The sequence below is a fragment of the Brevundimonas sp. genome, from assembly GCF_035626975.1.
Lineage (GTDB): Bacteria > Pseudomonadota > Alphaproteobacteria > Caulobacterales > Caulobacteraceae > Brevundimonas.
In genome coordinates this window covers 1-83342 of sequence record NZ_DASPMQ010000020.1, presented here as the reverse complement: position 1 = coordinate 83342, position 83342 = coordinate 1, and the positions used below count along the sequence as shown (strand labels likewise).

General features: G+C 70.1%; 84 protein-coding genes and 1 tRNA gene. 38 read left to right on the top strand and 47 right to left on the bottom strand.

Going from position 1 to position 83342, the window contains the following annotated elements; genetic code table 11:
* Positions 1–61: 61 nt before the first annotated feature.
* The 5 genes from rpsT to recF all read left to right on the top strand — a co-directional run bounded on the left by rpsT (position 62) and on the right by recF (position 5436).
* Positions 62–331: a 30S ribosomal protein S20 gene (gene rpsT / locus VEB62_RS06310; protein WP_324774211.1), complete on the top strand. Its 270-nt coding sequence runs from the start codon at positions 62–64 to the stop codon at positions 329–331.
* A 416-nt stretch (positions 332–747) separates the two neighbouring features.
* Positions 748–2217 carry a chromosomal replication initiator protein DnaA gene (gene dnaA / locus VEB62_RS06305; RefSeq protein ID WP_414641987.1) on the top strand — a complete coding sequence of 490 codons (1470 nt, stop codon included), beginning with the start codon at positions 748–750 and terminating at the stop codon, positions 2215–2217.
* A 436-nt stretch (positions 2218–2653) separates the two neighbouring features.
* Positions 2654–3772 (top strand): DNA polymerase III subunit beta, encoded by a 1119-nt coding sequence (gene dnaN, locus VEB62_RS06300; RefSeq protein WP_324796897.1) that lies wholly within the window; start codon positions 2654–2656, stop codon positions 3770–3772.
* Between the two features lie 41 nt (positions 3773–3813).
* Entirely contained in the window at positions 3814–4137 is a 324-nt protein-coding gene (locus VEB62_RS06295) for a GIY-YIG nuclease family protein (protein ID WP_324796894.1), read from the top strand.
* Between the two features lie 165 nt (positions 4138–4302).
* The gene (gene recF, locus VEB62_RS06290; RefSeq protein ID WP_324796891.1) at positions 4303–5436 is read left to right on the top strand and encodes a DNA replication/repair protein RecF; all 1134 of its coding nucleotides are present in this window, start codon (positions 4303–4305) and stop codon (positions 5434–5436) included.
* Here recF and VEB62_RS06285 read toward each other — a convergent pair.
* Both VEB62_RS06285 and prfA read right to left on the bottom strand, forming a co-directional pair.
* Positions 5433–6836, bottom strand: a complete 1404-nt coding sequence (locus VEB62_RS06285) for a serine hydrolase domain-containing protein (protein WP_324796889.1) — start codon at positions 6834–6836, stop codon at positions 5433–5435. The genes recF and VEB62_RS06285 overlap by 4 nt on opposite strands.
* 95 nt (positions 6837–6931) lie before the next feature.
* On the bottom strand, positions 6932–7999 hold the full coding sequence (gene prfA, locus VEB62_RS06280) for a peptide chain release factor 1 (RefSeq protein WP_324796887.1): 1068 nt from the start codon (positions 7997–7999) through the stop codon (positions 6932–6934).
* Positions 8000–8246: 247 nt separating this feature from the next.
* Between prfA and VEB62_RS06275 the strand changes: the two genes are divergently transcribed.
* Positions 8247–9026 (top strand): sulfite exporter TauE/SafE family protein, encoded by a 780-nt coding sequence (locus VEB62_RS06275; protein ID WP_324796884.1) that lies wholly within the window; start codon positions 8247–8249, stop codon positions 9024–9026.
* A 59-nt stretch (positions 9027–9085) separates the two neighbouring features.
* On the opposite strand, the gene VEB62_RS06270 is transcribed toward VEB62_RS06275, so the two are convergent.
* From VEB62_RS06270 to VEB62_RS06240, 7 genes are all read right to left on the bottom strand, one after another.
* Positions 9086–9631 (bottom strand): hypothetical protein, encoded by a 546-nt coding sequence (locus tag VEB62_RS06270; RefSeq protein WP_324796882.1) that lies wholly within the window; start codon positions 9629–9631, stop codon positions 9086–9088.
* Entirely contained in the window at positions 9628–10113 is a 486-nt protein-coding gene (locus VEB62_RS06265) for a translation initiation factor 2 (protein ID WP_324796879.1), read from the bottom strand. Before VEB62_RS06265 ends, VEB62_RS06270 begins: the two co-directional genes overlap by 4 nt.
* Positions 10114–10211: 98 nt before the next feature.
* A complete protein-coding gene (locus tag VEB62_RS06260; protein WP_324796876.1) occupies positions 10212–10808 on the bottom strand; it encodes a glutathione S-transferase N-terminal domain-containing protein in 597 nt (198 codons plus the stop codon).
* Between the two features lies 1 nt (position 10809).
* Entirely contained in the window at positions 10810–11979 is a 1170-nt protein-coding gene (ispG, locus tag VEB62_RS06255) for a flavodoxin-dependent (E)-4-hydroxy-3-methylbut-2-enyl-diphosphate synthase (RefSeq protein WP_324796874.1), read from the bottom strand.
* Between the two features lie 57 nt (positions 11980–12036).
* A complete protein-coding gene (locus VEB62_RS06250) occupies positions 12037–13080 on the bottom strand; it encodes a helix-turn-helix domain-containing protein (RefSeq protein WP_324796870.1) in 1044 nt (347 codons plus the stop codon).
* Positions 13081–13332: 252 nt separating this feature from the next.
* Positions 13333–15537: a phosphoenolpyruvate--protein phosphotransferase gene (ptsP, locus tag VEB62_RS06245; protein ID WP_414641986.1), complete on the bottom strand. Its 2205-nt coding sequence runs from the start codon at positions 15535–15537 to the stop codon at positions 13333–13335.
* A 113-nt stretch (positions 15538–15650) separates the two neighbouring features.
* On the bottom strand, positions 15651–16940 hold the full coding sequence (locus tag VEB62_RS06240; protein ID WP_324796864.1) for an aspartate kinase: 1290 nt from the start codon (positions 16938–16940) through the stop codon (positions 15651–15653).
* A gap of 55 nt (positions 16941–16995) precedes the next feature.
* Between VEB62_RS06240 and ubiG the strand changes: the two genes are divergently transcribed.
* Together ubiG and VEB62_RS06230 are read left to right on the top strand one after the other, a co-directional pair.
* A complete protein-coding gene (gene ubiG / locus VEB62_RS06235) occupies positions 16996–17799 on the top strand; it encodes a bifunctional 2-polyprenyl-6-hydroxyphenol methylase/3-demethylubiquinol 3-O-methyltransferase UbiG (protein ID WP_324796861.1) in 804 nt (267 codons plus the stop codon).
* Positions 17800–17999: 200 nt separating this feature from the next.
* Entirely contained in the window at positions 18000–18215 is a 216-nt protein-coding gene (locus tag VEB62_RS06230) for a hypothetical protein (protein ID WP_324796858.1), read from the top strand.
* Positions 18216–18219: 4 nt separating this feature from the next.
* On the opposite strand, the gene VEB62_RS06225 is transcribed toward VEB62_RS06230, so the two are convergent.
* The 7 genes from VEB62_RS06225 to VEB62_RS06195 are packed head-to-tail and all read right to left on the bottom strand — an operon-like array spanning position 18220 to position 22378.
* Entirely contained in the window at positions 18220–18753 is a 534-nt protein-coding gene (locus VEB62_RS06225; protein WP_324796856.1) for a GNAT family N-acetyltransferase, read from the bottom strand.
* Positions 18708–19166 carry a DUF6265 family protein gene (locus VEB62_RS06220; protein ID WP_324796853.1) on the bottom strand — a complete coding sequence of 153 codons (459 nt, stop codon included), beginning with the start codon at positions 19164–19166 and terminating at the stop codon, positions 18708–18710. The genes VEB62_RS06225 and VEB62_RS06220 overlap by 46 nt, the downstream gene beginning before the upstream one ends.
* A 30-nt stretch (positions 19167–19196) precedes the next feature.
* Positions 19197–20018, bottom strand: a complete 822-nt coding sequence (locus VEB62_RS06215) for an AraC family transcriptional regulator (protein ID WP_324796850.1) — start codon at positions 20016–20018, stop codon at positions 19197–19199.
* 6 nt (positions 20019–20024) lie between these two features.
* Positions 20025–20456 carry a DUF1178 family protein gene (locus VEB62_RS06210; protein WP_324796847.1) on the bottom strand — a complete coding sequence of 144 codons (432 nt, stop codon included), beginning with the start codon at positions 20454–20456 and terminating at the stop codon, positions 20025–20027.
* Positions 20453–21289: a carbon-nitrogen hydrolase family protein gene (locus tag VEB62_RS06205; protein WP_324796845.1), complete on the bottom strand. Its 837-nt coding sequence runs from the start codon at positions 21287–21289 to the stop codon at positions 20453–20455. Before VEB62_RS06205 ends, VEB62_RS06210 begins: the two co-directional genes overlap by 4 nt.
* Positions 21289–21546 carry a glutaredoxin 3 gene (gene grxC, locus VEB62_RS06200; protein ID WP_324796843.1) on the bottom strand — a complete coding sequence of 86 codons (258 nt, stop codon included), beginning with the start codon at positions 21544–21546 and terminating at the stop codon, positions 21289–21291. The genes VEB62_RS06205 and grxC overlap by 1 nt, the downstream gene beginning before the upstream one ends.
* 25 nt (positions 21547–21571) lie before the next feature.
* The gene (locus VEB62_RS06195; RefSeq protein ID WP_324796841.1) at positions 21572–22378 is read right to left on the bottom strand and encodes a ComF family protein; all 807 of its coding nucleotides are present in this window, start codon (positions 22376–22378) and stop codon (positions 21572–21574) included.
* Here VEB62_RS06195 and VEB62_RS06190 point away from each other — a divergent pair.
* On the top strand, positions 22377–23264 hold the full coding sequence (locus VEB62_RS06190) for a class I SAM-dependent methyltransferase (protein WP_324796839.1): 888 nt from the start codon (positions 22377–22379) through the stop codon (positions 23262–23264). The genes VEB62_RS06195 and VEB62_RS06190 overlap by 2 nt on opposite strands.
* A gap of 17 nt (positions 23265–23281) precedes the next feature.
* Here VEB62_RS06190 and VEB62_RS06185 read toward each other — a convergent pair whose 3' ends face one another.
* The 4 genes from VEB62_RS06185 to VEB62_RS06170 form a co-directional block, all read right to left on the bottom strand.
* Positions 23282–23464 carry a Flp family type IVb pilin gene (locus tag VEB62_RS06185; RefSeq protein ID WP_324796836.1) on the bottom strand — a complete coding sequence of 61 codons (183 nt, stop codon included), beginning with the start codon at positions 23462–23464 and terminating at the stop codon, positions 23282–23284.
* 18 nt (positions 23465–23482) lie between these two features.
* Complete coding sequence (locus VEB62_RS06180; RefSeq protein ID WP_324796906.1) at positions 23483–23872, bottom strand: (deoxy)nucleoside triphosphate pyrophosphohydrolase; 390 nt, start codon at positions 23870–23872, stop codon at positions 23483–23485.
* A gap of 239 nt (positions 23873–24111) precedes the next feature.
* On the bottom strand, positions 24112–25491 hold the full coding sequence (gene argJ / locus VEB62_RS06175) for a bifunctional glutamate N-acetyltransferase/amino-acid acetyltransferase ArgJ (RefSeq protein WP_324796833.1): 1380 nt from the start codon (positions 25489–25491) through the stop codon (positions 24112–24114).
* Positions 25488–26477 carry a peptidylprolyl isomerase gene (locus tag VEB62_RS06170; RefSeq protein ID WP_324796830.1) on the bottom strand — a complete coding sequence of 330 codons (990 nt, stop codon included), beginning with the start codon at positions 26475–26477 and terminating at the stop codon, positions 25488–25490. The genes argJ and VEB62_RS06170 overlap by 4 nt, the downstream gene beginning before the upstream one ends.
* Before the next feature lie 243 nt (positions 26478–26720).
* On the opposite strand from VEB62_RS06170, the gene secA reads away from it, so the two are divergent.
* Positions 26721–29615, top strand: a complete 2895-nt coding sequence (gene secA / locus VEB62_RS06165; RefSeq protein ID WP_324796828.1) for a preprotein translocase subunit SecA — start codon at positions 26721–26723, stop codon at positions 29613–29615.
* A gap of 91 nt (positions 29616–29706) precedes the next feature.
* Positions 29707–30873 (top strand): aminotransferase class V-fold PLP-dependent enzyme, encoded by a 1167-nt coding sequence (locus tag VEB62_RS06160; RefSeq protein ID WP_324796826.1) that lies wholly within the window; start codon positions 29707–29709, stop codon positions 30871–30873.
* A 6-nt stretch (positions 30874–30879) separates the two neighbouring features.
* Here VEB62_RS06160 and VEB62_RS06155 read toward each other — a convergent pair whose 3' ends face one another.
* From VEB62_RS06155 to VEB62_RS06140, 4 genes are all read right to left on the bottom strand, one after another.
* Positions 30880–31749: a hypothetical protein gene (locus VEB62_RS06155; protein WP_324796823.1), complete on the bottom strand. Its 870-nt coding sequence runs from the start codon at positions 31747–31749 to the stop codon at positions 30880–30882.
* Positions 31750–31834: 85 nt separating this feature from the next.
* Positions 31835–33337, bottom strand: coding sequence for a CoA-acylating methylmalonate-semialdehyde dehydrogenase (locus VEB62_RS06150; protein WP_324796820.1), 1503 nt, complete (start codon positions 33335–33337; stop codon positions 31835–31837).
* Positions 33338–33426: 89 nt separating this feature from the next.
* On the bottom strand, positions 33427–34317 hold the full coding sequence (locus VEB62_RS06145) for an alpha/beta fold hydrolase (RefSeq protein ID WP_324796818.1): 891 nt from the start codon (positions 34315–34317) through the stop codon (positions 33427–33429).
* A 61-nt stretch (positions 34318–34378) separates the two neighbouring features.
* Positions 34379–34855: a Fur family transcriptional regulator gene (locus VEB62_RS06140; protein ID WP_324796816.1), complete on the bottom strand. Its 477-nt coding sequence runs from the start codon at positions 34853–34855 to the stop codon at positions 34379–34381.
* Positions 34856–34955: 100 nt separating this feature from the next.
* On the opposite strand from VEB62_RS06140, the gene VEB62_RS06135 reads away from it, so the two are divergent.
* Both VEB62_RS06135 and VEB62_RS06130 read left to right on the top strand, forming a co-directional pair.
* Positions 34956–36983 (top strand): TonB-dependent receptor domain-containing protein, encoded by a 2028-nt coding sequence (locus tag VEB62_RS06135; protein WP_324796814.1) that lies wholly within the window; start codon positions 34956–34958, stop codon positions 36981–36983.
* A 96-nt stretch (positions 36984–37079) separates the two neighbouring features.
* Positions 37080–37874: a SapC family protein gene (locus VEB62_RS06130; RefSeq protein ID WP_324796811.1), complete on the top strand. Its 795-nt coding sequence runs from the start codon at positions 37080–37082 to the stop codon at positions 37872–37874.
* An 81-nt stretch (positions 37875–37955) separates the two neighbouring features.
* Here the strand turns inward: VEB62_RS06130 and VEB62_RS06125 are convergent, their stop codons facing one another.
* The gene (locus VEB62_RS06125) at positions 37956–38363 is read right to left on the bottom strand and encodes an acyl dehydratase (RefSeq protein ID WP_324796808.1); all 408 of its coding nucleotides are present in this window, start codon (positions 38361–38363) and stop codon (positions 37956–37958) included.
* Between the two features lie 11 nt (positions 38364–38374).
* Positions 38375–39397: an NADP-dependent oxidoreductase gene (locus VEB62_RS06120; RefSeq protein WP_324796806.1), complete on the bottom strand. Its 1023-nt coding sequence runs from the start codon at positions 39395–39397 to the stop codon at positions 38375–38377.
* 354 nt (positions 39398–39751) lie between these two features.
* On the opposite strand from VEB62_RS06120, the gene VEB62_RS06115 reads away from it, so the two are divergent.
* Positions 39752–40120 (top strand): hypothetical protein, encoded by a 369-nt coding sequence (locus tag VEB62_RS06115; RefSeq protein WP_324796804.1) that lies wholly within the window; start codon positions 39752–39754, stop codon positions 40118–40120.
* A gap of 59 nt (positions 40121–40179) precedes the next feature.
* On the opposite strand, the gene phyR is transcribed toward VEB62_RS06115, so the two are convergent.
* Positions 40180–40974, bottom strand: coding sequence for an anti-anti sigma factor/receiver protein PhyR (gene phyR / locus VEB62_RS06110; protein WP_324796802.1), 795 nt, complete (start codon positions 40972–40974; stop codon positions 40180–40182).
* Positions 40975–41170: 196 nt separating this feature from the next.
* Between phyR and nepR the strand changes: the two genes are divergently transcribed.
* The 6 genes from nepR (at position 41171) to VEB62_RS06080 (ending at position 47264) form a co-directional block, all read left to right on the top strand.
* Positions 41171–41371: an anti-sigma T factor NepR gene (gene nepR, locus VEB62_RS06105; protein ID WP_324796798.1), complete on the top strand. Its 201-nt coding sequence runs from the start codon at positions 41171–41173 to the stop codon at positions 41369–41371.
* Positions 41368–41976: a sigma-70 family RNA polymerase sigma factor gene (locus VEB62_RS06100; protein WP_324796795.1), complete on the top strand. Its 609-nt coding sequence runs from the start codon at positions 41368–41370 to the stop codon at positions 41974–41976. Before nepR ends, VEB62_RS06100 begins: the two co-directional genes overlap by 4 nt.
* A 1-nt stretch (position 41977) precedes the next feature.
* The gene (gene phyK / locus VEB62_RS06095; protein WP_324796792.1) at positions 41978–43753 is read left to right on the top strand and encodes a sensor histidine kinase PhyK; all 1776 of its coding nucleotides are present in this window, start codon (positions 41978–41980) and stop codon (positions 43751–43753) included.
* A 37-nt stretch (positions 43754–43790) separates the two neighbouring features.
* Positions 43791–43928, top strand: coding sequence for an entericidin EcnA/B family protein (locus VEB62_RS06090; RefSeq protein WP_324796789.1), 138 nt, complete (start codon positions 43791–43793; stop codon positions 43926–43928).
* A 179-nt stretch (positions 43929–44107) separates the two neighbouring features.
* The gene (locus VEB62_RS06085; protein WP_324796787.1) at positions 44108–45769 is read left to right on the top strand and encodes an MFS transporter; all 1662 of its coding nucleotides are present in this window, start codon (positions 44108–44110) and stop codon (positions 45767–45769) included.
* A 40-nt stretch (positions 45770–45809) separates the two neighbouring features.
* The gene (locus VEB62_RS06080; RefSeq protein ID WP_324796784.1) at positions 45810–47264 is read left to right on the top strand and encodes an NAD-dependent succinate-semialdehyde dehydrogenase; all 1455 of its coding nucleotides are present in this window, start codon (positions 45810–45812) and stop codon (positions 47262–47264) included.
* Between the two features lies 1 nt (position 47265).
* Here VEB62_RS06080 and VEB62_RS06075 read toward each other — a convergent pair whose 3' ends face one another.
* Both VEB62_RS06075 and VEB62_RS06070 read right to left on the bottom strand, forming a co-directional pair.
* Positions 47266–48732, bottom strand: a complete 1467-nt coding sequence (locus VEB62_RS06075) for a serine hydrolase domain-containing protein (RefSeq protein WP_324796781.1) — start codon at positions 48730–48732, stop codon at positions 47266–47268.
* Between the two features lie 97 nt (positions 48733–48829).
* The gene (locus tag VEB62_RS06070; protein WP_324796778.1) at positions 48830–49306 is read right to left on the bottom strand and encodes an Lrp/AsnC family transcriptional regulator; all 477 of its coding nucleotides are present in this window, start codon (positions 49304–49306) and stop codon (positions 48830–48832) included.
* A gap of 146 nt (positions 49307–49452) precedes the next feature.
* Between VEB62_RS06070 and ald the strand changes: the two genes are divergently transcribed.
* The 10 genes from ald (at position 49453) to VEB62_RS06020 (ending at position 58196) form a co-directional block, all read left to right on the top strand.
* Complete coding sequence (gene ald, locus VEB62_RS06065) at positions 49453–50571, top strand: alanine dehydrogenase (RefSeq protein WP_324796775.1); 1119 nt, start codon at positions 49453–49455, stop codon at positions 50569–50571.
* A 76-nt stretch (positions 50572–50647) separates the two neighbouring features.
* Positions 50648–50863 carry a hypothetical protein gene (locus VEB62_RS06060; protein WP_324796773.1) on the top strand — a complete coding sequence of 72 codons (216 nt, stop codon included), beginning with the start codon at positions 50648–50650 and terminating at the stop codon, positions 50861–50863.
* Positions 50864–50960: 97 nt separating this feature from the next.
* On the top strand, positions 50961–52019 hold the full coding sequence (gene obgE / locus VEB62_RS06055; protein WP_324796770.1) for a GTPase ObgE: 1059 nt from the start codon (positions 50961–50963) through the stop codon (positions 52017–52019).
* A gap of 30 nt (positions 52020–52049) precedes the next feature.
* The gene (locus tag VEB62_RS06050) at positions 52050–52748 is read left to right on the top strand and encodes a nicotinate-nucleotide adenylyltransferase (RefSeq protein ID WP_349255678.1); all 699 of its coding nucleotides are present in this window, start codon (positions 52050–52052) and stop codon (positions 52746–52748) included.
* Positions 52749–52885: 137 nt separating this feature from the next.
* Complete coding sequence (gene rsfS / locus VEB62_RS06045) at positions 52886–53290, top strand: ribosome silencing factor (protein WP_324796767.1); 405 nt, start codon at positions 52886–52888, stop codon at positions 53288–53290.
* A gap of 9 nt (positions 53291–53299) precedes the next feature.
* Positions 53300–53764, top strand: coding sequence for a 23S rRNA (pseudouridine(1915)-N(3))-methyltransferase RlmH (gene rlmH / locus VEB62_RS06040; RefSeq protein ID WP_324796765.1), 465 nt, complete (start codon positions 53300–53302; stop codon positions 53762–53764).
* Positions 53764–54855: a murein hydrolase activator EnvC family protein gene (locus VEB62_RS06035; protein WP_324796763.1), complete on the top strand. Its 1092-nt coding sequence runs from the start codon at positions 53764–53766 to the stop codon at positions 54853–54855. Before rlmH ends, VEB62_RS06035 begins: the two co-directional genes overlap by 1 nt.
* A 132-nt stretch (positions 54856–54987) precedes the next feature.
* A complete protein-coding gene (locus VEB62_RS06030) occupies positions 54988–56358 on the top strand; it encodes a S41 family peptidase (RefSeq protein WP_324796762.1) in 1371 nt (456 codons plus the stop codon).
* Between the two features lie 132 nt (positions 56359–56490).
* Complete coding sequence (locus VEB62_RS06025) at positions 56491–57684, top strand: divergent polysaccharide deacetylase family protein (protein ID WP_324796759.1); 1194 nt, start codon at positions 56491–56493, stop codon at positions 57682–57684.
* Positions 57685–57716: 32 nt separating this feature from the next.
* A complete protein-coding gene (locus VEB62_RS06020) occupies positions 57717–58196 on the top strand; it encodes an RNA pyrophosphohydrolase (RefSeq protein ID WP_324796756.1) in 480 nt (159 codons plus the stop codon).
* A gap of 192 nt (positions 58197–58388) precedes the next feature.
* On the opposite strand, the gene VEB62_RS06015 is transcribed toward VEB62_RS06020, so the two are convergent.
* The 8 genes from VEB62_RS06015 to VEB62_RS05980 form a co-directional block, all read right to left on the bottom strand.
* Positions 58389–58640 (bottom strand): DUF1272 domain-containing protein, encoded by a 252-nt coding sequence (locus VEB62_RS06015; protein ID WP_324796753.1) that lies wholly within the window; start codon positions 58638–58640, stop codon positions 58389–58391.
* A gap of 75 nt (positions 58641–58715) precedes the next feature.
* A complete protein-coding gene (locus VEB62_RS06010) occupies positions 58716–58967 on the bottom strand; it encodes a CBU_0592 family membrane protein (protein WP_324796751.1) in 252 nt (83 codons plus the stop codon).
* 9 nt (positions 58968–58976) lie between these two features.
* Positions 58977–59951, bottom strand: coding sequence for a metallophosphoesterase (locus tag VEB62_RS06005; protein WP_324796748.1), 975 nt, complete (start codon positions 59949–59951; stop codon positions 58977–58979).
* A 10-nt stretch (positions 59952–59961) separates the two neighbouring features.
* On the bottom strand, positions 59962–60231 hold the full coding sequence (locus VEB62_RS06000; protein WP_324796746.1) for an ATP synthase F1 subunit epsilon: 270 nt from the start codon (positions 60229–60231) through the stop codon (positions 59962–59964).
* Between the two features lie 3 nt (positions 60232–60234).
* Positions 60235–61791: a F0F1 ATP synthase subunit beta gene (gene atpD / locus VEB62_RS05995; protein WP_324796743.1), complete on the bottom strand. Its 1557-nt coding sequence runs from the start codon at positions 61789–61791 to the stop codon at positions 60235–60237.
* Between the two features lie 42 nt (positions 61792–61833).
* Entirely contained in the window at positions 61834–62712 is an 879-nt protein-coding gene (locus VEB62_RS05990) for a F0F1 ATP synthase subunit gamma (protein WP_324796740.1), read from the bottom strand.
* A gap of 33 nt (positions 62713–62745) precedes the next feature.
* Positions 62746–64281, bottom strand: coding sequence for a F0F1 ATP synthase subunit alpha (gene atpA, locus VEB62_RS05985; protein ID WP_324796739.1), 1536 nt, complete (start codon positions 64279–64281; stop codon positions 62746–62748).
* A 59-nt stretch (positions 64282–64340) separates the two neighbouring features.
* A complete protein-coding gene (locus tag VEB62_RS05980) occupies positions 64341–64895 on the bottom strand; it encodes a F0F1 ATP synthase subunit delta (RefSeq protein WP_324796736.1) in 555 nt (184 codons plus the stop codon).
* Between the two features lie 269 nt (positions 64896–65164).
* Here VEB62_RS05980 and VEB62_RS05975 point away from each other — a divergent pair, with 269 nt between their 5' ends.
* Positions 65165–66040 carry an endonuclease/exonuclease/phosphatase family protein gene (locus VEB62_RS05975; RefSeq protein WP_324796733.1) on the top strand — a complete coding sequence of 292 codons (876 nt, stop codon included), beginning with the start codon at positions 65165–65167 and terminating at the stop codon, positions 66038–66040.
* Between the two features lie 178 nt (positions 66041–66218).
* Here the strand turns inward: VEB62_RS05975 and VEB62_RS05970 are convergent, their stop codons facing one another.
* Positions 66219–66944 (bottom strand): TerC family protein, encoded by a 726-nt coding sequence (locus tag VEB62_RS05970; RefSeq protein ID WP_324796730.1) that lies wholly within the window; start codon positions 66942–66944, stop codon positions 66219–66221.
* A gap of 121 nt (positions 66945–67065) precedes the next feature.
* Here VEB62_RS05970 and VEB62_RS05965 point away from each other — a divergent pair, with 121 nt between their 5' ends.
* Positions 67066–67893, top strand: coding sequence for a TerC family protein (locus VEB62_RS05965; protein WP_324796727.1), 828 nt, complete (start codon positions 67066–67068; stop codon positions 67891–67893).
* A 447-nt stretch (positions 67894–68340) separates the two neighbouring features.
* Here the strand turns inward: VEB62_RS05965 and VEB62_RS05960 are convergent, their stop codons facing one another.
* Entirely contained in the window at positions 68341–70503 is a 2163-nt protein-coding gene (locus VEB62_RS05960; RefSeq protein ID WP_324796724.1) for a primosomal protein N', read from the bottom strand.
* Between the two features lie 30 nt (positions 70504–70533).
* Here VEB62_RS05960 and fsa point away from each other — a divergent pair, with 30 nt between their 5' ends.
* Genes fsa through VEB62_RS05945 form a run of 3 tightly spaced genes read left to right on the top strand, consistent with a single transcriptional unit; the run spans position 70534 to position 72836 of the window.
* Complete coding sequence (fsa, locus tag VEB62_RS05955) at positions 70534–71187, top strand: fructose-6-phosphate aldolase (RefSeq protein WP_324796721.1); 654 nt, start codon at positions 70534–70536, stop codon at positions 71185–71187.
* A 21-nt stretch (positions 71188–71208) separates the two neighbouring features.
* A complete protein-coding gene (locus VEB62_RS05950) occupies positions 71209–71913 on the top strand; it encodes a DUF484 family protein (RefSeq protein ID WP_324796719.1) in 705 nt (234 codons plus the stop codon).
* Positions 71895–72836, top strand: coding sequence for a tyrosine recombinase XerC (locus tag VEB62_RS05945; protein WP_324796716.1), 942 nt, complete (start codon positions 71895–71897; stop codon positions 72834–72836). Before VEB62_RS05950 ends, VEB62_RS05945 begins: the two co-directional genes overlap by 19 nt.
* 3 nt (positions 72837–72839) lie before the next feature.
* Here VEB62_RS05945 and lpdA read toward each other — a convergent pair whose 3' ends face one another.
* The 6 genes from lpdA to VEB62_RS05915 all read right to left on the bottom strand — a co-directional run bounded on the left by lpdA (position 72840) and on the right by VEB62_RS05915 (position 78713).
* Positions 72840–74258: a dihydrolipoyl dehydrogenase gene (gene lpdA, locus VEB62_RS05940; protein ID WP_324796713.1), complete on the bottom strand. Its 1419-nt coding sequence runs from the start codon at positions 74256–74258 to the stop codon at positions 72840–72842.
* A gap of 123 nt (positions 74259–74381) precedes the next feature.
* A complete protein-coding gene (locus tag VEB62_RS05935; RefSeq protein WP_324796710.1) occupies positions 74382–74864 on the bottom strand; it encodes a hypothetical protein in 483 nt (160 codons plus the stop codon).
* 30 nt (positions 74865–74894) lie between these two features.
* Positions 74895–76715 carry a PAS domain-containing sensor histidine kinase gene (locus VEB62_RS05930; protein ID WP_324796707.1) on the bottom strand — a complete coding sequence of 607 codons (1821 nt, stop codon included), beginning with the start codon at positions 76713–76715 and terminating at the stop codon, positions 74895–74897.
* 135 nt (positions 76716–76850) lie between these two features.
* On the bottom strand, positions 76851–77573 hold the full coding sequence (locus VEB62_RS05925; RefSeq protein WP_324796704.1) for a TMEM175 family protein: 723 nt from the start codon (positions 77571–77573) through the stop codon (positions 76851–76853).
* Between the two features lie 149 nt (positions 77574–77722).
* Positions 77723–77797: transfer RNA gene (locus VEB62_RS05920), tRNA-Gly, on the bottom strand.
* 133 nt (positions 77798–77930) lie between these two features.
* Positions 77931–78713 carry an SDR family NAD(P)-dependent oxidoreductase gene (locus tag VEB62_RS05915; RefSeq protein ID WP_324796701.1) on the bottom strand — a complete coding sequence of 261 codons (783 nt, stop codon included), beginning with the start codon at positions 78711–78713 and terminating at the stop codon, positions 77931–77933.
* A gap of 54 nt (positions 78714–78767) precedes the next feature.
* Between VEB62_RS05915 and VEB62_RS05910 the strand changes: the two genes are divergently transcribed.
* Positions 78768–79166 carry a YkvA family protein gene (locus VEB62_RS05910; RefSeq protein WP_324796698.1) on the top strand — a complete coding sequence of 133 codons (399 nt, stop codon included), beginning with the start codon at positions 78768–78770 and terminating at the stop codon, positions 79164–79166.
* Here VEB62_RS05910 and VEB62_RS05905 read toward each other — a convergent pair.
* Entirely contained in the window at positions 79163–80164 is a 1002-nt protein-coding gene (locus VEB62_RS05905) for an NADPH:quinone oxidoreductase family protein (protein WP_324796695.1), read from the bottom strand. The genes VEB62_RS05910 and VEB62_RS05905 overlap by 4 nt on opposite strands.
* Before the next feature lie 105 nt (positions 80165–80269).
* On the opposite strand from VEB62_RS05905, the gene VEB62_RS05900 reads away from it, so the two are divergent.
* Together VEB62_RS05900 and VEB62_RS05895 are read left to right on the top strand one after the other, a co-directional pair.
* Positions 80270–81139: an isoaspartyl peptidase/L-asparaginase family protein gene (locus VEB62_RS05900; RefSeq protein ID WP_324796692.1), complete on the top strand. Its 870-nt coding sequence runs from the start codon at positions 80270–80272 to the stop codon at positions 81137–81139.
* A 91-nt stretch (positions 81140–81230) separates the two neighbouring features.
* Entirely contained in the window at positions 81231–81761 is a 531-nt protein-coding gene (locus VEB62_RS05895; RefSeq protein ID WP_324796689.1) for a hypothetical protein, read from the top strand.
* Positions 81762–81838: 77 nt separating this feature from the next.
* Here the strand turns inward: VEB62_RS05895 and VEB62_RS05890 are convergent.
* The coding region (locus tag VEB62_RS05890) for an aconitate hydratase AcnA (protein WP_324796686.1) at positions 81839–83342 on the bottom strand (1504 nt) is incomplete at its 5' end.

Sequence of the window (83342 nt, the reverse complement as noted above, 5' to 3'; positions counted from 1 at the left end):
CTTGAGATTTTCGCGCCGTGGACGTGTGCTCCGCGGCGTTTTCCGTTCGAAGGTTTGACTGATGGCCAACAACCCCGGCGCCAAGAAAGCGATCCGCAAGATCGCCGCCCGCACCGAAGTGAACAAGGCGCGCCGCACGCGCGTCCGCACCTTCCTGCGCAAGTTTCAGGAAGCCGTGACGGGCGGCGACGCCGGCGCCGCGAAGACCGCTTTCGTCGAGGCGCAGTCCGAGCTGATGCGCGCCGTGACCAAGGGCGTGGTTCACAAGAACACGGGCTCGCGCAAGGTGTCGCGGCTGGCCGCCCAGCTGAAGAAAATGTCGGCCGCCTGATCTGACGGCGGCGGACGGCCTTTCACGCGGCTGTCACGGTAAATTCGAGTGATTTCAACGGCGAGGGCGCAACCGCTCCCTCGCCGTTTGCACGTGCGCCGCTAACCTTTCCGGCCTGAAATCGTGCTCGCCCCGGTGGCGAAAACGGGTATTTCGTTGACGGCGTTTGGCTTTAGCGGAGTCAAACAATTTAACTGCATTCAACGAATCGAATCAGCGTTGACGGCCCCCGCTCCCGGCGTAAGTTTGGGCCTCTAACGCACTTCCATCCCCACACGGATGAACACGGCGCGGGACCAGTTTCGCGTCGGCGTGAGATGTCTGATCGAGAGCATGACCCCACCCCGGGCGGCGCCCAGCCGCACCGGACAGGAGAAGTCGTCCCCGCATCAGGCCTCTCTGAAGGGCGTCAGGTGATGGACTCTTTTGGCGGGTGGCTGAACATGGCGGGGGGCGCACAGATGGCGGGCATGACCGATCCGGACCGGATCTGGACCGAGGCGGCGGGTCGCCTGCGCAGCGAAATCGGCGAGGGCGCCTTCAGCTCCTACATCGCCCCCTCGGCGGTCCGCGCCGACGGCGCCGGCCAGCTGATCCTCGTCACCCCGACAGCCTACGCCCGGGACTGGGTGCGCAAGAACGCTCTGCGCCGCATGAACGAGCTGTGGCTCGGTCTGGACGGCCTGTCGCGCCGCCTCGAAGTCCGCTGCCGGGCCGAGATGGGCTCGACCCCGCCAGCGTCGCAGGTCGCGGCCGGCCGCGCCGAGGCGCCCGCCTCCGCCACCGTTCTGCCGATGCCGATGGCCACGGTCGGCCCGGTGGCCGACGGCGCCCGCGCCGTGCGCGCCGCCGGCCTGCAGGAGCGCCTCAACTTCGACAGCTTCGTGGAAGGCCAGGGCAACGCCTTCGCCCTCGCCATCGCCCGTCAGGCCGCCGCCTGGGCCGACGGCCACTTCAACCCGATCTTCTTCTGCGGCCCCTACGGCTACGGCAAGACCCACCTGCTCAACGCCATCGCCTGGGAAGCCCAGCGCCTGCGCCCCGACGCCCGGGTGGTCTATCTGACCGCCGAGCGTTTCCTGTCGACCTTCGTGCGCGCCATGCAGGACCGCTCGACCGCGGCCTTCAAGGAGAGCCTGCGCGGGGCCGACATGCTGCTGATCGACGACGTCCAGTTCGTCGGCGGCAAGGCCTCGACCCAGGAAGAGCTGCTTTCGACGCTGACCGCCCTGATCGAGGACGGCAAACGCATCGTCCTGTCCGCCGACCGCCCGCCGATGGCCCTGACCGAAGTCGAGCCGCGCCTGCGCAGCCACCTCGCCTCCGGCCTGACCTGCCCGGTCGAGCCCGCCGACCGCGCCCTCAAGCTGGCCGTGGCCCGCAACCGCATCGCCGCCCTGGCCAGCCTCGGCGTCGTCTCGGGCGAGGCCCGCCCCGACGTGCTCGAGCATCTGGTCGACCGGACCCCCGGCTCGATGCGCGAACTGGAAGGCGCCGTGAACACCCTGGCCGCCGTCGCCGGGGCGCGTCTGGCGGCCCTGACCGTCGACGAGACCCAGACGCTGCTCGGCTCGGCCCTGCGCGGCGGACCCGAACGCCGCATCACCGTCGACGAGATCCAGAAGACCGTCGCCGAGCATTTCACCCTCAAGCAGGCGGACCTGCTGTCGGAGCGCCGCACCCGTTCGGTGGCCCGGCCGCGCCAGATCGCCATGTGGCTGTGCAAGCAGCATACGACCCGGTCCTATCCGGACATCGGCCGCCGCTTCGGCGGGCGCGACCACACCACGGTGCTGCACGGCGTGCGCAAGATCGAGGAACTGATCGCGCTCGACGACCAGATCGCCCGGGACGTCGAGGCCCTGACGCGCAAGCTCAGGGGCTAGGGCGCCGTCGGACTGAAAACAGGGTCTGAATGGTCTGAATGGTCTGAACAGTCTGAACGGTCCGACCGCGCGGTCCGCGTGGGCGGCCTTCAGCGGCGCGGCCCATGTTGCAATTGTCAAAGACCGGGACGACGACACGGGCACAGTCTACGCCCCGCCCGCCCTGTGGCGGGTTCGCGGCGTCGGGAAAACGCCAGATCGCTGATCCAGCGACGAATTTTCGGCTGAACCCGACTATAGATTCCCGGATTGTCAGCACAGCGTCACGGCGCCGGGGACGCCGCCGGACGGTTGTCCACAGACAGTGACCGCCTCGTCCCGGATCACGCGTCACGGAGCCGACGCCCCTTCCTTGCCCCCGCGCGCCAATCCGCTAGTGTCCAAGGCCCTCTATTCGCGGTGACGCTTTGAGTCGCCGCACCCCGGGCGAGACGACATGCAGCTGACCATCGAACGATCCGCGCTCCTCAAGGCCCTCGGGCACGTGCAGAGCGTGGTGGAACGGCGCAACACCATTCCGATCCTGTCGAACGTCCTGCTCAGCGCCGGCCGCGACAAGCTCAGCTTCGCCGCCACCGATCTCGACATGGAGATGGTCGACGAGGCCGAGGCCCAGGTGAACGTCGAGGGCCAGATCACCGCCCCGGCCCACACCCTGTATGAAATCGTCCGCAAGCTGCCCGACGGCGCCGAGGTCTCGCTGAGCTACAACGGCGACGATCCGCGACTGGTGGTCCAGGCCGGCCGCTCGAAATTCAACCTCCCGGTCCTGCCGGCCGGCGACTTCCCGGTCATGTCGACCGACACCTCGGGCACGCGCTTCGCCCTGCCCAAGGAGGACCTCGCCCGGCTGATCGACAAGACCCGGTTCGCGGTCTCGACCGAGGAGACCCGCTACTATCTGAACGGCCTGTATCTCCACACCGTCGCCGAGAACGGCATTCCCCTGCTGCGCGCCGTGGCCACCGACGGCCACCGTCTGGCCCTGGCCGAGACCCCGGCCCCCGAGGGCGCCGCCGGCGGCCCGGGCGTGATCGTGCCGCGCAAGACCATCGACCAGGTCCGCCGCCTGCTCGACGACGGCTCCGGCCCGGTCGAGGTCATGGTCAGCCCGCAGAAGATCCGCTTCGAGTTCGGCCAGGCCTCCCTGACCTCCAAGGTCATCGACGGCGCCTTCCCCGACTACATGCGCGTCATCCCCAAGGGCAACGACAAGCAGGCCGACATCGACAACGCCGTCTTCGCCTCGGCCGTCGACCGGGTGGCCACCATCTCGGCCGAGAAGAGCCGCAGCGTGAAACTGGCCTTCGAGCTGGACCGCGTCACCCTGACGGTGCGCAACATGGAGGCCGGCCAGGGCGTCGAGGAGGTCGAGATCGGCTACTCCGAAGAGCCGTTCGAGATCGGCTTCAACGCCCGCTACCTGCTCGACGTCGCCGGCCAGATCACCGGCGAGACCGCCCACTTCAAATTCGCCGACCCGGCCAGCCCGACCCTGGTCCTCGATCCGGGCGATCCGGGCGTGCAGTACGTGCTGATGCCGCTGCGGGTGTAGGGAACAAATAGTCCGCTCATCCCGGCGAAAGCCGGGACCCAGTGCTTTCGTTGCGTACGGAGGTTCCGGTTGGCGTTCTTCACCTACATCGTCGCCAGCCAGCGCAACGGGATGCTCTATATACCGGCTCGACCGACAACCTGATCAAGCGAATCAATGAACATCGGGACGGGCGTTTCGGAGGCTTCACCGACAAGTACGGCGTGGCGCTTCTCGTCTGGTATGAGATTCACGAGACCCGGCATGCCGCCTTCGTCCGCGAGCGTCAGATCAAGGAATGGAAGCGGGTCTGGAAGCTTGAGCTGATCGAAAAATCGAACCCCGGCTGGATCGATCTGATGGACACCTTCGGACTACCTGAGTGATCGGCCCTCCATCCGCTCATCCCGGCGAAAGCCGGGACCCGGTTCTGTCCAGCGTGACGTCAGTGCTTCAGGACGAGGGGTGGTGCGAGGCTTCTCCGACGCATCACCCAAAGTACTGGGTCCCGGCTTTCGCCGGGATGAGCGGATTGGTGTAGTCACCCACTCGTGATCACCGCCCTCACCCTCACCGACTTCCGCTCCTATGCGAGTGCGACCCTGTCCATCGCGGCGGGGACGGTGGTGCTGCATGGGCCGAACGGGGCGGGGAAGACCAATCTGCTGGAGGCGCTGAGCCTGTTCACCCCGGGCAAGGGGCTGCGCGGGGCCAGCGCGCCGGAGATGGGGCGGCGGGAGCCGGGGGAGACGACCGGCCGGGCCTGGGCCGTGGCGGCGGTGCTGACCGACGGCGACGGCGAGACGAAGCTCGGCACCGGGGTGCAGTCGCCCGGCGCGGCGCGGCGGATCGTGCGCATCGATGGCGAGACGGCGCAGCCGGGGCGGCTGCTGGACCATCTGCGGCCGGTGTGGGCGACGCCGGAGCAGGACCGGCTGTTCTCCGACGCCCGGGCCGAGCGGCTGAAATTCTTCGATCGGCTGGTGTTCGCGGCCGACCCGGATCACGCCGCCTCGGTCTCCGGCTATGAGAAGGCGCTGCGCGAGCGGCTGCGGCTGCTCACCGACGGGGCGGAGGGTCAGCCCGCCGATCCGCTGTGGCTGGATGCGCTGGAGCTGCGGCTCGGCGAGGCGGGGGCCGCCGCCGCCCTGGCTCGCGCCGCCGCGCTCACCACCCTGCAAGCCGCCATCGACGGGCGGGGCGACCGGCCGTTCCCGCAGGCCGACCTGGGCCTGACCGGCGAGGCCGAGGCCATGGCCGCCGCCGGGGCCGGTCCGGAAGCGATCGCCGAGTCGATCCGCGAGGGCATGAGCCGCAGCCGCGCCCGCGACGCCGCGGCCGGGCGCTCGCTGTACGGGCCGCACCGCTCCGACCTGACCGCCCTGCACCGCGAGAAGAACCGCCCCGCAGCGGAAGGCTCGTCGGGCGAGCAGAAGGCGCTGGTGCTGAACCTGATCCTCGCCCAGATCGCCCGTCTGGCGGATCAGCCGGCCGCGCCGATCCTGCTGCTGGACGAGGCCCCGGCCCACCTCGACACGCGCCGCCGCGCCGCCCTGTTCGACGAGATCGAGGCGCTGGGGTTGCAGGCGTTTCTCACCGGCACGGAGGCGGAGCTGTTCGAGCCCCTGCGCGGCCGGGCGCAGTTCGTGCGGGTCGAGGGCGGGGGGCTGACCGTCGAGGCCTAGATGTCGTCGCCCGACAGCGGCCGGATTTCGGAGAACAGCCCGGCCGCGTCGGTGCGCACGACGAAGTCCAGCGTCCGTCGCTCGAACCGCACGCGATACCGGCGGCGAAGTTCGCCCGCCTCACCGGGACGCTCGTCCATCAGCTCCACCGCCTGCAGCGGGCCCACCGCGGCGAGCATGGCCTGGCCGAAGTCCTGATAGAAGGGCACCAGCCCCTCCTGACCCTCGGCCGTGAAGACAGCCGGCTCGACCCGGCCCGCCACCGCCTCTTCCAGCATCCGGCGCAGGGCGGCCGTCATCTCCGGCCGGGAGTCGGCGATGGCCGCCGCCTCCGGCGCCGGAGGCAGGCTCAGGTCGGCGATGGCGTGCGACAGCAGCGGGTAGAAGCGGCGTTGATTGGTCAGGACGATCACCGTCAGCCTTTCCGACGGCACGTGCATGACGTCGGCGAGCGCCGGGCCTCCGGTGTGGCCTACGGTCGTCCGCCCATGGTAGCGGTCGAACGTCCAGCCGACCCCGAAGCCGCCGTCGCGCCCGTCATTGAGCCGGGCCGGCGAGGTCAGCAGGGCGAAGCTCTCCGGCTTGAGCAGGCGGCCGCCGTCCAGCGCCGCCATCAGCGTGGCGATGTCGCGGGCCGAACTGTACAGGCCCCCCGCGGCGTAGGCGTGGACCGGATAGATGAACGCCTCGTCCCGCTGGACGCCGTCGCGCCATCCGTAGACCCGGGCGCTGCCCGGCATGATCTCCGCCGCGCGCACCGAGCCGGTCTCCCGCATCATGCTGAAGCCGGTATGGGTCAGCCCCAGCGGCTCGACGATCTCGCGCCGCACAAGCTCCGGGTAGGACAGGCCCGAGGCCTTCTCCATGATCGCCGTCATAACCACGAAGTCGGTCAGCCCGTAGCGGGACTCCGTTCCCGTGGGATACGCCAGCGGCAGCGTCATCGCCTCGATCGCCACCTCCCGCGTCGTCGCTGTATTGGGCAGCCCCCTTACCTCTCCCAGCCCCGAGGTATGGCCCGCCAGATGGCGCACCGTGATCCCGTTCCAGCTCTCGGGCGCGCCCTCGAAAAAGGTCGGAATCGGATCGTCCAGAGACAGCGTCCCCTGTTCGACCAGCCGCATCAAAACGACGCCGGCGACGACCTTCGACGCCGAGGCGGTCTGGAAGGGCGTGTCCGGGGTGACCGGGGACTCCCACTCGAGGTTGGCCTGGCCGTACCCTTCCAGCTTGACGATCCGGCCGTCCTCGACCAGCGCCACGGCCGCCCCGGGAATGTGGGCGGCCTCCATATAGCCGCGCACGAGGTCGTCGACCGGATCGGCCAGCGCCGGCCCGCCACCGGTGAGGAACAGGGCACCCGCAAAGGCGGGAACGAGCATCAGGCGGCGTACAGACATCGGAGGCTCCAGAGGGGACGCTCAAGCTTGAGCGCGGGCCAACGGAGCCGCCAGTTAAACCTCGGCAAGGTTTCGGGCGGAGTTCCGCCGCAGGCTCACCCGAACTCCGCCTCGAGATCTGACAGGCGCGCGGCCTGGTCCTCGGCGATCAGGGCGTTGAGCATCGGGTCGAGGTCGCCCTCGAGGATCTGCGGCAGGCTGTGCAGGGTCAGGCCGATGCGGTGATCGGTGACCCGGCCCTGCGGGAAGTTGTAGGTGCGGATGCGCTCGGACCGGTCGCCCGAGCCGACCTGGGACTTGCGCGCGTCGGAGCGGGCGTTGTCCTTCATCTGGCGCTGCATGTCGTAGAGGCGGACGCGCAGGTTCTTCATCGCCTTGTCGCGGTTGACGTGCTGGCTCTTCTCCGACGAGGTCACCACGATGCCCGAGGGGAAGTGGGTGATGCGCACGGCCGAATCGGTCTTGTTGACGTGCTGGCCGCCCGAGCCGGAGGCGCGGAAGGTGTCGATGCGGATGTCCTTGTCGTGGATCTCGATCTCGACGTCCTCGACCTCGGGCAGGACCGCGACGGTCGCCGCCGAAGTGTGGATGCGGCCGCCCGCCTCGGTGGTCGGCACGCGCTGGACGCGGTGCACGCCGCTCTCGAACTTCAGCCGGCCGAACACGCCCTCGCCGGTGACGGTGGCGATGATCTCCTTGTAGCCGCCGGCCTCGCCCTCGGTGGCGGAGTCGACCTCGACCTTCCAGCCGCGGTTGGCGGCGTAGCGCGAATACATGCGGAACAGGTCGCCCGCGAACAGGGCGGCCTCGTCGCCGCCGGTGCCGGCGCGGACCTCCAGCACCGCCGAGGCGTTCTCGTCGGCGTCGCGCGGGGCCAGCAGCAGGGCCACCTCCCGCTCCATGTCGGGCAGGGTCTCCCTGAGCGCCTGAAGTTCGTCCGCCGCCATCTCTGCCATTTCGGGATCGGCGGCCATGGCCTCCAGATCGGCCATGTCGGCGCGGGTCTTCGCCAGGGCCATGACCGCGTCGGCCACCGGCTTCATCTCGGCGTGCTCTTTCGACAGGCGCACGATCTCCTGGCCGTCGCTGGCCGCGCCCATGCGCGCTTCCACCTGATGGAAGCGGTCGAGCACCTGATCGAGCCGGGCCTGGGGCAGTCGCAAGGGAGAGGTCCTGTCTGACGGGAGGGGAGCCTTAGCCCATTTTTGCTTCAGGTCGAATCGACCTGAATCCAAAAAATGGGCCGGATTCAAAGCGGAGCGAAATCTGAGCCTTGATCGACGTCGATCAAGACCGATTTCGCTCTGGCGCGACGGCCGCCAGCCTGTCGATGGACCGGTGCGCAACCAAATGCATCGCCTCGCCTTTCATCGAAGACGGCGACGCTTCGTCGAGGCCATAAGGGGGCGCATGGACACGTTTTTGCTCTTCCTGCTGGTGGGCTTCCTGGCCCAGGCCGTGGATGGCGCCCTCGGCATGGCCTATGGCGTCATCTCCTCATCAGTGCTGCTGGCCTTCGGCGTGCCGCCGGCGACGGCCTCAGCGAGCGTGCACGGCGCCGAGGTCTTCACCACCGCGGCCTCGGCCGGGAGCCACATCCTGCACCGGAACGTCGACTGGCGACTGCTGGCGCCGCTGGCGGTCGCCGGGGTGATCGGCGGCTGCCTGGGGGCCTATGTGCTGACCGGCGTCGAGGGCGACGTCATCAAGCCGTTCGTGATCGCCTATCTGGCGCTGATGGGCCTCTACATCCTGTGGCGCGCCGGCCATGACATCCGGATCCGCCGCATCGCGGCGTGGATCACGGCCCCGTTGGGGCTGGTCGGCGGCTTTCTGGACGCCGTCGGCGGAGGCGGCTGGGGACCGACCGTGTCCTCGACCCTGGTCGGCGCCGGGCAGGAGCCGCGCCGGGCCATCGGCACGGTCAACACCGCCGAATTCTTCCTCGCCGTGGCCATCAGCGCCGCCTTCGTCTGGGCGCTGCTGTCGGGCCACTGGCGCGACGCGGACGCGCTGCAGAACCACGCCGCCGCGGTGGGCGGGCTGGTGGTCGGCGGCCTGGCGGCCGCGCCCTTCGCCGGCCTGATCGCCAAGCGCGTGCCGCGGCGGGTGTTGACCTATGCCGTCGGCGGCCTGCTGCTGGCGCTGGCGGGGTTTCAGGGGCTCCAGCTGGCGGGGGTGGTGGCCTGAAACGACAAGGGCGGGACCGGCTGAGCCGATCCCGCCCCTTCGTCGTGACGTCGATCCGATCAGCGCGCGGTGGCGCGGAAGCGGGTCAGGAACTGCTTGATGTTTTCCTTGATCGACTTCTCGTTCGCCAGACGCAGGCGTTCGGTGGCCACGAACGCCTCGCCCATGCCGGCGGTGCCGGTGGCGGAGACGGTGTCATTGAAGATGACCCGGCCATCGCTGGTGACCGAGTACTGGATGCGGCTGGTGACCGACAGATCCAGACCCGCCATCGGCTGCTGCAGTTGGACCATGTTCGCCGTGACCACCATGTTCGGCCCGTCCGAGCCCATGTAGCCAGCGGCGGCGAGGGACGTCTCAAGGGCGGTCTTGAGGTCCTGGTTGGAGACCTGGGCGGTCCACAGCGGGTTGGTCTCCGAACCGCCGCTGACGATCACCGAGGTGACCGCGTGGTAGCCCGGATCACCCGGGGCGGCGGTCAGTCCCGACGTCGCGGCCAGGCTCATGGCCTCCGGACGCGACGGCGTGGCGCAGGCGGCCAGGCCCATGAGGGAGACGACGGCGGCGGCGGCGGCGAGGCGCCGGAACATCGCGGCGCGGCTCATTCGCCGGCCCCGGCTGCGGTCGCGGCCGCGGCGGCCTGACGATCGGCCTCGCCGGCGCGCCAGGCGGCCTCTTCGGCCGGCGTGCGCAGGGTGACGACCAGCGGATTCGGCGTCAGGTCCTTCATGGCGCCCGAGTTGGCGTCGACCGTCATGCCGATCAGGCCGCCGACCAGGACATTGCCCGCGAAGCCGGCGCCGCCGGCGCCCGACATGCCACTGGCGATCTCGTGCTCCTGGGTGACATACCCGTCCATCGAGACGGTGGCCCGGAAGGCGTCCTTGCGCGGCATGCGGAAGGTGCAGGGCGTGGCGTCGCACTGGAAGCCGTTCGAGGTCGAGACGCTGGCTCCGGGCGGCGTGCTCTCTACGGTGAAGGCCTGGGTGGTGCCGCGCGTGATGGTGGCGCAGGCAGGCAGCGACAGCGCCACGCCGACGAGCGTGAGCGCACGCGCCGCGAAGCGCGCGTTACGGTTGAAAATCATGAAAAGCCCCTAGGATTACAAGCCCACCCCCCCGGCGAGCCTTTCGTCTAGTGGCATCGGGCGGGCCCGCGGTCAATCACCAAAGAGTGATCGACAGGTCAACCAGGCCGGGTATCCGCAAAGCTCGGCCGGATCTCCAGCGCCGCCTGCAGCGCCACCAGGCCGGGGCGGCCGGTCTTCCAGTCGAAGTCCGGATGGCGGAAGCCGATCCAGGTCGCCGCCACACCGGCCGTGATCACGCCCATGTCGAGGCGGGCCGCGTCGGGTTCCGCCGCCTCGAGCGCATCCAGCGCCCGGCCCATGTTGGTCGTCCAGCGCGCGATCCACGACGGCGATCGTTCGTGTTCGGGCCGGCGCTTCTCCAGCAACAGTTTGACGCCCATCTCGAGCGCCCCGTTGGCCAGGGTCTCGAGCCGCCGCACCCGCAGCCGCTCCGGACCGCCCTCGGGCAGCAGGCGCGGCCCGGCGCCGAGCGCGTCCAGATATTCGCAGATCACCGGACTGTCGTTGAGCGGCAGGCCGTCCTCCGCGATCAGGGTCGGGACCTGGACCAGCGGGTTGGACGCCAGCAGTTCGGGCGCATTGGCGTAGGGATCGACCGCGATCTCCTCGATGCGGTCGATCAGCCCCTTCTCGCGGGCCACGATCCGGCATTTGCGGGCGTAGGGGGAGGGTCCGGAGATGTAGAGTTTCATGTCACTCCGCGGCGTGAAGGGCGGGTCCGGCGGCCGGTTCGGCGGCCTGGGCGGCCTCCAGTTCGGCGGCCCTGGCTTCGACCAGTTCGACGATGTGGTCGATCATGCCGTCATTGGCCAGCTTGTGGGCCATCTTGCCGTTCAGATAGACCATGCCCGCCCCCTTGCCGCCGCCGGTGAAGCCGACGTCGGTGTAGAGCGCCTCGCCGGGGCCGTTGACGACGCAGCCGATGATCGACAGCGACATCGGCGTGGTCACATGGGCCAGCTTCTCCTCGAGAATGCCGACCGTCTCGATGACGTTGAAACCCTGACGCGCGCACGACGGGCAGGCGATGATGTTGACGCCCCGGTGGCGCAGGCCCAGCGACTTGAGGATGTCGAAGCCGACCTTGATCTCCTCGACCGGATCCGCGGCCAGGGAGACCCGGATGGTGTCGCCGATGCCCGCCCACAGCATCGAACCCAGGCCGATGGCCGACTTGATGGTGCCCGACCGCAGCGGCCCGGCCTCGGTCACGCCCAGATGCAGCGGGCAGTCGATGGCGTCGGCCAGCTGCTGGTAGGCGGCCACCGTCAGGAAGGGGTCGGACGCCTTCACCGAAATCTTGAACTCGTGGAAGTCGTGGTCCTGCAGGATACGGGCGTGGCTCAGCGCGCTCTCGACCATCGCCTCGGGACAGGGCTCGCCATACTTCTCCAGCAGGTCGCGCTCCAGCGAGCCGGCGTTGACGCCGATGCGCATCGAACAGCCGTGGTCCCGGGCGGCCTGGATGACCTCGCGGACGCGGTCGGCGCTTCCGATGTTGCCCGGATTGATGCGCAGGCAGGCGGCGCCGGCCTGGGCGGCCTCGATGCCGCGCTTGTAGTGAAAATGAATGTCGGCGACGAGCGGGACCCGCGACTCGCGGGCGATGGTGCGGAAGGCCGCGGTCGAGTCCTCGTCCGGGCAGGAGACGCGCACGATGTCGGCGCCGGCTTCCTCAAGCTGACGGATCTGGTCGAGCGTCGCCGCCGCGTCCGAGGTCGGCGTATTGGTCATCGACTGGACGGTGATCGGCGCGCCGCCGCCCACGGGCACGCGCCCGACCATGATCTGGCGGCTCTTGCGGCGCTCGATATGGCGCCACGGGCGGATGTGCCCGAGTTCGGATGCGTGGTCGTGGCTCATGTCGGGGACAACATAGGCGCAGGAATGCGGCATGGCCACGACGCGCGACGTCGCGGATCAGCCTCCGGCGGTGGGGGCGACGGGGTTCTGCATCGCCGTGGCCTGAAGCTGGGCCTGGGCCTGCGCCTGGACGGCGGCGGTTCGCGCGGCCTCGGTGCGGGCCGCGACGGCGGCGGCGGCCTGGCGAGCCAGGGTCTGGGCGCGGAGGTTCAGCTGGTTCAGCGGGGTCTGGACGGCCGCAAGCGCCCCGCCGTGCTCGCCGTTCAGATAGACATCGAACGCCGACACGTTCTGCACCTCGACCGTGGCCGCGACACCGACCGGCGCGCGCCAGGCGTCGCCGGCGGCGAGTTGCCGGGCGAACAGCACGCGTCCGTCGGCCATGCGCACGATCAGATAGGCGGACTCGCGGGCCTGAAGCACGACCTGCGAGGCGCTGGCCGAGGCGCCGTAGATGGCCCCGCGCGGGTTGAAGGCCTTCTGCACCGGCGGGGCGCCGGCGGCGGCCGCGGCGATGCCTTCGGGCGACGCGGGATCGATCCCGGTCAACTCGGCTTCAAGGCCGGGCGTGATGTAGAGGGCCGGGACCGTCTGGTCCGGCGGAGCCGGGCGCGGCGCGGACAGACGCATGAACTGTCCCTGTCCCGGCACGGCGCCGAGCGTCCAGCTTTCCGGAACGGTGGCGATGTCGGACGGCTCCGGCGCGCGCATCAGGCTGACGCGCTGGAAGACATTCCAGCCGACCACGGCCAGGACCAGCGCCAGGCCGGCGGCGATCAGACGGGGCGAATAGCGTCTCACATCCTCGAAGGCGACGCCGACCGGCGGCTGCAACGGCACCGAGGGGTCGGGGCTCTCGCGCTTGAACCGCTCGACGGCCAGCTGTTCGTCCAGCCCCAGGGCGGCGGCGTAGGCGCGGACGTAGCCGATCGAGAAGACCCGGTTGGGCAGCACCGAAAAGTCGTTCTGCTCCAGCGCGGTCAGATAGCGGGCCGGCACCCGGGTGATGCTGGAAAGCTCGGCCAGCGAACGGCCGGAATGGGTCCTGGCGATGCGCAGGCCGTCGCCGAGAGTCGGCGCGTCCGTGACGGAAGGAACCACGTCCTTCCAGTCGGCGGGACTCCGAAACTCTTCGGGGGTGTTCCCCGTATCCAGCGCCATCCGGCCTGACCCCATACTCGGCGCGCGCAGGAAGTCCTGGCGCGCCGTACTCGAACCCGGGGCCTGTACCATATCGGGATGACAGTTCGGGTCCGCCCCCGCAAACCACCCGGTTCCGGCTTGTGGATAACTCATTTGAGTTGACCAATCAACGATTTGTTAGGCGTACCGGCGGTTTCAGGCCGGGACGTTTCAGATCGTGATGTTCAATTTCCGGGCCAGCGATTCCAGTTCGCCGCGGATGGAGCCGGACGACGAACCGAGCAGGTTGGCCATGCCGCGCCGGGCGGCGGGCAGATCGGCCGACAGGATCATCCGCTTGACCGGTCCCACCCCGCCCGCGGGGGCCGACAGGCGGGTGTAGCCCAGCGTCAGCAGGGCGAACGCCTCCAGCGGCCGGCCCGCCAGTTCGCCGCAAACCGAAACCGGGGTGCCGGTGTCGGCGCATTTCTTCTGGATCTCGGCCAGGGCCCTCAACGCCGGCGGCGACAGCGGATCGTAGCGGTCCGAGACCAGCGGATTGGTCCGGTCGGCGGCGAACATGTACTGGAACAGGTCATTGGTGCCGATCGAGACGAAGTCCGTCAGCGGCAGCAGGGCGTCGAGGTGCCACAGCAGGGACGGGCATTCGATCATCGCCCCGACCCGCAGCAGGGCCGGCAGCGCCCGTCCCCGCCGCCTGGCCCAGGCGCATTCGACATCGACCAGATCGCGGGCGGCGCGGAACTCGTCGACCGTGGCGATCATCGGGAACATGACCCGCAGCTCGCGCCCGGCCGCGGCGGTCAGCAGCGCCCGCAGCTGGAGCCGCAGCAGGCCCGGCCGGTCAAGGCCGAGACGTATGGCCCGGCGGCCCAGGGCGGGGTTCTCCTCCCGCTCGGTCACCAGATAGGGCAGGACCTTGTCGCCGCCGATGTCGAGGGTGCGGAAGGTGACCGGGCGGTCGCCCGCCGTGTCCAGCACCAGCTTGTAGAGCGCCGCCTGGCTGTCGAGGCGCGGCAGCTCCTCCGAGACCATGAACTGGAATTCGGTGCGGAACAGGCCGATGCCCTCGGCGCCGGTGGCGTCGAGGTTCTCCAGGTCGACGGCGAGGCCGGCGTTGGTCAGCAGGGTGATGCGCGTTCCGTCGAGCGTGACGGCGGCCACGTCGCGCAGGCGGGTGAACTCGGCCTGCCGCTCGCTGCGCACCTCCATCCGCGACTGGACCGCGGCCAGCATGTCGGGGCGCGGCCGCAGATAGGTCTCGCCGGTCTCGCCGTCGACGATGACCAGATCGCCTTCGGAGAGGCGGTCGCGCAGGCCCATCAGACGGCCGACGCAGGGGATTTGCAGGGCCCGGGCCACGATGGCGGCGTGGCTGGCCGCCGACCCTTCCTCGAGCAGCAGCCCCCTCAGCTTGTGCCGCGGGTATTCCAGCAGATCGGCGGGCCCCAGGTTGCGCGCGACCAGGATGGCGTCGTCGGGCAGGTCCCGCTCGCCGGGCCGGTCGCCCGCCAGTAGCCGGAGCAGCCGGTTGGCCAGATCCTCGAAGTCGTGCAGCCGCTCGCGGATGTAGGGGTCGCGCGCGGTGGCGAAGCGGGCGCGGTGTTCGTTGCGGACCCGGTCGACGGCGGCCTCGGCGGTCAGGCCGGTGCGCACCGCCTCCTCCAGCGACCGGTTCCAGCCCCGGTCGTCGGCGAACATGCGGTAGGTTTCCAGGACCTCGAACGAGGTTCCCGCCAGCTTGCCCTGCCCGCCTTCCAGCAGGGAATCGATATTCGCCTTGAGAGCGGTCAGCGCCTCGCGCAGGCGGATCTCCTCGGCCTGCTGGTCCTCGGCCAGCAGATTCTCCGGCGGCACCGGAGCCTCGTGCAGGACGACGTGGCCGTAGGCCAGACCCTCGGCGAAGCGCTGGCCCTTGAGCCGCTCGGGCCGGTGCGGCGCGACCTCGATGTCGCGCAGCTCATCCTGGGCCAGCAGTTCGCCAGAGGCCACGGTCTCGGCCAGGACCATGGCGATGGTCTGGATGTCCTCGACCTCTTCCTCGTCGTAGCGGCGCTCGGACCGGTTCTGGACGACGAGCACGCCGATGGCCCGGCCGCCGCGCAGCAGGGGTGCGCCGAGGAAGGCGTGATAGGGGTCTTCGCCGGTCTCGGGCCGGTAGGCGAAGCTGGGGTGCGACGGGGCGTCGGACAGGCTGATCGGCTCGGCCGTCCGCGCCACCTCGCCGACCAGGCCCTCGCCGGGCCGCAGGCGGGTGTTGTGCACGGCTTCCGGCTTCAGGCCCTGGGTGGCGAACAGCTCCAGTTCGCCGGACGCGCGCCGCAGATAGATCGAGCAGACCTCGGCCACCATCGACTGGGCGATGATGCGGACGACGGTGTCGAGCCGTTGCTGCGCCGGCGCCGCCCCCGCCATCGCCTCGCGGATCTGGCGAAGGAGGTTCCGCGGCCCCCTCGTCGTCAATCCGCCAACCGGCATGGCCCCTCCAACAGATCAGCGCCGCAGATGGGCGCCGCCAGGCTTCGTTTCTAGACTGCTTCCAGACCGTAGGCCGAATGAAGCGCACGAACGGCCAGTTCGGCATAGGCCGCGTCGATCAATACGCTGATCTTGATCTCCGAGGTCGAGATGGCCTGGAACTTCACGCCCTTGTCGGCCAGGGCCCGGAACATGGTCTGGGCCACCCCGGCGTGGCTGCGCATGCCGACCCCGACCACCGACACCTTGGCCACGTCCTCGTCGACGCGCAGTTCCTCGAACCCGATCTCGTGCTGGGCCGCGCGCATCAGCTCGGCCGCCCGCTGGGCGTCGCGCCGGCCCGTGGTGAAGGTCAGGTTGACCGCCCCCTCGGTGCGGGCCTGGCTCTGCACGATCATGTCGACATTGACGTTGGCTTCGGCCAGCCGGGTGAAGACGTCGGCCGGCGCCTCGACCCGGTCCGACAGCCCCAGCAGGGTGATGCGGGCCTCGTCGCGGCTCATGGTCACGCCGGATACGATGCGTTTCTCCACGATTTCCTCCTCGTCGCAGATCAGGGTGCCGGACTTGGCGGGCAGGACGCCGTTCTCGTCGGGTTCGATAAAGCTGGACAGGACCCGCACCGGGACCTGTTTCGCCATGGCCAGCTCCACCGAGCGGGTCTGCAGCACCTTGGCCCCGAGCGAGGCCATCTCCAGCATCTCCTCATAGGAGACCTTTTCGAGGCGGCGGGCCCGGGACTCGATGCGCGGGTCGGTGGTGTAGACGCCGTCCACGTCGGTGTAGATGTCGCAGGCGCAGCCCAGCGCCGCGGCCACGGCCACCGCCGAGGTGTCCGAGCCGCCGCGGCCCAGTGTCGTGATCCGGCCGTCGCGCGTGACGCCCTGGAAGCCGGGCACCACGGCGATCTCGCCCCGGTCCAGCGCCGCGCCGAGCACCTCGCCCGGCACGTCCTCGATGCGGGCGCGTCCGTGGGCGTCGTCGGTCAGGATCGGAATCTGCCAGCCCATCCAGCTGCGCGCGTTCAGCCCCATGTTTCGCAAGGTCAGCGCCAGCAGGCCCGAGGTCACCTGCTCGCCCGAGGCGACCACGACGTCGTACTCGTCGTCCGAAAGTTCGATGCCCTGGTCCGCCAGGGACGGAGCGGGGCGACCCGCGCCATCGGTCCACGCGACCAGCTCATTGGTCTTGCCGGCCATGGCCGACACCACCACGGCGACCTTCATGCCCGCGGCGGCCTCGGCGGCGATGATGCGCGCGGCGCGGCGGATGCGCTCAAGGTCGCCCATCGAGGTGCCGCCGAACTTCATCACCAGTCGCGTCGTAGCGGGCCGCGTCATCGTGGCGTATCGCCCCATCTTGCGTGGACGGCCGCGCGGGTTCATCCCTCGGCCCATGGTCGCTTCTAACGACACGGTATCGGCGCGCAAACCCCAAAGCGGCGGGGAATTCGACGAGCGCGCGGCGGGACCGTCGATCGATCCGGCCGACGTGGCCCGTTTCTCCGCCCGGGCGGCGGAATGGTGGGACGCGCGCGGCCCGTTCGCGCCGTTGCACAGGTTCAATCCGGCCCGCCTCGCCTTCGTCCGCGACCGTGTCGCCGAACGCTTCGGCCGGAACATCCGGAGCCGCGAACCCTTCGCCGGCCTGACCCTGCTCGACGTCGGCTGCGGCGGCGGCCTGATCGCAGAACCGATGCGGCGTCTCGGCTTTGAGGTGACCGCCATCGACGCCTCGTCTGAAAACATCGGCACGGCCCGGGTCCATGCGGACCAGCAGGGCCTCGACATCGGCTACCGCGCGGCCACGGTCGAACAGCTGGAGACGGAGGGGGCCGGCCCGTTCGATGTCGTCCTGACCCTGGAGGTGATCGAGCACGTCGCCGATCCCGAGGCCTTCATCCGCACCTGCGCCCGGCTGGTGAAGCCCGGCGGCCTGATGATCGTCGCCACCCTCAACCGGACCCTGAAGTCCCTCGCCCTCGGCAAGGTCGCGGCGGAGTATGTGCTGCGCTGGGTCCCCGCCGGCACCCACGACTGGCGCCAGTTCCTCAAGCCGGACGAGATCCGGTTGATGCTGTCGGAGGAGCCGGTGGCGGTCAGCGGCCCGTATGGTCTGGTCTACAATCCCCTGACCGACCGCTGGAGCGAGAGCGACGACGCCGGGATCAACTATATGATGGTCGCCACCCGCGACTGAACATCAGTCATGTTCACCGACCGCATGAATCTTCATGGTCGACCTGATCGAAATCGCCGCGCTTTTCATGGTCGAAATCGTCGGGAACTGGCTGAACGCGGTTCATGGGGCGTTCATGGACCTGACCTCGAAGTAACGGGACAGCCAAGCTTGGCAGTGGGATGAGGATGAAGTCCTCAACCTCCCCACCGGAGCTGTTCATGAACCGCCTTCTTATCCTCACCGCCCTGTCCGCCAGCCTGATGGCCTCGGCCTGCGTCACCGTCATCGACGCTTCCGACAGCGACGACGCCTGGCACGGCAACAACGCCCAGCCGTTCGACGAAGCCCGCTCATCCTGCCGCGCCTCGGCCGGCAACGGCCACGGCGACGCCTTCCGCGACTGCATGGCCGGCAAGGGCTGGACCCGCAGCTAGGCGATCAGAGGCGGCGGAGCATATAGCGGGCGTCCGGCCCGTAGGTTTGTAGCTTCGCCGCCATCTCCGCCGTCTCGACGACCGCGAAACCCTGCCCCTCCCAGAAGGGCGCGGCGTCGTTGACGGCGACAAGAGCCAGGGCCGGCCAGCCGGCGGCCCGGGCCTCCCCGGCCAGCCGCTCCACGATCGGTCGCGCGCAGCCCCGCCCCCGGACATCGGGATGCAGGGCGAGGTCGTGCAGGTACATCACCTGCGCATCGCCGGGGATCGCCTCGATCAGGGTGTTCAACGCCGGCGCGTCATTGGCCCGCCATGGGTAGGCGACCAGGTACCCCTTCGCCGCGCCGTCCGCGCCGGCCAGCACGAAACAGCCGGACGGGGTCAGCGCAAGACGGTTGGCGAAACACTCCAGACCCTCGAAATGATCCGGAAAGCCGATGACCGCGATCTGCGCCACCGCGTCGAGATCGGCGACCGTCATCGGCCGCCATGTCAGGCCGGACAGCGGGTGTTCAGCGGGGCCGTCCTGAAGTTCCATTCCATGCTCCGCGCCTGCCCCTCGATCTCGCCCTCGATCCGGGCCTTCAGGGCGTTCCCGTCGCGTTCATAGATGACGCGGGTGGGAAAGTCGTTTTGCGGATTGGCGAACACGGCCCGGCCCGGCCCGCTCTCGACCAGCACGAAGGCTGTGGGGGGCGCTCCGCCCGGCTGGGCGACATAGGCGAAGCCCTGCGGCGTCGGGCCGATATGCGAGACCTCGAACGCGGCCTCGCCGTCTGACACGGTCACGGCGTGGCCGACGCTGAGTCCGGCGCGCGGATCGCTCCAGGTTTCCGAGGCCTCGCGGCCGCCGGAACAGTCGAGCCAGTAGCCGGCCATCCACGACAGGTCGGGCGGTGACGCGGGCGGCGTCTGGATCAGCAGCGCGGCGAAAAGGGCGGCGGTCGGCATCGGCGAGGTCTCCCGTGGTTCAGCGCCACCCTAGTGCGGCGACAGCGGGCCCGGCTTGTAGGATTGCGACGCGAGGCTGCGCGCCAGCCCGACCTGCTCGCGGGCCCACTCCGTCGCCGTACAGCCGAGGAAGCGGCGGAAATCCCGGGCCATCTGCGGCTGATCGAAGTACCCCGCCCCCAGCCCCGCCTCCAGCCAGCCGGCGGCCCCGGGTGCGGCGGCCAGGTCGAACACCCGGCGGAAGCGCAGGATCGATCGCAGCAGACGCGGCGGCACGCCCACCCGGTCGCGGAAGCGGCGCTGCAGGGCGCGGTGCTCTGCGGGCGAGCGCGCATCCCCCGGCCGTTCGTCCCCGGCCGCCGCCTCGATCCCGGCGCGCACCACCGGGTCGAGGGACCAGTGCCCGGCGCGGCGTTGCTCCTCGAGCCAGCGGACCATGACCTCCACCTGCGCCGCCGGATCGCCGGCTGCAGGACGCACCTCCGCCGTTCGCGCCACCATGTCCAGACGCCGGTCGGTGGCCTGGGCCAGCGGGACGCCCAGCCAGTCGCGGGCGCCGTCGGGCTCGAAGCGGACGGCCACCAGTTCGACCGGGCCGACGGGGCGCAGGGCCAGCGGCCGTGTCATCTGGCCCGCGAACAGGGCCCGGGGCTGAAGGCGAAAGACGCCGTCCGCGCCCTGCTCCTCGTAGGGGGCGCCGATGTCGACGATCAGTTCGGGGCAGCCGTCGGGCGCGATGCGCTGCACCGTCGGCTCCGGCGCCGGGGCGGCATAGGTCCAGAGGGTGCGCACGAACGGGCGCAGCGAGGCGGGCGGCTCGAACTCCTGATAGCGCTCCCCCTCCCCCGGCACGGCGCTTCAGTTCAGCCTGGTCGGATCAGGCGGCAGCGGCGGCAGGGGCGCGCAGGGCACGCCGTCGTCCTTGAGCTTTTTCACCTCGGCGGGCGTGGCCTCGCCGTAGATTTCGCGCTTCTCCGAGCGGCCCTCGTGGATATCCCGCGCCTCGCGGGCGAAGGCGTCGCCGACATAGTCGAAATTCTGCTCGACGTGGCTGCGGACCTCGCGGGCGACCTGCATCATCATGCTCTGCATCTTCGCCGGGTCCGGGGCCGCGGCGGACTTGCGGGTCCCGGCGACGGCGGGAGCCATGATCTGTTTGCTGACCGCATGCGAGCCGCAGACGGGGCATTCGACCAGCCCCCGCTCCGCCTGGTCGTCATAGTCGGCCGAGGCTCCGAACCAGGCTTCGAAGCCGTGGCCGTGGTCACACTGGAGGGCGTAGCGGATCATGCGGGCGGCGCGAATTCGCGGTCGTGGGTCAGCTGGGGCACGGCCGCGCGGGCCCGCGTCACCGCGTCCAGATCCAGCGTGGCGAACAGCACGCCGGGCTCGTCGTGATCCAGCCTGGCCACCACCTCGCCCCACGGCGCCACGACCATCGAATGGCCCCAGGTGCGGCGGCCGTCCTCGTGCTCGCCCGCCTGGGCCGGGGCCAGGACGTAAGCCCCGGTCTCGATGGCCCGGGCGCGCAGCAGGGTCTCCCAGTGCGCCTCGCCGGTCGGCACGGTGAAGGCGGCCGGCACGGCGATCATCGCCGCCCCCGCCTTGGCCAGGGCCCGGTGCAGCTGCGGGAAGCGGATGTCGTAGCAGATGGTCAGGCCCAGCCTGCCCCAAGGCGTCCCGGCGACCACGGCGCCGTCGCCGGGCCGAACCGAGGCGCTCTCGCGCCAGCGCTCGCCGGTGGGCAGGTCGACATCATAGACGTGCAGCTTGTCATAGGTGGCGGCCACCTCGCCGGTATCGTCGATCAGCAGCGACCGGTTGGCGGCGCGGTCATCGCCGGCGTGGCCGGACTTCACGATCGCCGAGCCGATCAGCAGCCAGACACCCAGTTCGCGAGCCAGGGCGCGCAGCTTGCCGACGACCACGTCGCGGTCCTGGGTCTCCAGCACCGCCTCGCGGCGAGCCCGGTCCTGGATCAGGAAATTGGTCGCTTCGGGCGTCAGGATCAGCTTCGCCCCGCCGACCGCAGCCTCGCGGATCATCGGCTCCACATGGGCATAGGCCGCCTCCGGGCTGGCCGGGGTGCGGGTCTGGATCAGGGCGACGGGGAGCATGGTCATCAGGCCGCCAGCAATGGGTCCAGCTCGCCGCGCCGGTCAAGGGCGCGCAGGTCGTCGGACCCGCCAATATGCTTTCCGTCGATGAAGATCTGCGGAAAGGTCATGCGGCCGCCGGATCGCTGGATCATTTCCTGCTTCCTCGCCGGATCGTTGGAGGCGACGATCTCGGTATAGTTCACGCCCTTTTCGTCGAGCAGGGCCATGGCCGCGTAGCAGTAGCCGCAACCGGGTTTTGTGTAGATGACGACGTCGACCAAGGGGGGCTCCAGGTTTCTGTAACCGCTATGTAGGCAATTCCCGCGCCGTGCGCACCCGGGCGATGACCGCCAGATCGACGGCGCGGGCGCCGGCCTCGAGCAGCGCGTGGGCGCAGGCCTCGGCGGTGGCGCCCGTGGTCAACACGTCGTCGACCAGAAGGATGCGGCGGCCCTTGATTCTCCGGCGCCCCTCCTCGGTGACGGCGAAGGCCTTCCTGACGTTCAGCCGCCGTCCGCGGGCCGATTTGCCGCCCTGGGTCGTCGTGTGGGTCTGCCGGACCAGGGCGTCGGGCAGATAGTCGAGACCGGCTCCGCGGGCCAGCGGCCGGGCGATCTCCGCGGCCTGGTTGAAGCGGCGCGACAGCAGCCGGAACCGGTGCAGCGGCACGGGAGCCACCGCGTCGGCCTCCTCCAGCAAGGGCGCGGCCGAACGGCTCAGCCAGCGGGCGAACAGCGGCGCGAACGGCTGGTGGTCGCCGTGCTTGAATTTCAGGATCAGGCCCCGCGACGCCTCGTCGTAGACGCAGGCCGCCCGCGCCCGGGCGAAGGCGTAGGGCCGGGCCAGGCAGGCGGCGCAGCGCGGCGAGGCGAAGACCCCGCCGTCCATCTCGAACCCGGCGCCGCAGCCGTCGCAGACCGGGTCCTCGAGGAAGGTCACCCGCGTCCAGGCGTCCGGCGTCAGTCCGGCCGAGGCGGCGGCCTCCGGGCTGTCATGGGCCAGGGGCGGCATCAACAGGTCGGCCGCGCCCCGACCCAGCGCGCGCAGCCCGAGCGCGACCCGCGACCGGCCCGCTTCCAATCGCTCGCGCCAACCCCCATCCTGATGAGCCATGAGCGCCTCCCCCGGTCCCCCCGAGATTTTCGACAGCCGACGCCGCGCGGCGAAGCTTGCGCGCGGGGAGAAGGCCTTCGCCGCCGCCGACTTCCTGCACGTCCGGGCCGCCGAGAACGCGGTGAACAGCCTGGAGGTCATCCTGCGCGACTTTCCGGAAGCCGTCGACCTGTCGGCCCGGCCCGGCCCGTTCGCGCGGTTGCTGGCCGACACCATCGCCGCCGGACGGGTCGGCGCGGTGCGGGTCCCGGGCGACGAGGCGGCGCGGGCGGCGCCCGGCGCGGCGCCGCTGGGTCTGCCGGACCAGTCGCAGGACCTGATCGTCTCGCTGATGAGCCTGCACTGGGCCAACGACCTGCCGGGCGCCCTGGCGCAGATCCGCCGCGCCCTGCGGCCCGACGGACTGTTTCTCGGGACCCTGCTCGGGGCCGGAACGCTGAAGGAGCTGCGCACGGTGCTGACCGAGGCGGAGCTGGAGGTGCGCGGCGGGGCCCAGGCCCGGGTGTCGCCCTTCGCCGACGGGTTCGACGGCGCCGCCCTGCTTCAGAGGGCCGGTTTCGCCCTGCCCGTCTCGGACGTCGACCGGCTGACCGTGCGCTATCCCGACCTGTACGCCCTCGTGCGGGATCTGCGGGCCATGGGCGAGACCAATGCGCTGGCCGGCGCGATCCGGCCCATGACCCGCGGCCTGCTGGCGCGGACGGCGGAGCTCTACGCCGAGCGCTTCGCAGACGCCGACGGGCGCATCCGGGCCACGTTCGAGATCGTCCATCTGGCCGGCTGGGCGCCCCACGAGAGCCAGCAGAAGCCCCTGCCGCGGGGATCGGCCAAGGTCCGGCTGGCGGACGCCCTGGGCGTCAGGGAATGGACGGGCGAGGAAGACTGACGGAGGCCGGCCCGGACTCAGGTCGCGCCGATCGCCGCCGCCAGCTTGGTCATGGCGGCGTTGAACGTCCCCGAGCCGGCGCTGGCGAAGGCGGTGATGCCGGACAGGGCCACCAGGAAGACCAGGGCAATGATCAGACCGTACTCGAGCGCGGTCGCGCCGCGTTCATCGGCCAGGAACCGGGAGAGCAGAGCTCGCATGGCCCCCTCCTTCGGCGGCTAGAGGAGATCGCGCAACCAGGCGACCAGGGGTTCGTCGGCCGGAGGCATCGGGTAGTCGGCCAACCGGTCGGGCCGCACCCATTTCAGAGCCGCGTGCTCGCGGTTCCGAACCACCCCCGACCAGCGTCGGCATAGGTACAAAGGCATAAGAAGGTGAAATGAATCGTAAGCGTGGCTGGTGAAGACGAAGGGCGCCAGGCAGGCCTCGTTCACGTCGATGTCCAGCTCTTCCTTCAACTCCCGGATCAGCGCCGCCTCGGGACGCTCGCCGGGTTCGATCTTTCCGCCCGGGAATTCCCACAGCCCGGCCAGCTGCTTGCCTTCGGGCCGCTGGGCGATCAGCACCCGCCCTTCGGCGTCGATCAGGGCCACGGCGACGACGAGGATGGTCGGGAGGGCCGCTTTATGCGCAGCAGGTCCAACAGCGACGAGGCACTCTCCGCCGGAAAGCGTGCGCGGCTCGACATGGACGAGGTCGCCGGGTTGAAACGCCCACTGCTCGTCGTCGGAAATGAGTTGATCGGCGATCCTGTAAGTCGTGTCGTCGAGGCGGTGAGCGTTCACCGGCCGCCAGACGTTAGTCCCCTCATCCTCCAGCGGCACGTATATCGTGGCGGCGACCTCGCTCACGAGCGATAGTCGCCGTTGATCTCGACGTAGCGCTTGGTCAGATCGCAGGTCCACACCGTCGCCGAGGCGCGGCCAGAACCCACGTCGACGGTGATGTCGATCTCGGCGTTCTTCATATAGGCGCTCATTTTCGTCTCGTCGTAGGTCGGCGAGGGGGCGCCGTCGATCGCCGCCACATGGGGTCCGAAGCGGATCGCCAGCCGGTCGCGGTCGACCGGCTCCTCGGTCTTGCCGACGGCCATCACCACCCGGCCCCAGTTGGCGTCCTCGCCGGCGAGGGCGGTCTTGACCAGCGGGCTGTCGGCGATCGACTTGGCCAGCTTGCGGGCCGAGCCGGGGCTGGCCGCGCCGTCGACGGTGATCTTGACGAATTTGGTCGCCCCCTCGCCGTCGCGAACCAGCTGGTGGGCGAGATCCAGCATGACCTGGTCCAGCGCGCGCGAGAAATCCTTCAGCCGCCGGTCGCCGACCCGGCCGATGCGCGGCGCGCCGGAGGCCCCCGTGGCGAACAACAGGCAGGTGTCGTTGGTCGAGGTGTCCCCGTCGACCGTCACGCTGTTGAAGGTGGTGCGGACGTGCAGGCCCAGCATGGCGCGCAACACATTCTGATGAATGTCGGCGTCGGTGACGATGAAGGCCAGCATGGTCGCCATGTCCGGCGCGATCATGCCGGACCCCTTGGCGATCCCGGCGATCCTGACCTTGTGGCCCTCGATCTCGCACTCGGCGAACGCGCCCTTGGGGAAGGTGTCGGTGGTCATGATGCCCTGTCCGGCCTTCGCCCAGCCGTCGGCGTCCAGCCCGGCTTCGATGTCGTGCAGGCGGGCGGCGATCTTGCGGTCGTCGAGCAGCACGCCGATGACCCCGGTCGAGGCCAGCATCACGTCGCGCTGGCGGCAGCCGAAGCGTTTGGCGACCTCGGAGGCCGTCCGGCGGGCGGCGTCCGCCCCCGCCTTGCCGGTGAAGGCGTTGGCGCAGCCGGCGTTGACCACCAGCGCCCGCACGTCGGAGCCGCCGCCTTCGGCGTCCAGATGCCGCCGGCACCAGTCCACCGGCGCCGAGCCCACCTTGTGCCGCGTGAACACCCCGGCGCAGGTGGTGCCGCGGGCGAAGCTGAACACCACCAGGTCGTCGCGCTCATGCTTGTAGAATCCGGCCCGGGCGGTGGCGATCTCCACGCCCGCGATCGGCGGGATATCCGGAAACGGCACGGCCAGGGGCGACACCTGCAGGCCCGGCTTGCCCGGGACGGCCGCCGGACGGGCCGGCGTGGTGGCGCGCTTCAGCGCCGTGGTCAGCGGGTCCAGCGCCTTCTCCAGCGCCTGTTCGATCTTCTGGCCGGTCGAGCCCCGGCCGCCTTCGGGCGAGCGGCTCATGATTTTTTCGCGGGCGCGGGGGCGGCGGGGGCGGGCGTCGCCGGCGCCGGCGCGGCCGGGGCGGTCGTCGCCGGGGCGGCGGCCGGCGCCTTCACCGGGGCCGACGCCGGTTCCCGCGAGGCGGAGTCGCCGTTCAGCAGCACGTCGACCTCGGCCTTGCCGCGAAGCTGCTCCAGCAGCTGGCGGACTCCCTCGTAGGTCAGGTAGCGCACGATCTGCGGACGCGCCTGCTCCAGCGTCGGGGGCGTTTCCCGGCGGCGGTCCTCGATCCGCAGCACGGCCCAGCCGCCCTCGGTCTGGAACGGCCCGACGGTCGAGCCGGCCGGCCGGTCGCGCAGGGCGTCGGCATAGGCCTGCGGCAGAACGTCCAGCGTCGCATAGCCGAGGTCGCCGCCGGAGAACCGGGTCGCCTCGTCGATCGAGCGCTGCTGCGCCACCGCCTCGAAGGCCGCGCCCTGGGCCAGCAGGCCGATGACGGCGTCGGCTTCCTCGCGGGTCCGCGACAGGATCAGCCGGCTGCGAATTTCCTCAGAGGTCTCGGCCAGCCGGACCTGCTCGCGGTATATGGTCTCGACCGCCTTGTCGTCGATCGTGCCGTTGACGACGGTTTCGACCAGCATGTCCCCGAGGATGCGCTCGCGCGTGGCGGCCAGCCGCCGCTGCGCCAGGGCGGAATTGTCCAGCCCGCGGCGCTCGGCCTCGCGCGCCAGAAGCTTCTGGTCGATGACCTCGTGCAGCACCTGGCGGAACAGGTCCGAGGTGACGTCCAGCGGCTCGCCCTCTCCGACGAGACCCTGCGCCACCGCCTCGCGCTTGACGTCGGAGGCCCAGATGGTCTCGTCCTGAACCTTGGCCACGGCCCGGTCGCCCGCCTCGGGAGGCCGGTCGGCGCCGCCGCCGCGCCCGCAGGCGGAGACGGCGAGGACGACCGCCAGCAGCACCGGGAACAGGGCGCGGGCCGAAATCCGGGACTGGATGAGGCTCATTTCGGGGCAAGCTCCGTCACGGGCGGCAAAGGCCCTCGCGTTGACAGGGATAAGGCCGGTGCTTAAGTCCCGCCTGCGCCCAAGTCGAGGGGTTTTCGAACGTTCGCGCGACCCTTGCGCGCGCCTGAGACAGGCGCACCGGGTCGCCGCCGCCGAGGCCTCGCCCGGCGCATCATAGCCGCCGCTCCTTCGGGACCGTTCCAGTACCAGAGCCCCAGCCGCTCGCCCGCCTTCGGATCATTCATGCTCGGCATCGCCAAGAAGATTTTCGGCTCCTCCAACGACCGCAAGGTCAAGGACTTCATGGGCCGGGTGCAGAAGATCAATGCGCTCGAGAACAAGTTCGCCGCCCTGTCGGACGACGAACTGCGCATGATGACGGACGCGTTCCGCGACCGGATCGCGGCCGGCGAGACGCTCGACAAACTGCTCAACGAGGCCTTCGCCGTCGTCCGCGAAGCCTCCAAGCGCGTCCTCGGCCAGCGCCAGTACGACGTCCAGCTCACCGGCGGCATGATCCTGCACGACGGCGGCATCGCCGAGATGCGGACCGGCGAGGGCAAGACCCTGGTCGCCGTGGCCCCGGTGTACCTGAACGCCCTGCTCGGCAAGGGCGTGCACGTCATCACCGTCAACGACTACCTGGCCCGGCGCGACGCCGAGTGGATGGGGCGCGTCTACCGCTTCCTCGGCATGGACGTCGGCGTCATCGTCAACGGCCTGTCGTCGGGCCAGCGCCAGGCCGCCTATGCGGCGGACATCACCTACGGCACCAACAACGAGTTCGGCTTCGACTATCTGCGCGACAACCTGGTCTACGACCGGCGCGAGATGGTCCAGCGCCCCCACCATTTCGCCATCGTCGACGAGGTCGACTCCATCCTGATCGACGAGGCGCGCACGCCGTTGATCATCTCGGGCCCGACCGAGGACCGGTCGGACCTCTATCTGATCGTCGACGGCATCATCAAGGACCTGATCCAGGACAAGACCACCTTCGACCTCGACGAGAAGCAGAAGCAGGCCCTGCTGACCGAGGAAGGCTCCGAGAAGATCGAGGAGATCATGGAGGCGCGCGGCCTGTTCGCCGCCGACACCACCAGCCTGTACAACCCCGCCAACATCAGCCTGGTCCACCACATCAACCAGGCCCTGCGCGCCAACACTTTGTATCAAAAGGACAAAGACTACATCATCAAGGCCGGCGAGGTGATGCTCATCGACGAGTTCACCGGTCGGATGATGCAGGGCCGGCGGCTGTCCGAGGGGCTGCACCAGGCCATCGAGGCCAAGGAAGGCGTCAAGATCCAGCCCGAGAACCAGACCCTGGCCTCGGTGACCATCCAGAACTATTTCCGCCTCTACGAGAAGCTGTCCGGAATGACCGGCACGGCGGCGACCGAGGCCCAGGAATTCCTCGACATCTACAAGATGGATGTCCTCGAGGTGCCGACCAACCGGCCCGTCAGGCGCATCGACCACGACGACGAGATCTTCCGCACCGCCGCCGAGAAGAACCAGGCCATCGCCGGCCTGATCGCGGACTGCCACGTCAAGGGCCAGCCCATCCTGGTCGGCACCGTCTCGATCGAGAAGTCCGAGACCCTGTCCGAACTGCTCAAGACCTACGAGTACGAGGTCCCGGTCAAGACGCTGAAGCCGCAGCATCAGCACCTGCTCGAGAAGGTCGCCAGCGACGACGAGAAGGTCCGGCGCGAGGCGAAGAAGGCGTACCAGGCGCTGAAGGACGAAGACTTCGACATCGACATCAAGCGCGGCAAGGGCATTCCGCACAGCGTCCTGAACGCCCGTCAGCACGAGCAGGAGGCCTTCATCGTCGCCGACGCCGGCCTGCCCGGCGTGGTGACGATCGCCACCAACATGGCCGGCCGCGGCACCGACATCCAGCTCGGCGGCAACCTGGAAATGAAGCTGCAGAAGTGGCGGCAGGAGCAGCGCAACCTCGCCGTCGAGGTCACGCCGGAGATGGAAGCCGCCATCGAGGTCGAGTTCAAGGCCGAGATCGCCGTCCAGAGAGCGAAGTCGCTGGCCGCCGGCGGCCTGTTCGTGCTCGGCACCGAGCGCCACGAGAGCCGCCGCATCGACAACCAGCTGCGCGGACGCACCGGCCGCCAGGGCGACCCCGGCACGTCGAAATTCTTCCTGTCCTGCGAGGACGACCTGCTGCGCATCTTCGCCGGCGACCGCCTGGACGCCATCATGCGCAGCTTCGGCGTGGCCGAGGGCGAGGCCATCAGCCACCCGTGGCTGAACCGCGCGGTCGAGACCGCCCAGAAGCGCGTCGAGACCCGCAACTACGACATCCGCAAGAATCTGCTCAAATACGACGACGTCGTGAACGACCAGCGCAAGGCCGTGTTCGAGCAGCGCCAGGAATTCATGGACGCCACGGATCTGTCCGAACTGGTCGCCGAATTCCGCAACGACGTGATCACCGACCTGATCGACAAGCATATGCCGCCCAAGGCCTATGCCGAGCAGTGGGACATCGACGGTCTGAACGAGAAGGTGAAGGCGACCCTCGGCCTCGACCTGCCGCTCCATGACTGGGCCGCCGAGGAAGGCGTCTCGAACGAGGAGATCGAGGAGCGGCTGATGGCCGCCGCCGACGCCCGCGCCGTCGAACGGCTGGAGCTGATCGGCGCCGAGCAGACCCGCGGTCTGGAGCGGCAGATCATGCTCCAGATGATCGACCAGAGCTGGCGCGAGCACCTGGTGCACCTCGACCATCTGCGCGGCGTCATCGGCCTGCGCGGCTACGGCCAGCGCGATCCGCTGAACGAGTACAAGACCGAGGCCTTCAACCTGTTCGAGACGCTGCTCTACGAGCTGCGCCACAACGTCACCCGCTGGCTGATGACGGTTGAATTCCGCTTCGAAACCGCGCCGCCGATGGAGCTGCCGGAGTTCCAGGAGATCCACCTGAACCCGGGCACCGGCGAGAACGAGATGGCCGATCCCATGGCCCAGCTGCCCGAGGGCATGCTGCAGGGCGAGGATCGCGCCCGCCTGCCGGTCGAGATGCTGCCCGTCGGCTGGGAACGGACGCCGCGCAACGCCGACTGCCCCTGCGGCTCGGGCCGCAAGTTCAAGCACTGCCACGGAAGCCTCATTTAGGGGCGCGCTCACGACGCGGTCGCTCGCTGCTTGAGCGCGGGACCGCGCCTCGCTATCGACCGTCCGTGACCTGGTTCGACGGGAGAGATTGATGGCCGCTCGCAAGGACCTGTTCTCCCGCGCCCTGTCGCTCGACCCCGAGCGGCTGCATTTCGCGGCCCACAGCCACCACCTGTGGCCGGACGCCTCGTTCGACGGGCAGGTGCGGGCCTGGGTCGAGGCGAACAGGTTCGCCGACCGGAAATGGGACCTGATCTTCGGCGAGGTCGTGCCCGAGGCCCAGGGTCACGTCGCCCGCGAACTGAACCTGCCGTCGCCCGACACGGTGGTGTTCGCGCCCAACACCCACGACTTCCTGCTGCGTATCTTTTCCGGCTTCGAGAAGAAGCCGGTCCGCATCCTGTCCACCGACGGCGAATTCCATTCCTTTCGCCGCCAGGCCCAACGCTGGGAGGAAGCCGGCGAGGCCGTGGTGACCCCCGTGCCCCTGCATCCGTTCGACAGCTTCGACGACCGCTTCGTCGAGGCTGCCCGGAGTGGCGGCTTCGACTGGATCCTGGTCAGCCAGATCTTCTTCAAGACCGGCCAGGCGTTCAGCCGGCTGGCCGATCTGGCGGCGCTGGCCGATCCGGCCGGGCCGTGGGTGATCGTCGACGGCTACCACGGCTTCATGGCCGCGCCGACGGACCTGTCGGCCGTCGCGGACCGGCTTTTCTACGTCACCGGGGGCTACAAATACGCCATGTCCGGCGAGGGCGCGGGCATATTGCACGCGCCGGACGGCTTCTGCCCCCGCCCGGTGGCGACCGGCTGGTTCGCGGAGTTCGGCGATCTGATGGGCCGCCCCGAGGATGTTCAGTACCGCGGCGACGCCGGCCGTTTCTGGGGCGCCACCTTCGACGCCACGCCGCTCTACCGCTTCAACGGCGTGCGCCGGATGCTGGACGAGGCCGGCCTGACCACGGCGGCGATCGCCGATCATGCGCGCGGCCTGATGCGCCGGTTCCAGGACGCGGTCGCGGCCGGAGAGGCCGGGGGGCTGGGCGAGGCCGAGCTGATCAACCCCATCGCCAACGAGCCCGCCCGGGCCCGCTTCCTGGCCTTCCGCCACAAGGACGCCCAGGCATGGCGGGCGCGGCTGCTGGCGGCGAACGTGGTCACCGACGTGCGCGACGACACCATCCGCTTCGGCTTCGGCCTCTATCAGGACGAGGCGGACGTCGAGCGTCTGGCCGCGGTCTGCAAACGGGTGCTCTGACCAGCGTCAGAAGAAGGTGGTGTCTTCGGTCCGCTTTGGCTCGGGGGCCTTGCGCGGCGCCGGCGGCGCAGCCGTACCAGGCGCCGGCGTGACTCCGGGCGCGGGAAGCGGCTGCCCGTCGGCCGGCGGGATCGGCGGCAGCGCCGGATAGGGCAGGCTCTCGGGGCTGCCGTCGCCCGGCCAGGCCACCGGCGGCTGGGTTCCGTCCGCCACCGAAGGCGGCTCGACCCGGTCCGGCGCGTCGAGGTCGTCGCGCACGAAGGCCCACGACCGGCTGTCGGAACAGGCGCAGGCCTTCATATAGCCCCCGCGGTCGCGCCAGATGATCAGCGGGTACCGGGTCTGCAGTCCAGCGCCGCGCAGTTCCTCGCTGAGGCCGGACGCGAAATCGCGGCCCGCCTCGACTACGGCGGTCCTTGCCAGGCTGCCGTCTGCGGCGGGGACGCCCGCGGCGGTCCAGTTGTTCGACGGGGTGGCGGTCCAGCGCTGATAAAGGGTCCAGTCGCGGGTCAGCCACAGCTCGGCCACCGTGGCCCGTTCTGCGGCCGTGGAGCGGCTCAGACCCTCCCGGTCGGAACGGGCGAAGATGATGATCCGCACCTCGACCCCGGCGGCGCGCAGCTTGGGCGCCTCCTCGCGCTCGTAGCGCTGCATGGCCGCCGAGTCGCGATAGCCGATGATGTACAGCGGCTCGCCCCCGCCCCCGGACGACAGCCACGACGCCTCGTCCAGCAGCCGCTGGATCGCGGCCTGGTTCCGGGTCACCGTCACCGGCTGGAAGCGGGCGTAGAAGTGCTGATAGGCCCAGAAGGCGCCGATCGCGAGGACCAGGCCGATCAGGGCCGCGAGAGCCGACCAGACGAAAAAGCGACGCATACGGGAGAGCGCTCCAGCTTCACTGTTCAGACAGTCTAACGCCTAGCACCGAATTGCGATGCCACGAACGCCGCAGAGGCGAACGCTACCCCATCGTCGGGATGACGAAGCTGGAGTCCGCGTGCTCCAGTTCGCTGTCCGGCCAGCGGGCGGTGACGGTCTTGACCTTGGTCCAGAACTTCACCCCCTCCATGCCGTGCTGGTTGGTGTCGCCAAAGGCCGAGCGCTTCCAGCCGCCGAAGGTGTGGTAGGCGACCGGCACCGGGATGGGGACGTTGATGCCGACCATGCCGACATTGACCCGGGCGGCGAAGTCGCGGGCCGCGCGGCCGTTCTGGGTGAAGATGGCGACGCCGTTGCCGTACTGGTGCTTCGACGGCAGCGACAGGGCCTCCTCGAAGCTGGCGGCGCGGACGATTTGCAGCACCGGGCCGAAGATCTCCTCCTTGTAGGACTCCATCTCCGGGGTGACGTGGTCGAACAGCGACGGACCGATGAAATAGCCCTTCTCATGGCCCTGAAGGCTGAAGTTGCGGCCGTCGACGACCAGTTCGGCCCCGTCCTTGACGCCCTGTTCGATCCAGCCTTCGACGCGGGCCTTGTGCTGGGCGGTGACCACCGGGCCGTAGTGGGCCCCGGCGTCGGTCGAGACGCCGACCCGCATCGACGGGATCTCGGCGACCATGCGCTCGCGCAGTTCGTCGGCGGTTTTCTTGCCGACGGGAACGACGACGGGGAGAGCCATGCAGCGCTCGCCGGCCGAGCCGTAGGCCGCGCCCGACAGGTCCTTGATCACCTGGTCCATGTCGGCGTCGGGCAGGACGATGCCGTGGTTCTTGGCCCCGCCCATGGCCTGGACCCGCTTATGGTTGGCCGCGCCGGTCTGATAGACGTAGTGGGCGATGTCGGACGAGCCGACGAAGCTGACGGCGTGGATCAGCGGATGGGTCAGGATGGCGTCGACCGCCGCCTTGTCGCCGTGCACCACGTTCAGCACGCCCGCCGGCGCGCCGGCCTCCATCATCATCTCGGCGAGGCGCACCGGCACCGACGGATCGCGCTCGCTGGGCTTGAGGATGAAGGTGTTGCCGACGGCGATGGCCACGCCGAACATCCACATCGGGATCATGGCCGGGAAGTTGAACGGGGTGATGCCCGCCACCACGCCCAGCGGCTGGCGCATCGAATAGACATCGATGCCCGGGCCGGCGCCCCAGGTGTATTCGCCCTTCAGCGCGTGCGGGATGCCGCAGGCGAATTCGATGACCTCCAGCCCGCGCTGGATGTCGCCTTTCGAGTCGGCGATGACCTTGCCGTGCTCCGAGCTGAGCAGTTCGGCCAGTTCATTGACGTTGGCCTCGACCAGCCGCTTGAACTCGAACATCACACGCGCGCGGCGCTGGGGATTGGTCGAGGACCAGCCGTCGAAGGCGTTCTGGGCCGCCTGCACGGCCCGGTCCATCTCGGCGACCGAGGCCAGCTGCACCCGCGCCTGCACCTCGCCGGTGTTGGGATTGAACACGTCGGAGAAGCGGCCCGAGGCGCCCGTGAACGAGGCGCCGTCGATGAAATGGTTGATCTCGCGCATGCTGAAGCGTTTCCCTGAAGTGCCGGCTTGTTCTGGTTGGCGCGCGGTTTAGCCCGCCCGAAGGGCTCGCGCCAGTGCCCGGCCCCGGGTCACACCGACGCGTCGAACAGGGCGTCGCGGGCCACATCGGCCTTCAGCATGGGGAAGAAGTGGGTGCCGCCGTGCACCGTCTCGACGGTCACATGCGGCAGTCCCCGTGGCCTGGCGGGGACATGGCAGGTCGAGCCGGCCTCGGCCTTGAGAATGCGCACCGGCCCCCGGAAGGCGCGCATCGCCCGCCACGGATCGTGGGCGTGGACGGCGTAGCTCGACGCCTCCCAGCGCGGCTCGCAGGCCAGCGCCAGTCCGTCTTCCGTCTCGCGCAGGCCGTCGGCGAGATAGTCGGCGATCATCATCTCGGGCCAGCCCCGGAAGGCGCCGCGGCCGCGGTAGCTGTCCAGGGCCTGCTCGCGGCTGTCGAACCGGTTGCGGCGGGCCAGGGCGTTGCGCACCAGCGGATGTCGGCCCGGCAGCCGGTCCAGCAGCGGCAGATGGAACGCCATCACGGACAGCCTCCCCCAGATCACCGGATCCATCAGCAGCAGGCGGGACACCCGGCCGGGCCGTTCGGCGGCGGCCAGAAGCGACGCCGTCCCGCCCATCGAATGGCCGGCCAGGACCACCGGCGGCCCATCCAGCGCATCCAGCAGCGAAACCAGGTCGTCCCTGTGGTCGCCCCAGCCGCGCCGTCCCTCCGGCTCGGCGGGCAGACGGGTGGCCCCGTGCCCGCGCAGATCCGGCGCCCATATCCGCAGACTGCCCGACAGGGGCGCCAGCAGGCTCCGGTAGGTCATGGCGTTGAAGCCATTGGCGTGGACGAAGACCAGATCGACCGGCCGTTTGACGTCGCCGAAATCCAGCACGCTCATCTGGCCCGCGCCCCACCGGTTGTTCACCGGCAGGCTCAGGCGACGGGGCGGGGAGAGCCGGATCGCGTCCATAGGGGCGAGATAGGGGGCGGCGCCGAAGATTGCCAGCGGCCCGCCGAGATGGGCGGAGAGGTTATTGGCAGGCCGGACAGCGCCCATGAGCCTCGATCGTGGTGCGCTCGATGGCGTAGCCGGCGGCGTCGGCGGCCCGGCCCAGGTCGCCTGCGACCGGCGAGGACACCTCTTCCGTCGCCCCGCAACAGTCGCAAATCAGGAAGGCCGCGGCGTGGTCGCGCCCCCCCGAGGTGCAGGCGACATAGGCGCTGATGGAGGCGATGCGGTGCGCCAGTCCCTTGCGCTCGAGGAACTCCAGGGCGCGGTAGACGGTTGGCGGCTTGGCGGGTTGGCCGTCCTCGCCGAAGCGGGCGATCAGGTCGTAGGCCTTGACCGGCTCTCCGGCCTCCAGCAGCAGCGCCAGCACCCGCAGGCGGGCGGCCGTCATCCGCTCGCCCTCGGCGGTCAGGCGGGCGTCCACGGCGGCGAGGGCGCGTTCGACCTCGGCCTCGCCCGGCGGGCCGTCGGCATGATGATGGTGGCAGGCGTCGCCCATGGGCCACAGCTAATCGCTCGGCCGCCGCGCCGCAACGGCAGGGTTGACGACTTGTGATGTTATCTCATAACACTGCCGCTCCCGATATCGAGGCCGCTGCATGATTTCCCACCGCTCCCTTCTCCTCGCCGCCGCCGGCTGGGCAGCCTTCGGCGGGGTCGCCGCCGCGCAGAGCCAGCCGGGGGAGCCGGCCTCCCGCGTCCAGGACGTCATCGTCACCGGGACGCCCTTCGGGGTCACCGACCGCGCCAGCCTTCTGGCGGTCGACGTGCTGGATGAAGAGGACCTGGCCGTGGCCCCCGCCGCCACGCTCGGCGATCTGGTCAACGGCCTGCCCGGCGTGCGCAGCACCAATTTCGCCCCGGGCGCCAGCCGCCCGGTGATCCGCGGCCTGTCAGGCCCCCGGGTGCAGGTCCTGACCAACGGCCTCGGCCTTATCGACGCCAGCTCGGTCTCGCCGGACCACCAGGTGGCGGTCGATCCGGCCGAGGCCCGCCGCATCGAGATCGTGCGCGGCCCCTCGACCCTGGTGTTCGGCGGTTCGGCCATCGGCGGCGTGGTCAACATCATCGACGACCGCATCCCGACGGAGCGGCCCGAGGGCCTCGAGGGCCACGTCTCGGCCCAGGCCTCGACGGTTGACGACGGTTCAAGCTTCGGCGCCCGGCTGAAGGCCAACGCCGGGCCGCTGGTCCTGACCCTCGACGGCTTCACCCGCGACGCCTCGGATTACGACGTCCCGGTGTTTCCGGAATCGCAACGCCTGCTCGACGAGGAGGGCGAGACGGCCGGCGATGAGCGCACCGTCGGGAACACCTTCGTCCAGCTCGACCAGTACGGCGCCGGCGCCAGCTGGATCGGGTCGCGCGGCTACATCGGGGTCTCGGCCAAGCACGTCGACACGACCTACGGCGTGCCCGGTCACGCGCACGAGCCCGACCCGCTCGATCCCGACGCGGAGGAAGAACACGTCTCGATCGGACTGGAACAGACCCGGTATGACCTGCGCGGCGAACTGACCTTCGCGACCGGCCCGTTCAGCGCCGCCCGCCTGTCCGCCGGCTGGGCCGACTACGCCCACACCGAGTTCGAGGGCGAGGAGGTCGGCACGCAATTCTTCTCGGACGGCGCCGAGGGCCGCTTCGAACTGATCCAGCGCGAACGCAACGGCTGGCAGGGCGTCGTCGGCGCCCAGCTTCTGGACCGCACCTTCGACGCCGTCGGGGACGAGGCCTATGTGCCGCGCACCGACATCAGCGAGCAGGGCCTCTACACCGTCCAGCGGTTCGACCGCGGCGGCCTCGGCTTCGAGGGCGGCCTGCGTCTCGACAAGCGCTCGCTGGAAAGCGTGGCGGCCGAACGCGACTTCACCAATGTCTCGGCCTCGGCCGGCGTGTTCTTCCGCCCCACCGGTCCGCTGTTCCTCGGCCTGAGCGTGGCCCGCAACGAGCGCGCGCCCAGCGAGGTCGAGCTGTTCGCCCAGGGCGCCCACGTCGCCACCGGCGCCTTCGAGGTCGGGGACATCGATCTCGACTCCGAGGTCGCGACATCGGTCGAGGCGACCCTGCATTTCGCCGAGGGACGGTTCGAAGCCGATCTGCACGCCTATGCGGCCGACTACGACGGCTTCATCGACCTTCGGCCGACCGGGGCGGACGACGTCGATTCCGGCCTGCCGATCTTCGAATACGTACAGACCAACGCCGAATTCCGGGGCTTCGAGGCGGAGGCCGAATACCGGCTCTGGGAGAGCGGGGATCGCGGCCTGACCCTCACCGGCGCCGCCGACTGGGTCCGGGCGACCACCGACCTCGGCCCCGCCGCGCGGATTCCGCCGTGGTCGGTGACCGCAGGCCTCGACTGGACCTCGCGCCGCTTCGACGCCGGGCTGGAGGTTCGCCACGTCGGCGAGCAGGACCGCACGGCCGCCTTCGAACGCCCGACCGACAGCTACACGCTCGTCAGCCTGAAAGGCGCGATCCGGCCGTTCGCGGACCGCAACGTCACCGTTTTCGCCGAGGCGTCCAACCTGACCGACGCCGAGGCGCGCGAACACGCCAGCTTCCAGAAGGACATCGCGCCGATGCCGGGACGCAACCTGCGAGCCGGGATCACCTGGCGTTTCTGACCGCCTTGCAACGGGGAGGGGAACCGCGTTTGCCGCCCGGGGCCGTCTGGGCTAGAAGCGCGCTTCCCTTTTTCATCCTGAGCTCGTTTCGCGTCCATGACCGACACCACCGCCAACGCCAGCCCGCTTTCGGGCAACGTCCTGTTCTATAGCCAGCCGGAGCCGCTCTCGGTCGAGGCCCATGGCGCGCTCGGCGTCGACCCGGTCGAGCAGCCGTACGCCTTCGTGGCCAACACCAATATCGTGCCCCTGACGGTCACCGAGTTCGCGCCGGCGGCGCTGACCTATCCGGTGATCTTCGTCGGCGACGCACGCCAGCCCGTCGCGGTCATGGGTCTGCGTCAGGGCGAGAACCTGTTCGTCAGCGAGACCGGCGCCTTCCGCCCTGAGGCCTATATCCCGGCCTATGTGCGCCGTTACCCGTTCGTCTTCGCCAATGACGAGGTCCAGAAGCGTCTGATCCTGTGCGTCGACCGCGCCGCGGCCTTCGTCAAGGAAGGCGGCGCCACCCCGCTGTTCGTCGACGGGCAGCCCTCGCCCTACACCCAGCAGGCGATGGAGTTCTGCAACAATTTCGAGCAGGAGCGCCTGCGCACCGAGGCCTTCGTCAAACTGGTGACCGACCTCGACCTGCTGGAAACCCGTGAAGCCGTCTTCACGCCGCGCAATCCCGACGGAACGCCGGGCGCGCCGCAGAAGCTCGCCGAGTATTTCGCGGTCTCGGAAGACAAGCTGAAGGCCCTGCCGGCCGACAAGTTCGCCGAACTGCGGGACAACGGCGCCCTGGGCCAGATCTACGCCCACCTGGTCTCGCTGCTGGGCTGGGATCGCCTGATCGCCATCGCCTTCCAGAAGGCCGCCGAGGCCCAGCCGGCCGCCGGAAACGCCTGATCCGGCCGGAGGGCCGCCTGCCTTCCGCGTCTGTCGGAACTCAAGCCCGTCCGGTTCGCCGGGCGGGCTTTTCCGTGGGCGTCACCGGCGCGCCAGCAGGGCCCGGGTCAGGCAGGAGAAGACCAGCCGCCCGGCCTCGTCGAGCAGGTCGTGCTGGGCGATGACGATGCCCTTCTCGTCGCCGACGGGATCCTTGCCCATCACGGTCATCCGGCCGCGCATCAGCTCCCCGGCGGGCGGATTGCGCATGTAGCGCAGTCCGTCGACGGCCAGCACCTTGGACTGGGCCCAGCCCGAGACCTTGTCGGCGAACAGCCGGCTCCACAGGGCATAGACCATGGCGTCCGGCGCGCCGTACGAGACGTCCCATCCCGGCGAGAACCGCTCGACGAACAGGTCCATGGCGGCCTCGTCGACCATGCAGGCGCCGAGAGCGATGACCTCCCCGACGGCCAGATCCTCGAAATGGACGTGAAGCGGCTCGCTCATCCCGGGCTCCCTCAGCCGGCGGGTTCTTCGGAGACCCGCACCAGAAGCTTGCCGTCGTGATCGCCGGTGAACAAGCGGTTCAGCGAATCCAGCGCGCCCTCGAGGCCGTCATCGACGTGGACCTTCCACTTGACCTCGCCGCTGTGCAGCCACGGCCCCATCTCGGCCGCCATCTCGCGGCCCCGGTGGACATAGTCCAGCACCAGGAAGCCCTGGACCGTCAGCCGATGGGTGATGAGCCGCCCGAAATTGGGCGAGGGCGGCGCCTTGGTCGCGTTGTAGGCCGAAATCAGGCCGCAGACGGCCATCCGGCCATGGGTCTTCAGCCGGTTGAACACGGCGATCATGATGTCGCCGCCGACATTCTCGAAATTCAGGTCGACGCCATCGGGCGCGAGACGGTCCAGCGCCTCGCCGACGTCCTCGTTCTTGTAGTCGATGGCCGCGTCGAAGCCGAGATCCCCGGTCAGCCAGCGGCATTTGTCGGGCCCGCCGGCGATGCCGATGACCCGGGCGCCGCGCGCCTTGGCGACCTGGCCGGCGATCGAACCGACCGCGCCGGCGGCGGCCGAGATCACCAGCGTCTCGCCCGCCTGGACCTTGAGCACGTCGGTGACGCCGAAATAGGCCGTCATCCCGGTCATGCCGAGCACCGACAGGTTGGCGGTCAGCGGCAGGCCGCTGGCGCGGTGCACGGGGCGAAGCTCCATCTCCGGCACGACCGCATAGTCGGCCCAGCCGCCGTTCAGGGGCGTGACGATGTCGCCGGCGCGGAACCGGCTCGACCGGCTTTCCTCGACCACGCCCAGGGTCAGGCCGCGCATCACGCCGCCCAGCGGCACCGGCGGCAGATAACCCTCCGCGTCGTTCATCCAGGTGCGGTTGGTCGGGTCCAGCGACAGGTAGACGGTGCGGACCAGCACCTCGGACTCGTTCAACGCCGGAACCGGCGCCTCGACCAGTTCAAGGTCGCCGGGCTTGATCAGGCCTTTGGGCCGCTGACGCAGCACCCACTGACGATTGACGCGAGCCATGGCCGTCTCCTTCTCTGACGCTGTCGCCCTCGGGCCGCCCGGGCGCAGGTTTTCTTTCAGTACGGGCCATCATGACCGGGCCGCGCCGCCTGTCCAGCACGACGCAAAGAAAAAGGCGGGCCGCAGAGGGCCCGCCTGAAGTGGCATCATCGAGAATGAGGCGCGGAGGCGACAGACTGGTTTTCACCAGTCTCAAGTCGGGGGGGCGTCGCCGCCTCCGCAGACCGATAACGGAGCCGCCGCCGCCGGGTTCCAGCGTCTCCGAACTTTTTTCGCTCGCCGGGCGAAAGCCGGAACGGCGCCGCTGGCCGGGGCGTTGATCGGACACAGCGCAATCGCCGTCGGAGGCCCGCCATGACCCATCAGTCCCCTCACGACAAGGCCGCCGACGCGGTCCATGAAGGCCGTCCCGTCGAGGCCCAGTATGTGCGGGGCGGCCGTGGCGGCGTCCGCATCCTGACCCTGCTGCTGGTCTCGCTGGCCGCGGTGGCCATCCTGCTGCTCGGCATGTGGTTCGTCAGCCAGGGCGGGTTCGCCAAGACCAACGCCAACGACGGCGATCAGGCCGTCGACGCCGCCGCCTTCCAGACCGCGCCGGTCGAAGTCCCGGCCGCCGACGCGCCGACCACGTCCACCGGCCAGCCGACCTCGCCGCCGACCGGCGCGGCCCCGAACGTCAACGCCCCGACCGTCGCCGCCGAACCGCCGCCCCCGACCCAATAGGACCGCCATGCAAAAAGCCCCGGTCCTGCGACCGGGGCTTTCCGTGGTTCGGGGAGTAATCAGGCCGCTTCGCGCTGGCGCGAGGGATGGAAGAACAGCGCCTGGCTGATCGCCGCCTTCACCGTCTCCGGCTGGAAGGGCTTGGTGATCAGGAAGGTCGGCTCGGGGCGTTCGCCGGTCAGCAGCCGCTCGGGGAAGGCGGTGATGAAGATCACCGGCACGTCGATCCGCTTGAGGATATCCTTGACCGCGTCGATGCCCGACGAACCGTCGGCCAGCTGGATGTCGGCCAGGACCAGGCCCGGGCGGTGACGGGCGACCGCGTCGACCGCCTCGTCATGGGTGGTGGCGGTGCCGGTGACGCGATGGCCGAGCTCCTTCACCAGGCTCTCGATGTCGGCCGAGATGATCGCCTCGTCCTCGATGATCAGGACGTCGGTGGCCAGCTCGGCGTCGATGTCCGACTGGGCCTCGGCGATCAGCCGTTCGACGTCGCCGGCGTCGGCGTCGAGGATCTGCGCCGCCTCGGACGGGGTGAACCCCTCAAGGGCGGTCAGCAGGAAGGCCTGGCGCGAGCGGGGCGCGATCCGCATCAGGCGGCGCGAGGCGTCGTCACGCCCTTCCATGCCGCTCTTGTCCTCCAGCTGGGCCCCGGTCGAGGCCCAGATGGCGTGGAACACGTGATAGAGGGCGACGCGGGGGGTCATTTCGGGCGGCAGCTGGCGCTCGCCGGCGGCCAGCGCCTCGAGCGCGACGCGAACATAGTTGTCGCCGGTGATCTGGTCCCCGGTCAACGCCCGGGCGTAACGACGCACATAGGGCAGATGCGGCGCGAGACGGGCCAGAAGGCTCATGAATATTCCCCGACAGAAATTGGCGGTTCCGAACAATGGAACCTCGGCAGGTCCCGTCAACGTATCAAATCGGCCACGGTTCCCGTGACGCAGCGAAAGCTTGAGCATTAAAGCGACGTAACCTAGGAACTCTCCTTCGGCGCTGGCGTTTTCGGCAATCGCAACAAACAGCGTCAGGGTGGCGGCCGTTCATTCAATGACAGAAAATTCGAACCCTTCCCGCAAGGCGGCGCCCCCGGGCGGCCCCGCTCTCGAGGAAGCGCGCCTTCGTCAGCAGGCGATCGGGGTCAAGCTCCGGCATATGTTCGACGAGGTCGTGAACGAGCCGGTCCCGGACGAGTTCCTGGACATCCTCCGCCGGGCCGACGAGCGCTCGTCGGGCGGGAGCGGCGCATGAGCGGTGCTTCGACTCCGCCGCCCAAGCCTCCCTCCGCCGACGACGACGCCTTCAAGAGGGAGCTGGTCGCGCTTATCCCGCACCTGCGGGCGTTCGCGCGCACGCTGACCGGCGACCCCACGGCGGCCGACGATCTGGCCCAGGACGCCATGATGAAGGCCTGGGACGCCCGGGCCAGCTATCAGATGGGCACCAACATGAAGGCGTGGACCTTCATGATCCTGCGCAACCAGTTCTATTCCGAGAAGCGACGCTCCTGGCGGCAGTCGCAGCTGGACCAGGAAGCCGCCGAGCGCACGCTCGTGGCCGTGGACGATCCGGAATCGCCCGTCGCCCTCGACGAACTGCGTCTGGCCCTCGCCACCCTGCCCGAGGAGCAGCGCGAGGCCCTGATCCTGGTGGGCGCGGGCGGCTTCGCCTACGAGGAGGCGGCCGAGATCTGCCAGTGCGCCGTCGGCACCGTGAAGAGCCGCGTCTCCCGCGCCCGCAAGGCGCTGCAGGCCACGCTCGAACGGGGCGGATACGCTCGCGACGGTCGCGCCGCCGGCGACGCCATGCGCTCCATACTCGCCGACGCTGATCGCCTGAGCAGCGTCCGGGGTTGAGGTGATCCATATCGGGCGAGCGCTCGGTCGGGGTCTGGCTCCACCGCAATTCCAGGGCATCCGCTTCCGCCTCGGGGCCGCGCTCGCGCTCGCCCTGCTGCCGGTCCTGGCCCTGGGCGCCTTCCAGGCCGACGCCCAGTTCCGGGTGCAGGATCTGCAGCGCCGGGACGACCTGCAGCTGGCCGCCGAGCGCACGGCCGCCAACGTCAAGGGCCGGCTGGACAGCACGACCGTCCTGCTCCAGGCGCTCCGGCCCGAGGCCCTGGAGCTGTTCTGCCAGCCCCGGCTCACGGCCCTCGTCCAGCGCATCGAGGGTCTCGAGGGCCTGGCGCGCCTGAGCCCCACCGGCCAAACCGCCTGCGCCTCGCAACAGCTGGGCGCCGCCTCGCCCGCCTGGCTGACCCAGGCCCGCGCGTCGCCGTGGTTCCAGCGGCTGCGCGCCGGAGAGGACACCGTCCTGGCCCGCGCGCCGGTTCGCCCCGGCGAAGAGCCGGGCCTGATCGTGGCGATCCGTCTCGAACGGCCCCTCGGAGCGTTCGACGGCGTCATGATCGCGGTCATTCCGCTGTCCGCCCTGCAGCCGGACATCGCCGACCGGGCTTTGCCGGAGGGCTCTCAGGCGGCGCTGACCGACGGCGACGGCCGCATCCTGACCGCCACCGACCCGGGCGCCTTCACCCTGTCGGACGGGCGCAGCGTGACGGGCTGGGTCGACCGCGCGCGCCGGAACGCCTCGGCCATCTTCGAGGCGGATGACTCGCGGGGCCGGCATCGCGTCTACGCCGGTGCGGCGCTGGCGGGCCGGGACGTCTACGCCCTGCTGTCCGCCCCGGCGCCGGGCCTGCTCTCGTGGGCGCGGCTGAACCCGGTCGGGGCCTTCATGGTCCCGCTGCTGGCCTGGCTGATCGCCTTCCTGTCGGTGATGTGGGTGTCCGAGCGGATCGTGGTGCGCTGGCTGGTCTATCTGGAGCGGGTGGCGGCCATCTATGCGCGCGGCCGTTTTTCGGTGCGTCCTGTCCAGGCGATGAACGCGCCGGCGGAAATCCGGGTTCTGGCCCGCACGCTCGACGAACTGGCCGAGACCATCACCACCCGCGACGCCGCCCTGAACGCCTCCCTCGAGGAGAAGGACGCGCTGATGCGCGAGATTCACCACCGGGTGAAGAACAACCTCCAGATCATCTCGTCCCTGCTGTCCATGCAGCAGCGCGCGCTGAGCGATCCCCAGGCCAAGGCCGCCGTGGGCGACACCCGCCAGCGTATTTCGGCGCTCGCCCTGATCTACCGCACCCTCTACCAGAGCGCCGACCTGCGCTACGCGGACGCCCGCATCTTTTTGACCGAACTGGTCGGGCAACTGGTTTCCAGCGAGGCCGGCCGCGGGCCGGTGGTGACCTCGTCGGTCGAGGCGGATTCCCTCGTCGTCGATCCGGACAAGCTGGCCCCCCTCGCCCTGTGGCTGGTCGAGGCGGTGACCAACGCCCAGAAGCACGCCTTCGCCGGCCGCGGCGGCGCGCTCAAGGTGCGCTTCCGCGTCAAGGGCGAGACCAGCACGCTCGAGGTCGAGGACGACGGCCCCGGCGTCAGCGAGACCTTCCGCGCCGGGGTCGGCCGCACCCTGATGGGCGCCTTCGCCAAACAGTTGCGCGGCGAGGTCGAACTGGTTCCGGCGCCGGGCGGCGGCACGATCGCCCGCATGGCTTTCGCCACCCCGGAGGCCATAACGCCTACGGATCCGGCCGATCTCGGAACCGGGCGCCCGCCGCGACGTTCTTGATGCGTACGCCGCTCCCCCGGCGCCAGGAGATTCCACCATGCGGAAGTTATTCGTTCTGTTCGCCGCCGCCGCCGCCCTGACCGCGGCCGCCTGCAACACCATTTCGGGTGTTGGGCGCGACGCCTCGGCCGCTGGCAGCGCCGTGACCGGCGCGGCTGAAGACGCCAAGACCTGAGTCCGGTTTCCCGGCCGCGGCTCTCCCCCGACACGCGGTTCGGTTGAAGAAGGCCCGCCTGGCTTCGCGCCGGCGGGCCTTTGCCTGTTCGTCCTGTCGTTCGCGCGCTTGCACGGCGCGGCGGCGGCGCTAGCATCGTGAACAGGCCGTCCGCCAGACGACGCCGGGGGAAACGCACGATGACCGACCAGACCGCCAAGGCCGTATCGGGTCCGGGCCTGAGGACCGTGGTGGTCGCCTCGGCGGCCGGCACCGCCTTCGAGTGGTACGACTTCTTCATCTTCGGGTCGCTGGCCGCGGTCATCGCCAACCATTTCTACGCCGAGGTCAGCGAGGCCACGGGCTACATCCTCGCGCTGCTGACCTTCGGCGTGGGCTTTGTGGTCCGGCCGCTCGGAGCGCTGGTGTTCGGGTGGTTCGGCGACCGGACCGGCCGCAAGACCACCTTCCTCGTCACCATCACCATCATGGGCCTGGCCACCGTCGCCATCGGCCTGCTGCCCGACTACGACGACATCGGAGTGGCCGCCCCCATCCTGCTGATCCTGATGCGGGTGCTGCAGGGCTTCGCCCTCGGAGGGGAATATGGCGGCGCGGCCATCTATGTCGCGGAGCATGCGCCGGCGAAAAAGCGCGGGTTCCTGACCGGCTGGATCCAGACCACGGCGGCGCTCGGCCTGATCGGCGCCCTGGGGGTCATCCTGATCACCCGCCAGATCGTGGGGACGGAAGCGTTCGACGAATGGGGCTGGCGCATCCCCTTCCTGCTGTCCGCCTTCCTGCTGGGCATCTCGCTGTGGATCCGGATGAAGCTCGACGAGAGCCCCGCCTATCGCCGCATGGAGGAAGAGGGCGGCGAGCGGCGCGCGCCCTACCGCGAGGCCTTCCTGCAGTGGAACAACGGCCGCTTCGTGCTGCTGGCCCTGTTCGGCATCATGATCGCCCAGGGCGCGGTCTGGTACTGCGGCTATTTCTACACCCGCTTCTTCATGGAGCGGATCCTCAAGGTCGAGACCGCCACGGTCGACATGCTGATGCTGTGGCTGACGGTGGTGTCGGCCGGGCTCTACGTCTTCTTCGGCTGGCTGTCCGACAGGGTCGGCCGCAAGCCGGTGATGCTGTTCGGCATGATCCTGGCCCTCGTCGCCTTCTTCCCCGGCTTCCACGCCCTGACGAAGGCGGCCAATCCGGCGCTCGCCGAAGCCCAGGCGTCGGCCCCGGTGACGGTGGTCGCCGATCCCGCCTCCTGCGCCCTGCAGTTCGATCCGGTCGGCAAGGCCGCCTTCGCCAGTTCGTGCGACATCGCCAAGAGCGTGCTGTCCAACGCCGGCGTCTCCTACGCCAACGTCAGCGCCTTGCCGGGCGGCGTCGCCACCGTCCGCATCGGCGGAACGGAGGTCGCCTCGGTCGAGGGCGGCGGCCTCGACCCCGCGGCGCTCAAGGCGGCCCGCGCCGACGTCGAGACGCGCGTCAAGGCCGCGCTGGCGACCGCCGGCTATCCGGTGAAGGCCGATCCGGCCCGGATGGACCTGCCCATGATGTTCGCCATCCTGATGGTGTTCATCGTCGCCGCCACGGCGCTGTACGGACCGCAGGCCGCGGCCCTGGTCGAGCTGTTCCCGACGCGGGTGCGCTACACCGCGATGAGCCTGCCCTACAACGTCGGCACCGGCTGGGTCGGCGGGCTTCTGCCGGCGGCCAGCTTCGCGCTGGTGGCGGCCTCGGGGAATATCTATTTCGGCCTGTGGTATTCGGTCGGCTTCACCCTGGTCGCCGTCATCGTCAGCCTGCTGTGGCTGCCGGAAACCCGCGGCCGGGATCTGAACACGATCGAGACCTGAGGCGTTTCTCTTCCGCGCCGCCCCCAGTCGGACGAAGACCATGACCGAAGCCAACAGTCGCCAGGCCGGCCTCGACCTGTTGCGCGAGCACGCCCTGATCGCGGGCGAGCCGGTCACGTCAGCCGGACGCATCGCCGTCGACGATCCGGCGACGGGCGAGATCCTCGGCCACGTCCCCGACCTCGGCGCCGCCGAAACCGAACGCGCCATCCAGGCCGCGCACGACGCCTTCCCCGCCTGGTCCCGATCCGACCCGCACAAGCGCGCCGCCTTCCTGCGCGACTGGGCCCGGCTGATCGACGACAACACCGAGGGGCTTGGGGCGCTGATGGCGCTCGAGAACGGCAAGCCGTTCGAGGAGGCGAAAGGCGAGGTCGCCTACGCCAACGGCTTCATCAAATGGTTCGCCGGCGAGGCCGAACGCCTGCTCGGCGAGACCCAGGACACGCCGCTGGGCCACGTCATCCTGACCTTCCGCGAGGCGGTGGGGCCGTGCGCCTTCATCACCCCGTGGAACTTCCCCGCCGCCATGCTGACCCGCAAGCTGGGCCCGGCCCTCGCCGCCGGGTGCACCGCCGTGATCAAGCCGGCCAGCCAGACCCCGTTCACCGCCATCGCCCTGGCCGAACTGGCGTACAGGGCGGGCCTGCCCCGGGGCGTGCTCAGCGTCGTCACCGGCGACGCGGCGACCATCGGCGGCGTCCTGACCGCCTCGCCGCTGATCCGCAAGCTCAGCTTCACCGGCTCGACCCCCGTGGGCCGCAAGCTGGCGGAGCAGTGCGCCCCGACCCTCAAGCGGGTGTCGATGGAGCTGGGCGGGGCCGCGCCCCTGATCGTCTTCGCCGACGCCGATCTCGACCTCGCCGTGGCCGAGACCATCAAGGGCAAGTTCCGCAACTCGGGCCAGACCTGCGTCTGCCCGAACCGGGTCTACGCCGAGGCGTCGGTGGCGGAGGCGTACGCCGCGAAACTCGCGGCGGAGGTGGCGAAGATCCCGGTGGGCGCCGCCTTCGAGCCCGGCGTCAAGGTCGGCCCGCTGATCGAGGACAAGGCGATCGACAAGGTCGAGCGCCACCTGGACCAGGTCAAGGCGGACGGCGGCCGTGTCCTCACCGGCGGCGCGCGCCACGCCCTCGGCGGCCGCTTCTTCCACCCGACGGTGACCCTCGGCGGCGACGACGCCCTGTTCCGGCGCGAGGAGACCTTCGGCCCGCTGATCCCGGTCTTCGCCTTCGACGGCGAGGACGAGGTTTTGGGCAAGGCCAATGACAGCGAGTTCGGCCTCGCCTCCTACGTCTTCACCCGCGACCTCGACCGCGCGATGCGCATCGGCCGCCGCATCGAGGCCGGCATGTGCGGCGTCAACACCGGTCTCATCTCCACCGCCGTCGCCCCGTTCGGCGGCGTCAAGCAATCCGGCTACGGCCGCGAGGGCTCCCGCCACGGCATCGACGAATACGTGGACATCAAGGCGGTGACCCTGGCGTTGAAATAGGTCAGCCGTCCTGGGCCGCCAGCATGGTCCCGAGATCGCGGGCCAGCGTCCCGGCGAAGGGCGCGTCGTAGTTGCCCAGCACCGACAGCGCCCAGCCCGTCTCGCGCACGATGAAGCTCTCGCCGTCTATGCCGCTGTTCGGTCCCCCGCCGTTATGACCGATCAGGGTCCGGCCCGCGACGACGCGGCGCTCGAAACCCATGCCGTAATCCGGAAGGCCGCCGGGAGCCGGTCCGGTCAGCATCTCTGTTATCGCGTCCGGAACCAGCCGCCCGCTCGACAGGGCGCGGAGAAAGGCGGTCATGTCGGCCGTCGTGGAATAGCCGCCGCCGCACGAATTGCCCCGCCAGCCGAGGAAGCCCCCGTTCGGCCGCCGGCCCTCGATCCCGAGACTGTCGCTCTCCAGATAGCGGTAGCCCACGGCCCGGCCGGCGACCGTCTCGTCGAGCGTGAAGTGGCCGCTGCGCTCCATGCCGGCCGGGGCGTACACCCGCCGCGCCAGCAGATCGTACCAGGTCTCGCCGGTCGCGCCCTCCAGCACCGCGCCGAGCAGCACGAAGCCCTCGTTGCTGTAGGCCACGCCCCTCCCCGGTTCGAACAGCAGGGGTTGGCCGGCGAAATGCCGGACCAACTCGGTGACGGTCGCGTTGGGATCGCGCCGGTCGTAGCCGGGGCGACTCCACATGTCGCCGAGCCCGGCGGTATGGGTCAGTAGATGACGCACGGTGACCGCATCGGCTCCCGTCGCCCCGGCGAACCCGGGGACCACCTCCACGGCCCGGGTGTCCAGCCCCAGACGCCCCTCCGCGATCAGACCGCCCGCCATCACGGCCGTGAACATCTTGTCCGCCGAGCCGAGGTTGAAGCGCGTGTCAGGGGCGACCGGGGCGCTGAAATCCCGGTTGGCCATACCGGCGGCCTGCTCATGCAGTACGGCGCCGTCGGGGGCGACGACGAGGACCGCGCCCGAGAAGTCGTCGTGTTCCACCGCCCAGGCGATGCGGTCCGCGATCGCCGTCTTCAGCACCGGCCGCGGGACCGGCCCCGCGATCAGCGGGCGGGGATACGGCCGGGGGCGCGGCAGGAGAAACAGGTCGGTGATCCGGCCCGGCTCCGCGGTGCTGGCGAAGGTGGTCAGATCCCGCTCCACCCCCTGCCGCACCGTGCGCACCGTGACCAGCACCTCGCGGGGGCCCTGCCGGCTGGAGACGTACTCCAGCCCGCCGGAGGCCGCCCGCACCCGTGCGAACTGTTCCAGCCAGTCTCCAGCAGAGCGCCGCTGCAGCGACCGGCTCGCCACCAGGTCCGCCAGTCCGGCGCCGTCGAGCGCCGGATCGTTGATCGCCGCGACCAGACGTCGGCCGATCGCATCGAGAGGGCCGTCCTGGGCCATGGCGGGGAAGGCGATCAGGGCCGGGGCCGCCGTCGCGGCGGCCAACATGCTGCGGCGGGTCAGGGCGAGAGTCATGGGCGGTCCCGAACGGTCGATATCCGGTGAGCACCGATAGGCGAACCGTCCGTCCCCCGGCAGTGAATTCGCCGTAAGCCTCACGGCGCCCCGGTGACTAGACCGGCAGCGCCCCGCGCTTGACCACCGTCCGCATGGCCACGCTGGACGACACCCGGGTCACCCCCGGTATCCGGGTCAGTTCGCGCGAGTGCACCCGTTCCAGGTCGTCGACGTCGCGCACCACCAGCCGCAGCAGATAGTCCGAGCCGCCGGTCATCAGATAGCATTCCACCACCTCCGGGACGGTCGAGATCGCCGTCTCGAACGCCGTCAGCGAGGCCTCCGCCTGAGACGACAGGGTCACGGTCACGAAGACGCTGATCGGCAGGCCGACGGCGCGTTCGTTGATGATGGCGGCGTAGCGGCTGATCACCTCCGCCGCCTCCAGCGCCCGCAGCCGGCGCAGGCAGGCGCTCTCGGACAGGTTCACGGTCCGGGCCAGGTCGGCGTTGGTCATTCGTCCGTCCCCCTGCAGGGCGCGCAGCATCTTTCGGTCGGTGTCATCCAGGGTGACCGCGGAAACAGTCTTCAAGGCGGACCTCGTTCGCAGATTCTGCGACTTTATGCTGTTCAGTCAGCGAAAAGAACAGGAACCTGCGCCCGGACCGCCGCTAGATTGCCGCGCGAGGCGAGGCGGCCACAGAGCGCGCCCGCGAACCGTCGAAAAGAGGAACTCCCATGCGCGTCGGCGTCCCCAAGGAAATCAAGAAGAACGAGCACCGCATCGGCCTGACGCCGACCGCCGTGCGCGAATACGTGGCCCACGGCCACACCGTCTCGATCCAGGAGGGCGCCGGCCTCGGCGCCGGCTTCACCGACGCCGACTACAGGAAGGCCGGGGCGAAGATCGTCGCCACCGCCGCGCAGATCTTCGCCGACAACGACATGATCGTGAAGGTCAAGGAGCCGCAGAAGGTCGAGTGGGAGATGCTCCGCGAGGACCAGATCCTGTTCACCTACCTGCACCTGGCGCCGGACCCCGAGCAGACGAAGGGCCTGCTGGCCTCGAAATGCGCCGCCATCGCCTATGAGACGGTCACCGACGACCGCAAGGGCCTGCCGCTGCTGGCCCCGATGTCCGAGGTCGCCGGCCGCATCGCCGTCTTCTCGGCCGCCGAGACCCTCCTCAAGCACAACGGCGGCATGGGCCTGCTGTTCTGCGGCGTCCCGGGCGTGGCCCCGGCCCGCGTGCTGGTGCTGGGCGGCGGCGTCGTCGGCCTGAACGCGGCCCGCATGGCCATGGGCCTGGGCGCCGAGGTCGTGGTGCTGGAGCGCTCGATCCCGCGCATGGCCTATATCGACGAGATCACCAGCGGCCGGGTCGTCACCCGCTATTCCTCGATCGGCGCGATCGAGGAGGAGATGGTCAAGGCCGACGTCATCATTGGCGCCGTGCTGGTCCCCGGGGCCGAGGCGCCCAAGCTGATCAAGCGCGAGCACCTGAAGGCGATGAAGCCCGGCTCGGTGCTGGTCGACGTGGCCATCGACCAGGGCGGCTGTTTCGAGACCAGCCACGCCACCACCCACGAGGACCCGACCTACGTCATCGACGGCGTGGTCCACTACTGCGTCGCCAACATGCCGGGCGCCGCCCCGCGCACCTCGTCCGAAGCCCTCAACAACGCCACCCTGCCCTTCGGCCTGGCCCTGGCCGACCACGGGCTGGAGGCGCTGAAGAAGAATCCGCACCTGGCCCGCGGCCTCAACGTGCTGAGGGGCGAGCTCACCTACCCGGCCGTGGCCGAGGCGCTGGACATGCCGTGGAGCGACCCGTTCGGGGTCTGGGCGAAGGGCTGACAACCAAAGACTGGTAAGGGCGAGGGTCGGACCCTCGCCCTTTTCATAAGCGGCTCATCCCGCCATGGTCGATTCCATGGCTGAGACCATTCTCAAGACCCTGACCAACGAGATCGGCGACGAGCGGGTGATGATCGTGCGGCGAGCGGATGGTGCCTATACCTATCGTCGCAAATGGCATGGTGAAGGCGGCTGGAGCGGCGCGCTCGACCTCGGCCTCTACGACTCCGTGGAAACCGCCGAGGCGGAAGCACGGATGCGGGTCGGCTGGCTGGTTCCTGCATTCCACTAGGCACTGCCTGTAAATCGCCGCTCTCTTGGGCCATAAGCGCGCTCAAGCAGCGAGCGACCGCGTCGCGAGCGTTAGCGCCCTACTTAGAAATGCCGCGATGAAGTTTCTCGACCAGGCCAAGATCTATATCCGCTCCGGCAACGGCGGCGCGGGCGCCGTGTCGTTCCGGCGCGAAAAGTTCATTCCCAACGGCGGTCCGGACGGCGGCGACGGCGGCAATGGCGGCAACGTCTGGATCACCGCGGTCGACGGGCTGAACACCCTGATCGACTACCGCTACCAGCAGCATTTCAAGGCCCAGACCGGCATCCACGGCATGGGCCGGCAGATGCACGGAGCCAAGGGCGAGGACGTCATCCTCAAGGTCCCGGTCGGCACCCAGGTGCTCGACGACGACAAGGAAACCGTGCTGCTGGACATGGATGTCGTCGGCAAGACCGAGCTGCTGCTCAAGGGCGGCAACGGCGGCTGGGGCAACGTCCGCTTCAAGGGCCCGTCCAACCAGGCCCCCACCTACGCCAACCCCGGCCAGGAAGGCCAGGAGCGGTGGATATGGCTGCGGCTCAAACTGATCGCCGACGTCGGCCTGGCCGGCCTGCCCAACGCCGGCAAGTCGACCTTCCTCGCCGCCGCCTCGGCCGCGCGGCCCAAGATCGCCGACTATCCGTTCACGACCCTGGTGCCCAATCTCGGCGTGGTCGACCTGTCGGCCACCGAGCGCTTCGTCATCGCCGACATCCCCGGCCTGATCGAGGGCGCCCACGAAGGGGCCGGCATCGGCACCCGCTTCCTCGGCCACGTCGAGCGCTCGGGCTGCCTGATCCACCTGATCGACGGGACCCAGGACGACGTCCAGAAGGCCTACCGCATCATCCGCCACGAGCTCGAGGCCTATGGCGCCGGTCTCGCGGAGAAGCCGGAGGTGCTGGCCCTGAACAAGATCGACGCCCTGACTCCGGAGGCCCGCGAGGAAAAGGCCGCCGAGCTGGAAGCCGTCGCGGGCAAGCGTCCGATGCTGGTCTCCGGCGTCTCGGGCGAGGGCGTCACCGAACTGCTCCGCGCCGCCTGGACCGAGGTGCGTAAGGACCGCGGCGAGATCGCTCCGGCCGAGACGGACGAGACCGTGGTCGAGACGCCGGGCGGCTGGGCGCCGTAGCCGCGACCGGCGGGGCGTGTTAGCTCCCCCGTGAGCATAAGCCCCCGCGAGCCCGCCTTGTCCTTCTTCCACGCCGGTCCCGCGCCGCGAGCCTCCGGTCCCCGCCGGGGCGCGCTGCGTGATGGGCTCGACCTGCGGCCGGGCATGACGGTCGGCATCTTTGGCGGCTCATTCAATCCGGCCCATGACGGCCACGCCCATGTCGCCGAAACGGCGATGCGGCGGCTGGGCCTCGATCGCGTGGTCTGGCTGGTGTCGCCGCAGAACCCGCTCAAGGACCCCCGCGACAGCGCCCCGCTGGCCGAACGCATGGCCTCCGCCCGCATCGCGGCCGCCCACGCCGCCGCCGGGCCCGCCATGATCGTCTCCGATTTCGAGACCCGGATCGGGACGCAATGGACCGTCGACACCCTGCGCGCCCTGACCGGCCGCCATCCGGGCGTGCATTTCGTCTGGCTGATGGGCTCCGACAACCTGGCGACCTTCCACCGGTGGCGCGGCTGGACCGACATCATGCGGATGATGCCGGTGGCGGTCATCGCCCGCCCCGGCTCCGAGCTGGACAGCCGCACCGCCCCCGCGGCCGTCCGTTTCGCCGCCGCCCGGGTTCCGGCCGCGCGCGCGCGCCTGCTGCCGCGCCTCGAGGCCCCGGCCTGGACCTACCTCACGGCTCCGCTGAACCCCCGCTCCTCGACGGCCCTGAGGGCCCGTGCGCAGGCGGGGAAGTGAGCCGCCGGGCGCAACGCGTGACGCCCCGGCGGGTTCGTGCTAGACTGCCCCTTTAGTAATCTCCTCGGAGCCTTCCGCTGACCCCCTCGCCCGCGCACGATGCGCAAGACAGCGCCGTCTCGAACACGGCGCACGAAATGGATCCCATCGAGCCCCTCCATTCCGAAGACGGTCCGCAGGCCCCCCTCCCCGTCGGCTCCAACGCTCTGGAACAGGCCGTCCTGTCGCGTCTCGACGAGGACAAGGCCCAGGACATCGTCCTCATCGACCTGAAGGGCAAAAGCCCGATGGCCGACACCATGATCATCGCCTCGGGGCGGTCGCACCGCCACGTCGGCGCCCTGGCCGACCACCTGCAGCGCACGCTGAAGGAACAGGGCCTCGGCAAGGTCAAGGTCTCGGGCCTGCCGCACTGCGACTGGGTCCTGCTCGACGCCGGCGACGTCATCGTCCACCTGTTCCGGCCCGAAGTCCGCGCCTTCTACAACATCGAGAAGATCTGGTCGGTCGAGAGCGGCCACCGCGTCGACGCCCGCGCCTGATCTGAACCCATGAAGCTGGCCGTCATCGCCATCGGCAAGCCGGGGCGCGGCCCCGAGGCGACGCTGGCGGCGGACTACGCCGAACGGGCGAGCCTGGCCGGCCGGGCGCTCGGCCTCGGCCCTCTCGAGCTGATCGATCTCGAGGCCCGCAAGCCCGGCAAGGCGGCCGAGGCCGAGCTGATCCTCAAGGCCGCCGAGGGGGCCCATCTGATCGCCTGCGACGAGCGCGGCAGGACCTTCTCGAGCCGCGCCTTCGCCGGGCACATCGCCCTGTTGCGCGACCGGGGCGAGCGGCGGCTGGCCTTCGCCATCGGCGGGGCCGACGGGCTGGACGACAGCGTGCGCGCCGCCGCCGCCTCCACCCTGGCCTTCGGCCCCCAGACCTGGCCGCACGCCCTGGCCCGGGCCATGCTGGCGGAACAGCTGTATCGGGCCGTGACCATCCTGGCCGGATCGCCGTATCATCGCGACTGATGCCCAAGGTCGCCCTCGCCCTGCTGCTGGTTCTGACCGCCCTGCCCGTCGCCGCCGCCGCGCCGCAGCCAGGGCCCGGCGCGGGCGAGATCGGCCGCCTGCAGGCCGAATTCCGCGACGAGCGCGCCCGCGCCCGCAGCCTGCGCGCCGAGGCCGCCGACGCCGGGGCCCGAACCGCCCGTCTCGAACGCGAACTGGCCTCGCTCGGGAGCGACGTCACGGCCGGCGACAGGACCATCGCCGCCCAGCGGGCCCGTCTGCGCAGCCTCAGCGAGCGCGAGGCCGTCCTCGTGGCCCAGCTGTCGCGGGCGCGCGGCCGCCAGGCCCGCCTGCTGTCGGCCCTGCAGATGATGAGCCGCCGCCCGCCGCCGCCGCTGCTGGTGCCCGCCGACAAGGCCGTCGACACGGTCCGCGCCGCCATCCTGATGAAGGCCATCGCCCCCGAGCTCCAGGCCCGCGTCCGGCCGCTCGCCGACCGTCAGGCCGAGATCAACCGGGTTCGCCGGCTGGCCGCGCTCGGCAGCGAGGCCTTGTTCACCGCCGAAAGCGCCGAGGGCGACCGTCGCGCCCAGGCGGAAGCCCGGTTGGCCCGCCAGACCCGGCAGCGCTCGATCCTCGAGGCCGAGGCCGGGACTGCCGAGCGCGCCGTCCTGGCCCTCGAGACCCGGCTGCGGGCGCTGGGCGGACGCGTGCCGGCGGCCGACGCCGACGCCGGGACCGCGACGGCCCCCTCGCCCGCGGGCCGCGACCGGCTGACCCCGCCCGTCGAGACCGCGCCGTCGATCCGCTTCGGCAGGAACTCCAGCGGCTGGCGCTGGCGCGGCGACCGGATCGAGGCCCGGTCCCCCGCCGCCGGCCGCGTGATCTGGACCGGTCCGCTCAGGGGCTGGGGCCGGGTGATCATCCTCGACCTCGGCCCCGGCTGGCGCGCGGTGATCTCCGGCCTCGACGAGGTTTCCGTCGAGACCGGCGCGCGGGTCGCCGACGGCCAGACGCTGGGCCGCTCCGGCGCCGACGGCGAGATCGGCTTTGAGTTGCGCCGCGACGAACGGCCGATCGACCCGGCCCCGTGGCTGGCGGGGAGTGGTTAGCGGCGAATCCGCTTCCCATCGCCCGATGACGCTGATTTTATCGGCGGACCGACGATCGGCCACGATTTGGTCGTCGAAGGACAGGTAGTTGTAGACGTTCAGGCCTCGCGGCCCGCTGGAAAAAGACACCGTATGCGCAAGTTGCTGATGATCGGCGCCGTCGCCGCCACCGTGGTTGGTCTGGGCGCCGCCACGACCGCCGGCCAGACGCCGCGCAACGAGGCCTTCCGGCTGATCGGCCTGTTCGGCGACGCCCTGACGACGGTCGAGCGCGACTACGTCGTTCCGGTCGACGACAAGAAGCTGATCGAGGCCGCCCTGCAGGGCATGATGAGCGCGCTGGACCCTCACTCCTCCTACCTGCCGCTGAAGGCCTACGGCGAGCTGCGCGAACGCACCGAGGGCCAGTATTCCGGCGTCGGCCTGACCATCTCGTCCGAGGGCGGTCTGGTGAAGATCATCTCGCCGATGGACGGCGGTCCCGCTGCCCGCGCCGGCGTCCAGGCCGGCGACGTGATCTCGGCCATCGAGGGCCAGAGCTCCTCGGGCCTGACCGTCAGCCAGGTTTCGGAAAAGCTGCGCGGCGCCGCCGGCACCTCGGTCAAGGTCACCTTCCTGCGTGACGGCGAGGAGCCGCGCGAGCTCACCCTGACCCGCGAGATCATCAAGATCGATTCCGTCACCGGCCGCGTCGAGGGCGACTTCGGCGTGCTGCGTGTCTCGACCTTCAACGAGAACACCGGCCGCGAACTGGGTGAGGTCATCGCCCGGCTCAAGACCGAGAATCCGGCCCTCAAGGGCTATGTGCTGGACCTGCGCAACAACGGCGGCGGCCTGCTCGACGCGGCCATCGCCGTCTCCGACGCCTTCCTCGAGCGCGGCGAGATCGTCAGCCAGCGCGGCCGCCATCCCGAGCAGATCCTGCGCTACGCGGCCCGTCCGGGCGACCTGACCGGCGGCCTGCCGGTCGTGGTGCTGATCAACTACGGCTCCGCATCAGCGTCCGAAATCGTCGCCGGCGCGCTCAAGGACCACCAGCGCGCCACGCTGGTCGGACTGACCAGCTTCGGCAAGGGTTCGGTGCAGAGCGTCATCCCGCTGCGCGGCGGGGCCGACGGCGCCCTGTCGATCACCACGGCGCGCTACTTCACGCCGTCGGGCTCCTCGATCCAGAAGATCGGCATCGAGCCCGACCTCGAGGTGGCCCGTTCCGAGGCCGAGGCCCGCATCGTGTCGCGGTCCAACTTCATCTATTCCGAGGCCGCCTACGCCACCGCCCTGGACGCCTCCATCGGGGCCGAGCGCAAGGGCCCGCACACCCCGCACGAGGCGCCGGGCGAGTCCTACGACAAGGAGAAGGACTACCAGCTGGAGCGCGCCTTCGACGTGCTGCGCGCCGGCGGAAACCTGACCCAGCTGGCGGCCGCGCCCGAGGGGATCGTCGTCACTGCGCCGGGCACGGCCATGGCCGCCGCCACGCCGGAACCCGCGCCCGGGAACTGACGCCCGGGACCTGGCGCGAATTGGCTACGGCATAGCTAACAGCGCGTTAGGCTTTCTTAACCGACGCCCGCCACTGTGAGCCGTGTAGGAGTCCGTTCCGCGGACCCCGTTCGAGCGCCCAGTTCCTTGCCCATGTTCGCCAAGCGCCAGTCCGTCCTCGCCGCCACCGCGGGCGCTCCGCCCGCCCGCCGGGCCGTGCCCGAAGGTCTCGCCCCCGTGCTCCGCGTGCTCAGGAAGCCGCCGGTCGCCGTCGCCGCCGCCGGAGTCCTGCTGCTCGGCGCGGCCGCCCTGTTCGTCACCGTGCTGGGCGACCCCCGCGCCGGCGCCCCGTCGGCCCGCGTGGCCCTGAACCGGCCCGCCGCCGCCCGGACCCCCGTCCCCACCGGCCTGGAAGCCTTCTCCCTCGACGGCTCGGGCCTGTACCAGGACCTCACCGCCGACGGCGCCGACCCCTCGCTGATGGGCGAGGCCGTCATCACCCTGCCCGACGGCGCCACCGTGTCCGGCGACGGCGCGCCGGTCACCGCCCCCCGTGTCGCCGCCCGTCCCCTGCCGGCGGCGCCGATCGCGGGCCTCAGCCAGCCCGGCCCCGACGGCCCGCTGCCGCGCATCGCCCCGGACGGCCGGGTCCCGGCCCAGGCCTACGCCCGGCCCTTCGTCTCCAACGGCAAGCCCCGCGTCGCCCTGATCGTCGGCGGCCTCGGCCTCAACGCCGTCACCACCCGGGCCGCCATCGAGCGGCTGCCGGCCGAGGTCACCCTCAGCTTCGTGCCCTACGCCGAGGGCCTGCAGGGCTGGATCGACCTGGCCCGCGCCCAGGGTCACGAGGTCATGCTGGAAATGCCGATGGAGCCCACCGGCTATCCCAACAACGACCCCGGCCCCTACACCCTGCTGGCCAACGCCGACGCCGCCGACATCCAGGCGAAGATGAACTGGCTGCTGGGCCGCGCCGTCGGCTATTTCGGCGTCACCAACTATCTCGGCGACCGGTTCGCCGCGTCGGACGCCGGCATGACCGCCTTCATGGGGGTGCTGCGCCAGCGCGGCGTCGCCTTCGTCGACGACGGCTCGATGAGCCGCCGCCCCGGGGCCTGGGCCCGCGCCAGCGCCAACCGCATCATCGACGAGCAGCAGTCCCCGGCCGCCATCGTCGGCCAGCTCAACGCCCTGGAGGCCCTCGCCAAGGCGCGCGGCCAAGCGCTCGGCACGGGCTTCAGCTATCCGGTCACGGTCGAGGCCGCCGCCCGCTGGACCGCGGGGCTGGACGCCCGGGGCCTGCAGCTGGCGCCGGCCAGCGCGCTGGCCAACCGGCCCGGACGGTAGATAAAGGCCGACGGCCCCGCTAAGGGACCGGAATGGCTGACACCGACCTGTCCCGCTACCGCCCCAACGTCGGCGTCGTGCTGTTCCATCCGGACGGCCGCGTCTGGTACGGCCGCCGCGCCAACACGCCCGGACCGCACAATTGGCAGTTCCCGCAAGGCGGCGTCGATGAGGGCGAGGACTACGAGGCCGCCGCCCGCCGCGAACTGGCCGAGGAGACCGGGGTCACCTCGGCGGACCTGCTGGCGCAGACGCAGGAGTGGATCGCCTACGCCTTCCCGGCCGACTACGGCGGGACCAAACAGGCGCGCGGCTGGGCCGGGCAGAAGCAGAAATGGTTCGCCTTCCGCTTCACCGGCGACGAGTCCGAAATCGATCTCGCGCAACACGCCGAGATCGAGTTCGACGCCTGGCGGTGGGGCGCGCTCGACGAGGCCCCCGACCTGATCGTCCCCTTCAAGCGCGCGGCCTACGAGCAGGTGGTGCAGGCCTTCGCGCCGCTGGTGGTCTAGGGCCTGCCCCCAACCACTCCGTCATCCTCGGGCTTGACCCGAGGATCAGACCGTCCGGTGCTCGGTGGAAGGACTTGCGGTCGCGCTCGCAGGGCCGTTCCCGACGCACAGTCCGGCCCTCCGTCTGATCCTCGGGTCAAGCCCGAGGATGACGGCGGTAAATGAGGACGGGCCGCTGGCGACCGCCAGCCACTAGCCGCTCACCGCCGCGCACCCCTCAGGCTTCAGGACCCGCTTCGTCGAGGCCGGATATTTTTCCATCAGCCGCGTCGGCCGGATCGGGCGCGGGACGAAGCCGCCGCCGCAATTGGGGCAGACGCCCTTCAGCGTCCCGTCGACGCAGTCGGCGCAGAAGGTGCATTCGAAGGTGCAGATGCGGGCGTCGGCGCTGTCGAACGGCAGGTCGCGGTCGCAGCACTCGCAATTGGGTCTGAGTTCAAGCATGACGGCCCTCGTCTCCTCCCCCTCGGGGGAGGGGGACCCTGCGAAGCATGGTGGAAGGGGCCGGCGCGGGCAAGCTCAGGGCGCGCGGTTCCGGCCAAGGGCCAGCTGCACCAGCCCGTACACCGCCACCAGCGCCCAGGCCCCCTCCATCAGCACGGCCGACAGGTTGAAGTCGAAATACAGCGACACGAGGATCAGCAGGGCGCCGGTCAGGTTCAGCAGCAGCGCGGGCGCGCGCCGGGCGTCCAGCCGGCCGCTGGTCGCGCCGGCGTAGGCGGTCAGGATCATCAGGACGCCGACGACGCCGAGGATATCGGGCAAGCTCATGGCCTACGCCTAGCGGATCGTCCGGCCCCCGGCCACCGGCTCCCGCAGTGTAAGAATGACGATCTCGGGCGGCGCCCGGAAGCGCACCGGGAGGATGGAGACCCCGACGCCGCCCGTCACGAACAGCTTTCGTCCGCCTTCGTCGTACAGGCCGCACGCCCACCGTTCGGACATGCGCGAGGCATGCACCAGACGGCCGAAGACCGGAAGGTTGACCTGTCCGCAGTGCGTATGGCCGGCCAGCGTCAGGGCGACCCGGCCCGGGACGTCCGCAAACGGATCGGGCCAGTGAGTGAGCACGATGACCGGAGCGCCGTCGGTCACCTCCCGCAGGGTGGCCGACACCAGTGGCGGTTCGCGTGGCGACTCCATGTCCGCCAGACCGGCGATCCAGAAGGCCCCGCCAGGCCGCTGGACCCGCTCCGCCCGGTTGTCCAGCACCCGAACACCGGCCCTCGTCAGCGCCCCGGCGATGGCCGCGTCGCCGTACCAGGAGTCGTGATTGCCGAGGACGCCGTGGACGCCCAGCGGACTGGACAGGCCCCTGAAGGCCTCGACGCCTCGCAGGATTTCCGACTGCTCGGGTCGGGCCCGCATGGCCGCCGGTTCATGGCCCCCGGCGTAGTCCCCCAGAAGCACGACCATATCCGGCCGTTCGGCGTTCATTCGCGCCACCAGTCGCTCGATCCGCGCGACATCGGTATGGGGCGCCGCGACATGGGTGTCCGAAATGACGCCGATCCGCAGCGGCGGGCCGCGCCAGGTCGCGCTCTCGATGGTGACGTGGCGGACCGTCAGGGTGGCGGGCTCGATCAGAAAGGCCCAGACGCCGAAGATCCAGCCGACCGCAACGACCGCAGCCAGACTCCCGGCAAAAATAATCCGGCGACCGCGAAGCAGCCGCCGGATCACCAATGCACAGACGATCGGCCCGAGGACGGCGCCGATCCAGGCGAGGACCAGAACGATGCCCGGTCCCGCCACGGTTACAATCTCACGCCGCAGCCACTTCCGAGGCCTGTTCGGCCAGGATGGTCAGGCCGGCCGGGGTGACGTCGGCGAAACCGCCGTGGACCTCGAACTGGCGGCGCGAACCGCCATCGATGACCGTGACCATGCCTTCGCGCAGGGCGGTCATGAACGGCGCGTGGTCGGCCAGCACGCCGAAGTCGCCCTCGACGCCGGGCGCGTCGACCTGATCGACGAGGCCGCTGAAGACCTCGCGCTCAGGCGACACCAGCGAGAAGCTGAGTTTGCCGGCCATGGATCAGGCCGCCTCGGCCAGCTTGTGGGCCTTCTCGACGGCTTCCTCGATGGCGCCAACCATGTAGAAGGCGGCTTCCGGCAGGTGGTCGTATTCGCCGGCCACGATGCCCTTGAACGAGCGGATGGTGTCTTCCAGCGAGACGAACTTGCCCGGGGCGTTGGTGAACTGCTCGGCCACGAAGAACGGCTGCGACAGGAAGCGCTGGATCTTGCGGGCGCGCGAGACGACCAGCTTGTCCTCTTCCGACAGCTCGTCCATGCCCAGGATGGCGATGATGTCCTTCAGCGCCTTGTACTGCTGCAGCACTTCCTGGACCGAACGGGCGACCTGGTAGTGTTCGTCGCCGATGACCAGCGGGTCCATGATCCGCGAGGTCGAGTCAAGCGGGTCCACAGCCGGGAAGATGGCCTGGGCGGCGATGTCGCGGCTCAGCACGGTCGTCGCGTCCAGGTGGGCGAACGAGGCGGCGGGGGCCGGATCGGTCAGGTCGTCGGCGGGCACGTAGATGGCCTGGACCGAGGTGATCGAGCCCTTCTTGGTCGAGGTGATGCGCTCCTGCAGGTTGCCCATCTCGGTGGCCAGCGTCGGCTGGTAGCCCACGGCCGACGGGATGCGGCCCAGCAGCGCCGACACTTCCGAACCCGCCTGGGTGAAGCGGAAGATGTTGTCGACGAACAGCAGCACGTCCTTGCCTTCCACGTCGCGGAAGTACTCCGCCTGCGTCAGGCCGGTCAGGGCGACCCGGGCGCGGGCGCCGGGGGGCTCGTTCATCTGGCCGTAGACCAGGGCGCATTTCGAACCCTCGGTCGAGCCGTTGTTCTTGGCCGGGTCAACGTTGACGTTGGACTCGATCATCTCGTGGTAGAGGTCGTTGCCCTCGCGGGTGCGCTCGCCCACGCCGGCCAGCACGGAGTAGCCGCCGTACGCCTTGGCGATGTTGTTGATCAGCTCCTGCATGGTCACGGTCTTGCCCACGCCGGCGCCGCCGAACAGGCCGATCTTGCCGCCCTTGGTGTAGGGGCAGATCAGGTCGATGACCTTGATCCCCGTGACGAGGATTTCCGACGAGGTCGACTGCTCCTCGAAGCTCGGGGCCTCGCGGTGGATCGGGCGGTACATGGTGGTCTTGATCGGGCCCTGTTCGTCGATCGGCGCGCCGACGACGTTCATGATGCGGCCCAGCGTGCCCGGTCCGACCGGGGCCAGGATCGAGGTGCCGGTGTCGGTCACGGCCTGGCCGCGGGTCAGGCCTTCCGAGGTGTCCATGGCGATGGTGCGGACCATGTTCTCGCCGAGGTGCTGGGCGACTTCCAGAACCAGGGTGAAGGGCAGGCCGGTCTTCTGGTCGACGTTCTGGGTTTCCAGCGCGTTCAGGATGGCCGGCAGCTGGCCCTCGAACTCGACGTCGACGACGGCGCCGATGACCTGGGCGATCTTGCCCACGCCGGTGCCGGCGGTGACCACGGCGTTGCCGGTGGCGGCGGCGGCGGTCTTGGGAGCCTTGGGCGCGGCCGGCTTCTTGGCGGCGGTCTTCTTGGGAGCGGTGGTGTCGGTCATCGGTGCGGGTCCGTTGTCGTCGTGTGCGGTCAGGAGGTCAGATCAGAGGGCTTCGGCGCCGGAGATGATCTCGATCAGCTCCTTGGTGATCTGCGCCTGGCGGGATCGGTTGTATTGCAGGGTAAGGGCGGAAATCATGTCGCCGGCGTTGCGCGTGGCCGCGTCCATGGCGCCCATCTGGGCCCCGTAGAAGCCGGCCTGGTTCTCGTACAGCGAGGCGAGGATCTGGGTGGTGATGTTGCGCGGCAGCAGGGTGTCGAGGATCTCCTCCTCGGACGGTTCGTAGTCGTAGACCGCGCCGTTCAGGTTGATCGGCTCGGCGCCGCCCTCGACCACGGCCGGGATCAGCTGCTTGGCGGTCGGGACCTGCGAGATCACCGACTTGAACCGGCTGTAGAACAGGGTGACCACGTCGGCCCGGCCGTTCTCGAACTCGTCGGCGATCAGCTCGGCGATCGGCTGGGCCGACGGCAGGCCGATGACCTTGTGGTCCGACAGTTCGAACGTCCTGACGATGCGGTCGCCGAACAGCCGGGTCAGCTGGTCGCGCGACTTGCGGCCCACGGCGATGACGCGGACGTCCTTGCCGTCGGCGATCAGGCCGTTGATCCGGTCGCGGGCGGCGCGGACGATGTTCGACGAGAAGCCGCCGGCCAGGCCCTTGTCGGACGAGGCCACCACGATCAGGTGGCGCTGGTCCGAGCCGGTTCCGGCCAGGAGCTTCGGCGCGCCGTCGCCCGAGACGCCGGCCGCCAGATTGGCGATGACGGCCGCCATGCGCGCGGCGTAGGGCCGGGCCGCGACGGCCTGGTCCTGGGCGCGCTTCAGCTTGGCCGCGGCGACCATCTGCATGGCTTTCGTGATCTTCTGCGTGGCTTTCACGCTTCCGATCCGATTGCGCATTTCCTTGAGGCTGGCCATTCGGGCTGCTCTTTCTAGTCCCTACAGGTCAGGTCAGGCGAAGGTCTTGGCGAAGGCTTCGATGGCGGCCTTCAGTTCGGCTTCCAGCTCCTTCGACAGCGCCTTCTGGGTGCGGATGCCGTCGAGCAGCGAGGCGTGGGCCGAGTGCAGGCGGGCCAGCAGCTCGCGCTCGAAGCGCTGGATGTCGCCGATCGCCACATTGTCGAGATAGCCGCGGGTGCCGGCGTAGACCGACACGACCTGCTCCTCGACCGTCAGCGGCGAGTACTGCGGCTGCTTCAGCAGCTCGGTCAGGCGGGCGCCGCGGGCCAGCAGCTTCTGGGTCGAGGCGTCGAGGTCCGACCCGAACTTGGCGAACGCGGCCATCTCCCGGTACTGGGCCAGCTCGCCCTTGATGGAGCCGGCGACCTGCTTCATCGCCTTGATCTGGGCCGACGAGCCCACGCGCGACACTGAGATGCCGACGTTCACGGCCGGACGGATGCCTTGGTAGAACAGGTCGGACTCGAGGAAGATCTGGCCGTCGGTGATCGAGATCACATTGGTCGGGATGTAGGCCGAGACGTCGTTGGCCTGGGTCTCGATCAGCGGCAGGGCGGTCATCGAGCCCGAACCGTTGTCCTCGTTCAGCTTGGCGGCGCGCTCCAGCAGGCGGCTGTGCAGGTAGAAGACGTCGCCCGGATAGGCTTCGCGGCCCGGCGGACGGCGCAGCAGCAGCGACATCTGGCGATAGGCGACGGCCTGCTTGGACAGGTCGTCATAGACGATCAGGGCGTGCATGCCGTTGTCGCGGAAGAACTCGCCCATGGCGCAGCCCGAGAACGGGGCCAGGAACTGCAGCGGGGCCGGCTCCGACGCCGTGGCGGCCACGACGATGGTGTAGTCCAGGGCGCCGCGCTCCTCGAGCGTCTTGACGATCTGGGCCACGGTCGAGCGCTTCTGGCCGATGGCGACGTAGATGCAGTACAGCTTCTCGCCTTCGCTCGTCGCGGCGGCGTTGGTGGCCTTCTGGTTCAGGATGGTGTCGACGGCGACGGCGGTCTTGCCGACCTGACGGTCGCCGATGATCAGCTCGCGCTGGCCGCGGCCGATCGGGATCAGGGTGTCGATGGCCTTCAGGCCGGTCTGCATCGGCTCGTGCACCGACTTGCGCGGGATGATGCCCGGAGCCTTGACGTCGACGCGGCGGCGCTCGGTGAACTGGATCGGGCCCTTGCCGTCGATCGGCTCGCCCAGCGGGTTGACGACGCGGCCCAGCAGGCCCTTGCCGACCGGCACGTCCACGATCTCGCCGAGGCGGCGGACCTCGTCGCCCTCGGCGATCTGGTTGTCCTGGCCGAAGATCACGGCGCCGACGTTGTCGCGCTCGAGGTTCAGGGCCATGCCCTTCACGCCGGCCTTGGGGAACTCGATCATCTCGCCGGCCTGGACGTTGTCCAGACCGTGGATGCGCGCGATGCCGTCGCCGACCGACAGCACCTGGCCGACGTCCGAAACGTCCGCCTCGACGCCGAAGTTGGCGATCTGCGACTTGAGGATGGCCGAGATTTCGGCGGCGCGGATGTCCATGACAGGCTCTCTGTTATCGTCTTGTCAGCGCGGCCCCGTCGGAGCCGCGAGTGTTGGGGTCAGGCCCGTTTGAGGGCGAACTTCATCTGGTCGAGCTTGGTTTTCAGCGAGGCGTCGAACAGCTTCGACCCCACCTTGACCTTGAGGCCGCCCAGGATCGACGGATCGACGCGGGCGGTCATTTCCGGGTCCTTGCCCAGCGAGGCGCGCAGGGCGGACTGGATGGATTTCATCTGGGCGGCGCTCAGGGCCTGGGCCGAGACCACCTCGGCGGCGACCACGCCGGTCTTCTTCGCATACAGCAGGTCGAAGCCCGCCATCACGGCCGGCAGGTCGCCCGAGCGGCCGTTCTGGCCCAGCAGGCCGAGGAAGTTGCGGGTCACGCCGTTGAACTTCGCGGCGTCGGCGATGGCGACAAGACCCGTCTGCTGGTCCTCGGCGGCGATCACCGGCGAGGTGGCCAGCCGGCGCAGGTCGGCGCTGTCGTTCCACGCGGCGCGCAGCGACTTGAGATCGGCGCGCACGGCGTCGAGGACGCCCGTCTCGTCAGCGAGGTCGAACAGCGCCTGTGCGTAGCGCTCGCCGACTTCCGTCGTCCTGTAATCGTCAGCCACTTATAATGTCCGCGCGGTTGGCGTTCGGGTTGGCGACCGGCGGCGTGTCCGCGCCAGTCAAAGGTCTGAAATGCTTTGAGAAAGCACTTGGGGGACGCGTCTTGCAACGCGCCCTCCGGCTCAGCCGGGCGCCTGATAGCACCCTAACCCCCCGACCGCAACCGAGGCGGTCCGCCGCAGCGGCGCGGCGACGTAACGCGAATTGACGTGGCGAGGCGCGGTCCGGAGGCGAAGACTGGCCGTCGCCCCCGTCAGCCGGAACCGCGCCCATGACCCTCGCCCGCACCGTCTCCGCCCTGATCGCCGCCGCCGTGCTGTCGGCCGCGCCCGTCGCGCAGGCTGCGGCCGGGGCCGGCGACCCGGCCGCGTTCCGGGTGATGAGCTACAACATCCGCTTCGACGGGCCGTCCGACAATCCGCTGTGGAGCGAGCGCCGCCCGCACATGGCCGACCAGATCGCCTTCCTCGACCCCGACCTGCTGGGCCTGCAGGAGGCGCTGCCGCACCAGGTCGCCTGGCTCGCGGAACAGCTGCCCGGCTACGACCGCTATGGCCTCGGCCGCGACGACGGCCTCGCCGGCGAGGCCGCGACCCTGTTCTGGCGGCGCGACCGCTACGAGCGGCTGCGTGCCGAGACCTTCTGGTGTTCGCCCACCCCGGACCGGCCGTCGAAGGGCTGGGACGCCGCCTACCCCCGCACCGTCACCCGGGTCCTGCTGCGCGACCGGCGCGACGGCCGGCTGCTCGACGTCCGCAACACCCATTTCGACCACGTCGGCGTCGTCGCCCGCGAACAGTGCGCCGAACTGGTCTCCGGCCTCGCCCCGGCCGAGGCCGACGGCGCGGCCGCCGAGGTCGTGCTGATGGGCGACTTCAACACCGGGCCGGACACCGCGCCGTATCGCCGCATCGTCGCCTCGGGCCTGCGCGACGCCCGCGCTATCAGCCCGACCGACTTCGGCCCCGCCGGCACCTTCAACGCCTTCGACATCGCGAAGGACAACGAGGGCGTGGCCATCGACCACATCTTCGTCGGCCCCGGCCTGGCGGTCGAGCGCTTCGCCGTGCCCACCGACTCCTTCGGCGGCCGGGTCATTTCGGATCACTTCCCGGTGGTGGCGGACGTGGTCCCGGTGGGACGCTGAACGCACGCTTCACCATCCCCCTCCGTCATCCTCGGGCCTGACCCGAGGATCAGACCGTCCGGTGCTCGGTAGACCAGGATGCGGTCACGCCCGCGGCGCCGCTTCCATCGCACAGCCCGGCCCCCGCATCTGATCCTCGGGTCAAGCCCGAGGATGACGGCGCCGGGGGGGCGTGCCGTCAGTGCACCGCGTTCTTCGCCCGGTTGCGGTGATAGGTCTGGTTGAGCAGCTCGACCCCCAGCGAGAAGGCGATGGCGAAGTAGAGATAGCCGCGCGGGATGTGGAAGCCGAAGCCGTCGGCGACCAGCGCGACCCCGACCAGCAGGATGAAGCTCAGCGCCAGGATCTTGGTCGTCGGCGCCTTCTCGATGAAGTCGGCGACCGGTTTGGCGGCGACCAGCATCACCAGGGTCGACAGCACCACGGCGGCGACCATCACCCAGACGATCGAGGTCATGCCGACGGCGGTGATGACGCTGTCCAGCGAGAAGACCACGTTGATGATGGCGATCTGGACCAGCACGGCGCCGAGGCTGGTGGCCTTGCCCACCACGGTGTTGACGTCGTGCGCCCCCTCGACCGAGTGGTGGACCTCCATGGTGCCCTTGGCCAGCAGGAACAGGCCGCCCGCGATCAGCACCAGGCTCTCGATGGTGAAGTCGTGGCCGAAGGCGCTGAACAGCGACGCCTCCATATGGGTCAGCAGCGCCAGCCCGCCCAGCATGACAATGCGCATGACCATGGCCATCCACAGGCCGATCTGGCGGGCGCGGCCCTGTTCGTCGGCCGGCAGGCGCGACACGGCCACGGCCAGGAAGACGATGTTGTCGATGCCCAGCACGATCTCGAGGAAGGTCAGGGCCAGCAGACTGGTCAGGACCTCGACGGTGAGCAGTTCGAGCATGGATCGTCCTCCGGCAGTCCGCACTCTATACGAAGGCCCGCGACGCTTCGTCCATAGGGCCCGCCTTGCCCGCGGTCCCGACGCTGGGTAGGGACGACCGGATATTCTGGAGACGACCCCGATGTTCGAAGGCTTCGCCGCGCTGCTGACTGATCCCGCCGCCTGGGCGGCCCTGATCACCCTGGTGGTGATGGAGGTGGTGCTGGGCATCGACAATCTGATCTTCATCTCGATCCTGTCGAACAAGCTGCCGCCCGAGCATCGCCAGCGCACCCGCCGCATCGGCATCGGCCTCGCCCTGATCATGCGCCTGGGGCTGCTGGCCACCATCGGCTGGATCGTCGGCCTGACCCAGCCGGTCTTCAATCTCGGCCTGGCCGGCGCGGGCTGGGACACCGAGTTCAGCTGGCGCGACCTGATCCTGATCGCCGGCGGCCTCTTCCTGGTCTGGAAGGCGACGACCGAGGTCCACCACGCCGTCGACCCCAGCATCGGCGACGACATGCTGGAGAAGAACAAGACCACCGCCGTCATCAACAACGTCGGCGCCGCCATCGGCCAGATCATCCTGCTGGACCTGGTCTTCTCGATCGACTCCATCCTGACCGCCGTCGGCATGACCGACCATGTGCCGATCATGATGGTCGCGGTGATCATCGCCGTCATCGCCATGCTGGTCGCCTCCGACCCGCTGGCGGACTTCATCGACAAGAACCCGACCATCGTCATGCTGGCCCTGGGCTTCCTGCTGATGATCGGCATGGTGCTGATCGCCGACGGCTTCGGCGTCCACGTGCCCAAGGGCTACATCTACGCCGCCATGGCCTTCTCGGCCCTCGTCGAGGGGCTCAACATGATGGGCCGCAAGGCCGCGCAGAAGAAGGCGGCGGCGCTCGAGGCGCGCCGGGCCGAGCTCAACAAGACCGAAACGGCCGAACCGGGGGTTTAGGCGCAGGCGCCGCGGCCAGCGGGCAGCCGCCTGCGCCGCCCCCTCCGTCCGGCCCGCTGATCGCGGCCCGGCCACCTCCCCACGAGTGGGGAGGTGAAGCCCTCCCTCACCTCCCCATCGCAGATGGGGAGGGGGACCGCGCGAAGCGTGGTGGAGGGGGCGCCGCCGGCATCATGACGCTGTGCTGACAATCCGCGGATCTATAGTCGGGTTCAGCGAAAAATATCCGGCGACATCAACCACATCCGCTTTTCTCAAACCGATCTTCCCGCCGCACCGGCCGACGGGCGTACCGTGTGGCTTTTCGCCGCCGACGGTCTTTGACAATCAAACCCCCTCCGCGCCGCCAGGGACGTGACGGCCAAAGCGAGACTTCGAGCGCTTTCGACCCGGATCGTTCAGACTGTTCAGACGGTTCAGACCATGTTTTTCGTCTGAACTGGCGGCCTAGAGGAAACTGTACGGGTCCACGTCAACGTTGAGCCGCACCGACGCCGGCACCTTCACCCGCGCCAGCCACGCCCGCAAAAACCCCTGCAGATCGACGTCGCGATCCGCCCGGACCAGCAGCCGCTTGCGCCGCCGGCCGCGCACCAGCGCCAGCGGCGCGTCGGCGGGGCCATAGACCTCCAGCCGCTCGGCGTTGGGGATCGAGCCGGCCAGTTCGCGCGCCACCTTCTCCACCGCCGCGGCGTTCTCGCCCGACAGGATCAGCGCCGCCAGCCGGCCGTAGGGCGGCAGGGACGCGGCCTCCCGCTCGGCCATCTCGGCCTCGACGAAAGCGTCGCGGTCGCCCGCCGCCAGCGCCATCAGCACCGGATGCTCCGGCGTCCAGGTCTGCAATATGGCCCGGCCCCGCTTCTCGGCCCGCCCCGCCCGGCCGGTCGCCTGCGTCAACAGTTGAAAGGTCCGCTCGGCCGCCCGCAGATCGCCGCCCCTCAGCCCGAGGTCGGCGTCGACCACCCCGACCAGGGTCAGGTGCGGGAAGTTGTGCCCCTTGGCCGCGGCCTGGGTCGCCACCAGGATGTCGATCTCGCCCTCGGCCATGCGCTGGATCAGCGCCCGCGCCGACTTCGCGTCGGGCACGGTGTCCGAGCTGAACACCGCCGTCCGCGCCTGCGGGAACAGCTGGCGCACCTCCTCCTCGACCCGTTCGACGCCCGGCCCGACCGAGACCAGCGAGTCCTCCGCCCCGCACGACGGGCAGTGTCGGGGCCGCAGCATGGTGAAGCCGGTCAGGTGGCAGACCAGCCGCCCGGTGTAGCGATGCTCGACCAGCCAGCTGTCGGTGTCCGGCGCCGTCATCCGGTGCCCGCAGGCCCGGCACAGCACCACCGGCGCATAGCCCCGCCGGTTCAGAAACAGCAGGGTCTGCTCGCCGCGGGCCAGCGTCTCCCCGATCGCCTCGCGCAGCGGCTGCGACAGCCAGGTCTGCGGATCGGGCGGGCTCTGGCGCAGGTCCAGCAGGGCGATCTGCGGCAGCACCGCCGCCCCGTGCCGGGCCTCCAGTTTCAGCCAGCCGTAGCGGCCGTGATGGGCGTTCCACAGCGTCTCCAGCGACGGCGTGGCCGAGGCCAGCACCACCGTCGCGCCCTCGATCCGCGCCCGCGCCACGGCGAGGTCGCGGCCGTGGTAGACCAGCCCCTCCTCCTGCTTGAACGAGCCGTCGTGCTCCTCGTCCACCACCAGCAGGCGCAGGTTGGCGTAGGGCAGGAACAGGGCCGACCGCGCCCCGACCACGATGTTGCAGCGCCCCGCCACCACCGCCTCCCAGACCTGCCGCCGCCTCGGCGGGGCGACCCCGGAATGCCATTCGGCCGGCGCGGCCCCGAAGCGCGCCGCGATCCGCTCGATCAGGGCCTGGGTCAGGGCGATCTCGGGCAGCAGGATCAGCACCTGCGCCGCGGGATCCGCCTTCAGCGTCCGCGCCGCCGCCTCGAGATAGGCCTCGGTCTTGCCCGAGCCGGTGACCCCGTCCAGCAGGAAGGGGGCGAACCCGCCCTTCGCCGTGGCCGCCGCGATGGCGTCCGCCGCCGCCGCCTGGTCGGCGTTCAGCGTCGCCGGGGCGTGATCGGGGTCCGGCGCGTCGAAGGCGGCGACCGCCTCGATCTCCACCGCCTCAAGCACCCCTTCGTCGAGCAGGCCCTTGACCACTCCGGACGACACCCCCGCCGCCCGCGCCAGATCGGGGCCCGGCATGGCCCGCTCGCCCAGCGTCTCCAGAACCGCGCTCCGCGCCGCCGTCAGCTTGGCCGGGACCCGTTCGCCGACCCGCCGCACCCGCCGCTCGGGCCGGGGCCGCGGCGCCCGCAACCCCTTCAGCGCCGCCGAGGCCATCTCGCCCGGCGCGCTCAGCGTCCAGCGCGCCGCCCATTCGACGAAGTCCACCGTGCGTTCGGGCAGGCGCGGATCGTCCAGCACCTGGGCCACCGCCTTCAGCCGCCGGTTCGAACCCGTGGTCTCGCGCACCTCGGCCACGATCCCGCGCATCAGCCGCGGCCCCAACGGCACGGCGACCTGATCGCCCCGGGCGAGTTCGAGCGCTTCCGGAACCTCGTAGTCGAAGGCCTCGGGCACCGGCAGCGGGATAAGGACGGATGCGACTTTCACCCGGCGGCCCGGTCCGCTAGAAGCGCGCCCATGAAACTCTTCCTCGACACCGCCGACGTCGCCGTCATCAAGGACATGGTCCCCACCGGAATGGTGGACGGCGTCACCACCAATCCCACGCTGATCGCCAAGTCCGGTCGCAACATAGCCGAGGTCATCGCCGAGATTTGCGCCCTCGTCGAGGGCCCGATCTCCGCCGAGGCCGTGGCGACCGATTTCGAGACCATGGTGCGGGAGGGCGACAAGCTCGCCGCCATCGCCCCCAATGTGGTCGTGAAACTGCCCCTGACCTGGGACGGCCTGCGCGCCACCCGCGTCTTCGCCGACAAGGGGATCAAGACCAACGTCACCCTGTGCTTCTCGGCCGCCCAGGCCATGCTGGCCGCCAAGGCCGGCGCCACCTTCGTGTCGCCCTTCGTGGGCCGGCTGGAAGACCACGGCGCCGACGGCATCGGCCTGCTGGAAGAGATCCGGGCCCTGTTCGACATCCACGACTTCGGCACCGAAATCCTCGCCGCCAGCCTGCGCAATCCCGGCCACGTCTCGGCCGCGGCCGTCGCCGGCGCCGACGCCTCGACCATCCCGGCCGACGTTTTCAAGGCCCTGGTCAAGCACCCGTTAACCGACAAGGGGCTTGATGCCTTCCTGGCGGACTGGGGCAAGACCGGCCAGTCGATTCTGTAGTTCTGCCTCGGGGAGAGGTCTGTGAGCGTATCGCCTGACCTCTCTTCGGATACGCCGGCCGAGCCGCACTGGCCGGAAATCCGCGCCTGGCTGCAGGCCAATCCCCAGACCCTGCTCGACGACCGCTCTCTGCTGGAAGAGATCGGGCTCAAGCCGCACGGCCGCAACGTCGTCGAGTTCGGCCGCGCCGCCCTGACCCGGCTGGAGGCCGCCGCCGAGCGCGAGGCCGACGCCCGCAAGCGCATCGAAGCGATCGCCCGCGCCAATTTCGCCGCCCAGACCCAGACCCACGTGGCGGCGCTGGACCTGATGGAGGCGCGCAACCCCTCCGACCTGTCCCGCCGCCTCGACGCCGTGGCGCAAGGCCGGTTCGGCCTGACCGCCGCCGCCATCGCCCTCGAGAAGCCCGGCGCCGTCCCGTTCGGCTGGAGGTCGCTCGACGCCGGCGCCGTCGACAAGCTGCTCGGCGACGACGGTCTCACCTGGCTCGGCCCGAATTTCGACGGTCTGAACCTCTTCGGCGCGACCGAGGGCGAGGTGAAGTCGGTCGCCCTGATCCGCATGGCCCCGCTGTTCCCCGGCGACGAGCCGCCGGCCCGCCCCGCCCTGTGCGCCTTTGGCTCGCCGGAGGAGGACGGATTCACCCCGACCATGGGCTGCGAACTGGTCGCCTTCATCGCCCGGGTGGTCGAGCGCACGGCCGAACGATGGCCCATTCTCAGCTGACCCCCGACCTCGGCGCCGATGGGGCCCTCGCAGCCTGGCTGGAGCATCTGGCCCACGAGCGCCGCCTGTCGCCCCGCACCCTGGAAGCCTACGGCCATATCGGCCGCCAGTATCTCGCCTTCCTCCAGCGCCACCGGGGCGAGGCCCAGCGGCTCGCCGATCTCGGGACCGTCACCCCCGCCGAGCTCCGCGCCCATCTGGCCGAGCGCCGCTCCGGCGACCATCCGCTGAACGCCCGTTCGATCAGCCAGACCCTGTCGGCGATCCGCACCTTCCACGTCTTCCTCGATCGCCGCTGCGGCGTCGCTGCGCCCCAGCTGGCTCTCGTCCGCGGCCCGCGGATCAAGGCCTCCCTGCCCCGCCCGGTCACCGAGGATCAGGCCCGCGGCCTGATGCAGGAGCCTGGAGCCGATCCGGACGCCGCGCCGTGGGAGGCCGCCCGCGACCGCGCCGTCCTGACCCTGCTCTACGGCTGCGGCCTGCGCATCTCCGAGGGACTGTCCCTGACCCGCGCCGACGCGCCCCTGCCGGAGGCCCTGCGCATCACCGGCAAGGGCGGCAAGACCCGGCTGGCTCCGGTTCTGCCCGCCGTGCGCGCCGCGATCGAGGATTATCTGGCGCTGCAGCCCTTCCCCCTGGCGCCCGGCGACGCCCTGTTCCGCGCCCGTCGCGGCGGCCCGCTCAGCCCGCGCCACGTCCAGGCGACGGTGCAGCGTCTGCGCGGCAGGCTCGGCCTGCCGGCGAGCGCCACGCCGCACGCCCTGCGCCACAGCTTCGCCACCCATCTGCTTGGAGCGGGGGCCGACCTGCGCGCGATCCAGGAACTGCTGGGCCACGCCAGCCTGTCGACGACCCAGAAATACACCGCCGTCGACGCCGCCCGCCTGCTGAACGCCTATTCAGCCGCCCATCCGCGGGCCTGACCGTCAGGCCTGCATGGTCCAGCCGTCGACGCCCATGGCCGCCTGTTTGACGGCTTCCGAACGGGTCGGGTGCGGATGGCAGATGCGGGCGATGTCCTCGCTGGCGCCCCCGAAGGCCATGGCCACGCAGGCCTCGCCGATCATTTCGCCAGCCTGGGGCCCGAGGATGTGCACGCCGAGGACGCGATCCGTGGCGGCGTCGGCCAGCACCTTCACGAAACCCTCGGTCTCGTGGTTGATCTTGGCCCGGCTGTTGGCGGTGAAGGGAAACTTTCCGCTCCTGTAGGCGACGCCGGCCTCCTTCAGCTGCTCCTCGGTCTTGCCGACCCAGGCCACCTCGGGCGAGGTGTAGACCACGCTCGGGACCAGGTCGTAGTCCACATGCCCCGCCTTGCCGGCGATCAGCTCGATCACCGCCACGGCGTCCTCTTCCGCCTTGTGGGCCAGCATCGGGCCGTGGGTCACGTCGCCGATCACCCAGACGCCGTCAGCGACCTTGAAGTGGTCGCCGGCCACGAAGCCGCGCCTGTCCGCCTCGACGCCCACCGTCTCCAGACCGAGGCCCTCGGTGTAGGGACGGCGGCCGATGGCGACCAGCACCACGTCGCCCTTCAGCGTCTCCGCCGCGCCGCCGGCGGCGGGCTCGACGGTCAGCTCGACGCCGTCCTTCGACGTCTTCGCCCCGGTGACCTTCGCTCCCAGCCTGAAGGTCATGCCCTGTTTGGTCAGGGCGCGCTGGAAGGCCTTGGCCACCTCGCTGTCCATGCCGGGGGTGATGCGGTCCAGATACTCGACCACCGTCACCTGCGCGCCCAGCCGGCGCCAGACCGAACCGAGCTCCAGCCCGATGATCCCGGCCCCGACCACGATCAGCTGCTTCGGCACGACCGGCAGCGACAGGGCCCCCGTGGAATCCACCACCCTGCCCGCCTCGAAAGCCACGCCCGGCAAGGGGGTTGGCTCCGAACCGGTGGCGATGACGATGTTCTTCGCCGTCAGCGTCGTCTTCGATCCGTCGGCGGCGGTCACCTCGACCTGGCCCGCGCCGGCGATGCGCCCGCGGCCCTTCACCCAGTCGACCTTGTTCTTCTTGAACAGGAATTCGATACCCTTGGTCAGGGCGCCGACGCTGTCCTGCTTCTGGCTCATCATCTGGCCGAGGTTCAGTTTCGGCGTCCCGACCTCGATGCCGAGAGCCGGGAACTCCTTCGTCGCCGCCTCGAACAGCTCCGAGGCGTGCAGCAGCGCCTTGGAGGGCATGCAGCCGACGTTCAGGCAGGTGCCGCCTAGGGTGTCGCGCATCTCGACGCAGGCGGCCTTCAGCCCCAGCTGTCCGGCCCGGATGGCGGCGTTGTAGCCGCCCGGCCCGCCGCCGATGATGACCACGTCATACGCGGCGTTCGGGGATGCGGCATCGGCCATGAGGTCTCTCGTTCAGTGGGCGCGGGGGGGAGCGCGCGGAACCTAGCGGCGCGCCGGTGCGCGTCAACCGTCGGATCCGATATAGGCGCCGTCGCCGATCGGGCGAGGCCCTGAGGCCACGGCCTAGTAGGCGAACTGGCCCGGAGTGCGCACCCGCCGGATGCGGCGGCCGGCGATCATGACCAGCAGGCCCAGCACGACCAGCCCGCCGAGCATCAGCCACAGCGGCTCGACGGGCAGGCTCGAAAGCGCTTCGGGCGCCGCCATCGTCGCGGGTCCGGAAGCGGCGGCCTCGCCGCCCTGCCGGGCCAGCGCCAGCCGCAGGGCGGCGTCGGCGAGAAAACCCAGGAAATAGGCCACGGCGGCCTTCGAATTGCCGGCGCCGAGCATCAGCGCCGCGATCACATAAAGGACGACAGCGGCCGCCCACACGCCCCAGGCGGGAACCATGCCGAACAGGGCCCCGCCGCCGAGCACCGCCGCGCCGACACGCACGACCGTCTCCTCCCGTCCCGCGCCTTCAATGAACGGCGACATGAACGGCCAGGCCAGCCAGCCGGCGTAAGCCAGGACCGCCAGCACCACGATGAAACGCAACAGCTTCATGATCGACGCTCCTGTGGACCGTTAACCATTCTACACCGCTACAGCGGCGACGCCAGCCGGCGCCTCGGCGACGGCGCCCGGCAGGGTGATGGACACCTCCGCGCCGCGCCCCGCCTGGCTGTCGATGGACAGCACGCCGCCCGACTGCCGCGCGAAGGCGTAGGCCTGCGACAGGCCCAGGCCCGCCGCCCCCTCGCGGGTCGTGAAGAAGGGCTCCACCGCCCGGGCGGCGAGGTCGCGGTCCATGCCGGGCCCGCTGTCGCGGACGCTGAGGCGCAGGCCGCCTTCCATCAGGGCTTCCAGGCGAACGGCGACCGAGCCGTTGCCGTCGATCGCCTCGACCGCATTGCGGGTCAGCGCCTTGACCGCCCCCTCGAACGCCACCGGATCGATCCGCGCCGGCGCGGCTTCGGCCGGGCCCTCGATCATCAGGTCGACTCCCGCGCCGGCCAGGTCGCGCAGCCGGCTCTCCATGCCGCGCAGCAGCACGCCGGCGTCCATGATCCGCAGCACGGGCTCGTCGTCGCCCTGCGAGAAGGCGGTCAACCGACGCGTCAGCAGTTCGCCCTTCTGGCCCGCGGCCAGCGCCGCCTGGCCGATACGCCGCACCCGGGCGGGGTCGTCGGCCTGGCGCAGCATCATGTCCAGGGCGCCGGTCATGACGCCGAGCACGGCGTTGAAATCATGCGCCAGACCGCCGGTCAGGCGGCCGACGCTCTCCATCCGCCGCCCGCCCTGGAGCTCGGCCTCGGCCTCGGCGCGCACCCGTTCAGCGGCGGCCCGGGCATGTTCGGCCTCGGCGCGCGCCGCGGCGGCGGCGGCCAGCGCCTCGGCGGCGGCGGCGCGGGCTGCGGCGGCCTCCTCGCGCAGGGAGTCGTCAGTCACGGCGTCGGGCGCGGACCCGGCCGCCGACGGCTCGGCGATCTCCACGACGGCCGGCGCAGGATCCGCCCGCTCGCCGGCCAGCAACAGGGCGTCCGCCTGCCCGTCGGCGTCGGCCAGCGGCAGCATCGACCAGCGAATGCCCCCGGCGCCGCCGCGGCGCGACGTGATCGGTTCGGCCTCCCCGGCCGGCGCGGCCAGTCCGGCCCGCAGGGACTGGCGGCCCTCAACCCGCTCGTCCTCGTCCAGGAACAAATCCGCGAAGTCGCCCTCGGCCGTCTCTCGCCCCAGCACCAGAAGCGCCGTGCGGTTGGCCTCGCGCACCCGTCCGTCCGCCCCCACCACGACCAGGGCGCTGGAAGCGGCGTCGAACACCCGGCGGGTCAGGTCATCGCCGGTCGGCGCCGGCTCGGGCGCGATCACCTCGGGCGTCATCAGCCCTTCGCTTTCGACGATGGCGGCGGTCGAGCCGGTGATCTGGCCCAGTTCATTCTCGATCGGCATGGCCGTAACCGAGACCAGCATCTTGCGGCGCGAGGCCGGATTGGCCAGCAGATGCTGGAACCCCTTCACCGTCTGCCCTCTCAGGGCCCGGGCGCTGGGCAGCAGGTCGGGCGGAACGGGCCGCCCGTCAGGGAAGGTGATGCCCCAGGTAGCCGAGTGGAAGCGCAGGCCGATCAGCTCGGCGTCGCGGCGGCCCAGCAGTTGGTGCGCGGCCCGGTTGGCGAAGACGAACTTGCCCTGCCGGTCAGTCTCGACCAGGGCGACGGGAATGGCGTTCAAGGTCTCGAACAGCCGCTTCTGCGAATCCTCGGCCACCCGCTGGACTTCATCCAGCTGGTCCGTCGCGTTCACGTGCCGCGAACGGTTGGCGGCGGCCAGCCACAGGCCGATCAGGCCGATGAGCCAGCCGACGGCCGCCAGACCGCCCAGAACCCAAACCCAGTTGACCTGGCCTTCCAGAAACATGCGCCTCGACTGTCCCGTTCTGGCGCCCCATGGCGCCGTTCGGGCTATACCTTGCAAACGGCGAACCGGAACGACCCCGTTTCCCCACCAGGGCGACTAGACCCCCGCCGCGGCCCGGTCCAGCCGGAGCAGCGCTCAGGCCGCCGACGTAGACGTTTTTTCCCCCGTCCGCATCCGCCGCGCCCGGCGCCGGTCCAGGAGAGCCAGGGCCCCGATGCCGAGCGGAATGGTCCAGTAGGTGAAGCCGGGCAGCCACGGCGCGAGCGGCAACAGCGGGCTCAGCGCCAGGACCGATGACAGCGCTCCCACGCCGGCGGCCAGAAACCACGTTCGCGCCCAGGAATTCGCCTCGATCCAGCCCGCCCCGCCGATGGCCAGCCCCGCCCGGGCATGGCGAAACAGCAGGGTGTACAGCACGGACAGGATCAGGAAGCCCGCCCCGTAGATCGCGTAGATCCAGCCCAACTGGCCGAAGCCGTCGATGAGGCCGCCGCCGGGCAGAAAACCGCCCGACATGAAATGCAGCGCCGTCTTGGTCAGCAGCCTGAACGGGAACACGAACACCAACACCGAGAAGACCACGGCCAGGCTCAGCAGCGTCGCCATCCCGTCCCGTTTGGGCCCGAGCGCCGACCAGGCCCGGTGGGCCAGCCAGAACAGCATGATCAGCGCAAACCCCGCGAGGAAGGCGGGAATGCGCAGCAACGCGCGCAGCAGGTCGTCAAACGACCTCAGCGGCTCCCCGCCGGCGATGATGAGTAGCGACACCGCAAAGGCGAAGGCGGCGTCCACGAAAGCGTCCAGCCGGTTGGCCTCCCCAGGCGCCGGCCGGTCGTTAAGGCCTGTACGACTGTCCATACCGCCGCCCTCCTGCTCCCGACCGAACGGTGATCGATTCAGGCGACGGGATCAACGGGGCCGCATCGCGGGGCGGGACGAAAAGCCGGGGCCCCGGGGGCAGGAAGCAAGAAAGCCCGATCGCGAGGACCGGGCTTCCTGGGTTCGACTGGAGCGGGCGAAGAGATTCGAACTCTCGACCCCAACCTTGGCAAGGTTGTGCTCTACCACTGAGCTACGCCCGCATCTCAATCGAGAGCGGGGCCTATAGCGGAGGGGCGGCGAACCCTGCAAGTCCCTTTGCGGAAGATTCCGCAATTGCGCTCAAGCAGGGAGGCTCCACGAGCCGGGCGTCAGCGCGGCGCGAAGCACCCGGCCCTACCGGGGCGCAAGCCGGATCGCGCCATCAAGGCGAATGCACTCGCCGTTGATGTAGACGTTGCGAGCCAGCTCCAGCACCAGCGAGGCGTAGTCGGCGGGCGTGCCGAGGCGGCTCGGGAAAGGAATGGCGGCGGCCAGGGCGTCCTGGATTTTCTGGTCCATGCCCGCCATCATCGGCGTCCACATGATGCCGGGCAGGATGGTGTTGCAGCGCACGCCTTCCTGGGCGAGGTCGCGGGCCACAGGCAGGGTCATGGCGTAGACGCCGCCCTTGGAGGCCGAATAGGCCGCCTGGCCGATCTGGCCGTCCTGCGCGGCCACCGAGGCCGTGTTGACGATCAGGCCGCGCTCGCCGTCGGCCATCGGCTCCAGCGTCACCATCCCCGCCGCCGACTGCGACAGCACCCGGAAGGTGCCGAACAGGTTGACCCGCACCGTACGCTCGAACTGGGCCATGTCGTGGGCCCGGATCTCGCCGGTGTCCTTCTTGCGCGACACCGTCTTCTGGCCCGTGGCGATGCCGGCGCAGTTGACCGTCAGACGCTCCTGCCCATGGGCGGCGCGCGCCTTTTCGAACCCGGCGGCCACCGAGGCGTCGTCGGTCACGTCGACCGGGCAGAAAAACCCGCCGATCTCGCTGGCGATCGCCTCGCCTCGCTCCTCATTGAGGTCGAACAGGGCCACCTTCGCGCCCGTCGCCGCGATCGCGCGCGCCGTGCCCTCGCCCAGACCCGAGGCCCCGCCGGTGACCACTGCGGCGATGCTGCTGTCGAGTTTCATGGCGCGAGCCCCTATCTTGTATGAACCTGAGTTTCGGCCGGGGGTTTAACCGCCATGACCGCCAAAGCCAAACCCGCCACGCCCGAGGAGGCGCTCGACCCGTCGCGCGCCCTCGTGCCGTCCGTGCAGCGGGTCAACGAGATGCGGGTGAGCAAGGGCTTCTGGCCCAAGATCCGGCGCACGGCGGCCCGGATTCCGTTCGCGGGTCAGGCCCTGTCCGTCTGGTTCGCCGCCCGTGATCCACAGACGCCCGCCGCAGCCAAGGGGATCATGCTGGGGGCCCTGGCCTATTTCGTCCTGCCCATCGACGCCATTCCGGACATCTTCGCCGGCATCGGCTTCACCGACGACGCCGCGGTCATCGGCGCCCTGATCGCCACCCTCGGCGCCAACATCAAGCGCCGCCACAAGGATCAGGCCCGATCCGCGCTGGAACGGCTGCGCGAGGACTAGGACTCCACCGTCACCACCACCTTGCCCATCACCGAACGGTCGCCCAGCGCCTTGATGGCTTCGTGGGCGCGCTCGAGCGGGAAGGTGCGGCTGACGCGCGGCTTGATCTTGCCATCGCTCCAGAAGCGGAACAGGTCGGCCATATTGGCGGCGTGGGCGGCGGGATCGCGCATCACCGCCGCGCCCCAGAACACCCCGATCACCGACACCGACTTCAGCAGCGTCAGGTTTAGCGGCAGGGCCGGGATCCCGGCCGGGAAGCCGACCACCAGATAACGGCCGTTCCAGTCCATGGCCCTGAGCGCCGGCTCGCAATAGTCGCCGCCGACCGCGTCATAGACCACGTCCGGCCCGTCGCGGCCCGACGCCAGCTTCAGCTCGCCGGACAGTTCCTTCTGCGCCGCCTTGTCCATCTTGCCGGTCGGGTAGATCAGGCCATTGTCGGCGCCCGCCTCGAGCGCGAACTGCACCTTGTCGTTGGTCGAGGCGGCGGCGATGACGTGCGCGCCCATGGCCTTGCCCAATTCCACCGCCGCCACGCCGACGCCGCCGGCCGCGCCGAGCACCAGCAGGGCCTCGCCGGCCTTCAGCTGGGCCCGGTCCTTCAGCGCGTAGTACGACGTGCCGTAGGTCATCACGAGGGCCGCGGCGGTCTCGAAATCCATGCCGTCGGGGATCTTCATCACCGAGGCCGCGGGGACCGCCAGCCGCTCGACCATGCCGCCCCAGCCCGGCACGGCGATGACCCGGTCGCCCTTGCGCACCGTGGTCACCCCTTCGCCGATCGCCTCGACCACGCCTGAAACCTCGCCGCCGGGCGAGAAGGGACGCTGCGGCTTGAACTGGTATTTGTCCTCGATGATCAGGGTGTCGGGGAAGTTGACGCCGACCGCCCTGACCTCGATCACCACCTCGCCCTTCATCGGCCGGGGGTCCAGCACCTCCTCGACCACCAGGGTTTCGGGACCGCCGGGAGCCTTGGACAGGACTGCGCGCATGGTGGAAGTCTCCCGGAAGGCGTCCCGCCCCGGTGGCGCGCGCGTCGGCTTGAGGCTAATCAGCGCCACGCCCCTTTGAAAGAGGCGATCCGGAGACGACCCCGAATGACGGCCCTCATCCTGCACGGCGGCGCGGGCGCCCGGCGCGAGCGCAACTATGACCGCGAGGTCGTGCACATGCGCGAGGTTGTGGAGGCGATGAAGGCCCGTCTGGACGCCGGCGCCGCGGCGCTGGACGTGGCCGTCGAGGCGGTCGTGATGCTCGAGGATTCCGGCCTCTACGTCGCCGGCCGCGGCGCCTCGCCCAACCTCGCGGGTGGCTATGAGCTGGACGCCAGCCTGATGGACGGGGACGGCCGCAGGCCCGGCGCCGTGGCGGCCCTGCAGGGCTTCCGCAACCCGATCCGCGCCGCCCGCGCCGTACTGGACCACACGCCGCACGTCATGCTGGTCGGCGAAGGCGCGGCGGCCTTCTGCGCCGACCAGGGACTGGAGCGGATCGGAGATCCCGAAGCCTGGTTCACCCGCGCCGGCCAGGGCGAGGACAACCATCCGCCGGGCGTGCTGAGCCACGGCACGGTCGGCTGCTGCGTGCTCGACGCTGACGGCCGGCTGGCGGCGGCGACCTCGACGGCGGGCGTGTTCGGCAAGATGCCGGGGCGGGTCGGCGACACCCCCATCCTCGCCGCCGGCACCTGGGCCGACGACCGGATCGCCGCCTCGGGCACCGGTCAGGGCGAATACTTCATGCGCGTGGCCGCGACCGCCCAGGTCAGCTGGCGCGTCGCCGCCGGTCAATCATTGATCGAGGCGGCCCAGGGCGTGATCGACGAGATCGGCGCCCTGGGCGGCGACGGCGGCCTGATCGCGCTGGACCGCGACGGAAACATCGCCCAGTCCTTCAACAGCCAGGGCATGAAGCGCGCCTGGCTGACCCCCGCCGGCGAGATCGGTGTGGAGGTGTTCGGGCGTTGATTGCGCCGAATTGATCTTCGGACGAACGCGGTTCATCCGGCGTTCACGGCAACGCTGGCCTAAGCGTCACGGGAGCAAGAGGGACCCGTCCATGAAGTCGATATTCGCCGCCGCGGCCATCGCCGCGCTGATCGCCACATCCGCCTGCGCGCCCGTCGTCGAGGGCGGACCGCCGTTGGATTTGCCGCCAGGCCTGCAGGAAACGGCGCAGGTCGGCTCCATCACCATGTCCAGCGACTGGCTCGACGCAGAAGAGGATTTCGCCGAAACCTTCTCGGAGGAGGTTCACGAGGAACTGAAGCGCTGCATGTGGGGCACGGCGCCGATCGATCTCCGCATTCACATCGACGACATTCATCGCGGCGACCGCTTGGGGGGCCTGCTGAACGGCGACACCGTCCATACCCTGTCCGGCACGGTGGAGTTCGTCGATCCCTCGCGTGACAATCTTGTCGTCGGTCGTTTCCCGGTCTCGGTGGCGACCAGCGGGCAGGGCCGCCTCGGCGCCCTGATCGGCGACCGCCAGATGATGGTGTCCGAAGAATTCGGCCGCGCCGTCTGCGACCAGGCCTTCGGCCGCAACCCGCGCGACCGCGGCCCGCACAACGCCACGCGTGGCTAGAACAGAAAAAGGGCCGGCGGATCGCTCCGCCGGCCCCTCATTCCGGTGATCTATCGCGCGTTCGCGCTACTTGAGACCTATTCCGCCGCGACAGCCTCGACCGTGCCGCGGGCCAGGTTGCGCAGCACATAGGGCATCACGCCGCCGGCCTTGAAGTAGTCCAGCTCGGTCTGGTTATCGATGCGGCAGCGCACCGGGAAGCGGGCCATCTTGCCGTCCGACGGGCGGAACAGTTCGACCCACAGGTCCTGACGCGGGCGCAACCGGCCGACATTGGCGTCCGACAGGCCGCGGATCGTCACGATTTCCTCGCCGGTCAGGCCCAGACGGGTCCAGCCGTCCTGCTTGAACTGCAGCGGCACGACGCCCATCCCGACCAGGTTGGAGCGGTGGATGCGCTCGTAGCTCTCGGCGAGGACCGCGCGCACGCCCAGCAGGCGGGTGCCCTTGGCCGCCCAGTCGCGCGACGAGCCGGTGCCGTATTCCTTGCCCGCGAACACCACCAGCGGCCGGCCCTCGGACTGGTAGCGCATGGCCGCGTCGTAGATCGACATCGTGTCCTGCGACGGGAAATGCTTCGTCACCCCGCCCTCGATGTCCGGCGTGATCTTGTTGCGGATGCGGATGTTGGCGAAGGTGCCGCGCATCATCACTTCATGGTTCCCGCGGCGAGCGCCGTAGGAGTTGAAGTCCAGCGCGTCGACGCCGTGCCCGGTCAGATAGGCGCCGGCCGGCGAGGTTTTCTTGATCGAACCGGCCGGGCTGATGTGGTCGGTGGTGATCGAGTCGCCGAAGATGGCCAGCACCCGGGCCTCGACGATGTCGGCGACCGGCGCAGGCTCCATAGACATGCCCTCGAAATAGGGCGGGTTCTGCACATAGGTGGAGGCGTCGTCCCAGGCGTAGGTCTGACCGCCCTCGACCTTGATGCCCTGCCAGTGCTTGTCGCCCTTGAAGACGTCGGCGTAGCGTTTGGCGAACATGGCCGGGGTGACCGACTTCTTCTGGAGGTCGGCGATCTCCTTCGAGGTCGGCCACACGTCCTTCAGGAAGACATCCTTGCCCTTCTTGTCCTGGCCGATCGGATCCTTCGAGATGTCGATCCGCATCGAGCCGGCCAGCGCATAGGCCACGACCAGCGGCGGCGAGGCCAGGTAGTTGGCCTGGACGTCCGGATTCACCCGGCCCTCGAAGTTGCGGTTGCCCGACAGTACGCTGGTGGCGACCAGGCCGTTGTCGTTGATCGCCTTCGAAATCTCATCCGACAGCGGGCCCGAGTTGCCGATGCAGGTGGTGCAGCCGTAGCCGACCAGCGTGAAGCCGAGCTGGTTCAGGTCGGCGCTCGTCCCCGAGCTGTCCAGGTAGTCGGTGACGACCTTGGAGCCGGGGGCCAGGCTCGTCTTCACCCAGGGCGGCACCTCGAGCCCGCGCTGCACCGCCTTCCGCGCCACCAGCCCCGCGCCCAGCATCACGGAGGGGTTGGAGGTGTTCGTGCAGCTCGTGATCGCGGCGATCAGCACCGTGCCGTGTCCGATGGTGCCCGCGACCCGGGGCACGGGCGCGACCACGACGTCCGGCGTC

Bases quoted from the DNA above. Each gene is read 5' to 3' on its own strand.
- rpsT (WP_324774211.1), top strand. From the start codon at position 62: ATGGCCAACAACCCCGGCGCCAAGAAAGCGATCCGCAAGATCGCCGCC.
- dnaA (WP_414641987.1), top strand. From the start codon at position 748: ATGGACTCTTTTGGCGGGTGGCTGAACATGGCGGGGGGCGCACAGATG.
- dnaN (WP_324796897.1), top strand. From the start codon at position 2,654: ATGCAGCTGACCATCGAACGATCCGCGCTCCTCAAGGCCCTCGGGCAC.
- VEB62_RS06285 (WP_324796889.1), bottom strand. From the start codon at position 6,836: ATGTCTGTACGCCGCCTGATGCTCGTTCCCGCCTTTGCGGGTGCCCTG.
- VEB62_RS06275 (WP_324796884.1), top strand. From the start codon at position 8,247: ATGGACACGTTTTTGCTCTTCCTGCTGGTGGGCTTCCTGGCCCAGGCC.
- VEB62_RS06270 (WP_324796882.1), bottom strand. From the start codon at position 9,631: ATGAGCCGCGCCGCGATGTTCCGGCGCCTCGCCGCCGCCGCCGCCGTC.
- VEB62_RS06265 (WP_324796879.1), bottom strand. From the start codon at position 10,113: ATGATTTTCAACCGTAACGCGCGCTTCGCGGCGCGTGCGCTCACGCTC.
- VEB62_RS06260 (WP_324796876.1), bottom strand. From the start codon at position 10,808: ATGAAACTCTACATCTCCGGACCCTCCCCCTACGCCCGCAAATGCCGG.
- ispG (WP_324796874.1), bottom strand. From the start codon at position 11,979: ATGAGCCACGACCACGCATCCGAACTCGGGCACATCCGCCCGTGGCGC.
- ptsP (WP_414641986.1), bottom strand. From the start codon at position 15,537: ATGGCGGGGGCGGCGCCGGCGCAGCAACGGCTCGACACCGTCGTCCGC.
- VEB62_RS06240 (WP_324796864.1), bottom strand. From the start codon at position 16,940: ATGACGCGGCCCGCTACGACGCGACTGGTGATGAAGTTCGGCGGCACC.
- ubiG (WP_324796861.1), top strand. From the start codon at position 16,996: ATGGTCGCTTCTAACGACACGGTATCGGCGCGCAAACCCCAAAGCGGC.
- VEB62_RS06230 (WP_324796858.1), top strand. From the start codon at position 18,000: ATGAACCGCCTTCTTATCCTCACCGCCCTGTCCGCCAGCCTGATGGCC.
- VEB62_RS06225 (WP_324796856.1), bottom strand. From the start codon at position 18,753: ATGGAACTTCAGGACGGCCCCGCTGAACACCCGCTGTCCGGCCTGACA.
- VEB62_RS06220 (WP_324796853.1), bottom strand. From the start codon at position 19,166: ATGCCGACCGCCGCCCTTTTCGCCGCGCTGCTGATCCAGACGCCGCCC.
- VEB62_RS06210 (WP_324796847.1), bottom strand. From the start codon at position 20,456: ATGATCCGCTACGCCCTCCAGTGTGACCACGGCCACGGCTTCGAAGCC.
- VEB62_RS06205 (WP_324796845.1), bottom strand. From the start codon at position 21,289: ATGACCATGCTCCCCGTCGCCCTGATCCAGACCCGCACCCCGGCCAGC.
- VEB62_RS06190 (WP_324796839.1), top strand. From the start codon at position 22,377: ATGAGCGCCTCCCCCGGTCCCCCCGAGATTTTCGACAGCCGACGCCGC.
- VEB62_RS06195 (WP_324796841.1), bottom strand. From the start codon at position 22,378: ATGGCTCATCAGGATGGGGGTTGGCGCGAGCGATTGGAAGCGGGCCGG.
- VEB62_RS06185 (WP_324796836.1), bottom strand. From the start codon at position 23,464: ATGCGAGCTCTGCTCTCCCGGTTCCTGGCCGATGAACGCGGCGCGACC.
- argJ (WP_324796833.1), bottom strand. From the start codon at position 25,491: ATGAGCCGCTCGCCCGAAGGCGGCCGGGGCTCGACCGGCCAGAAGATC.
- VEB62_RS06170 (WP_324796830.1), bottom strand. From the start codon at position 26,477: ATGAGCCTCATCCAGTCCCGGATTTCGGCCCGCGCCCTGTTCCCGGTG.
- secA (WP_324796828.1), top strand. From the start codon at position 26,721: ATGCTCGGCATCGCCAAGAAGATTTTCGGCTCCTCCAACGACCGCAAG.
- VEB62_RS06160 (WP_324796826.1), top strand. From the start codon at position 29,707: ATGGCCGCTCGCAAGGACCTGTTCTCCCGCGCCCTGTCGCTCGACCCC.
- VEB62_RS06155 (WP_324796823.1), bottom strand. From the start codon at position 31,749: ATGCGTCGCTTTTTCGTCTGGTCGGCTCTCGCGGCCCTGATCGGCCTG.
- VEB62_RS06150 (WP_324796820.1), bottom strand. From the start codon at position 33,337: ATGCGCGAGATCAACCATTTCATCGACGGCGCCTCGTTCACGGGCGCC.
- VEB62_RS06145 (WP_324796818.1), bottom strand. From the start codon at position 34,317: ATGGACGCGATCCGGCTCTCCCCGCCCCGTCGCCTGAGCCTGCCGGTG.
- VEB62_RS06140 (WP_324796816.1), bottom strand. From the start codon at position 34,855: ATGGGCGACGCCTGCCACCATCATCATGCCGACGGCCCGCCGGGCGAG.
- VEB62_RS06135 (WP_324796814.1), top strand. From the start codon at position 34,956: ATGATTTCCCACCGCTCCCTTCTCCTCGCCGCCGCCGGCTGGGCAGCC.
- VEB62_RS06130 (WP_324796811.1), top strand. From the start codon at position 37,080: ATGACCGACACCACCGCCAACGCCAGCCCGCTTTCGGGCAACGTCCTG.
- VEB62_RS06125 (WP_324796808.1), bottom strand. From the start codon at position 38,363: ATGAGCGAGCCGCTTCACGTCCATTTCGAGGATCTGGCCGTCGGGGAG.
- VEB62_RS06120 (WP_324796806.1), bottom strand. From the start codon at position 39,397: ATGGCTCGCGTCAATCGTCAGTGGGTGCTGCGTCAGCGGCCCAAAGGC.
- VEB62_RS06115 (WP_324796804.1), top strand. From the start codon at position 39,752: ATGACCCATCAGTCCCCTCACGACAAGGCCGCCGACGCGGTCCATGAA.
- phyR (WP_324796802.1), bottom strand. From the start codon at position 40,974: ATGAGCCTTCTGGCCCGTCTCGCGCCGCATCTGCCCTATGTGCGTCGT.
- nepR (WP_324796798.1), top strand. From the start codon at position 41,171: ATGACAGAAAATTCGAACCCTTCCCGCAAGGCGGCGCCCCCGGGCGGC.
- VEB62_RS06100 (WP_324796795.1), top strand. From the start codon at position 41,368: ATGAGCGGTGCTTCGACTCCGCCGCCCAAGCCTCCCTCCGCCGACGAC.
- VEB62_RS06090 (WP_324796789.1), top strand. From the start codon at position 43,791: ATGCGGAAGTTATTCGTTCTGTTCGCCGCCGCCGCCGCCCTGACCGCG.
- VEB62_RS06085 (WP_324796787.1), top strand. From the start codon at position 44,108: ATGACCGACCAGACCGCCAAGGCCGTATCGGGTCCGGGCCTGAGGACC.
- VEB62_RS06080 (WP_324796784.1), top strand. From the start codon at position 45,810: ATGACCGAAGCCAACAGTCGCCAGGCCGGCCTCGACCTGTTGCGCGAG.
- VEB62_RS06075 (WP_324796781.1), bottom strand. From the start codon at position 48,732: ATGACTCTCGCCCTGACCCGCCGCAGCATGTTGGCCGCCGCGACGGCG.
- ald (WP_324796775.1), top strand. From the start codon at position 49,453: ATGCGCGTCGGCGTCCCCAAGGAAATCAAGAAGAACGAGCACCGCATC.
- VEB62_RS06060 (WP_324796773.1), top strand. From the start codon at position 50,648: ATGGCTGAGACCATTCTCAAGACCCTGACCAACGAGATCGGCGACGAG.
- obgE (WP_324796770.1), top strand. From the start codon at position 50,961: ATGAAGTTTCTCGACCAGGCCAAGATCTATATCCGCTCCGGCAACGGC.
- rsfS (WP_324796767.1), top strand. From the start codon at position 52,886: ATGGATCCCATCGAGCCCCTCCATTCCGAAGACGGTCCGCAGGCCCCC.
- rlmH (WP_324796765.1), top strand. From the start codon at position 53,300: ATGAAGCTGGCCGTCATCGCCATCGGCAAGCCGGGGCGCGGCCCCGAG.
- VEB62_RS06035 (WP_324796763.1), top strand. From the start codon at position 53,764: ATGCCCAAGGTCGCCCTCGCCCTGCTGCTGGTTCTGACCGCCCTGCCC.
- VEB62_RS06030 (WP_324796762.1), top strand. From the start codon at position 54,988: ATGCGCAAGTTGCTGATGATCGGCGCCGTCGCCGCCACCGTGGTTGGT.
- VEB62_RS06025 (WP_324796759.1), top strand. From the start codon at position 56,491: ATGTTCGCCAAGCGCCAGTCCGTCCTCGCCGCCACCGCGGGCGCTCCG.
- VEB62_RS06020 (WP_324796756.1), top strand. From the start codon at position 57,717: ATGGCTGACACCGACCTGTCCCGCTACCGCCCCAACGTCGGCGTCGTG.
- VEB62_RS06015 (WP_324796753.1), bottom strand. From the start codon at position 58,640: ATGCTTGAACTCAGACCCAATTGCGAGTGCTGCGACCGCGACCTGCCG.
- VEB62_RS06010 (WP_324796751.1), bottom strand. From the start codon at position 58,967: ATGAGCTTGCCCGATATCCTCGGCGTCGTCGGCGTCCTGATGATCCTG.
- VEB62_RS06000 (WP_324796746.1), bottom strand. From the start codon at position 60,231: ATGGCCGGCAAACTCAGCTTCTCGCTGGTGTCGCCTGAGCGCGAGGTC.
- atpD (WP_324796743.1), bottom strand. From the start codon at position 61,791: ATGACCGACACCACCGCTCCCAAGAAGACCGCCGCCAAGAAGCCGGCC.
- VEB62_RS05990 (WP_324796740.1), bottom strand. From the start codon at position 62,712: ATGGCCAGCCTCAAGGAAATGCGCAATCGGATCGGAAGCGTGAAAGCC.
- atpA (WP_324796739.1), bottom strand. From the start codon at position 64,281: ATGGACATCCGCGCCGCCGAAATCTCGGCCATCCTCAAGTCGCAGATC.
- VEB62_RS05975 (WP_324796733.1), top strand. From the start codon at position 65,165: ATGACCCTCGCCCGCACCGTCTCCGCCCTGATCGCCGCCGCCGTGCTG.
- VEB62_RS05970 (WP_324796730.1), bottom strand. From the start codon at position 66,944: ATGCTCGAACTGCTCACCGTCGAGGTCCTGACCAGTCTGCTGGCCCTG.
- VEB62_RS05965 (WP_324796727.1), top strand. From the start codon at position 67,066: ATGTTCGAAGGCTTCGCCGCGCTGCTGACTGATCCCGCCGCCTGGGCG.
- fsa (WP_324796721.1), top strand. From the start codon at position 70,534: ATGAAACTCTTCCTCGACACCGCCGACGTCGCCGTCATCAAGGACATG.
- VEB62_RS05945 (WP_324796716.1), top strand. From the start codon at position 71,895: ATGGCCCATTCTCAGCTGACCCCCGACCTCGGCGCCGATGGGGCCCTC.
- lpdA (WP_324796713.1), bottom strand. From the start codon at position 74,258: ATGGCCGATGCCGCATCCCCGAACGCCGCGTATGACGTGGTCATCATC.
- VEB62_RS05935 (WP_324796710.1), bottom strand. From the start codon at position 74,864: ATGAAGCTGTTGCGTTTCATCGTGGTGCTGGCGGTCCTGGCTTACGCC.
- VEB62_RS05930 (WP_324796707.1), bottom strand. From the start codon at position 76,715: ATGTTTCTGGAAGGCCAGGTCAACTGGGTTTGGGTTCTGGGCGGTCTG.
- VEB62_RS05925 (WP_324796704.1), bottom strand. From the start codon at position 77,573: ATGGACAGTCGTACAGGCCTTAACGACCGGCCGGCGCCTGGGGAGGCC.
- VEB62_RS05915 (WP_324796701.1), bottom strand. From the start codon at position 78,713: ATGAAACTCGACAGCAGCATCGCCGCAGTGGTCACCGGCGGGGCCTCG.
- VEB62_RS05910 (WP_324796698.1), top strand. From the start codon at position 78,768: ATGACCGCCAAAGCCAAACCCGCCACGCCCGAGGAGGCGCTCGACCCG.
- VEB62_RS05905 (WP_324796695.1), bottom strand. From the start codon at position 80,164: ATGCGCGCAGTCCTGTCCAAGGCTCCCGGCGGTCCCGAAACCCTGGTG.
- VEB62_RS05900 (WP_324796692.1), top strand. From the start codon at position 80,270: ATGACGGCCCTCATCCTGCACGGCGGCGCGGGCGCCCGGCGCGAGCGC.
- VEB62_RS05895 (WP_324796689.1), top strand. From the start codon at position 81,231: ATGAAGTCGATATTCGCCGCCGCGGCCATCGCCGCGCTGATCGCCACA.